Genomic DNA, 115,343 nt, shown 5'->3' with positions numbered 1-115,343 from the left:
TAAACTCCTCATGTAAGGTTGAAGTCGAAAAAATTTTTCTACCAAACAATTTCGAAACAACCATTCCCAACTTGGAATTAATAATTTAGTTTACTCTTCTTTACCCGCAAACTATTTTTGATCTCCCATGCTCGATTTGAGGAAACTCATCTTCAATCCGTTCGATTTTTTTACTGGACATTCTTTTGAAAAAGAGAACCAAAAGAGCAATTATAAGATCACAGTTAAACTTCATTCTCTAAATAAAATTTTGAAGAAAAAAATTTCTGAATCGGACGATCCTCTGGAATCTCTCGAATTTGATTCTGAAAACGGAGTTCTGATTTTAACCGGACATTTTTCGATCCAAGGTTTATTCTGGTCCCGATTTTTAAAAACCGAATTTGTAGATTACAACGTTAGGCTCATTCCAGTTAAAGTGATCCAAAATCAGGTTCGTTTTCAAATTCATTCCTTTCGTTTGTTCAGTCACACTCTTAGAAAGTTGGACCCAATCCGTATTTTTTCTAAAATATTCCAATTTCATAGGAGATTGATTTTAGAAACAATCGTTGAGGAAATTCCAGAAATCCTTCGTCTAACAGGGATTCGAAATGTTATCACTGTAAATATAGATTATTTTCTTTCTGAAATTCCGGATCTCGCCGGTAAAATCACTATTCAAAAAGTAATTCCGGAAAAAGGAAACGTATTCTTATTCGTAAGATCAGGAACCATTTTAAAACCTCTTTTAGATTTTTTTGGTCCAGAATACATCCGAATCGAACCCATTTCAGAAAATCAAGACTCACTTCTACTTCTTTGGAGAGACTAATTTTTAGAAAGGTTGGACATTCCATAACCTATTTCTAAATTGAGTTTATAGCTTTCTTTTTCATTATAAAATTGTAGTATAAAAGAGACGGCGATATTCCGAATCGATTCCAATGAAGATCATCTACTTGACCGATATTCACGACGGCTTAAGAGGCTTAAAGGAAATTCTACAACAAACCACAGCAGACTTATATCTATTCTCCGGAGATATTATTTATAAGGCTTTCTTTAGTACAGATCGTATTATAGAATTCTGTACGATCCAAGAAGAAATGTATCGTATCTCTCAAGATCAAAAAGAAGAGATCAACGCTTATGACTATGCTACAAGAGCTATCCGTTTTCCCGAAAAATACAGTCCTGATATAGTAGAAAAATCTAAAGAATACAGAAGCCTATTTCATCAAGCCGCCAAAACGATGAAGGAAAAATATGAACTCATCGAAATCATTATACAAAAATATTCCAGAGCTCCGGTAAGAGTTCTTCCAGGCAACTATGATATAGATCTTCAATACAGTGCTTTGTATGAAAGGGACATTCATAGAAAAACTTTTGAACAAGACGGTTATAAATTTGCAGGTTATGGTGGCGCTCCGATTCTTACTTCCGGAATTCCGGAAAAATTGGCGGTTAAGTTTCACGAATACAACCGTAATGGTAAAAGTTATAGTGAGCCGGAAGATTTTTTTAAAGAAGAACAACCAGATATAGTAGTCATTCATAATCCTCCTTATGGATTTTTAGATAAGATTCCGAATTATGGAAACGTAGGTTCTCAAGGAATTAGAAGATACTTAGATGAATACAATCCTTCTCTTGTTGTTTCAGGACACGTTCACGAAGACCAAGGTATTATTAAAAAAGGGAAAACCGTTTTTTTAAATCCTTCCAACTTCGGCGCCGTAGATTCCGTTTTTGGTTTTCAACCGGGCGGATTTTTCTCAGAAATATTTTTAGAAAATGGGCTTGTAGAAACCGTAAAATTGAATAGACTGGTGGACCACAAAATTCGCCTCTTAATGGAAGTAGATTGTAAGGGTAACTTCCCTTCGGTTACGTTTGTAAATCAAGATTCGGAGGTGTCCGCGGAAGATTTTGTGAGAGTCTGACATGACGATCTCAGGTTTCAAAAACAATCCCACCATCCAAAAGTTCACAGGATTAAAAAGATATTTCCGATCCCACGAAACGACAATTTCCAGAGAAAGAATCGAAGACTTTAAAAAATTCTCCAAATTAATCAACTTTGGAGGAGACGTGATCGCATTTGACATTTTAGGTTCGCTTAACTTCGGTCAGGCGACTGCGGAATCGGATACGGATATTGTAATGTATACTCAATGTGAAAATTCTAAAATGGGCGAATGTGGCATGGAAGATTGTTATAAGATCTCCTTATTTAAACATTTGTTTATGAATCTTGTGACCTACGAACACAACACCGAAGCGTATAAATTAGAAATTGTAGACTGTATCAATCTAAACCAACTGGAAGAAGATATTTTAAACGGGAATTCCGATTCGGAAATGGTAATTCGATTTTGTTTTTATCGATCGATTTGCAGAGGTGTAAACCGCAAGTTGTTGAGAAAATACGAACAACAGATCGCCTCCAATATTCCTTTAAGTAAATCTTTAGAAGAATCGATCGAACATTGTTTCGATGGAATCGTTCAAACTTCACAACATACGTATTCATTTCATAAATATTCCCACAGATTGCAGGACAAAGGAATCGGACTTCCCTCTACCATGGCCGCAAAAATCAAGGACTACTTAAAACAATGACTGGTTTTTTAACCGTGATGTTATGTTTAGGAGTGGCAGCGATTTTTTTTCATCTTCTTTATTCGGTCGATACCAGAAGAATAGATAAATCCGAAAAAAAAAGAGACTTAGAAAATGGAGTGTCAAAAGATTACGGAGATCCTAAAAAAGTTTATGGTAAAAATTGGGATTCCAATCTTCCCAAACCTAGAATTTGTCCGGTTTGCGGAAAATACTTGCAAAAAACGGAATATTTATACGCCATCATTTCGGAACCTCCTTCTCCCGGTATCAAAAGACACGCTAGAATTTACGGTTGTAGATATTGTTATCTCGGATTAGAAGAAGAGACGGAAAATCGAAATTTTACATCTTCTCAAATTCCCGACCCGGAATGGACTCCAACGCCAATCAACGATGAAGAACTCGGTCTCTAAAACTGAAAATACGACGACCCAAAACAACGGACTTCTTTTGCCTGTGACGGTGATCAAAGGAGTCGGTCGTTCCAAGGCGGCTGCTCTTGCGTCTATAGGAATCGATACCTTACAAGATCTTCTCAACTTTTTTCCGAGAAGATACTTAGATAGAAACCTAACCGACAACGTACTTTTGAAAACCGGTGAAGCCGTAACTTTAATCGTAGAGGTTATAGACGCATACCTTGCACACGGTAAAAAGTCCAGACTCGTAGTTGGTACTAAGACCAGAAACAACGAAAGAATTTCGATCGTGTTTTTTCGCGGTGTTAATTTTTTTCAAAAAATATTTCAACCAGGAACCACGTTAGTTGCCACAGGAAAGCTGGAATACTTTCGAGGTTTTCAACTGATTCATCCGGACTATGAAATTTTAACGAGTGCGATCAAAACTACTTATCCTATAAGTTCGACCGGTTCCAAAAAGAAAAACCAGGAACAAGAACCGGAAGAAGAACTTTCAGAACTTCCTGAAATGATCCACGCAGGTAGAATCATTCCTTTATATCCTTCGAGTGAAGTCCTCAAGTCGGAAGGTTTAGATTCCAGAGGTTTTCGTAAAATTCTTTATTCCGCGTTGGAAAAATTAAAGGGTAAAATTCCGGAAATCCTTCCAAACGAAATTGTGAAACGAAGAGGTTTGATTTTAAGAGAAGATTCATATAGAGAGATACACTTTCCGACAGATGAAACTTCTTTGGACACCGCAAAGTATAGATTGAAATACGAAGAATTATTTTATTTTAATCTTCTAATAGAACATAAAAAGAAAGAGCGCGAAAAAATCAAGCGGGTCCTCTGGCCTTTACCGGAATCAGAAACCGCAAACTTAGTCCGTAAAAACCTTCCGTTTCAACTTACAGAAGATCAAAACTCAGCGCTTCAAAAGATTAAGGAACTTACGAGCAAAGAACAACCGATCGCCGTTCTTTTACAAGGTGACGTAGGTTCCGGAAAAACGTTAGTCGCTCTTTTGACTGCTTTACGTTATATAGACAACCAAATTCAAGTGTGTATGGTTGCTCCGACGGAAATTCTTGCAAGACAACACTACCAGACCATTCTTTCCTTTTTAGGTAACATGCCTTTTTTAGGAATCGAACTTTTAGTTGGCAAAGAACCTAAAAAAAACAGATACGAAAAACTCTATAGAATCAAAAAAGGGGACACATTATTTGTCATTGGAACACACAGTGTTTTTCAAGAAGACGTTCACTTTTCCGAGTTGGGTCTTGTGATCATAGACGAACAACATAAGTTCGGAGTAGATCAAAGAGAAACTCTCCGCTCTAAAGGAAAAAACCCGGACATTCTAGCCATGACGGCGACCCCAATTCCTAGGACTCTTTGTTTAACTCTTTACGGAGACTTGGATCTTTTGACGATCAAATCCAAACCCAAAGGTAGAATGCCAATTCAAACAAAATGGTTTCAGGAAGACCGTAGGGAAGGAATTTATAAATCCATTCGTAAATATGTTTCCTCCGGCAGACAATGTTATATCGTTTATCCATTGGTGGAAGAATCGGAAAAAGTAGATCTTAAGTCTTGCATCGAAGCTTATGAACATTTGAAACACGAAACTTTTCCTGACTTCGAAGTAGGACTCGTTCACGGTAAAATGGAAGTAGAGGAAAAAGATCGTGTTATGCGAGAATTTTCCAAAAATAGAATTCAGATTTTAGTTTCTACGACTGTAATCGAAGTCGGAATTGATGTACCAAACTCGACGGTTATGGTAATTGAACACGCGGATCGTTTTGGTATTTCCCAACTACATCAGTTGAGAGGACGTGTAGGTAGAGGAGATCAAGAAAGTTTTTGTATCTTGATGACAGATTCCAAAGTTACCGAAGACGCCAAGGTCAGACTGGAAGCGATGGTAAATTTTTCCGACGGATTTGCGTTATCCGAAATCGATCTTCAACTTAGAGGTCCGGGTGAGTTGATGGGAGTTCGTCAAAGTGGTCTTCCGGATTTTAAAATTGCGGACTTAAGAAAAGATTCCAATCTGATAGAACTGACTCGAGAAGACGCGACTTTATTTGGAAATCCGGGTGACTTGGAAAAGGAAGAAATTCGAGGTAGATTCAGCGAAGGAAGATTGTTGTTTTCAAATTAGATAAATTGTATATTCTCCGGTTAAGAGAACCTTTATAAAACTCCAAAAAAACAATCTTCTTTCTGCATCAAATCGCCGTTTTGCGACCTCTAATTCAAAATCATTGTCACATTCGATTTTAATACCATTCAGAACTACATAATAAAGCGCCAATCCAATAAGTTTACATTTCAATAACATAAATTCAGCGAAAGAAAACCGGGGCGAATCCGGCGTTACCGGACCGCGCTTTCAGCTTCAGTCAATAAATTGCATGAAAAAAACGTAATACAATATTTTATCTTGAATTACAATTTATTTACTACGCTTCAATCGCTTTCGCATTGGATTCTATCAAACTTACATGAAACGACACTTTGTGATAAACATTTAGGTATTTAATTCCACCTCATCAAGCTATAAGAATCTATCCAGGGTTAGCCGACAGATTCTTATATTGTTTAACCTACAAAATATAACCGTCAATAAAAGTATTTAAAAACGTATTCTCTCGGTTCCAGATTACAGGTAAAACCCCCGATATTGATCGTAACCAAGTTGATAATCATGGCAAAGTTCGCACAATCATCTACGTCGGCTTTGTTATAATAACGATCTTCTTCCACCTTTGCAAGTTCGGGAGCTAACAACGCAAGAATCGCAGTGTCGTCCGGAGATATAGCTGCTCCGATCAGAGCACTTGTAAGAATCTGGTCTTTTGCCTCTTTCCCTGAAACGGCATCTGGAATGGAAAAACCTGCCGTATCAAAAAGAAAACAATTCGTTAATAACAGAAAAAAAATCAGAGAAGCGATAAATGTTTTTTTCATTCGAAAATTCTCCCTTATGTGTTATCAATCCGCATCTAAACTGAAAAGTTATAATCCGAATAACGGAACTTCACCAAACATACCACATTCAGAAATATTTCAACCATTATTACCTAAGCTCTATTCCATTTCTAAACAGATGATCCTAATATTCAAGGATCCATAAAGACCCATTCAATCGGTATCGAATTCCAAAATTTTGCGAATGACTTCCATTAAAAACCCATTGCAAGAGACTTTCAATTTCACATTCTGACGATAGATATGAAAAATTTATTGTATTTAGTTTTAATTTTCTTATTCCAAAACTCGATTTTTTCTCAAACGCCCGAAGCTTATGTGTTAGGTGACTTCAAACAAGAATCAATATTCACTTCCTATTCCAATCCGGGAGAAACTAAAACTCATTATCTTAGAAAAGAAGTTTTGGAAAAACTTTTGGAATTGTTTCAAACCTATCAAAGAGAAAATCCAAACGAAAAACAAAAACCGTTTATCGTATCCGCATTCCGCTCTTTTAAAGATCAAAAGGGAATTTGGGAAGAAAAGTATTCCGGAAAAAGAAAAATGAGAGAATCCGTAAAAGGAAAAACCCCTCAAGAAATCATCTCTTTGATCTTAGAGTTTTCAAGCGCTCCGGGAACCTCAAGACATCACTGGGGAACGGATGTGGATCTAAATGCATTAGAAAATTCTTATTTTGAAAAAGGAGGTAAGGGGGAAAAATTTTACAACTGGATGTCTAAAAATGCAAAACGTTTCGGGTTCTGCCAACCTTATACACCTAAACTTTCAAGAGGAAACAAAGGTTACAAAGAAGAAAAATGGCACTGGTCTTACGCGCCGATTTCAAACAAATTGCAAGAAGACTGGGTCCGGCTGTTTCAAGAAGGAAAAATTCAATTCAAAGGAAAGTTTTCAGGAGGAGAGTTTTTACAAAACCTTCCTTTGGAATACGTGACTTCGATCAATCCGGAATGTAAATCGATTCGCTGATTCAGAAAAGAACTTCATCCAAAGAGAAACATTTTAGACAAAACTCTTAGGACATTAAGCCGGATTTTGATATACGTCCCACATCGTTTTAAGAAGTGTTTTGGCTTCGCTGTATTCTGGAGCCCATTGTAATAGACGTTGAGCCATTGCAGAAGAAGCCAAAAGTTTTGCGGGATCTCCCGCCCTTCTCCCTGAAATTTTATGAGGAATCGATCTTCCGACCACCTCTTCTGCAAGACGAACCACTTCTAAAACAGAATACCCTTTTTCAGAACCTAAATTGACCGTGAGAGATTTTTTTTCGGAATCTAAATATTCCAAACTCAAAACGTGCGCATTTGCCAAGTCGGTTACATGAATATAATCACGTATACAACTTCCGTCCGGAGTTTCATAATCCGTGCCGAATACTTCAAAATCTTTTCTCATTCCTACTGCGGCTTCCATAATAATAGGAAGAAGATTTGCAGGAGTTCTTTCTAATCCTCTAACTCTTCCTTTCGGATCATAACCGGCAGCATTAAAATAACGTAATGCAGCAAATCTAAATCCTTTGAGAGTCTCGTACCATTTTAAGTTTTGTTCGATCGCAAGTTTTGTATAACCGTAATAATTTTCCGGATGAACTGAATGTTTTTCATCGATAGGAAGATATTCCGGAGAACCATAAACCGCCGCAGAAGAGGAAAAGATAAACTTATTCGTTCCGGCTTTTTCCATATAGGCAAGAAGTTTGAGAGTTCCGTTGATATTATTCAAAGCGTATTTAGAAGGATCAGTCATAGATTCGCCTGCGGCCTTCCACGCAGCAAAATGAAAAACCGCGTCGATAGGTTTTGAAAACGCTTGTTCTAACACAAAATCGTCTTGGATATTTCCCTCAATCAATTGTGGTCCAGAAAAAAGATTCGATTTGTTTCCTTTTTCGAGATTATCTACGATTATAAGTTCGTGTTTTTTTTCAAGAAGAAGGGCAACTACATGACTTCCTATATAACCGGCCCCTCCTGTAATCAATAACCTCACCTGTGATTCGTCACTCCCCGATCGCTATCTCTAAAGAATTTTATAATATACTTAACTTGTTCGATCAAGTTTCCAGAAGCTTCCAACTCGTCCAAAGCTTTTCTTGTCGAAATTCCGGAATGATAGATAACTTTATAAGCGTGTTTGATCGCGTTTCTTACATCCGGAGAAAAACCGGCCCGTTTCATTCCTACACTATTTAGTCCGACGACAGTACTTGGATTTCCATCGACGGTGGAATAAGGAGGAACGTCTTGAACGACCTTGGCAAGTCCTGCAACCATCGCATAATCTCCAACAAAACAAAACTGATGTACTGCCACCAAACCGGAAATAAACGAAAAATTACCCAGAGTCACGTGACCGGCCAACACACATCCATGAGTAAGAATATTATTATTTCCAAGAATACAATCGTGGCCTACGTGAGAATTTCCCATGAAGTAGTTTTTATTTCCGATCACAGTTGGAGAATCTTCTTTTGTTCCCTTATGAATGTTAGAATATTCTCGAAAAATGTTATGATCACCGATAACCGTTTTAGTTAAAAGCTGTTGGTTAAATCCCAAATCCTGAGGCATCACTCCGATCACTGCACCTTGGTGAAAACGATTGAATTTTCCAATTTCAGAACCAGCACAAATCTTTACATGACTTTCAATTATAGTACCTTCTTGAATCGAAACATTTCCTTCGATAATGGAATAAGGACCGACCTCTACGGACTCGTGTAATTCCGCCTTTGGATCGATAATAGCAGTCGGATGTATTTTCATTTAAACCTCACAGGCTCTAAAATACAAAAATTGACTCTGCTTTTTTATTCAAGCTTTTAAAGATGTCTTGAATAAGAGTAATATTCACTAGAAAATAGCTTTTTTTAACGCGAAAAAAGGAAAAACTTAGATGAGGTCGCAAAGATGCTCGTGGACTGGAATAGACTAGATTCTTTGAAGCAAGGAGACGATGAAGAAGAAGCCGCTTGGCTCAGGGAAATGGTCGAATCCCTTCTTACGAACATGGAAGTTCGAGTTAATAATATCGTTCATTTTACAAAAGAAAAAAAAGACGCTGAACTTCAAGCAGAACTTCATCAAACCAAAGGTGTTTCGGCTAACTTCGGCTTAGAAGACTTAAGAACTTTAGTCGCAGAAGCGGAACGTTTTCTCAAAGCAGGAGATCAAGATCAGTCTTATAATTTGAGTCTAAAAATGCCGTCGATTTGGCAACAAACTAAAGAAGAACTCAAAAAGAAATTTGGAATCGTATAACTTTGATTTTGCGAATATATAAATCTACTAAATTTGAATCTTCAACTTCGTTTTGAATCAAGGAATTAATCAATACAAGGGTTGGAAAAAAGTAATGAATCTATTTTCGAGGGTCGACTGAAATCGATTCTTTTTAAAAAACTTCATTTACACAGGATTGCTGATACTGTCGTTTTCAAAAATTATATTCTTTATACAAATCAATCTATAAAAATCGTTTCTTCTTTAATAAGCATGGACGGAGCAAACCGATCATATTGAAGATCGTAAATAACATTTATACTTTTTACGTTCGAAGGAAAATCTTCGATCACAAACTTACCATCTTCCTGTGTAATTTTTACGTTTTCATAACCTTTAATGATCGGAACAATTTGTTGTCCTACTTCGTCCTCGTATTCGATTCTAATTTGCGCAAAATGATTTGAAGTATGATCGTGACCATATTCGAAAACGAGCGTATTTCCATGTCGAGAAGCGTGAAAATACGCTTTTGGAGTTTGTAAATTACAAATTACCAAATGATAACTCACTCTACTTACTACGCCCGCCAATAAAATCCAAAGAATCGTACGAATCACCGTTAAAAACATAAATTTTTTCCAACTTTGTAGGAACTCTAACAAAACCTAAATATCATCAAAGCGGACGTAGTTCCGACCGCTGTTTCCCTCGCGCGTGAGTGGGCCGAAAGGCGCGAAGCGTTCTCGAAGAGAACGAGCGGGAATCCGCGAGCCTGAAGGCACGCGACTCGAAGCCCAGTCTAAAAAGAATATTCCAGTTTCTGAATATTCTGGCGAGAGGCACGCCCAAAATAAAAAAGCGATCTCAAACTTTCAAGACCGCTTTTTCAAGTCAAAGTCGACGAAAAATAGAAATCGTTACTCGCGCGAAACTACAGTTTACTTTCCCGACTTCCGCTTCACAAAATAAGAATCTGCCTCATCTGTAATCGGACGAATCGTTTCCTCGTATTTCAAAATCGATTGAACCGCCTTTTCGTAAATACTCATGAGAAGAGCCTGAGCCGCATCACACATCTGTTCTTTTCTGAATTCTTCTACGTGAAGAGTTTCCGTAATGGAACCATCCGGATTAAACGGAAGAGAAGCAAGAAGATTGGAAATCACGATCTTATCATCTCCCGCAACGTGAGAAGGATCATAGATTACAGGCAAAATCGTCTGATTCTTTACGTGAGTGATCACATTCAAATCGGGTGTGTTTCTACAATAACCTTCCTTGATAAAAAGAGTCTTAACTCCCCTTTCACAAAGTATAATATTCAAATTTCCTTGATTAGCAATGTATTCAGCAGCAGAAAACCATTCTACCGCCTCATTTCCAAAACCTCGTTTCAGAATTACAGGTTTTCCGGTTCTTCCCACGGCTTCTAAAAGTTCAAAGTCTTGAGCGTTTCTAGTTCCGATCTGAATCATATCCGCGTGTTTAGCGACTTCTTCCGCCATTGTATGATCCATCACTTCGGTCACATAAGGCAATCCGGTTTCCGCCTTGACCTTATCCATCATCTCGATTCCTTCCCAACCGAGCCCTCTCCAATCGGTCGGACGAGTACGAGGTTTGAAAGCTCCCCCTCGAAAGATGATTCTATCTAAAATGTTGTATTTTTTTCCGAGTTCAACCGCTTGTTTTGCAATTGTTAGAGTTTGTTCATAGGTTTGCGGAGAGTCCGGTCCCACGATAAAGATATGTTTTCCGGTTCCAAATTTACGGACTAATCCGTCTGGGCCTTTGACTTCCACAATTCGAGTGGCTCTATGAACCACTTCTCCATTTTTTCCTGCCGCAGTTTTTGCGATGTTTTTATAAGGAATGGACACGTTCCAGATTTTAATCACTCCGGGAAGTTCTTTGACATAACCTTCTTTTTCGGAAATTTTACGCGTATCTCCTATAAAATGGATCGTGTCAGATACCGCAGCACCACGGATAATCTCAGTTTGATTCCCGCACTCTTTTGCCAAATCTTTAATTTTGTTCTCCGCATCCGGATGACCCTTTTCCAACTCAACTATGTCCACACTTCACTCCAACGGGATCATCTCCCTTAAGTTTACAACCTTTTATGATTTCGATTATCGTCAAGAATTCGTCAGAAACTATGATCTTTCCCTGGAAACTCTCCAGATTTTACTTCTTTATCATAATCTGCGATCGCTTCCTTTACGATAGAATGCAGATTGGAAAATTTCTTTAAAAACTTAGGTTGAAAGTTTATATCCAATCCAAGTAAATCGTTTAAAACCAAAACCTGTCCGTCACAATCCGAACCGGCTCCGATCCCGATTGTAGGAACACCTACTTCTTGACTTACTTTTTTTCCTAGTTCGGCGGGAATCATTTCCAGAACCATCGAGAAAACACCAGACTCAAAAAGAGAAATCGATTCTCTGAGTAGTTTAGAACTCGATTCTTCTCCTTTGCCTTGAACCCGATGACCGCCAAACACATGTACACTCTGAGGAGTCAACCCTACATGCCCCATCACAGGAACTCCAATTTGTTTGAGAATAGAAACCAACTCGCAGATAAATTCGGAACCACCTTCTATTTTAACTGCGTCACAATCCGTTTCCTTCATCATCTTTCCGGCAGAACAAATCCCTTCTTCGATAGAAGTCTGATAACTTAAAAAAGGTAAATCGGCGATCAGAAACTTGTCGGGCGCGCCTCGACGGACGGCTTTCGTATGATAAATCATTTCTTCTAAAGTGACCGGGAGAGTACTCGTATTTCCTTGAAAAACCATTCCCAGCGAATCTCCAACAAGGATAGAATCGATTTCAGTTTCGTTTAAAATTCTAGCAAAGCTGAAATCATAACATGTCACTACGGAAATTTTTTCTTTTCCTTTCTTTTCGGGAGAAAAAATCTTATGTATGTTTTTCATATTTGCCTCTCGCAAAATGTTCATATAATGACTGTTCACCGATCGATTCTAAAATCTCTCTGATAAAAGGACGAGTCAAAAGGGAATGATGAGGAAGAGTTAATGCTTGAGTATTTATCTCAACTCCTTCATAAGAAAGAATATCTATGTCGATTTCCCTTGGTCCTTTGTCTATCTTACGAAGACGACCCATTTCTTTTTCAATTCTAAGAGCCACTTCCAACAGTTCTTCCGGATTCAGACTAGTTTCAATTTTTATAATTTGATTTAGGAATTCAGGTTGATCTGTAACTTCCAAAGGAGCCGTGTTCAACGGTGGTGATTCTTTGAGAATTTCGATACCGATCGTGTTCTTTAATTTACGAACTGCAATTTTTAAAAACTCGGTGCGGTTTCCAAGATTGGATCCTAAGGAAAGGAAGGCTTGTTTCATTTTCTTCCTCCCGATTCGGAAAGTTTCAAACGATAATCGGAGCATTCCAGATGAATTTCCTGCGTCATCTCCTTAAGTCTGGAATAAATCCTTCCTTCCGCTTTGTCTTTCCATTCGGCAGGTGAAGTGTTCGAAGTAAGAATGGTGAGTTTTTCCTGTTCGTATCTTGCGTCGATCAGATCGTACAATTTGGAATTGGACCAATCGGATTCTTTTTGAACCCCAAAATCGTCTAACACCAATACTTCGACTTCCGCAAATAAAGTTTCGATCGTCTTTTCCATTCCGTGAGTTTCGGAATCTTTTTGATAAGTTTCGCGTAAAGTGTTTAGAAAATCCCTGTTGATCTTCGCATACTTGCAATTTGTTTTATACCTAAAAATCAATTCGTTTAATATAATACACGCAAGTAGTGTTTTTCCTGTTCCAGGTCCGCCCCAGAGATACAATCCTTGGGAATGAATATTAGAATCCGACCATCTATGAACCAACTCGTTCGCCCAATCGTGAGCGATCGTAAACGAGATTCCTACATCGGTTCCATGATCCGCTTGATCTAAGGTTCTATATCTATACTTAGGTGGAATTCCAGATTTTCTGAATATACTTTCGAGATGACCAAGCTCCATTCTAGCGTTATGGCAAACACAAGGCACCATCTTACTAAGTGTGTGGTCATAAATTCTCCATGGAGGTTTACCATTACACGGACAATTTTCAGAAATGCAGTGGCAAATGGAAAGTACACCAGAACTAGTTCCGACAACATTCTCCGTTAGGAAAAACCCAACCCCGCCACAGTGTGAACAATCGGGAGAACCTTCTTGAATAGGTGTGTATTTTTTGAGAATCATATCGGTAATTTCAGTTTTTCATCAAGATTTGTCGAGCAACCGCAGAAACGAGACCTTTAGTTTCTCTAACGTTCATAGAAATGAAACATTTTAGTTCTAAAAAAAATGTGGGAACTCATACAATCTTAAATTGAACAACGCAAAGAAACATAATCTCCATACATTTTTGTTAGAACTTTTTTCAATTCTAATCTTAATTTCTTTTTAGATTTTGGGACAAGCTCAAAAAGAAGCTAGGAAAACCTTTTCTGAAAACAGAATCTGCTGGAAAAATCAAAGGAAGGATAGAAAATAGCGAAAGTTTTGAACTTGAAGGAACAAAAGTTCGGATGAATGAATCACTGAATTGAAATTCTATTTTTTTCGTTAAAAAAACAAAATATGTCCCTTGTTTAAAATAAAGTGGAAAAAAAATTTGTTCTTAGTTTATATCCGGGGACTAAAGTCCGATAGATATACAGGAGAGAAGGCACAGGATGTATCTTTTCCCTAATACCATTGAAAGAGAAGTAAAGGTGTGAGCATTATGAAGGTGATGAAAAGCATATTCATTCTTCTGGCCGTGCTGGGACTCAACCTGTCTGTTTTAGCTCAGCAAAACAATCAGGGCGGTAATCAGCAAGCCAACGAATCTGTAGAAAAAATTGATGAGCTGTTAAAAGGCGAGTTGGTTCCCGAAGACGATGACAAAAACCTCACGGAAGAGCAGAAACGTCGTAAAAAAGCAATTCAGGAACAAGAAGCTCTGTGGAAAAACCCTGATTTTAAGGGCTATGATAAAAATTTCCAAGAACTCCACCAACTCTCCAAAGCATTCGCGAACAACAAATTTAGGTTGGCATTATCTAATTACCAATCGGGCGTTAACACGATTCTTAAAATGAGAGAAGCCATAGAACAGTACCGCAAAGAAGAAGCTGAAAAAAAGCGTCTCGATGAGAAGTGGTACTGGCAAAAAGTAGATCGTAAGGCGAGAGAAGACCGTGTCGTTTCTAGAGACAAACTAGTTGCTAAACAACAGGCTTTAAATTATTTCACCAAGGCGATCAATCATTTGGATGAAATCAAAAACCCAGACTTGAGAGAAAGACCGGAGTTCAAAAGACTTCTTTCTGATACTTATAGATCTTGGATCCTTACTGAATATGATTTACAAAATCTTCCTCAGTGTATCCCCATTCTCGAACTCTATATCGAGATCGATGAAAACGAAAAGGAATATCCTGCTCATAAGTATCTAGCAAGTTGTTACGCTTTCGAGGAGAACATGATCAAAAAGAACGGCGGGGCATCCGAAGATCAGATGTTCAAATACCGTTATAAGAAAAACGTTCACCTTTTGAGAGCTACTGAATTGAAGTATGGAAAAGATTCTCCTGAATACAAACACATCGTTAATCTTGTTAACAAGGACGAAGTGATTTCGGTTAGACCTTAATCCTCTCTTTCAAACAAAATGGAAATTGAAAACCCCTCCGGAAAATCGGTGGGGTTTTTTATTTTTACGGATCAAGGACCCTTCTTTGCTCGAAGAATACTTGAGTTTGTAAGTTTTACTGTGAAAGTCCAGATTCGTGGTAGTTCCCACATTTTAAAGTTCTACCGTAAAATCGTGGTTTGCGGTAGTTCCCACAGATTAGGTCACATTAGAAATTTTTAAATAGTTATTTTTCGTGATTGGAACTTGTATGAGTTCCCACATTTTAAAGTTCTACCGTAAAATCGTGGTTTGCGGTAGTTCCCACAGATTAAGTCACATTAGAAATTTTTAAATAGTTATTTTTCGTGATTGGGACTTGTATGAGTTCCCACATTTCAGGAATCGATTGCAAAGATTAGATCCCAAGTTTTTTCAGAAAAATGAATCGCGATCAAATTCACGTTAATATAATAAAAATGGTACCGCAAATTAACGGACAATTTTACCAAAACATAGAAGTTTTCAAAAGATTACACCCAACCCGGAATTGTTGACTTTTTTGTGATATATCCCACATACGATTCTTTTATTTTTGCGGAAAGATTAATTTTTATAAAACACTACTCTCTACGCTGAACTCAAGTCATTTTAAATTTTAATTATAGACGAAAGTTAAGGTATGAATTATTTTTCCTTCTCAAAAGAGGTGTTTTATGCTCCTACCTGAAAAAATTTTAGTTATTGCCGGTGTTTTGAATTTAGCCTACGGAAGTTTTTTAGGGTTTCCTTATGCACTCGCAAGAAAAAAAGCTGAGTTCGCTTCTCGTTATTTGCAAGCCGGACATATAGGATCTCTTATGCAAGGTTCGATGTTACTTGCTCTGGTAATCGCTTTTAGATACGCAAATCTTTCCGAAACTTTGGCTTTAATCGGTGCTTCCCTTTTTGCAACTTCCTCCGTTTTTTTGGCCCTCAAAGATACGATCAATTGGCTCCAAGGTATCAAAGATGAATTCCAGGAAAATCCAATTTTAGGTAAGTTGTTAGGTTCGATCGGAGTAATCACTAATCTAATAGGAATTTCTGTGATCGTCTACGGAATTTTTGTTTAAAAGTAATCAATAATTTTATTATTTATAATTATATAATATAGAAACGAACATCTTTATCACAAAAGCATTCTGGAGCACAAAACATTAGATACTCTTTATATAGCCATCACCAATACCATAAAATTGAGTGTCCATCAACATTTAGACAAAGAATCGACTAACGTTATCTTGTTTAACGTGGGTTCGACCTAACACGAAAACGATTGACTCGTAGGAGAATTCAGCAGAACACTTCCGAATGCCGATCCTTAGAAAGGCATTCGCTGAGTTTTTCGGTTCGCTCTGAAAACTCAATGCATCGCGGGTCGCTCTGCAGGTCGCGTTTGAACTCAGCAAACACTTTCCTCAAACTCAGTGTCTCGCTTCTACCGGCGCTCGATAGATTGTGTGTTCTATAATAAATTGTAATTAAAGACAAAATATAGAATTACATTTCTTTCATGCAATTTATAGTCTTCAGTGTTCTTAAACTTTCGTGGGAGTTCCTAAAATCTGAAGCTTTAGGATAGATTCTTAATAGAGTTGTTGAAAGATTCCATTACTGATAACTATATAATAAAGTACCTAATATTTTACATAGAATCAGCGTTTTATGATAGAATTAACGGTACTCAATTTTATAGAGATCATTAATTGAAAATCGATCCAGAAAAACCCATACACGTATAATTATACATAACATTTTTATATTCTAATATAGAAATGTTTTTTAAATCTTGATTCCAACCGACTCGCAGTCCGCCTTGGTCATAATCTTGACCAGTTCTTCAAATTTTACTTTCGGTTCCCAACCCAATTTCTTTTTTGCTTTTGCGGGATCTCCGATCAAAATATCCACTTCCGTTGGGCGATAAAACTTTGGATTCACTTCTACGAGCAACTGCCCAGATTTTGCATCAAATCCCTTTTCGGAATCTCCTTTTCCTTCCCAGCGCACTTGAATTCCTATAAATCCAAATGACTTTTCCACAAACTCCCTTACCGTATGTGTTTCGTTAGTCGCCACTACATAATCATCCGCTTCCGGTTGTTGTAACATCATCCACATCATTTCTACATAGTCGGGCGCGTATCCCCAGTCTCTTTTTGCGTCCATGTTTCCGAGCTGAATGGGGCCACCTTTTTTAGCGACTAGATTAGCAACTCCAAGAGTAATCTTTCTTGTCACAAACCCTTCTCCACGTCTAGGCGATTCGTGGTTGAAAAGGATTCCATTAGAAGCATGAATCCCAAATGCCTCTCTATAATTTACTACAGCCCAATAAGCATATAACTTTGCCACCGCGTACGGTGATCTAGGATAAAACGGAGTTGTTTCCGTTTGTGGAATTGCTTGCACTTTTCCGTAAAGTTCAGACGTAGAAGCCTGATAAAATCGACTCTTCACTCCGATCTGTTTGATTGCATCTAAAATTCGAAGCGTTCCTACCGCGTCCGCTTCAGCAGTATATTCCGGAACCTCAAAAGAGACTCCTACGTGTGATTGAGCCGCGAGATTGTAAATTTCGTCCGGAGAAACCTTTTCCAAAATTCGGTTTAAATTGCTCGAATCGGTTAAATCTCCATAATGTAGAACAAGATTGGAATTCCCACGTAGATGTTCGATTCTCGCTCGGTTGAACATACTAGATCTTCTAACAATTCCATGAACTTGATAACCTTTCTGAAGTAAAAATTCAGTTAAATAGGATCCGTCTTGTCCTGTAATCCCTGTTATGAGAGCTTTTTTCATCTTCAGACCAGAAAAACCCTAAAACCCGATCTGGCAAGAAAGTTTAAACTGGATTTTGAATCCAATCCCTTCTTCTAAATCGAACTACGAACACACTAGCTAATACTAAAACCCAAGCTACGATTCCGGACCACAATCCAGTCGATCCCATTCCTAAATAAACTCCCATAAAGTAAGCAGAAGGTAAAAACACTAAATAAGACGCGGCCGTATATGCACGAAATACAAAGTCTTGAAGTCCCGCACCACGAAGAGCACAAGCGATCACCATATGATAAGCGTCCACAATTTGAATCATTCCTAATATTAACAAAGGAGAATACGCTTCTTCAATCAGTTCCTGATCCTTCGTATAAAAGGACAACATGTCTTTTCCCCAAAAAATAAAAACAAGTCCCATACTTCCCATAACACAAGCGGCAAAAAAAGCGGATCGAAATGCTCCGTGATAAGCAAGTTTTGGTTTTCCCGCTCCCAAAGCTTGTCCAAGTATAGTCGTCGCAGCAATTCCAAATGCGTATCCGGGTAAAAAGGAAAGACTCAAAGTACTAAAAAGCATATTGGTTACGGCTAACGCGGTTGTTCCCACGATTGTAGCAAACTCCGTAAAGATCATAAAGGAAATGTTATTTAGAAGTTCTGCAAGTGCAGGCGCCGTACTCGCCTTTAAGATTTCCCGAAAATGATTCCAACTAAACGCCCAAGATATATGAGAAAAATACTTTCCTAAACCTTTTAAATAAAAGTAAAAAGGGAACGCAAATAATCCCGCCCCTCCCGCCAAAGAAGAAGCAATAGCTGCTCCTTTAACTCCCATAGGTTCAAAACCTAAGTTCCCGTAGATCAACATCCAATTTAAAAATATATTCGTAAAACATGTTATAATCATGGATGCAAGACCTGCAGTAGTGATCCCCAATCCATCGGTAAAGGCTCTTGTAGTAAATAGTAAAAAGAAAAAAATAGTCCCTAAAAAACGGAAGTATAAATATTCGCTGGAAAGTTTTCTTACGATTTCGTCCTTATTAAGAAGGTTCATCAACCATTCGCTGATCATGGCCCCTCCGATCGATAAAATGCTTCCAAATACGATCACAAGATACAAAGCAGTGATTCCAATCTTTCCGATTTCAGAATCGTTTTTTTCTCCAAATCTCCTGGCTACGATTACTTGTATTCCCATCGAAAATCCCATCAGAAACGCAAGTACAGTAAAATGTGCAATTCCTCCGATTCCAATTGAAGCAATAGAATGTTTCCCAAGTCTTCCTACCATCATTGTATCGGTCACCCAAACCACCGTTTGGCTGAGCATCCCGAACACAACTGGCACCGCGAGTTTTAAGATCATGGAATTTAAAAGACTCGGACGTATGTTTCTATAAAAAGTATGAACTAAATGATGTAAAGTTCTCACGGTTCTTCCAAGATTTTAGTAAGAAGCAGAAAAACTATTCATTTTCAAAAAAACTTTCTTCTTTGTTTGGGATTTTAATTTTTTGCGGGGAATTCTAAATCTTGTTTTAATATTAAAAATGAATTTAAGAATAGAGTTGTTGAAAATTTTATATCTAACATTAGGAAAACGGCATTATCCATTCACTTTTAATGAATATGAAACAATAGAAAGTTTATTTTTCAACGACTTCAATCGAGATAAAAAGAATTCTTTTATAAAATCAAATTCAAAGTGTATCCTGAAGAATCTGCATAAATCAAGTGTTTGGTGATTTAACAGTTTTGCTTAATGTTGATCAACATGGTACACAATTATTCTGTTTAGAACAAACGTAACATTTTCATCTGCGTGATAATGATTACGAAGACGTCTGTAAGTAATAGGGATATTTGTCCGTCATTGGGTTTGGTTCGAACTTTAATTCTCTTGATATGAGATTTTGTCTCCTGTTGATCTTCCAAGTCATTTCGTAAGTCCAGTGAAAGCTAGGAACTCCCCGGTTCAAAGTTTTCACAAAAAAAATCACCTTGCTCCTCCAGCCAGAGCATATAATTAAAAAGATAACACCTAGAAACCCCATGAGCAGCAGCTAACACACCTAAGGTCGCCCAAACACCTGTATGAACCCGAATACTAAATTTTTTCATTTTACCTACACCCAGATTATATTTGATTTTCCCAGCTTTATCATGAAGCCGCGTCATAGACGCAATTTGTTTTGAATATTTTCTCAGTAAAAAGGGAAGCCGATTCCTAAGAACCTTTCTTTCTTGAGGACTCAACCGATTCCAATAAACTTCTGGAACCAAAAGGGAATCCGTTCCAACAACACCTTCTATCAAAGTAGATTCAATTTTTTGACCGTCATCGAATAAAAGTATATCCATACTAGAAAACGGTTCTCTCTACCTATCTAAACGGAGTGGTTTATAAAAAAATTTTAGAAAGAAAACATTATATTTTAACGTGAATTTGGGTCCGGGTCTTGAAAACGGAGGGATTGACCCGGAGAAGGGGTAGCGGAAGCCTATTCGGCTGCAGCGAGGGGAAGGCTTTCCCCCTTCAGAAAACTGAATTGAAAAACAATATTCCCCAGATTCAATAATAAAGTATATCATAATACTCTAAAATATAAATCCCACAACTTCTGCAAGAAACGCAGAGAACGGTCCAGCCGGTTCCCTATTTCAAATCCTCTGAATTCTTATTTAACATGAGTTTTATCAAAAAACCTACATAGTATAGATCCTAACTTTCACAAGTCGTATAAGACACAAATAGAATTCACAAAATTTATAGTGTGTGTATATTCTAAAAATTTCTTTCCTTTGAAATCGAATCCTAATTTATCTTATAAAAATACAAAAATCGGACATTGCAACTTTTATGAAACCATACGCAGATCTTCACAATCATCTTTATGGATCGATTACTTCCGAATTTTTATACGAGTTGGGAAAATCCAACCCTTCCCCTCGTTGGGAAATTTTCACCAATTCGTATTTACAATGTTTTGGTAAAAAAATTTCTACAGAAACTTTTTTCCAAGACTATCAAGATCCGGATTATTTCCGCAAACTCTATCAGTTCAATCACAAAGGTCCATTTACCGAATTTCAGGCAAAGTTTAATCTAATCATCGCTTTGTCCAAGTTCGATCCCGCCGAAATATCGTTAGTCGCCACTCGAATTGTAGAAAATCAATTCCTTCAAGGTGTAACTTACGGAGAATATAGATTGATGTATTCTCCTTTGGAAACAGAACTTGGAATCTATGAAAAAACCTTAGCCGCCTGTGAAGGTCTGGCGCTCGGTGAGGAAAAAACCGGCGGTCTTGCCAAAGGTAAATTGGTAATTTCTTTACACAGAGATGGAGACGTATTCCAAGAATATTCAATTTACAAAAATCTTATGGAAAAAAATTCACTGATTAGAGATTACTTAGTAGGATTAGATTTTTGTTATATAGAAGAAGGTTTTCCTCCCAAGGAGAAAAGAAATTTTTTCCGGGAAGTAAATAAAGACAACCAAGCCGAAAAAGACACGGCACTTGCAATTCTTTATCACGTAGGAGAAAGTTTTCAAGATAAGTCGATTTTATCTGCGTCTAGATGGGTTTTAGAATCTGCAGAATGGGGAGTCCATCGCCTTGGACACGCGATCGCTCTCGGACTTCATCCTTCTGAAAAAATGAAAGATAAAATTACGGAACCCAAATCGGAAAGACTGGACCAACTTCAATTATACTATGATCGAAAAGAGGAATTAGATTTTTATTTTGAAGTTCCTTCGAGAGAAAAAATCGGAAACGAAATCGATTCTCTCAAACATAAGGAAACTGTAAAATTCAATATTAACCCTTCTTTTTTAGAGGAATGTATTGGCTTTCAAAATTACTGCATTTCTAAAATCAAACAGACAAACGCGATTATCGAATCCTGTCCCAGTTCGAACGAATATATAGGAATGGTAGTCAATCCGGAATCTCATCCGATCCTTCGTTTCGCAAAGAATGATATGAAATTTACGATCTCTACGGATGATCCCGGAATTTTCGGAACCTCGATTCAAGAAGAATTTTCTAAGGCGGCAAAAATCGGTCTTAGCACCGAAGTCTTGGAAACGGTCAGACGGAATTCTTTTTTATTTACTTCGGAAATTCTAAGCGGAAAAAAATCGTCTTCTGAATTCGAAGTTTTAGAAAGTTTTTAAAAAATGTGTGAGTTCCCGCAGATTACGTCTCTTTTCGGCGGTTTGCGAGTTTTGAACGGCTTTTTTATTGTAAAGCGTGTGAGTTCCCACACTTTCGGGAGAACCTAAAAATCCTTGCCTCGACCTATGTCTAAAAGATTTTAGAAGAAAGCCATGCTAAACTTACAAGAAATCCGCAAGAATCGACTGAATTTCGTTCGAAACTGCGAAACACTTGTATATAAAAATGGAACAAGTCGTAAAAAAATTCAAAGTTCCTCTGCCAATTTTTTCAACAAAACAATTTGGTTCCGATTTCATAAAATCATCCAACTTACGACCATACTTCTTATTTTTTCTCTTTTAAATCCTAAACCTCTCATCTCTCAAAGCCAAACGGATTTTTCAGATCCTTATGATTTTAATCTAAGAAACTATAAAGATTCTCAGACCCGAGAAGTGTTCCAGGAATATACGGTTCCCCCTACTTTCAAAAAACCCGCCCTGATTTCTCCTAAAAACGTTCAGATCCCTTTTGAAAGCCCCTTTCCCGCAACAGGAGGACTGCGAAGAACCACAACTCCAAATACGGAAAGAAAACAAGACAATCTAATCAATCCTCTTACAGGCAATATTAACGTAGAAACGATCCTTCAAAGACAGGCACAACAACAAGCGGATAAAAAAAGAAAACAGAATCAAGTTTTCGAAGAAGAAAAATATACCGAAACCACGTTTCGTCGTTTTACCATTATCTTTTTTATGACACTTCCGATCACACTAGGAATAGGATATGCGATCGCCGCCAATGCAAGAATTCCAGGTTATCATAAATTTCAAAAAACTTTCGGAGGTTCAATTTTCATTTTTACTTTCGGAACTAGTCTTGCTTTTGCAAACGCCTGGCACGATATGAAAGAGTACGAATCCATGAAAAAGGAGAATCAGCCAGAGTCCCCTCCCGTAGAACCAACATCCGCAGACTCTCTAGGTTTCGGAAATTCTCTTCCTATTTCTGGTTCGGCTTCGGCCTCTCCGGTTCCAGGAAGAGAATATAAACTGGAGATTTCTCTCTTTAACGTCAGTTTCTAATGAATTCCGTTAAGGATATTATATTCAAATTATCGAATATAAGAAGAAGCATAACCATTTTTTATCAAACTAAAATCTATCCTTTTTTAAGAATTTACTATTCTATCTGCGGAACCATTTCTCTTTGTCTTTTGATTTTGATCTATGGATTTTATTATCCGCACGAATGGACCCATTGGATCCGATTACTCGTAAATGTAATTGTAGTTTCTCTTGTGGTTTACGAAGCGCTTTCGTTTATTTTCGTAGAAAACAATTTATTCGATTATTTGAAAACACATAAAACGGAAGCAATTGTCGTTTTTCTAATCGTATTTCAAGAAATCATCAGTCAAGAAATTTATGAAATTCTAACTCTCGATTCTTTAAGTGGAGAAGACGCAAGTTTGGCCTTTTTATCTTTGAGCCAATTATTTCTTTTATTCAGTAACTTTTCTAGACTGATCCGAAAAACCGAACTTCTCAATTACAGACAAATCAGTCCGTCCTTAGTCATAGCGGTAAGTTTTGGAATTTTGATTCTTTTAGGTACACTCGCACTATCTTTGCCAAGAGCCCAAACGATTTCGATTTCTACGATAGACGTTTTTTTTACGGTAGTAAGTGCGGTTTGTGTCACCGGTTTGAGTACGATTTCGGTTTCCACTCAACTGACCGGAACGGGACAAACCATCCTGATGATTTTGATCCAAATCGGCGGACTCGGTTTGATGACCCTTACCGTTTTTTTTGCGATCTTTTTGGCGGGCCAAGTTAGCGTCACAAATAAACTTCTAATTAAAGATCTATTCAGTCAGGAAAGTGTAGGACGAGCTTCCTCCGTTTTAAAACAAGTAGCCGCTCAAACTTTTCTCATAGAAGCGATCGGAGCTCTATTGATCTTTATCTGTTATCCGAATCCAAACGAAATGGATCTTAAAAATAAAATTTTTTATTCCTTGTTTCATTCGGTAAGTTCGTTTTGCAACGCAGGCTTTTCCACCTTTCCCAAAGGATTTGAAACCGATTGGATGTTAAACCAAAAAGAATTTTTATCCGTGGTGATGATTTTAATCGTACTAGGTGGTTTGGGTTTTCCGACGGTAAACCATCTAATTCAATGGGTATTTAAGATAGGAGATCATCCCAAAAGAATGGAACTAGGTGTAAAACTGATTCTGACCGTAACCGTCGGTTTGATTTTATTCGGAATGGTTTCTTACTACGTTTTGGAAAGAAAAGAAACACTTTCTGGATTAGGAGTAATAGACGGAATGTTTCATTCCCTTTTTTATTCCATCAGTTCAAGGACCGCGGGTTTTAATACATTAAGTATTTCTAAAATGGGAACTCCTATGATTTTCGTCAGTCTTTTTTTGATGTGGGTAGGCGCATCACCTAACGGCACAGGAGGTGGGATCAAAACAACAACCCTTGCGATTTCAGTACTACATCTATTCAATCACATTCGAGGAAAGGAAGAATTAGAAGTTTTCGGAAGAAGAATTTCTTCCGGAACCACTTCCAGAGCCTCCGCAGGAATTTTAGTTTCTTTATTTTTAATCTTTTTTGGAATTTTCTTTTTAACCTGTACTGAAAACTCCGCGTTTTTAGATCTTTGTTACGAAGTAGTCTCCGCATTTGGAACCGCGGGACTTTCCAGAGGAATTACCCCTTCTCTCACTTCGGCAGGAAAAGTTTTGATCTGTTTAATAATGTTTTGCGGTCGAGTTGGAATGTTGACCATACTGATTGCATTCGTTCCTAAAGAAAAAAAGTCCGGACTTAAATTTCCGGAAGAATCGATCATAGTAGGATAAAGGAGAAACCTCATGGCGATTAAAAGAAAAAATAAAACTCTCAAAAAGAGAATCGCGGTTATCGGTCTGGGAGAATTCGGCAAGGCCTTAGTCGTCTACTTGAACGAAAACGGACACGAAGTCACTGCGATAGACAAAGACATAAAAATCATAGAGGAAATTAAGGACTTTTGTGCTCTCGCCGTATGTGTAGATACAAATAATCGAACTTCATTAGAAGAATTAGATCTAGAGGACATGGATGAAATTGTAGTCGCGCTCGCTGAAAATTTCGAATCACTGATCACAACCGCATACAATTTAAAAGCGATGAATCTGAAATCATTACACATACGTTATCATTCCGAATTGAATCGTAAAATACTTCAGATGATCGGAATCGAAAACCTTTTCAACCCGGAAGAAAGAGCGGCAGCTTCCATGGCGGAACAACTGAGTTATCAAGGAGTTAAAAAGGCTACTTTGTTAAGCGAAGAATATAGTCTTTTTGAAGTGGAAATTTCACCTCTTCTTTACGGTACGAAACTAAAAGAGCTCAACCTTAGGGAAAATTTTCAGCTCAACTTAGTTGCAATTAGAAAAGCGGAATTAAACGGAAACGAATCGGAAGGGGGAGTATTCCTCCCCGATTCCAAAACAATATTCCAAGAAAAGGAAATACTAATTCTATTCGGTAATTCCGAAAGTATCAAACGGTTTATCAGTGCCTATCCCATCGGATAAGGAATTTCTTTGGAAACCTCATCTATCTTTTTTAAAACATCTTCCGATAGAATCACGTTCTTAGCCTTTAGACTTTCTTCCAATTGTTCCACCGTATTCGCTCCGATAATTGTAGAAGCGACGTAATCGTGTTGTTTAGACCAAGCGACCGCAAGAACCGTAACTGACATTTCAGCTTCTTGCGCGATCTTCATTAATTTTTGGGTAGAAGCCAATGTGCCTTCGTTTAAAAAACGATGAGCCATTTTTTTCTGTCTTTCTCCAGAATTTAGATAACGGCTGAATCTGGCATTCTGAGGAGGATTGGAAGAATTATACTTCCCCGAAAGGACTCCACCCGCAATCGGAGAATAAGGTAAAAGACTCACACCTTCTCTTTTACAAATGTCGGATAACGCGTCTTCAAATCTTCGGTTTAATATGCTAAAATTATTTTGAATGGACTCATAACGTGAAAAACCAAATTCCTCGGCAACGGAAAGACTTTTCATCATTCCCCACGCGGTTTCATTGCTATTACCGATATAACGAACCTTTCCTTCCCGAATTAGTTCCGTCAGAGTTTGAAGAGTCTCTTGATAGCCGAAATCATGATCCGGCCAATGTGTTTGATAAAGATCTACAAAGTCGGTTCCCAAACGTCTGAGACTTCCTTCAATCGCAGCTCGGATGTTTTTCCGATCCAACGCGGTTTTCCCTTCTCGAACTGGAGGAGCAAACCAACCATGTCCAGGACCGCAAACTTTAGTGGCGATTAAAATAGAATCTCTCTTCTTGGTCTTTAACCACTTCCCAAAAATTCTTTCCGTCTCATGCACATAACTAGCGTCAGGTGGAACTGGATAAACTTCAGCCGTATCGTAAAAATCGATTCCCGCGTCGTAAGCCCTATCTAAAATACGGAACGCCTCCGCCTCGTCACAAGTGGATCCAAAGGTCATCGTTCCCATACAGATTTCGGAAACGACCATACCCGATTTTCCCAGTCTTCTTTTTTTCAATTCAATTCCTCCGTTTCAGGTCAAAAATGAGTCTTCAATCGGCAAAGGCAATCCTAAACGTTTTCAAATAAACATTTGAAAAACAAATTGATTGATTATATCTAAAACGAACTAAAAAAATTTATCGTTTCCCGAAGATACGTTCTATTCCAAAAAAGTTTGAATATAAAAAATGTTATGTTATTCTAACCTACATTCCAATTTTCAAACGTTTTAAAATTTTATTTTATAACAAAAAAATGAATCATGGTTTTCGCATATATAAGTTCAGTCTCATCGGCAAACTTCTCGATTAAAAGACAGAGTTATTTTTTGATATAAACTATAAAATGGATTTTTAATTTGTTTAAATTTGCAAAATTTTTATTTCAATCGGACATGCAATTTTAAAGACCGGTATCTTTGGATTTCATAAAGGTTCTCTTTAGTAGAACTTTTGAATATTTTTTGCTATTTTTGATTCTAATATAGTATAAAATCGTAAAACTTCGTCCTAAAATTTATCGCAAGAGGTAAGGAACTTGGATCCAGATTCACTTTACGATCATGAGAAATACGAAAACCTCATGCCCTCGTATTTGTATCTAAAAAACGAGGCAGACGCCACGGACCAAGAGGCAATTTCTTTAAATCCAAAAGAAATAGAAATCCTTTATCAAATTAGAAATCATACGACTCTGGAAGGTTTTTTTTCAGGTAAAATCTTAAAAATATGGAAGGACGAAGGTTCTAAACCTATCTACGTAAATACTTTGAAAAAACTTGTTAACGAGAACTTGATTCTAGTATTTCCGGAGTTTAAATTTTTAAAAGAAACCAATCAACTTGCGGTCTGCCTCTGTCTCATTTCGGAAAAAGAATTTAAAAATTCTAATCGAGAAAAATTAAAAGAGATTTATCTAAATAGCCTAAGCAAATCCGCACTGGCAATTCAAAACTATATTTTGGAAAGTGAACCTTACCAAATCAGCGAATTGATGTCTATATTTGAATATTTAATCGCAGAAAACGCAGAAGGAACCTTTATTAAACAATCTTTCAATATTAAAAACTGGATTCATTCCTTTACGTTCAAAGAACTTTTAAAAGAGGAAGTAATCGAGGATTCGGTCCAATTCATTTTAGAGAATATTCAAGAAAGCGAATATATTGCCGTCACAAAAAGTATAGGGTTATTTCACATAACAGACGAACTTGTCGAAAAAGCGTTTGAAATTTTAAAAGGATACTATCTCAACCAGTTTTCTCGAAAATTGAAAGAAAATTATCAAAATGCCTGGGAACTGATTTCGAAAAATCGAAAGAACATAGTGGTAGACGTCAATTATTCTGGTCCTATCTCAGGTCTCGAAGAAAAATTTGTTTCGGAAGAATTAAAGATCATAGGCGAAAATCTAAACAATTTGATTCCGAAAACGTTTCGAGATTTTTTGATCATAGCAAACTATATTTCACAAAAACACACTCAGGAAAGAAATCACAGCGCTTCCGGCGAAGAACTCAAATCGATCAAGATGTTAAAAACGATGATGACCATGAAAAGCTCCAATTTATCACAGTTTGTCGTTATCAATTCGGACGAGGATCGGGAATTTTCCCATTCCATAGTGGATAATCTCAGAAGAGATCCGGATTGTATTTCCTGCGATTGGTATGAAAAAGGAAAAAAGATGGAATGTTTTTGCAGTAAAAAAGAAGACATCATTATTCCCTTGATGAAACTGATGACCGAAAAATACGCTTTCAAAAAAGATACTATTAGAAATTTCTTATATCTTTTAAAAAAGGAGAAAAATAATCTCGGGAATTTATATCAAAACGCAAATTTTAAACCGACTCTGATACAATTGAAATATTCTTGTTATAAAGAAAACCTCTCTTGGTTTTCCAAAATATTAAATTTTTTAGGAATTTATAAATTGTTAGAAACCTACTTAGAACACGAGGAATCCATCGTTCAATTAGAACAACTTAGCAGAGAAATTGCATATAAGGAAAATCGAAAAAAACAATTGGAAAAAATCAGATCGGAATGGCTCAGAGAAATCGAAGAGGATTCCGACTTAGTCACGGAAGAAAAAGCGGAATCCTAAAAACAGGGCAGACTAATCGGCGTTATACGTAAGTTATTTTTTAATTTCAAAAGTCCTAAAGTTCCCTTTTGGATCTTCCCAAGTAATCAAGGCTTCTTTCACTTCGGATCCTTTAGGACCTCTTTGAATTGCTCTGTAGAGATCTTCTATAAACATCTTATCTCCTTCTACAACAGTTTCCACTTCTCCACCCGGAAGATTTTGAGTATAACCGCTAAGCCTACATTCTTGGGCTCTCTGAAGAATGTAATATCTAAAACCAACTCCTTGAACCTTTCCTCGAACTAAAATTTTCGCTCTCGAATTATTTTTAGATCCCATTAAGATTCCTCCGTCTTACTTTCCAGATTTACCATCCATGCAGAGAAGTCCTTAAAAAAAATCCAAAGAATTTCTTTAACTGAAACTTCCGCATCCCAATCGTCCAAAACCTTACGATAACAAGAAAGCCAAATCCTTCTCGCTTTTTCATCGATCGGAAACGGAAGATGCCTGGCGCGCATTTTAGGAGGTCCGTAGTTTTGAGAATACAAAGGTGGACCACCCGTTACCTGAATTAAAAAATCAGCGGATTTCATTTTACTCTCTTCTAGATTTTTCGGAAACATAAAAGCGATCGAACTAGAAGGAATCTGATCGTAAAAATCGGAAACTAGCTTACGAAGACTATTTTCGCCGACAGAACCGAAAACAGATTGTAAACCGGGAATTGGTCCCGGAGGTCCGCCGGCTGGGATGAAAAAGGACATTACGATCTATTTCCGATATCTTGTAAAAAGTTTTGTATCTTAGGCCCAAAGTAATTTACAATTTTATAATATACGTCTTTTTTAAAAGGAACGACAGTATTCAACGTGTTTTCTATGGGAATAAAACGAACCGTTCCAAATTCTCTTTCGTGAATATCCAAATGACATTGATCCGCTTCTCCGTCCCAATAGATGAGAAACCACTTTTGAAGTTGTCCTCTATATTTTTGAAGATGGCGGTTTAGAGGAAGGTTTTCAGGAAAATCATAGGGAATCCAATCTGGATATTCAGTCACAATTTTTCCGGAATCGATTCCGACTTCTTCATACAATTCTCTCATAGCTGCCTTGATCGGATCTTCATTGTCGTCAATTCCACCTTGTGGAAATTGCCAAGAACCTAAAAAGTTCAACCTTTCTCCAACCAGCACCTCTCCACGAGAGTTAAATACGACCATCCCGACATTTTTTCGGTAGGGTTTTTCCATACGAATAAGCTCCCGTTAACGCAATTCTATGACAAGAAGTTTTAAAGCCGTTGTTTAAATCCTAATACTATGACAAACACAGATAAATAGAATCTATCTTTTTAATCGATGAATTCGATTTTAAAAAATCGTTATACAGAATTAAATCATTTTTGAAATAGATTTTACTGATCCCTATATAACAAAGTATCAAGAGTTTTTAGACAAATCCGCGTTTAGAAGCAAAACTAGAAATTCTATTCTATAGCTCCGAGTAGAAAATAAGTAAAAGCTCATCTCAAAAATCTTCTACTTAGTCGTTAAACGCCGTTTTCAAATATTCGTATCTTTGAAAACTTATCATTTCTTTAATACTTCGGAAGTTATTTTACAATGGAACCGTTCAAAGAACAAACGCTTTCTATAAAATCTCTTTTGATAGTAACGTTAAGAATTCAGTTGCAAATTTTATACTCTTTTGGAAATGATAGCTTGAGAACGATTCCTAAGAAGTATGTTTAGGTAAATTCTCATCGTACTTAGAGCCGGTCTCAAAACTGGTTGTACTTTTGAATCGTAATTATTTACTTGTGAAATGGACAAATATTATTCAGAGATACCGGATGGACTTTGGAAACAAATAGCCCCATTGATCCCGAAAGAAAAGGTAAATCCGAAAGGAGGTCGCAATCGAGTACCAACACGATTAGTAATGGCCGGTATCATCTATCGAATGAAAACAGGCTGTCAGTGGCGTGCCATTCCGAATGAGTTTGGATCTGGCCAAACTTGTCACAGAAGATTTCAAGAATGGGAACGAGCAGGAGTATTCAAAAAGATTTATAAATCTATTTTAAAATATTATGATGTAAAGAATCAGATAGCATGGGACTGGGCTTCGATGGATTCGGCAATGGTTAAAGCTCCCAAAGGGGGAGCTTAACTGGGAAAAACCCTACAGACCGTGCCAAATTGGGGGTTAAACGGCATATTCTTACAGATGGAAATGGAATTCCTTTGGCCATAACATTGAGTGGAGCCAATGTTCATGATAAACACGCTGTAAAAGATACGTTGAATTCAATCCTGATTTTTTCCGGTAGAAGAAAAAAGAAACCAAAACATCTTTGTTTAGATAAAGGATATGATTTCAAAGATATAGAAGTTTTAATCAAAAGAAGAAACATTCAATCTCATATTCGGAAAAAAGGTGAGAAGCCTCTCATTGGTAAATATAAAGGAAAACCTAGACGATGGGTCGTTGAAAGAACTAACAGTTGGCACAATCGATTCAGGGCTATCCTAATTCGTTGGGAAAGAAAATCTGAAAATTATCTTGCATCTCTTTATCTCGCAAGCTCTATCATTGCTTTTAACTTTTTTGATAGGTAGTTTTGAGACCGGCTCTTAGGAGTTTGATTTCACCAATGCAATTACGTAAAAAAACTTCACGATCTAATATCTTCCACGAAAAGGACTTCGAGATCAAACCTTCTTCGATTCCTGGGATTGGAATGGGATTATTCCCAAAAGAAAACGTAAACAAAGGTGATACCATAGGATATTATACTGGAAAAATTCTTACGGATAGAACTGCAAACTCATCTAAATACTGCGAGTCTAAGTATTTGCTTTGGATCTGCAAGGACCATTGGATTTACGGAGAAGGAAAAGAAAGCAACTACACTCGTTTTATGAATCACAGTTCTAAACCGAATGTAAGACTTGTAGTATCCGTCCGTTGGAAAACGGCAAGATTTGAAGCCATTCGAAAAATCAAGTCAGGAGAAGAATTATTCTTCGATTATGGAGACGAATATTGGATCAATACGGACATAGATCCGATCGAAAGGAATTAGAAATCACCTCTTCGAATTGTTGTTCTCTTACTCAATTTTTTATTGAATGAGGATCATATAACGGCATTTCACTGAGAAGTTTAATTTTAAAGGGAATCTTATAAAATGGATTTTTTGATTCTATGAAGGTCGTCAAACAGCGATTTCACTCAGAAATCTGATCGAAGAGTCATTCTTTTGAGATTTTATAGAGGTTTATTAATTTCCAGTTATTTCTACTAATTCTTATAAAACTGAATACCGTAAATTTTAATCTCCAAACCTTGTTTGAATACAAAATTTTGGATACTTATTATATAGACCAAACAATATAATTTCCAAATCTTCAGAATCAATTATTTGTCAATCCCACTATAGAATTTTTAGACCACTCTAGTATATAAAAAATCTATCAAACACAACTAACGTGAATATTGATTTATCAACTTCTTCATAGTTTTTGGGAAATTCGTAAAAAGACCGTCCGCTCCAAAATCTAAAAATCGTTTCATATCTTTTTTTTCGTTCACCGTATAAATTACGCTTAGAAAATTTTTTTCAGATATTGATCTTAAATTTTCTTCCGAAGCGTCTTCCATAGAAGGATGAATACTCCAAGCTTTGATTTTTTCACCAAAAATAACCGCTTCTGAAACGTTTCCACTTCCGTCTCCAACAAGAACACCTAATTTTACTTGTGAATCTATATTTCTAATTCTTTCTAAACATTCCCAAGAAAAAGAGGAAATTACAACTCGATGAGAAATTTGAAATCTACGAATCAAATGTAAGACATTCAACTCGATAGAATTTTCATTTATGTAAGAATCAAGTGCGGTTGATTTGATTTCTATATTTAAATCGGTCTTGGATTTTTGAATTAAACGTAATACGTCTTTTAAGAAGGGGATTTTTTCTTTTTTAAATTTTCGATCAAACCATGAACCAGCGTCGAGTTCGCTTAATATTTCTGATTTAAATTTACGAACATTTCCTACCAACTTTGTAGTTCGATCCAAATCGTCGTCGTGAATGACAACAACTTCTCTATCTTCGGAAAGAGTTACGTCCAATTCGATCAGATCCACTTTCTCGCGAATCGCCTTTTGAAACGCGATCATAGTATTTTCCGGAAATTCTCCGCTAAAACCTCGATGTGCAAAAACGAGGGGACGTTTTAAATCGTTCCGATTTTTAATATTCTCAATCATATTCTATTTTATGAATATATTTATAAAGTCAGAATACAATAAAAAAGTTGAGTTTAAAGCTAATAGTAAGTTTGGAAAGGATTCAGGCGGGTTAAAATCCCGCCCGAGAGAGAAAGTTACGATTCTTATTTAGAAACGGTAGCTTTTCCGGCAGTAGTATTTTTGATCGCCTCTGCCACTTCGTTGATTTTTGCCTTTACGGCTTCGATTTGACCTTCAGGGATTTTGTTTTTGATCTCTTCGGTGATTTTGTTGTAGTTCTCGATGATTTTAGCTCTGGTTTCTTCATAGTTTTTGCCAGCAACGGAAGTCACTTCCTTAATATCGTTGATAACTTTATCAACGGTTTCACGGATTTTTACAGTTGCCTCAGAATTATCAGAAGCTCCTTTTGTGACAAGTTCCAAATAGGTTTTTTCAAGATCAGCTTTCGCTTTACCCAGACCTTCTTGACTAGCTTTGATGAGTCCCAGACCCGCATTTAGAACATCTAGAATTTGCTTTTCCATTCAATTTTTCTCCTTAAGATCGTTACTTTTCTTGTGCGTCGCACAATCCTTTTATATTGCAGCGCACAATTTTAGTCAATTGAAAAAAGAAAAAAATTCCTCAAATTTACAATTTTTTTCAAATTACTGCAAATTTTACTCAATGCTTATGTTTAATTATGATCATAAATTGAACGCAGTTCGTTCTAAAATTCGATTTTTCCGTAAAAAATGTGGGAACTCTTACAAATCCTAAATTACAAAAAATAAATGTTTAAAAATTCGCAATGTGACATTTTTTGTGGGAACTACCACAAATCACGATTTTACGAACCAATTCTAAAATTGTAGGAACTCATACTTTTAAAGAATTCTTTTTTGTTGAGTTTACATTAAAATAACGTGAGCAGGGCGTAACGCGAAAGGGATCGATGAATGAACTAAAGCAAAACGCTCTCCTCAAACTCAGTGTCTCACTCCCCATGGGTCGTTCGACAGGTCGCGTTTGAACTCAGCAAAACGCTTTTTATTAAAGCGTTTTAGGGTCAATAAATTGAATCTAAAGACGATTGTTGTATTATGTTTCCTGTATGCAATTTATTGACCAGAGCTGAGAGGCTGCCTATGGCAGCCGGATTCGCCCCGGTTTTTTTATGTCGAACTCACGTTAAAATAGCTTCTTTCCGCTTATCTTACGTCTAACCCACGTTAATCGATTGAAAAAGTCTTTCGACAATTCTTAACTTAAAAGAGATAAGTCCTTTATTTCTTAGGCAGGATCAAAAAAATTTTTCCTTGAGTGTTGACTCTCCCAGCTTGATATTCAGCCGTTTCACCGGTCCCCAAAAAATAATCCAAACGACCATGTCCCGTAATTTGAGATCCTCGATCATGTACAAATACGATTCTATTTTTTTCAGTTAAAACAGAAGATTCAAAAGAAATCAAAACAGGAATCCCCAAAGGAATCCCAGGATCCATCGCAACGGATCGTTTCGGAATCAATTCAATACCCCCACTTCCTCGAGGCGCAGAAGATTCTCGTTTAAAAAAAATATATCTTGGATTTTTGAGGATCGCCGCTTCGACCTCTTTGGGATATTTAAGAATACAATTTTTTAAATCGGAAGGAATCAAACTACTACAAATTCCCTTTAGAGATTCCGCGGGACTCAGATATTCCTTTCCATTATCCGCCGAATACGTTATGCGAAATGGAGTATGATCTGGAACTTTTACAAGAGCCGAACCTTCCAATTGTGCGAGATGTAAATCCACGATTTTGACGTATACGATCGCTTTTGATCGATTCTTCCAAACCGAAGAATGAGACAATTCCGTTCTAGTTTCATACGGAACAAAAACTTCATTTACAATTTTACCAACCGATTTTTCATTTCCTTCCTTTTTTACGATTAAATCGGAAGGAATTTCCAAAACTGGATAAATAAAATCTCCTTCTGGATAAAACCTTCCCTCTATTATAACTTCATAATATGCAGTAATTCTTCCAAGAGTTTCGTCTTTTGTTTCTAAAAGTAAAAACGAATTTTGAAATTGGATTTTTCTAGACTCTGGGTTTCTTTCTCGAAGAATTTTTTTTAAAACTTTCAAGGATTTTAACATTTGATTTTTATGATACGAAATTTGTCGAACTTGAGTTTTCCAATTGGAAGGAAGTTTTTGGTAATACAATTCCGATTCTTTTAAAGCCCGCTCTAAGGAATCAAAATCTTCCAATTGTAAAATTGAATCGGATTTTTGACTAGAAATAAATCCGGACTTTTCCAACTCTTTTGAGTACAACGAATATACGTTAAGTACAACAAAACAGATAAAAATAAATAACAAACGCATTTTACAGATTACCCGACGTTTAATTTAAAATCTCGCATCGGCAAAACTATCTTTTTAAAACTATAACATTCAATGGGAAAATAAAATTCAGTAGTAATTTTTTTAAATAGAATCCGGAAACAGCATCAATTTGTATTCGGCAGAAGTCATTCCGGTTAAGGTTTTAAAAGATTTTTCCATTTCCCTACCAGAAACAAAACCAGATCTATGTGCGATTTCTGAAGATTTTAGATCCTTTCTAGTCTTCAAAAGATGTTTTGCCTCTTCTACTCTGTATCGATTGACGTAAATTTCAAACGACTGAAGGTTAGAAAATTCCTGGACAAACCGATCTAAATCGTTAGGCGCAATCCTGAGAATTTCCGCAAAATCTTTTTTACTTAATTCCGGATTCTTAAAAATTCGCTCTACTCTTAACAGATAATCTAAACTGAATTGAAGTGAAGGAGTTTTATTTTGACCCTGCACTTGAACCGGAAGATTCAATTTTTCCTGCATCTGACGTATATCGTAAGCACGGCTTAAAAATTTCCTTTTTACGAATTTTTCCCGATCTTTTAGACTTACCGTAATTACTATATAAATCGAAGGAAGAGATAATAAATAAGCGTGCACATAGTACTCATTATATTTTAGTAAATCTAAATAGTATAAAATTGTAATCAATCCGCTTCCGATAATAGGAATCATACATAAAATTATTTTTCTAGCAGGAGAAAAAGACTTTATTACGGAAAAGGTAGAAACTAAAACTAAAACCGAAATACAAACAAATGTCCACGAAAGAATTTTTATCACCAAGGCGCGATCCAAAACAAAAGAGGACAAAATCGCCAAACATACGACTACGATCACAGTTCCGAATAACAGAAAACGAAAAATTTTATGAAGAGGCGAAGGTGAAAGGAATTGAACCATAAAACAAACGGAACAAGCAAGAGCCAAAAAAGCGAATAACGTAGATGTGATATTTTGAAATTCAGGTACGTTAGGCCATAGATACTTATATCCGTTTGCAAAACAAACCCAACCTTCCAGTGTTATAAACACAAGAAATCCCATGATGCTTAAATAGACCGGATCAAGAGTTTGACGATAAATAAAACCAATCAACAATATAATAAATAAACTTAATACGAGCAAAAAAAGAATCAAAAGATTTCTATAATAATTTCCTTTTTGATATTCCAAACCAGATTCTAAAAAAATTGGAAAGTTGATAATAGAAGACGTTTTGATCCAAAGATAATATTGATTCTTTTCTTTTTGTATATCTAAAGGTTCCAAATAAAAAACAGGATAATAATCGTCTACGGATCTTTCCGAATATCTAAAACGATCGCCGGTAATTTGAACGGAAGATTTTGCAAAAAGCGCCGCTCCGTCTAACGTTACTTGTGGAATCCTCAAAAAACATCTGGATCTTGGATACTGTTTAATGTTAAACCGAATCCAGACCGACTCTTTGATAAAACCCAATTTTAAAAACGAACTCTCTTTCGGTAAAAAAACGAGACTCCTTTTGGGTTCTTTAGGTACTTCGTTTGATGGATCAAGATCGAGAGCAAATTCGATTTGATCAAACTCGCAGATTTCGGATTCAGGAGAAGAATGAATTCCTTTCGGTAATATAAAAGATAAGAATAAGACCAAAAATAAAAAACGATTGGTAAAAGTTCGTTGGAATTTTATGAAGAGAAAAAACATCTCAATCCATTTTGTTGGGTTTTATCAGAGAAAGTCTAACGCAATACAAATGATCGTGCCTGCCTTAAAACTTGTTCATTTTACAAAAGTTTTGTTCCGACAAAAATTCTAAGTGAAAATAATATCAAGAGTTATCTTTAGAGTCAAGATCTCAAAACTAATTTGACCAAAATAATTCTAGTTTGATTACTTTATGAATATTTTTTTTGAACGTTAAAATCTATTTTCCGAGTAACTTTTAGGGTTTACGATTAAAATTTTTACTACTATTAATTTCAAAACTTCGTAATAGTCTCAAAATCAATAGTTAAAACTTTATAATATATCTAAGTTAACAATTTTCAAAAAGTTTTTTTATCAGAACTGAAGCGTTTGCATTTTTATAGAAAAAAAATAGAACTTATGTAATAAATTACTTATATCTTTTCACTCAGAACTACATAACAAATACCCCATCCTTTTCACTTCAAACAAGTTCTTGGGATAAAACACATAACACTTAATTTTATAAAGACCAAAAACTCTCACACACATAAATTTCAAATAAACTTATCGGTTCGAAGTAGGTTTTATAAACTCGACCTACACTGCTTAGAATATATATTATATTTCTATTATTTTATAATGTTTTTTTCTTTTTTAATCCTTTCTTTCCTTCTCACATAAACTACTTTATCAAGTTCTGCAACAACCTTTCCGGTTTTAGAATCATAAATTTTAGTCTGAAAAAATACGTCTAATTTTCTTTTTTCATCCGCCTCTTTTCGAATCCTTTCTATCTCCTTTTTAGGAATTTCAAAATCCGCGACTACTTGTCCTAATCCTGGAGCAATAAATCGAATCGTTGCGGCCTTATCCCAAACGATATATCCCTCTCCTAAATTTTCCATAAGGATCAACATGTAAAAAGGATCACACATAGAATAAAGCGAACCTCCAAAATGAGTTCCGACTAGATTTCGATTCCACCAATGAAGTTTCATCGATAATTGAAAGTGTGTAAAATCCTTACCTATTTTTTTATACCGAATTCCCGCCCCAAAGTAAGGAGGATAAAAGTTTAAAAAATAAAATCGAAGTTTCTGCCCTAAGTTCATACAGTTTGATACCAAACATTTTAGTGATTTATCCTTTTGTCATAGATGATTCCAATTTTGAAATCACAAAATAATCCAGAAATTTGTTTTCACTCAGCGCTACAGAATAGAGTATCTAATCCAATAAGTTTACACTTCCATAATATAAATCAGTGAAAGAAAACCGAGCGAAACACTGAATTTGAAAGAGCGTTCTGTTGAGTTCCCCTATACTTCAATCGTTTTCGGATTGAATTTTAAGATAGGTTTGAATCCATTTTAGATAGAATTTCTCGAATTTTATCTTCACTCCCTTTTGGTGTCAGAATCAAAAGAACATCACCTTCTTCTAATTTAGTTTTTCCTGTTGGAACAATATGTTTATCTCCTCGATAAATCAAAGTAATCAACGAATTCTCCGGAAAATTCAAAGAATATACAAACTTTCCGACCGTATCCGATCCGTAAGGTACGATAAACTCGAGCAAGTTGGAATCACTCTGTTCCCTATTTTCAAACTCGAACGGATAAGAAGCTCTTTGTTCTAAAGGCGCGTCCAGTCCGAGCCATCGAACCACTTGAGGCACACTGGTTCCTTGAATCAGTAAAGAAACGAGCACCGTAAAAAATACTAAATGAAAAATTTTATCCGATCCCTCCACCCCTTGAGCAAACGGGAACGTAGCAAGTATAATCGGCGCCGCGCCTCTGAGTCCGATCCAGGACACTAATAATTTTTCTTTGAAATTATACCCGGATCTGATTAAGGAAATAAACACTGCAATCGGCCTTGCGAAGAATACTAAAAAACATGAAAATAAAATTCCAGTTCCGAAAAGTGGGGGAATTCTACTTGGATAAACAAGCAAACCTAACGTTAAGAACATTACGATCTGCATCAACCAAGCGATTCCATCTAAAAATCGTAAATTACTCCGTTTATGAACAAAGGATTGATTTCCTAATACAAGCCCAGCAATATAAACAGCCAAAAACGGATTTCCTCCTATCAACTCCGTGGCAGAATATACAAATAATACGGAAGCGGAAATCAATACTGGATACAATCCTTCGTATTCTAACTTAATTCGATTGAGTCCTTTATAGATTAAATATCCAAACAAGGCTCCCGCCACTGATCCAACTGAAAACTGTACAATAATATGAAATACTAATTCTTCCGCTTTCGGTACCCGGGGGCCTAAAAGACTCAATATGCTTACGGTTAAAAGAACGGCTAACGGATCGTTACTTCCGGACTCTAACTCGAGCAACGAAGTCAGTCCTTTTTTCATTCCCGTATTTCTAGTTCTTAATACATTGAAGACGGCCGCCGCATCCGTAGATGATACTACGGCTCCCAACAAAAATCCTATAACCGGTGAAAATCCTAGAACATAAACAGAGAACAGCCCCATTACGGCCCAAGTAATCAACACTCCTAAGTTGCCTAAAATAATTCCCTTCCAGAGAACCGGTCTGATCTTTTGCCATTCTGTTTCTAATCCTCCTGAAAAGAGGATATACGCCAATGCTATGGAACCTACTTGTCTTGCAAGAATCGGATTATCAAAATCGATTCCTCCCGGACCGTCCGAACCTGCTGCCATTCCCATCATTAAAAACAACAACAGAGAAGGTACTCCAAACTTGGATGAAATTCTTAAAAGTCCGATGCTGAGTATGATTAATACGGATAAGATAAGTGTATTGAATTCAAATTCCATTGAATACCATTATTTAAAATTCCATTTTTAGATCTTACACAAAAAAGATAAGTTGATTCTCATTCCTTTTTTTTAGACCTTTCCAATTCTTTCAAACAAAGAATACAAATACAGTCATCGTAATTTTCTTTGATTTGATTTCGAACCTCAGACGACAAATTTACAGAAAAACATTCACAGGAATAAAAAGCTGCGCCACAGCCGAAGGTCTGTCCACAACGTTGACAGACCTTTAGAGTAGTCCTAGAGTTTAAATATCCTTCCTCAGACATACATTATAAAATTTAAATATACTATACAACCCAAGTATAATAAAGAAATTCTTCGTCTTTTACAAAACCGATCGATTCGTATAATTTTTGGGCGGTATGATTATCAAAAGCTGTCGACAATTGAATATACTTCGCTCCCGTATCTCTCGCAAGTTTAGCCGTTTCCTCAATCAAGGCCCTACCTCCTCCTTTTTTACGATGTTTCGGTCCAACAAAAAGATCATTTAAAATCCAAGCCCGTTTCATAGATAAGGAGGTAAATATCGGATAGAGCTGAGTAAAACCACAACAAGTATTTCCATCCATTAAAAGATAAATTTTAGATTCTTGTTTAAGAATTCTTTCTTCGATAAATTTTTCCGCACCCTTTAAATCCGATTTTTGTTTATAAAATTGACGATACTCGTCAAAGAGTTTGGCAATTTCCGGTAAATCCAGAATAGAAGCTTCTTTAATATTCATTTTAAATTTTTCCAAAGAAAGACGTTTACAGTTTAAATTTAAAAATCGGTTCTGAAACTCAGAAAAATTAGCAGACATCATCGGGCAAGTTTTTAAAAAAACAATTTTAAGAATTTAATGTATTATTATAGTATTCGCCACACTTCGGTTTTCTTACGCCTGAATTTGCATTATTAAAATGTAAACTATTTCGGATTGGGTATTTTATTATGCAGTTCCGAATCATATCGTTTCAGTTCGGCATGAATACAAATAACTTACGAAAAAATCTTTATAGTCATGAATTCATTCGGTCGTTTAATACTTCTCGTAAAATCCTACTAGTCTGCGGATGTGCCATGACCTGATAATGAGAAGTTCCAAACAAACAATGAACCCGCGATTCTGGGTTCGATTTTTTTCGATACACTTTATCGCTTAACAAAGTAAGACTCGGTTTTTCCACGATCCCGTCTCCAATCCAAGAAGACCATTTGGATTCTGTCTCTGTCACCAAACTATAAATTTGAGTCGCGTTTATGTCATCAAGTTCTCCAAAGTACAAATCGTTTAAGTATCTTTTCATCTGATCGTTCTGAATCCAATCCTCTTCTCGTATGATTCCATGAGAAAGATCTTTGATTGCGTCGCTTCTCTGATTTCCGATAAAACCTAAAATATGAACCGGAAGAATCGGCAACGACTCCGCTCCAAGTCCCAACCAAAAACCAATCTTTTCGATATACGATCCTCCATCGGGAGAATTGATCACAAGCGCATGACGAATCCTTTTTGAGAACTGGGAACCATTTCGTTTGGACTGATACAAAGCACTTCTGAAAATCAAACCTCCCTGACTGTAAGATATGACGTCTAACGTTTTATCTTTCAGTTCCGGAGAATTTAGAAGATTTTCTACAAGATCCAACATTTTTTTTGCGTTCGTAGAAAGATGAATTCCGGGATTAAACCGAAGATAAACGGGATAATAACCGCATTCTTTTATCGTTTCCGAAAGTGGAATTTCTCCGTTTGTATTCCAAAGTCCTTCGTCACAAAAAAGACCTGGAATACATAAAATCAGACGAGGTAATTTCGAACTTTTCCAGTCCATTAGAATTTCTTGATATTCTGTATCTTTACCTTCTAGTCTAAAAGAAGCCTGAATCTGGGAAGTAGTCACAATTCCTGCAAAAGATTGACCTACGATACTGGAAACCGGAATATTCTCAAAAAGGGTTCTTTTAACGACTTCATCTGCATTTTCAAGTGCGTCTAACGCTATCTGCATCGCATTTGCAGTGGAAACCAGAGCATCCGTCAATCCCTGTTCCGTTTTTTCACCTGCGTTTTTCAGGACCTCTCCGGATTTGAAAAAAAACTCGGCCAAACTGGTATTCTGAACCAAAGGTGTACCCGAAAGTTCGGATAACCGTTTGGAAGACCAATCCAAGGATTCACTCAAAATGAAGCGGACCGTTTCTAAGGTTCCCACCGAAGTATCTTTTGCAAATCGAACCAACAATTTACTTAGATCCATACTCGGTTGTGTAGGTTTATAAGGTATTCTATCTTTTCTTTCCATCGCGCGCGAAGTATAACTTGAAATTTACTTTAGGTCAAGTCTTAGAATAAAATGAAGTGACTTGATCTTGTAATTCCTTCTGTTCCTATGACGACATGCGGCTACTGCTTATTCAGCCTCCGGTGGAAGATTTTTATGATACCGATATTCGATTACAACCGATCGGGCTTTGTTATCTCAAAGGAGCTATACAAAAATTTTTACCCAACGTAGAAGTTATAATCAGAGATTTTCATAGAGGATTAGGAGACAAACTCGCCGGAAGGAGAACGATTCCTATTCCAAACGAACTCAAATATCTAAAAGAATACTATCCGGTTCCGGATAAAAGTCCGTTCTCAACGTTTTTTGAATATTTCCATTTCGGCGCTTCTTATGAAGATATATCAAAAGAAGTAAAATCCTTGAACCCGGATCTCGTGGGAATTTCCTCTTTGTTTTCTCCTTATTATAGAGAAGCTTTAAAAACTGCGGAAGAGATAAAAAAAGTTTTAAATGTTCCCGTTTTGATGGGAGGTTCCCATGTTTCCGCCTGTCCCGAATTGATGCTTTCAAATCCGAACGTAGATTTCATCATTCGAGGAGAAGGAGAAAGAGCAATCTGCGACTTTTTAAATGAATTTCAAAACGAACAACGTTATGCCCTCGTTAGATCTCTCGGATGGAAAAAGAACGGAAAAATGTATCTAAATCCGATTGGAGATAATTTCGCAATTCAAGATCTACCTCCTCCCGATCTTTCTTCCTTATCGAAAGTGCATTATCTTTTCGAAGGAAAACCGATGCGTTTTATCATTACCTCCAGAAGTTGTCCGCATCGTTGTAGTTTTTGTTCGGTTCACACGACTTTCGGAACCAAATATAGAAGGAACACCATAGAACGTGTGTTAAACGAAATTAAAAAATCCTACGAATCAGGTTACCGAGTATTCGATTTCGAAGATGACAACTTAACTTTCTTTCGTCCGGAAATGAAACAACTCTGTGAAAAATTGATTGATACCTTTCCGAAAAAAGACGTTCGGTTTGTGGCTATGAACGGAATCTCTTATATCAGTTTAGATCCAGAACTTCTCCGTTTAATGAAAGAAGCGGGATTTACAAATTTGAACTTAGCGTTAGTCAGTTCGGATAAGCTCGTTCGAGAAACCACCAAAAGACCTCATACGATTGAAAAATATCTTCAGATCGTTCAAGAAGGATTTGAACTCGGATTTCAAATTACCTCTTATCAAATTCTCGGACTTCCGATGGAAACTTTGGAATCCATGATTCAAACACTTCGGTTTAACGCGGGACAACCAGTTTTAATGGGGGCATCTCTTTTTTACCTGACTCCAAATTCTCCAATTGCATCCAACTTTCCGGAAAGAAACGAATCGGACATTTTTCTTGCAAGACTAACTTCTATGGCAATTTCCTCCGAACATTTTGATAGGGAAGATATTTATTCTCTTTTTATAATTACTAGAATGTTGAATTTTTTAAAAAGCGCCCGAATCCCAAAAGACAATTCGGCTTCTCTAAATGAAACCTTTAGAATATTAGAAAATTATGATCCTAGATCTTCTCTAGGAGTAATACTTTTTGAGAAACTACTGGAAGAGAAAAAACTATATGCTTCTTCGCCTCAAGGTTGGATTTTTTTAGATAAATTCCGATACAACGTTTTTGAAATGGTTTTTTCAGGATTAGATAAGATCACAACTCTTTCCGGCGGAAATATCGATCTGAAAGATCTATATTCTTTTATGTCTTTTAAAGAACCGAATTTAGAATTGAAAGTTTAAAAACTATTTTTGTGTATATAAAAATAAAATGTTCTCAAAAGCAAAACGGTTTTCGAATATACGTTTACAATCTAAAATAGTTTAAAAGAAACTACAAAAATAAGAATTGTTGAAAAATAAATTCTCCATCCTTTGTATAGAAATGTATAATTGAAACAGTTTTCTAGTCTTCACCATGAATTTTTTAACAACTCTTATTTATAATATTTAAATATAACATGAATCTTTTCCAACTGATATAAAATTGAATTCCTAAATATTGCCGTTTAACGTGAGCAGGGCATAACGCGAAAGGGATCGATGAATGAACTAAAGCAAAACGCTCTCCTGAAACTCAATGCATCACTCCCTAAGGGTCGCTCTGCAGGGTCGCGTTTTAGGGGCAATAAATTGAATCTAAATACGATTGTTGTATTATGTTTCCTGTATGCAATTTATTGACCAGAGCTGAGAGCCCGGTCCGGCTGCCTGTGGCAAGCCGGATTCGCCCCAATTTTCTTACGTCGAACTCACGTTAGATAGATAAAATCCGATGCAAAAGCGCTTAAAACATAGAGAAACCAGCAGAACGCTCTCTACGGATCGCGTTCTATATTGTACTTAAGACAAAATATCGTATTACGTTTCTTTCATGCAATTTATTGACTGGAGCTGAAAGTGAGGTCCGAATTCGGCAAACTTTTTTACGCAAAATTCATGCTAAATAAAATTGCTACTTACAATTTCCAATGAGAAACGTCTACTCGATTAGACCATAGGTCAAGAGTACTTTTAAGAATTGGCAAATCCAAAGGTTTAGTTAGACAATCATTCATTCCCTTAGAAATATATTTCTCTCTACTACTTTCGATCGCATCCGCCGTCAAAGCGATGATAATAGGAAATTTCGAATTTTGATTTTTTGAACGAATCCATTTTGTAGCTTCAATCCCATCCACTTCCGGCATATGAATGTCCATAAGTATTATATCAAAAGTTTCCAACTGCATTCTTTCAATCACTTCCCTACCGTTATGCACTACCGTCGGATCATATCCTAATTTTTTAAGAGCCCTTTCGATTAAAAGACAATTCGTTTCATTATCCTCCGCAACTAGAATTCGAGTGCTCTTAGATACAACATCCTGAAAAGATTTTTCCAGATCCTTCGTCTTTTCCGCTTCAAGAATTTTTTCTATTTCCAAAATAGAAGGAATATCATAATCAATCGTAAACGTAAACTTAGAACCCTCACCTTCTTGACTTTCTAATTTTAAAACTCCGCCTTGAAGTTCTATGAGCTGTTTTGTTATGCTAAGTCCCAAGCCAGAACCTCCGAACTTTCTAGCGGTAGATGTATCGTTTTGAGAAAACGCTTCAAAGACCTGTTTTTGTTTTTCCAAAGGAATTCCGATTCCTGAATCCATAACTGTAAACTCTATGGATACGCCATCTTTAGAAATATTTTTTTGAGCCACCTTAAGAACTACTTCTCCACGATTCGTAAATTTAATTCCATTACCCGCAAGGTTCCATAAAATCTGTCGAAGCCTAAGCGGATCCCCGTAAACGTATTCTTGAATTTCTGATTTACCTTCTAAACGAAAGTCGATCTCTTTTTGTTTTGCAAGAGGAAATAAAAGATCGTGAATTTCGTCCAAAACAGAACGAATCGAAAAAACTTCCCTTTCTAAAATAACTTTTCCTGCTTCAATTTTAGAAAAATCTAAAATATCATTGATAATCTGTAACAATGATTTGGCGGAAACAGAAAGAACTTCGACGTATTCTTTTTGTTCGTCGTTGAGTTTAGTTGTCCCCAAAAGCTGAACCATCCCTAAAACGCCGTTCATTGGAGTCCGTATCTCGTGGCTCATGTTTGCAAGAAAACTACTTTTGACCTTAGAAGCCTTTTCGGCGACCTCTTTGGCTTGAATCAATTCCCATTCGGTTTCTCTTCTTTGTTGGATTTCTTTTTTAAGAAGTACGATGTTCTTATGAATCTCAGATTGTAAACCATCCTTAAGTCTAAATTCCAATTCTTTAATTCTCTGCACGAGCATAACCGAAAAAAGAACGGACTGAGAAATAAACGCCAGTTTTAAAAGATGAAGCGAAAGAGAATCGATCGAAATCGCTCCGAACGCGCTTAAATTTGTCAGAACTCCGGCGATAGGAAATACAAGATGAATGATCAGAAAATTTTTTGCAGACTTAAAACCGTCCCTAATTCTAACGATACAAAAATAAACAATGATTAGATTATTGATCAGTCCCAGATAATAAGAAACCCGATTTAATTGAGTAGGATAAAAAACAGAAAAAGGTATTAAAATAAGATTAACGATTACATATAAGAACATTATAATTTTCACATATTTTTCTTTTTTTTCAGGATATAAAAACTCCATGGAAAAAAGAAAAAGAAACAAAGCGGAGGTATAAAAAAGAATCAGTATAAAGGGGAGATAATATCGCCCATAATTCGGTTTAAAAAGAGGAGAAACCAACCCGTCCCAAGAAGTTAAATAAACCGTAGAAAATAAAATCATAATAAAATAATATAAATACGATCTAGTCCTGAAAAACATGTACAACGAAAAATTATACAAACCCATTGCGATCCCAAACCCTAAAGTCAATCCGAATAGAATCGATCTGGATAGTTTCGTAAAATCGAATTTTTCCTCCGATTCCAATACGATAGGTATTCGCATAGGAGTTCCACTTTTGATTTTACAAACGATTTGAATTTCTTCTCCAGGACGAAGATAAAAATCTAGCGCGGGAAAACTTTTTTCGTAAACACGATTTGTTCCCGCAAGAATTTCATCAATCGAATCCTTAGGACCGTATCGATAGAAAATATCTACTTCTTCCAAATAAGGATTAAAAATTTCGAATTTTCCACGGTAATCTTTTTCGGTATCGTTTTTTAAAGGAGTATAAAACCAGACCGTATTATTTGTAAAACCGAGCGAAAACACTTGCGCAGGAATATTTTGAAAAGGAAGAGAAGAATCCCTCGCAAATATTCTTTCTCGAAAATTTTCGTCCGACTTATCGCTAAAGTAATACACAAACAAATTCAAAGAAGAATCTTTCTGCAGCTGTGAAATTTTTCCCGAAACCGGAGATAAAGATTCGGCCATTAGAGAATAATGAAATAGAAATATGATACATAATAATAAAAATCTCATATTCAAAAAAGTAAAAACCGAAAAACTGGGAAAGGCGATTTTGGATCTATTCTACGAAATCTATTTTAGGAGTAAAAATCTTTTTTTTACCCCTATTGATCCTATCATAAATTTTGAAACAAATCTCTTCTTAAACTTACAATTCCAACATTCTATTCTATAAATTTAAACGATAAAAAAATAGATTCTTAAACTTGAACATTAAAATAGAGTCAACTATTTCATGGAAACGGTTGATTGAAGCAGTTTTGTTAATCGGCCACTTTACTACTTTAATAACTTTACTCAGTCTTTTGCGTTGAAATAGTACTTCGCCATAAATTTTTATCACACTCGATTTTATAGGGGTTACTCATAACTATATAATAAAGTACCTAATATTTTACATAGAATCAGCGTTTTATGATAGAATCAACGGTACTCAATTTTATAGAGATCAGTAGTATTAAATTAACGTGAGTTCGGCGTAAGAAAATGAGAAAGAATTTTCTAAAAATAGTAGTTCCCAGGTTTTAGTAGATAGAAATCAGATTTCAGAGGGGAAACTTTCTCTGTGGTAGTTTCCGCAGGTTAAGTCGCATTACAGATCTTTAAACATTCATTTTTTGTGACTCGAGTCGGGGAGTTCCTCACTTATTTTTTATGGAAAAATCAGGTTTTTATAAAACGAATCTTTTTACGTCCTGCTTCACGTTAAATTAACGCGAAAGGGATCGATGAATGAACTAAAGCACAACGCTTTCCTGAATGCCGATCCTTAGAGAGGCATTCGCTGAGTTTCTCGGGGCGCGTTAACTCAGCAAAACGCTTTTTACGAAAGCGTTTTAGGATCAAGTTATTGATATTTTATGAAAATTGAATCTGATTCTATAGTTTCACAATAACTTGACCAGAGCTAAGAGCCCGGTCCGGCTGCCTGTGGCAAGCCGGATTCGCCCCGGTTTTTTTACGTAGAACTACGTTAATATTTAAAAAATTTTTTAAAAACCCTAAGTGACGTAATTTGTAGTAGTTACTACTTTCTACCCTTATCCTTAAGTCTCTTCTGTAAAGCTTTGGACATTTGTTTATCTTTTTGTTTTTTCTTTCTGGCTTCTTCCGGATCGTTCAAGGCTTGGTAAGCCATTAATTCTTTCGAAAGTTTTAAATAAGAAAAGTATCTATCTTCACTGATTCTTCCAGCTTTTACAGCCGCGACAACTCCACAATTGGGTTCTTCGTTGTGAGAACAATCGTTAAAACGACATTCTTCCGCGGCCATTGCAATTTCCGGAAAAATTTCTTCAAGTTCTTCTTCATTTCCTTCCGAAAACAAACCTACTTCTCTGATTCCTGGATTGTCCATAAGAACCCCTCCCGATGGTAAAAGAAACAATTCTCTGCGAGTTGTAGTATGCCTTCCTGTTCCGTCGGAAACTTTTACATCGTTGGTTTTCTGAATATTTTCACCTAACAAAGAGTTAATGATAGTGGACTTTCCCGCACCAGAAGATCCTAAAAACGCGATCGTTTTTCCAGGGCCGGTCCATTGTAAAATTGTTTGAGTCTGTTTCAGATCCAAAGCCGAAATCATTTCGATCGGTGTTTCTCCAGCGATTGTTTTAATTTCCGTAAACTTATTTTCAGGATCCGTACAAAGATCCTTTTTATTTAAAACGATTGTAACTTGTGCTCCGCTAATCTTCGCCAAGAACAAATAACGTTCTATTCTTCTCGGACTATAGTCGTTGTCCAGACCCATAATCACCAGTAAAAGATCTATGTTTGATGCAATCGCCTGGGAACCTTTTCTTTTTCCTGGATTACTTCTTTTTAAAAAAGTTTTTCGGGGAAGAATTTTTTCTACGATACAAAGTTCGTCTCCTTCGATTTCTCTTACGAGTACCCAATCTCCAGTTACAACCGATTCTCCGGAAGCCGCCAAAACTCCTGAAAAAATACCTTTCCGTTCACCTTGCTCTATTATAATTTTTGAATATTCTCCATAAACAGAAAGTACACGGCCCGGTTTCAAACCTTCGGCAAGTTTCGGTTCTTCTAAATATGTGTTCGGATCCCAACCATAAGAAATTAGGTTTGAAATTGGTTGTGACATATACTTTTCCTTTTTTTAGATTCTGAAAATTTAGATTTTTTAAATAAAATCAAACGAACATATAGATTAGAGTTGTTGAAAAATTAATTCTTGATCTGTTTGTATTGGATTGAAATGGACAATTGAAGCAATTTTACGAATCTTCACTATGGAATTTTTCAATAACTCTATTTTATTCATCAACCTTTCGAACTTAAAATCCTAAGTCAATTCCAAGTACAATATTCAGAAATCTAACCGGGTCATAACTCGGGTCAGTAAATTAAAAAGCCAACTTCAAAACCGTTTAAGGTGGGAACTATTACAAAATTTTTTCACTCGATTCTTCATTTGCAAACCGTATGAGACAAAATTTGTGGGAACTCGCACGTTTTTACAAACAACTACGAGTGATTTTTTAAATGAGGTAGTTCCCACAAATTAAGTCTACTTAGCAGTTATAAGCTTTTATAGCGGCTTTTATCGTCCTTTAAAATTGTATGAGTTCCTACATTTTAAAATTTTACAGTAGATCTTTAGATTGTACGAGTTCCCACATTTTCAAATTCTACGATAGATTTTGATCTTAGAATACACAGAACAATCCTTCACCAAACAAGACAATCTCATCGACCATTTATTTTCAGCTTATCAGTTAGTTTCAAAATAAAAATTCTACATAACCTTTCGGAGGAATTTTAAATAAAGTGTTTCGTAGTGACAAAAAATAATTCAAGTCGTCATTTACAATGAAAGTAGTTGAAAAATCGGCTAACATAACTTATCCGAATGTTTGAAACCACTTATAGAAAATTAAAATATTCAAAGTTACATATCGCTATTTTTCTTGCAATATTTCTCTTTTTTGAAAATGTTCTGCCAATTTAATCCAGGCAAAAACATTGATTCAGAAAATATCCCAACCCATCGAAAAAATTAAAAATCAATACGAAGCGGTAGTCATCGGATCCGGTTATGGCGGTGCAATCGCAGCATCCAGGCTTTCCAGAGCCGGAATTGAGGTCTGTCTTTTAGAAAGAGGCAAAGAAATCAGACCGGGAGAATTTCCAAATAAAGAAATCTCTGCTTTAGAAGAAGTACAAGCAAATTACGAAGACAAACAAATCGGCCCTAAAAATGGTCTGTTTGATTTTCATTTTAACAAGGACATTAACGTTTTAGTAGGTTGTGGTTTGGGAGGCACTTCGCTTATCAACGCTAACGTAAGTCTTAGAGCAGTTCCGGAAGTGTTTCAAGATCCGGCTTGGCCTAAAAACATTCGAGAAGAAGCAAGTAAACACGGATTAGATCCGTATTATTCTCTCGCAGAAGAAATGTTAAGACCAAACCCAATCCCGAATCAATATCGAAATCTCGCCAAACACCAAGCACTGAAAACATCCGCTTCTTTTTTAAAGAAAGAATTTTATCCTACTCCGATTAACGTAACGTTCCAATCCAAAATCAATCACGTTGGAGTTAAACAAGAAGCTTGTACAAATTGCGGAGATTGTGTAACCGGTTGTAACGTATCTTCTAAAAATACAACTCTGATGAATTACCTCCCAGATGCAGCAAACTTCGGCGCTCAGATTTTTACGGAAGTAAAAGTAAGTTATATCGAAAAACAAGAAGATTCTTGGCTGATTCATTTTGTTCCACTTGGACTTGACCGAGAAAAATTCAGTAAAGACGAATTATTTATCCGAGCTAAAACCGTAATTCTTTCCGCAGGCTCTTTAGGTTCTACCGAAATCCTGCTTCGCTCCAAAGAAAAAGGACTCAACGTCTCCGACTCTGTAGGAGTTCGTTTTAGCGGGAATGGAGATATGTTAGGTTTTTCTTATAATGGAAATACTACGATCAACGGAATCGGTTTCGGTTCTAAAAAAACAAACACAGACGTAGGCCCTTGTATTACAGGAGTCATTGATACACGTGAAGGTGTACCTTTAAACGAAGGAATGATCATAGAGGAAGGTTCTATCCCAGGCGCAATTCGAGGTCAACTGCCAGAAATTTTTGCGATTGCGTCTAAACTCACAGGAGTGAAAACCAAAAAAGGTTTTTTTCAATGGATAATTGAGAAAATTAGAATATTCTTAAGTTTTATTCTAGGTTCCTATAAAGGTGCGGTAAAAAACACTCAGACTTATTTAGTAATGGCACACGATGGGAACGACGGAAAGATGTTTCTTCAAAACGATCGTTTGAGAATTTCCTGGCCGAACGTTGGTAAAAAGCCGATCTTTGAAAAAATCAGCACCATACTAAAAGAAGCGACGGTTCCACTCCAAGGAACCTATATTAAAAATCCCGTATGGAATCGTCTAACGGACCAAGATTTAATTTCTGTACATCCTCTCGGTGGTTGTCCAATGGGAGACGACGCTTCCACTTCTGCAGTCAACGAAAATTGCCAGGTTTATTCCGGCAAAAGCGGAAAAGAAACGTATAACGGACTATACATCATGGACGGTTCTGTAATTCCTAGATCTTTAGGTGTTAATCCACTACTTACAATCTGCGCGATCTCGGAAAGAGCCTGCGAAAAACTAATCGTTCAAAAAGGTCTTACAATCAATTACAATCTTCCTTCGTATCCCAAACATACAAACGTTCCGGATGAAAAAACATTAGGCATCGAATTCACGGAATGTATGAAAGGATTTTTTTCCACCCAATCCAAAGAAGACACAGAAAGAGGTTATCAAATCGGTAAGGACGAAGGTTCTTCCATAGAATTTCTACTAACAATCCGAAGCGAAAACTTAAATGATATGATCGGTAACCCGGATCATAAGGCAACGTTATTCGGTACCGTAAAAGCTCCCGTTCTTTCCAAAGACGTAATCACTGTAACGAACGGAGAATTTTTACTTTTTATTTCCAGAGAAGACAAAGTAGAAACGAGAAACATGGTCTATCGTATGATTCTCAACACGGAAGAAGGTAAAAAATATTTTTTTGTAGGAGCTAAATGGATCCAAAACGACGGACTTACAAACGTCTGGAGAGACACAAGCACGCTCTTCACTACGATTTACGAAGGTGAAACCGAAAATTCTCCCGTTTTAGGAAAAGGGATTTTACATATCCTTCCAGAAGACTTTGCAAAACAAATGACTACGATGAAAGTCATTCATGCAAAATCTCTAATAGATACAATCCAAGGATTGGCAAAGTTCGGTTCTTTTTTTGCGGGTGTGTTATATGACGTTTATGGTGGAGTAGCAAGTTCCATCGTTCCTTGGGATAAGGACGCAAGACCTAGAACCAAAAGACCTCTCAGGGTTTCTTCTCCCGAGGTTCATTTTTTCAAAGCAGAAGACGGAGCCGACTTAAGACTTTTAAGATATAAGGGTGGCAACAAAGGACCAGTTCTGTTATCTCCCGGTTTAGGTGTTTCTAGTTTGATTTTTAGCATCGATACGATCGATACAAATCTTTTAGAATATCTGTTTGAAAATGGATACGACGTTTGGCTCTTCGACTATAGAACTTCGATCGCTCTTCCTTCGGCTCCTCTTCCAAACACTGGAGACGCAATCGCTACTAAAGATTATCCGGCAGCCGTCAACAAAGTAAGAGAACTCACCAAAGTAGATAAGATTCAAGTAGTAGCTCATTGTTTTGGCGCAACTACGTTTACGATGGCGTTACTCGCCGGTTTAGAAGGAGTTCGTTCCGTAGTACTTTCTCAAATTTCTGCGGATGTAGAAGTTCCCACCTCGATGGATATTAAAGTAGGATTTCATACCGCGGAGATTTTAGACGCGATTGGAGTTAAGGATATGACCGCGTATACGAGCGATCACGACGATTGGTTAGATCGATTCTTTAACAGCGTCTTAGCATTACAACCTCAATCTCTTTTTTCTCACGACGTAAACCCAGTCAGCAGAAGGATCTCCTTTCTTTACGGTAGTCTCTATAAATTAGAAAATTTGAATGAAGAAACCTATCGTTACGGTTTGGGAGAAATGTTCGGAGTTTCCAACATTAAAGCGTTTGAACATTTATCCAAGATGATCCGCGCTCACAAGGTGGTAAATTCAGAAGGACAAGACGTTTACGTTCCCCATTTGGATCGGCTCAATCTACCGATCACGTTCATTCATGGAGCGCAAAATCGTTGTTATCTTCCGGAAAGTACAGAAACGACCTACAAAAAACTAATCGATCGATTTAACCCGAATCAGTATAGACGTCACGTGATACCTGACTACGGGCACATAGATTGTATATTCGGAAAAGACGCCTACAAAGACGTATATCCGTTTATACTACAGTCTTTAAATCGTTATTAAAGAATTTTGAATTTTATAAATTTATAATCTATTTTACAGGAAAATATGTCAAAAGATAATACTCGTTACGATGCAATTGTAATTGGCTCCGGATTTGGTGGCTCCATCAGCGCCTTAAGACTTTCTGAAAAAGGTCAAAAGGTTTTAGTATTAGAAAGAGGAAAAAAATATTCTCCCGGAGATTTTCCAAGGGATGTGCGTAAAGTAGACAATCTTCTTTGGCGTTATCCTAAAAAGAAAAAGTCTTTAGGTTTATACGAACTTAACTTTTTTAGCGGACTCGGAACCGTGACCGCTTCCGGTTTAGGCGGAGGCTCTTTGATCTATGCGAATATTCATATCCGTCCCGATCATAAAGTTTTTGAAGATCCTCTTTGGCCAGCTCCATTTAACAGAAGTTATTTGGACCCTTATTTTGATAAGGTGGCCTCTAAATTCGACGTAAAACCGGTTCCACCAGAATGGGACCTTCCCAAACGAAATAGATTTAAAGCCGCCGCGGAATTAAACAGACATACGTATTTTGATCCGGACGCAGCCGCAAGTTGGCTAAAACCTTCCAGACCGGGACAATCTACTTGTATACGTTGTGCGGAATGTGAATTCGGATGTAATCACGGAGCAAAAAACACATTAGATTTCAATTATATTGCAGACGCTGAAAAAAACGGTACCGTGTTTCAGACAGATTCCCTAGTATCTCATATCTCTCCAGATGGTCAAAACGGTTACGTGGTTTACTATGAAAATACGGAAACAGGAGAAAAAAAATCGGCATATGCAAAAAGAGTTATACTTTCCGCAGGAACGTTAGGTACAAATCGAATTCTTTTTAACAGTAGAGACAGATACAAAACCCTACCAAATCTAAGCCAACAACTTGGAAAAGGATATTCTGGAAATGGGGACTTTTTAGGCGGAATCGAATCGAGTAAAAGTGAACTCATACCCTGGGACGGACCGGACGTAACTACTGTAATCAATTATTTTCCACAAGGATTTCAATTTACAATGGCAGCTCCAACATTCAGCCAACCTGTAATGGCAGTACTTGCTTCATTAGGAATTGCTAAACCGAATTGGTTTTTAAAACTGATTGGTCCTATCTTTTGGAAAAGTTTGAAATGGATTCTTCCTTTTGTATTTAAAAAAGGATTACTTTCCAAACCTTTACCACCTGGTCTTCCAGGAGCGGGTAACCCAAATTATATGACAAATCTATTTGCTATAGGAAGGGATAACGCAAACGGAAGAATCGTACGTCGCGGTAAAAACATAGACGTGAAATGGAAGTATTCTAAAGAAAACCAAACCCTCATTCAAAACATGACTGCTTCTATGCAGCAGATAGGGGACGCCTACGGCGGACAGTTCGGTCCATTAGCAACCTTTTTGTTATTCAATCGGATTATCTCAGTCCATTCTCTAGGGGGTTGTATTCTTGCCGCTAATCCGGACAAAGGAGTTGTATCCGAAACAGGGGAAGTATTCGGTTATAAAAATTTATTTATCGCCGATGGATCTGTAATTCCTTCTTCGATCGGATTTCATCCCGTAATGACAATTTCCGCCGTGGCCGAACATATTGCGGCTTCCATCTGTGCCGGATTATAATCCGGCATAAAAAATAGCATTTTAATGATCTCTATAAAATGAATACCATAAGTTTATCACAAATCCTGTTTGAATGAAAAATATTAGATACTGTATTATATAATTCTAGGCAAGAATTATCTTACATATTTTTTGAATACAAGAACACTCTAATATATTTTTTCAGAATCTACTTGAAGAATTCTGACGGAAAATAAATTGTTCCTTTATCGTTAAATTCTAAACATAAAAAAGGATGAAACATGCGACAAGATAAACTATATATCGATCTTGGTATGTCCGAAAATCAGTACAGCAAAGAAATTATTGAAGGACAACAAGTTTATACCCCTAGTTTTTTGAGATTTTACGATCTAATCGTTTTGCACATTATCAGTAAATGGTTCTGGCGTTGTTCTCCTCAGAACATGATCGATTTATACAGCAAAAACGTAAGTGGCAATCATTTAGACATAGGAGTAGGAACTGGTTATCTTTTACAAAAAGCAAAATTTCCAGTAGAAAAACCAACCATCTCAGTGATGGATTTAAATCCGAACACTCTAATCAAATCTAGAAAAAGACTTTCCAACATCGCGGGACAATTCAAGGCTTACAGAGCAAATATACTAGAACCCATTCACCTAACAGAAAAATTCGATTCAATCGGATTGAGTTTTTTATTCCATTGTGTTCCTGGGTCGATTCGCAAAAAGGCTTCCACCGCATTTAAAAATCTTTTAGAAATCCGCAAACCGGACGGTGTAATTTTTGGATCCACTGGTTTATACGATTTAGGGCAAACTCATTTTTTATCAAGAATAGGAATGAAACGATTAAACCGCAATGGGGTATTTCATAACACGGAAGACACTCTTCCAGATTTAGAAGCGGCGCTTAAAGAAAACTTTAAAGAATATGAATTGTATGTAATTGGTGCAATTGCATTCTTTGTAGGAAAAAAAGCGAAATAAAAATATTCGTAAAAAGTAAATTATTAAAATAAAATATATAAAGAAACATAAAATATTTCGCCCCAAAAAATCTTTTTTATAGAGCCAAATACGAGAAACTACACGACCTATGAGTTTTTGACTAAAATGAGACGTAGAACTTCTCCGAAAACTCAAAAAGCATAAATGATAATACTTTAGAAGTTTCTAATAAATCTTTAGAGTTCCTACAAAAACCGTCGTATCTGGAATTTGCGAACTTTTTCAATAGTTCTCTACCAGAAATCTTTAAGTTTTGCAATAAGCCGTAAGTTAATTTTGATATATTTTCTAAAACTTCTAAAATTCATATTCAATTTTTTTGATTTTCGAAATTAGATTTATTCAGTTTTTATAATTCCTTAAGAAATAGGAACTTCTTCAGATCCATCACTAAAGCAACTTTGTAATTTATATTTTTTGAAATATTTTTCATAAACCTCTATCTTATTTCAACTCTATGATTTACTATAAATAGCTAAATTAAGAATGGAGATATGTATGAAAACAATGCGAAATGCACTACGAAAAAAAGAAGAGAAAAAATTTAAAAACTGGAGATTTATTACCTTCTTTTTTATATTTTTGTTTAATTGTTTGCCTGATAAAGAATCAGAGTATAATAATTTATTAATGTATAATTTTTTAACTCCAAAAAGTCAAAATATAGAATCCCCAAACCATAGTTCCAAAAGAATCATAGAAGAAGTTGACAATGAAGAAATCAATGTACTCACCTACAACCTTTTCTTATATACGGAAGAACATTATGATTGGGGGGATTGGGAACAAGAAAAAAGGGCAGAATTACTTGCAAATTCAAAATTTGTAAACAATCAAGACATAGTCGTGTTTGAGGGAATCTTCCATGACAATGCAAGAAAAATTCTATTAGACAAACTTCAATCGCAGTATCCAGATCAAACAGACGTAATCGGAAGAACCAAAGACGGTTGGAACGATACTCAAGGTTCTTTCAGACAACATTCATCCTTTAACAACGGGGGTGTTGTAATTTTAAGTAAATGGCCTATCTTAGAAAAGATACAGTATATTTTTAACAATCATGGTTGCGGCAGCGATACACAATACAACAAAGGATTTGCTTACGTGAAAATTAAAAAAAAAGATCGGATCATACACATCCTGGGAACTGATACTCAATCCCACAACGATGAATGTATTGATAAAGGAGAAAATGCAAGAGCTGACCAATTTACTGAAATGAGAAAGTTCATCAATTTAAAACGGATACCACAAAATGAAACCGTAATGATCGTTGGAAGCTTAAATGTAAACAAGGAGGATAAAGTATATTATAATAGTATGCTTTATACATTAGAAGCAGATAACCCCCATTATGCGGGAATTCCTTTTACATGGGATCCAAAAAAAAATGCCCTTACGGCCTTTATTAACTCTAATAAAAAATCACAACAATATACAGAGTATATTCTACTTTCAAAAAATCATTCTCAACCTCCTGTTTGGCAAAACTTAGCTTATGATCCCATTTCTCCAACTACATGGAAAAGAAAATCAGATGGATACACAAATTACGAATTTTCTGATCACTATCCTGTATATGGTTTTGATTATGCAGATCCTTCCACACCTACTCAGTCCGGACATAGAAGAAAATACGATAACGTTATGATCTTAGATTCTGCATATCATAGAATTCAAGCGAGTCCTACAAGACCGGACGGTTGGTTAATAGCTGAGGAAAATTCTAATTACTACCAAGGTCAACCAACAAGGTCCGAATTTGCAAGATTCAATTTATTGCAAGAAGATGATCCAGACTCAAATCCGGATTGTATCAGTGGCAGAGGAAAAATTCGAATCGAATCTTCTGAATATCGAAATTATTTTTGGACGTATTGGCTGAGAGGTGGCGGCGGTAATTATGCCTATTATCCAAAGTTCAATGACGGTTCTAAAAAATTTGAAATTGAAGTCCCTCTTGATAGATGTATAGAATCCGGAATTTTTTGGTTACGTGATTACGACATTCTTACAAATGATTATTACTATCTTGAATCGTGGAGAATGGGACACTGGATGCATTACATCTATCTTTGGGATAAGATTGCACATAACGCTTCTAAATTTCGTGTTCTCTTAGACCAAACACCTGAAAGAAATTGGGGCGAAGATTTAATCTATCGTTAAACTTTTGTTAAGAAGCGAGATCATTTCTCGCTTCTTCTTTAATTCTCGATTTCAATATAAATACATACAAATAATTAATTTCTATAATATTTACTTTCTTAATATATTTAAAACTCATTCGAAAATCAATCCGCAACTGATAAAAAAAATACGAAAATAGACCGTAAAGAAGCGTATTTTACCAAGTCAGACTTTAATTTAAGACTCAGTGTTAAATTAAAAAATCGAAACCAAAGACTTACCTTTTCTTATTCAAGCTTAGAAACTCATTCTTCGGTTTGTTTTAAAAAGTTATCTCATTCTCACAAGGCATAAACAACAATATTTTAGAATTTTATAATAATCTATCAAACTTCATGTAGGTTATATCCGCTCACTCGTAAACCTTTCAATAATTCTTATCATTAAATCTTAGTAATGTTTAAGTTTTAGAACAAACTCTCAGTAATTTTTTATTCGAATACGATCAAATCAAACCAATCGGGACCGCCCATCTTTCGTGTCGAGACATAGTAATCCAAAATGGTTTTCTTTTTTTCAAAACATCTTGGAATTCTGTTGAGATATTTTTGCAAGCTTCTAAACCGATTCGATAATTCCATATTTGAAAAAGATCAACTAAAATATCATCTGCATCAAACGGAAGTTCTTTTTTATCTTTTGCTTTTTGAACGTGTGGATCTAAATTTTCCACCCAAAGATTGATCGCTCGATCGACGGGTAGTTCTGAAAAGTCTTCTTCCAATAAATTTCCATGTTCCAGATCAGATTCAACTCCAGGAATCTCGTTCGGACCGAGATCGGTCTTGCTCAATTTCCCTTGACCCTTGCAAGAGGCGAGTCCATAAGCATACGCAACATCGATAGGATCCCCACCATAATACCAAGAAAAATCCAAAGCAGCGATCTTGTTTTGCTCGACACAAAATTGAATAGCAGTGTTAATTCCGGAAATAAATTCCTGGAGTATTTCCTCTTTAGGAAGTGAAGCAAGTAATTCTTCTGCACGGGTCAAAAATTGTTTTGCGCTGTTTTGAACGAGCCATTCTTTGATTCCATTTTCCCGATTCGTAAAGCGGATCGGATCCAGATTCACACTCCATTCTTGGATAATTTGCTCTCTTTGATCGCTCATAAATTCGTTTTTCTCTTTCGCGTATAAAGTATTTTAAAAAATTCTAATAAACCAAACTCAAATTTTCAAAATGTTCTTAAGGTTTTTTGATCCAAGCATATAAATTTTTATAAACACTTTTAATCAACTTTATTTTAACAAAGAAATTTATTTTATAAAGATGAGCTATAAGTAAAATATTTTAAATAATACATATTTTTATATCAAACAAACTCTTTTTGAATCAATTATCCAACAAGAAATCAATTCGTTTTATATTTAGTTACAGAAATAGTATATAAAAATCCATCTCTATAAAATTGAGTATCTAAATGTCTATCATAAAGCGCGGTTCCACATAAGTTCGGTAGAATTCAATGCAAAAGCGATTATTATGCTGCGATCCATAGAGAGTAGTACCTAAGTTTTTTATTCACCCAAATTTTCTTTCTCTGGATTTATATGATTAAAGTGTTAACCATTAAATAAATACTTTATTCTCTAGTCACAATTAAGACACCATAAATTTCGAACTAAATTCCAGATCAAAGACGGAATTTAGACATTCTATTATATAACTCTGAGGAATATTAAAAATAATAAAATTAAATATGGAGAATATTATATGAAAATAAAACAATGCTTCCTTCTAAACAAATACAAAAAACCAGACAAATTTAAATATAGAAACTTTTTAATTAGTCTTTTGCTATGTTTATTTCCTCTAAACTGCACATTTAATAATACATTAGTATATAAAAATTTATTTATGTATTTTCCATTTTCAAGTAAAAATCTAATTTTCGAATTGGAGGAAATCAATTCGACCAGAAGGATCGTTTTACCAAAGTTAGAAACAGATTTAAATGTTCTCAGTTATAATCTTTTTTTATATTCGAGAGAAGACATATATTTTGGATTTTGGAAAGAAAAAGAAAGAGCGGAGTTTCTTGGAAAATCAAAATTTATAAAAAATCAGGATATAATCGTACTCGGCAGAGCATTTGATACAAACGCACGAAACACACTTCTAAACAATCTTAATTTAGAATATCCTGACCAAACTGAAGTAATCGGAAAAACTAAGTACGGTTGGGATCAAACCCTTGGAGATTTTAGACAACAGATCAACAACGGAGGAATTGTCATTTTAAGTAAATGGCCTATTCAAGAAAAGATACAGTATATCTTCAAAAATCATGGATGTGGTAATGACACACTCTACAATAAAGGTTTTGCTTACGTAAAAATTAAAAAAGAAAATCAGATAATTCATATTATAGGAACCGATACTCAATCAGAAGATTCAGCATGTTCTGATTTAGGAGTAAACGCAAGGACAGATCAGCTTATTGAAATTAAAAAATTTATCGATTCGAAACGCATATCCAATAAAGAAATTGTATTGATAGCAGGAAGTTTAAACGTAAACAAAAGTAATCAATTTGAATATAAGAATATGCTTAAGATACTAGAAGTAAACGAACCAAATTATGCGGGAATTCATTTCACATGGGACACTCAAAAAAACAAGATCGCCGCTTACAATAACGTCTACTATTCCTGGAATCGAACATCAAATTACGGGGAATATATATTTGTTTCCAAAAATCATTTTCAACTTCCGGTTTGGCAGAATTTAGCGTATGATCCGATTTCACCGACTACTTGGAAAAGAGAAAATGGATATACAAGTTATGAGTTTTCGGATCATTTCCCAGTTTATGGTTTTATTTATGCCGACTCTTCCACTCCTACAAAGTCTGGACATAGAAGAAAATACGACCAAGTTTCCTTAATAGCTAAATATACCGGAAAAGCCGTAGAAGTGGATCATAATAGACCAGACGGATGGTTAAAAGCAGATGGTACTGCAGAAGAAAAAGGAACAGAATTTACGAAATTTAACTTATTGCAAGAATACGATCCTGATTCGGACACCTTCTGCATGTTAGGTGGACGCGTAAGAGTTGAATCTTCTCAATATTTAAATTATTTTTGGACTTGGTGGCTTCGAGGAGGAGCCGGTAACTATGCCTATTACCCTAAGTTCGACGACGGCTCCAAACTACTCGAAATGATAATAATACGTCAAGGATGTTTAGAAGATGAAAGTCTGGTCGTATTCAAAGACTTCGATACATTCTGGAAATACTATTATTTTCTTGCGGTTTGGGAAACTGGAAGTTGGAAAGATTATATCTATCTTTGGTACACAAATGCCCAACCAAATTCATACTTTATCGTTAAATTAAATACCTTGCCTGAAAGAGATTGGAGCAAGGATCTAATTTATCGTTAGATTTTACGAAAAGGAAGTAGAATATTTTTACTTCCTTTTTCTAACGTTTATAAAAAGGAATTGATTTTTTTATTACCTTCCTTGATCCTACGGTTTCGAATTTATAAACGAAGTCTCCTATAATTGTTTTAAATAAGAACTGACTATAAGAAAGAAACGATTAATTTGATCTCGTTTTAAATAGAACACGCAAATTTAATATTATTTTTTTAATCTCTAAACTAAAAGGTACATTCAAATGAAAAAACAAACGTTTTGGACAGGTATTCTACTCATCTTCGCGGCAATTACTTTTTGGATCAGTTGGTTTTTGATGCCTGATCCAGGCACAACGGACACGCGTCATATTCTCGAAATTGTAAAAGTATCTAGAAATTTCGTTTGGTATTCTGCAATCACACAGATTGTATCTTCCGTTTCTTATATGATCGTATTATTCTCATTAGCTGATCTTATTACTCCGCAGAAAAAAACGACGTTATCTGGATTCGTTTTATTTGGAATCGGAGTGTTAGGAATGTGTTCTGACGCTTTCTTTCATTTACTGGCCTATTACATGACAGACGATTCAGTACTCATCCAAGAAAACGTAATTATCATAATGAATTTTATGCAGACAAAAGGAGTAATCATACTCATTCCTCTTCTATTACCTTTTTTTATTGGAAGTCTAATTTTAAGTATAGGTTTGAAATTGCAGAATGTAATTTCTAAAATTCCAGTGGCCATTTTCCTAATTGCAATTTTTGTCGGGATTCCGAGCGCCATAATTACGAATAAGATTTTTCTCTATAAAGGGCCAATTATTTCTCTGATAATTTTAGGTTTATTTGCAATAGGACAAGCATGGATAGGTTCCGAATTGATTCTACAAAAAAAGAATAAATAGAAGTAGAATATTATAAAATTCTAAATTTTATTTACTCTCAAAATAGGCTTTTTATTTCTATGAATCATTATCCTAGTTACGATATTTAAGGAGGAAACATGAATATTTTCTTATGGGTTCTTCAAATCCTTTTGGCACTGCATACCGTAATAGGTGCGGTGTGGAAATTTTCCAATTCCGAACAAACTGTATCCTCCTTAAAGGCAATTCCACATTCAATTTGGTTAATAATGAGCATCATTGAAATTTTTTGTAGCCTGAGCCTAATCCTCCCGGCATTTAAAAAATCTCTGGCCATTCTTGCTCCTGTTGCGGCAATTTTTATAACCATAGAAATGTTATTCTTTTCTGTCTTACACATTAATTCCGGTGACACGAATTACGGTCCTATGATTTATTGGCTTGTCGTGGCCGCAATATGTGCATTTATTGCATACTGTAGATTTGTACTAAAACCTATTCACCTAACATAAGTTTGGCGTAAGAGACACTTTTACAAGGAACTTCCAGGGAAGATTATCACACATTAGAGTTGTTGAAAAATTCCATAATGAAGATTCGTAAAATTGCTTCAATTGTCCATTTTAATCCAATACAAACAGATCAAGAATTAATTTTTCAAAAACTCTATTATAAATAAATCCTAAATTGAATTACTTTTGCAATTTTGAAGAACATTTTGTAAATTGAAGAACTCAAAAATGCTCGGATTCATCTTCAATAAATTTCTAAACGCCAACGATTTGACCGTCATCTTAATACGAGAACAATATTACTCATAACTATATAATAAAGTACCTAATATTTTACATAGAATCAGCGTTTTATGATAGAATTAACGGTACTCAATTTTATAGAGATCAGTAAGGCTAGGAACAAAACTGTTTTTTTAATATTATAATTTTAAATTTTACTAAATAAACAGAAAACATAATTCTAAGATACCCGTGCCGCTTTTTTTACAACTGAAATCTCATCCAATCGCTTCAGATCCGCTTTCGCCCCTAATTCGTGTAGAATTTTTTTAGATGTAGAAATACGTTCCGTGTCGCCTAAAAGTTCACCAATTTCATACAACGCAGTAGCGTATTCCCAACGATTTTGGGTGTTGGAAAGAAAAGATTCCGCCTCTTCAAAAATAGCTTCTGCTTTTTTATGCTTTCCTGAATAAAACAATAACTTACCCTTCAAAACCAAAGAAGGGCCATATAAATACGGAAGCGATTTTCCAAGTTTTAACCCGTTCTTAAGTCCATAATTGATAATCTTAGTAAGGCTTTTATTTCCGTTTTCCCTTTGTGCGTACAACGCGGCTTCCGCAAGATATACGTTTCCGATTTGAAGTTGAGGAAATTTCACTTCACATTTTAGAAATCCTGCATAACTTCTTCTAGCCCATAACTCCGCCTTTTCTGGCCAACCTTCCAAAATAGAAAGCTTCAACAATTTATTGATCGTAGAAAGTTCGTTCATGACGTCGTTTTCCGAAGCCGCCCTTTCCACTTCTACGATTAATTTTTTTTCAAGTTCGAGAGGCTCCACTTCTCCTAAAAGATAACCGAAATACGGAGACCAAATTCGAGTCCATCTAAGTTGTAACTGAGCGCCTAAATCGCTAGCGATTTCTCCAATATCGTCAAAGTATTGTTTTGCGGTTCTAAAATCAGATTGAAAATAGTAAAGAAATCCGCTCGAAGAAAGCGCAGACAAAAGATCCCACTTCTCTCCAACTTGACGATAAATAGAAATCGAATCTTGAAGAAACGGAAGCCCTAATTCAGGACGGTTGAGCATCATATAATAACCACCTTGCACCAAAAGACTGATCGCTTTCGCATAAGGATCTCCAGTTTTTTCGGCGAGTTCTCTTCCCTTAAGTAAAAAATGTTTCGAAGGACCGAACAAATTCATTCCCACAAAAACTTGACCTAGGGCGCATTCCGCAAGAGAAGAACGAACCGGATCTTCAAATCTTTGAGTCGCGTTATATTGAGTGAACACGGACCAACCAAACTTTTTTACGTCTTTCATAATATACATTTTTGCTAATGTAGCTAAAATGATACATCTGAGTCTCAAACGTTCCGCTTTGTTAGAGGAAGTATAAGAAGGACCGAAGAGAGAAAATCTAAGAACTAAAGTAAGTTGTAATACAATTTTAAGAATCGTATCAGGTCTACTTCCAGGCGGACGAATTCCGGTAATTCTTAACGCGTTTTCCAAAGTTTCCATTGCGCGAGAAATATCGTCTTGTTCCTGATAAACCTGACCTAAGCCGGTATAAGAACGAATCAAATTGAGAGTAGACTTATTTTCCAAACATTCTTTAAAAAGAACTTCAGCGATAGAATATTCACCGAACTGACGGTGAACGTGAGCAAGTTCCAATTTGATCTCGTAATAGGTTTCGCTTTTCGTTTTTTCGAACTGAGCAAGTGTCTCCAAAGTTTTACCGTAATGATAAATCGCATCCCTGTTTGCGTATTTACTTCTAGCCTTACGAGCTGCCATCAGAGAATATTTAGAAGCCTTTTCAAAATCAGAACACTGCTGATAGTGAAACGCAAGAATGTCCGCCATCTCCGTTAAATTGTTTTCGTTTTCTTTTTCGATAAACGAAGCAATTTTCTTGTGCAGGTCTTCTCTCGTAGAATGTAAAAGTGTATTATAAACAATATCTCGAATTACGATATGTTTGAATATATACGTAAGAGGTTCTGTAACTTCAAGAGGAGTCAGATCCAGACCTTCTAAACTCTGTAGAATGTTATCAATCTGCGAACGAAATTCAACGGGTAATAAGTGATTGAGAGTGTCGACGTTAATCAAACGACCGATTACGGAAGCGGTTTTCAAAACGATTTTCTCTCTTTCTTGAAGACGATCCACACGAGCGAGTAAAACGTCGTTTAACGTATTCGGAATTTGAATATCTCTGGTTTTATCGGAAGGCGATAATGTTCCATCTTCTAATTTTATAAGAGTTCCTTCTTCAATTAAATTGTGTACGATGGACTCAAGAAAGAACGGATTTCCGCTGGATCGATTGAGAATCTGATCCAAAAATTCTTCCTGGCTTGTATCCAGTTTAAATTTATGAATGAGAAAATCTTTCGCCTCTTCCGGTTTGAATTCTTTCAAACGAATCAATTCTTCGTTAGGAGAAACCGAGTCTTCTGCAAATTGTCCCTCGGGTCTAGACACAAGAAGGAGCATCACCTTCATCTCAGACAACCGGAATGCTAGTTTTTCCAAAAGACGACTAGACAATTCATCGATCCAATGAACGTCTTCAAATACAAGCATCAAAGGTTTTTTGTTTGCACGTTCTTGTAATAAGGAAATGATAATTTCAAAAAGTCTTTCATTCTTTTGTTTTCGATCGATTTCCCGAGTCAGAGGGTCTTCTTCTACGGAAACCCCCATCAAGGCGACTAACGCTTTTGCCCAAGCGATGTCAAAAGAATTCAAATTTACTAATGCTTTTTCCGCCTTAGCCACCCTTGTTTCATTAGAATCATCTTCAAAAATTCCCAAAAATAAACTTAATAATTCTTTCCAAGGGTAAAACGGAGTGAATTTTTCGTAAGGATAACAATAACCGATTAATATCTCCACGTTACGATCGTATGCTTGATCAATAAATGTATTGGTTAGTCTGGATTTACCAAGACCCGCATCCGCTATGATTCTACAAACCACTCCTCCTTTTTCTATGGAAGAATCCAACATCTTATGCAGACGATCGATCTCTTCTTTTCTTCCGATCATTTTATCCTTATACTGGATCAAAAGTCCCGGAATATTTTTTTGCTCAGACGTTAGTTGAAATACCTTCTTGGCACCGGTTACACCTTTGAGTTCTACGTCACCCACTTCGTGAAAGGAGAAATTTTTCCCTAATTTACTTTTCGTTTGAAAATCGATTAGGATTCCGCTATAACCGGATAAAGTCGCCAGTCTCGCGGCGATATTCATCATTTCACCAATGGCAGTAAAATCCTTTCTAAAAGGTGCACCTAAATCTCCACAATAAGCCATTCCGGTCGAAATACCGATTTGTAAACTTTTGGCCGCGGGATAATTAGAAGCCCCTTCCATCAGTCGAACCGCAAACCGAGCGGCAAGCGCTTCCTTATTTTCCAACGCTGCGGGCGCTCCAAATAAAACACTAAACACGCCTCCTTTGTCGGAAAGATCCGTAAGCACAAAAGTTCCCGAACAGGAAGCGGCAATACTTTGAACATAAATAAAGAAATCATTGAAGTTTTTGGAATCAGAATTCGACTCCAAAGGTGCATCGATTCGTACAAACACAGAAGCTACTTCTCGATAATCTCCAGAGAAAGCCTTGTGAACACTTGTCACTCTTTGATACAATTCCGGAACGATAAAACGTCTACAACGTTTAAAGAAACGTTCGTCGGAAAACCTTTCTTCCGTAGTAGAACGCGAAGGAGGTGGAACCGGGTTCTCGCATTTTTCGCAATCGATTAAACGAAAAAAGTCCGAATTAACGTTCTCACCTACTTTAGAAGAAGGAAGAAGATTCCAGAGACTCGAACTTAGAATGATGTCTCCACCTAACGCTTGTTTTTCGGCCGCAATGGATTGATCCACTGGGGCTCCCGCAATCACGGCTCTTAAAAATCGATCTTGTTCTCCCAATATAAATTCTTGATATACTCCGTAGGCTAAACCAACTCGGGCCGGAAGGTTTACGGTTTCTCCTAAAAGTTCGTTGGAACTGTATTCAGCAATTGAATTAAAAACTCCTAATGCACAATTTGCGACACGAAGCGCAGCCTCTGCGGCGGCTTCTTCTTCTCTTTTTTCAAAACTGACTAAAACAGAATCTCCAGCAAACTGATAAACGGCGCCTCCCCATTCGCTGAGATGTTTTAACAATCCTGTATAATAATTGGAAAGAACAGTTTGTAAAGCGTCGATCCCTCTTGTACCTTTAGCAGCCAGAGCAAGAGTCGTCGGGGTAAAACCTACAACGTCGAAAAACAAAATAGCCCCTTCAAAAGACTGAGACCTCTGTAGTTTCGGTTCGCCAAAATCCGCCAGCCTTCGTACAATTCCGGAAGGTAAATAAGGTCTGATCAATTCCAGTGTGTCTTTAAAAGATTCCATTGTGTTATTCATAATAATCCTAAAAACGAATATTATTTTCGTGTCTTCAATTTTGCAAGTCTGATAGATAAATCGCTATGACTTAAAAGCCCATAACAAAATCTCAAGTGAAATCCGCCTAAAATCATTTGATAAATTTTTAACAAAACGCAGTAGTTCCCACAGATTACGTCTCTTAACATAGTTTGAGAACGTTATTTTTTCGTTATTAAACTTCGTAGTAGTTCCCACAAATTACGTTTCCTCATCTTGGTTTATCAGTACATTTAAAAAGTATGAGTTCCCACATTCAATTCACCATATATTATGAAGTTATATACATCCTAACTAAAGATTGGCAGTCGGTTTGATTCCTGTAATTCCCTCAGCAACTTTTTCAGAAAGAGCGGCGATAGTCATAGAAGGATTTGCTCCGATCGCAGTAGGGGAAAGACTTCCATCCGCAACGTAAAGCCCTTGATACGAAAAAACCTGTCCAAAAGTTTTAGAATCCGCAGACGTTACCGAATCGGTTTTAGAATTTCCAAGAATACAACCTCCAAGTGGATGAACGGAAACGTTATTTCGAATCGGCCAAGACCAAGTAGGAAGTGGAAAATAAAAATCAGTTTTGATAAACGAAGCGAAATCTTTCATCACACCTAAAATGGCTTCATAAAGAGACATGTTATTCTTTTGAGGCCACTGAACTTGAAAGTTTTTTTTACGATCTAAAACCATCGAACCGTCCGCTCGATCCATTCCCATACACAACAACACCGCAGACGTATAAGAAAGATCTCCTTTCAACAATTCACTTATCAGATAACCTACCTTTCCAAAAATTTTTCCATTTAGAAATCTTTTGAAAAGTTCCACGAACATATGAAAGAAAAATCCAATTCTTAAAAACCATGGGACAGATGCTGCAGCAAAATAAGAAGCAAAGACCGGATAGCTAGCATCTTGAAGTATAAAAGCCCTTTTAGGATTATAACTCTTGAATAAATTATAATCGGTATATTGAGTGATGACCGGACCATAATTCGGATTAGCAGGTTCTTTTCCTTTGATCGCAAACGATAAAAAATCTCCGTTGCCTGAAAATTGTTTTCCTATATGATCCGAAATGTCCGGAAGTGTTTTAAATTCTTCCTTACACTTTAAAAGAAGCTCGGTACTTCCTAACGTTCCTGCAGAAACAATCACTCGTTTTGTAACGACGGAAACTAGTTCCCTTTTTTGATGGGAAAGATCTCTAAAATAAACACGATAACCGTTTTCGCCGTGATAAGAAGAATTATCATTTCCATCCGGCCCAAGAGGAACAATTTTTTGAACCAGATGTTCCGTCCTGACCTCCGCCTTGTACTTATACTCCGCAACAAAAAGATAATTTAGATCTAAAGTATTTTTAGAATGAGTATTACACCCTATATCACATTCCGCACAATACGTACAAGAAATCTGAACGGCTCCGTATCTATTTTTTTCCTGAAGCCCTATTAGAGTCGGTTTTTTAAAATCGTTTCCAAAAAATACATTGATGTCCGCCAGTTTAGATTCTCTACCAGCGTGTTTTGCAAACTTTTGGTAAAGAGTTGTCCGAACGATTTTTCTACGAGGATCATCGTTTAAAGGGATCGGCCTAGAACCTAAAACCTCTTTTACAATTTTATAATATGGTGTTAAACTTTTCTTTTTTACGTTTGCAGGCCAACGTTCGTCAAAGATATGATCCGGGGGTTCTAAAAATACGTTCGCGTAAATCAAGGACCCACCACCAAGCCCAGCAGAAATGACCACGTCCATATTTTTATAATTTCGAATGTCAAACAGACCCGTTTGATTTAATTTGGAAAGTTTTTTAGGGCGAACTTTGGAACTGTTCTCCTCCGGAACATTCCAAAAATTCTTAGACATGTCATGAGGAGAACGAGGAAAAGAACCTTTAGGATAACGTTTTCCACGTTCCAGAATCAAAACCTTACCTGGCCATTTTTTACTCAACCTACAACCGTTCACGGCTCCACCAAATCCAGTACCAATCACGACCGCTTCGTACTTTTTCATGACAACCCCGAATAATAATATTTATATATTAAAATAAACTAAATTCAAAATAATTCAGAAGGTACAGGCCAATGACCAAAGCTCCTAAAAAAGAGACAAATGAAAATAGAAAATGAATTTTATCCATTTTTTCCAGAGATCGAAATCCTTTATAAATCCGTTTCGAAGACCATTTAGGTAGCTCTTCTAGTTCGTCTCCCAGTTTATGAAGATCCACAAACGTCAAAAAAATTAGAACCGAAGTTAAGATCAAAAGGAGTGGATTGATAGCACCGGAAACGGTACAAAAAACTTCTCCCGAATAACTCAAATTACCCCAACAAAAAAAAGTACGAAGTGAAATCCAAGCGATCAAAATAGGAAGCCCTGCGAATACGATGAATATTCCCCCCAAAATAGATTTCTTTTTTACTTTTCTTTTTCTTTTTTTACGAGGGTGTTCTTCTTCGCCTACTTTACTTAAAGATTTTGCCATAAATCATCTCCGTCGTAGAGTTGGATTTGTTTACGAGAGTTTTCGTCTTGAAAGTAACCTAAACGTTTCCAAACGTCCAAAGAAACTTGTTTATAAATTTTCCAAGACTTACCACAATCGGGAGTAAAAGGAATATCTTTTTGTTCCACCACTCTTTGAACGTATTCTTGACAGTTGACGGCAGGATAACGGTCTTTCTGTATCGGATTGTATTTTGGAAAAGAATCGGACTCCCTCAATCGATGCAAAAGAATTCTTCGCAACCTGTCTTCGCATTTCTTTCCGAAAATACAATGCCAAGGATAATCGTTTCCGGTAAGTTTTCTGGCTTTTTGAAAGTCGTCTTTAATTACAACTTCCTTTAAATCGGAACGAAACAAACTAGGAATCCCTTTTGCATACTTTTCCCATTCTGAAACTCTGTCATCGCTGTAAACCGGATAATCCGGCAAGGTCATATCCGAAGCATGTCCCCTACCCGTAGGATACATCTTTTTAGAATTCAGTAATTTACGATGTGCGAATGAATCTCCCAAAAGATGAAAAGCAAAACCTAACGCGCATAATTTTTCGGGAGACTTTTCATTTTTAGAAGTAAGTTCAATGCGAAGTCGATCCAACGTTACAATGGCGACATTTCGTAAATGTTCGCTATTTCCTCCGGTCAGACCGTGTAACAACTGTTGCACTTCGGCCATTCTACCTAAAATTTCAGGAGAACCCTGATCCGTAAAAACCCAACGAGTATAATCCAAAGGATATTTGAGAGCAAACTTTTGATACACTGAAATCGCATCCAACTCAGGAACTTCATCCGGAAGTTGAGTACAAAAAGCGACGATTGCAGTTTCGTCTTTAGTCAAAGGAGAAGAAGTCTGAAAATTATTTAAAACGGTTTGAACCGTATAAAAATGTCCGTCCTCTTGATACGCACTTAAACCTTGACATAGTGGAATTGAGAAAATTGAAACGTATAAAACCAACTTCTTCCAAGACATAGATCGACAATGAATGCTTTTTTTAAAAACAATTGCAACAATTGTTTCGGTTTCAGATGACTTTCTAGATATTTTTTAAAAGAAGTTTTGAAATCAAAAGTTCGGACTTCAAAATATCGATATTTTAAGAACGTGAACCGAATGGTTCAAAACGATAGAATCAATCGTCCAGAATGCTTCTGAACAGAGATTAATCTTAAAATTCACACTTATAAACCATCTCAAAAATATCTTAGAATTGGCATTTTAAGCAAATATAAAGTATTTTTGAGATAGATAGATTTATTTACTCTACAGAGATCCATTTATAACCAAAATAAATGAACGATGGATTTTCAAAAAACGTATCCCTTATACTCTTCTAAATTGATTTCTTTTTTAAAAGAGATTCTACATTAAAGTGAGTTCAACTTAATAAAATCGGGGCGAATCCAGCTTGTCACAGGCAGCCGAACCGGGCTCTTTAGTTCCGGTCAAGTTATTGTGAAACTATAGAATCAGATTCAATTTTCATAAAATACCAATAACTTGATCCTACAACGCTTTCGTAAAAAGCGTTGTGCTGAGTTTCCAACGCGACCCTGCAGAGCGCCCCTTAAGAAGCGATGCATTGAGTTTGAGGAAAGAGTTGTGCTTTAGTTCATTCATCGATCCCTTTCGCGATCATTCACGTTAACTTAGAGTCGTTGAAAAATAAATTCTCCATTTGTTTCTGTTTCATAAAAACGGTAAATTGAAGTAGTTTTGTTAACCGCTTTTTCAACAACTCTATTCGAATAAAAAAGAATAGAAATGTGAATTCAAATAAGATCTTAAATTTTTAAGTTTGAATTCTCAACAAATCTTTAGAATCTATAAACGATTCCCATAGAAATGAAATGTTTTAGAGCAAACCTTGGAATTGATCCTTTACTCATAACTAAATAATAAAGTACCTAATATTTTACATAGAATCAGCGTTTTGTGATAGAATTACTACTCGACGTATGAAGATAGTACCAAGTTATAACGACCGAATTTGGAAAAAAATAGCAGTACTTAAAAAAACCGCAAATTCGGGATTTACGGCATTTTAGAGCAAGACCAAAACATTCAAGTTTTTGAAACAATCAACCCAAGTATTCTATTTATGTGCCCGAGTAGTAACGGTACTTATTTTCATAGGGATCAGTAATAAAAAACCAAATCATCAGTCAGTTTCTAAAAATTTTTTAACAAAGCGAAAGTTTACATAATAAGGGAAAACTATTTCATAAAAGTCTAATAGAATAGAGCGAAACTTCCATTCAGATGATGAAAAAATTCTCCTTCCAGAGAATCGATTCTCAACAAAGAGCCTATTTTTCAGTTTACAAACTCGTAGCTTCTCTAATCTGAGAATGGTATCGTTTTCAACAACTCATGGGACATCATCATTCGCATAACCATTCTCACGACCACCATTCCGAAAACGCAGGTAAAAGCCTTGTGATCGCAATGATCTTTAACCTAATTTACGCCGGAATCGAAGCTGGAATCGGCCTAACGTCAGGATCTCTCGCCTTACTTTCAGACGCGGGCCATAACTTAATGGACGTAAGTTCCTTATTACTGGCTTGGATCGCAATTAAATTGCAGGAAAAAAAACCCTTTCCCGGATTCACTTATGGTTGGAAAAAATCTACAATTTTAGTAAGTTTATTCAATTCCATTCTCATTTTCGGAACCGTCGGTTTAATTGTATACGAATCGATCGAAAAGTTATCTAAACCCAGTCCCGTTCCAGGTGGCATGATCGCCGCAGTGGCATTTGTAGGTGTTTTGGTAAATTTTTCCTCTTCTTTTTTATTTCATAAAAGTAAAGACAAAGACATCAACATGAAAGGCGCTTATTTGCACCTTCTCGCAGACGGATTAGTATCCTTGGGTGTAATCATTTCCGGTTTGTTGATCCAGTGGCTCGGATTTTTTTGGATCGATCCGGTGGTTGGTCTTTTAGTGGGATCAGTGATTCTTTACGGTAATATCCCTCTATTTAAACAAAGTCTCAGATTGAGTTTGGATTCCACACCAGAAACGATACAATCTGGAATTGTAGAAAAGGAACTCAAATCCATAGAAGGTGTATTAAATATTCATCATATTCATATCTGGTCCTTAAGTACGACCGAAAATGCGCTGACCGCACACCTCGTTTTAAAAAACGACCTTACTTTCGAACATCAGAGAATTATAAAGTCCAAGGCAAGAGAAATTCTGAAAGGTTTAAAAATTGAACACGTCACATTAGAAACAGAAGAAGAAAGAGAAAATTGCGAACAAATCGATTGTAGTTGACCTTTCTCACAGGACCAAATCCTTCATTTTAGTATATTCAATTATTATAATATATAAAGAATTCGACGTAAGCAACCCATGATTCTGAAAAAAGTTAGAATCTAAACTTTACAGATCAATTCTTTAAATGTGGGAACTACTACAATTAAAAAGATAGAAGTTTATAATAATTGAATCTATAGTATCCAAGTGTGGGAACTATTACAAAACTTAGGTTTGTCAGTAAAAATGATGTGGGAACTACTGCAAATCTAGATTTTACGAACAAATCCTAAAATTGTAAGAACTCATACTTTTAGAAAATTCTTTCCCGTTTTCTTACGTCGAGTTCACATTCATATAATAAGAACTGAGAGTAAAAAAATTCAGACCAATCCGCCGACAAATTTCATAACTAAAATGGACTGCAAAATCAGTTAACGCAAAATTTAAACTCAAAAATTTTAATCCTCTTGCTCTTGTTTACTCGTCATTCTTTTTAACATCGATTCCTGTAAAATCAAAACGCTTGTAGTAGAAATCGCAACAAGTTTATTTTTAGGATTTCTAACTTCTGCTTGCATGGTCATCATAGCCGGAGATTTAGAAACAACCTTTGCTTCAATCAAAACATACTCGTCTTTTAAAGAGAAGGTTCTAAAAAATTGAGTGGATAAATCGGTTGTAACACAGGGTCTTTTGGCCGCAAGATAAGAAAGAGGACCAAAGGTATTATCCAAAGCGGTACAAAGCATTCCACCTTGAAAAATCCCGACCGGATTTGTAAAACGAGCGTCATAAGGAATCCGAACCACAAGTCTTTTTGGAGGTTCAAATTCAACGAACTCAGCTTTCATTTCCTGAAATGATTTAGGTGGAAGTTCAAGACTAAGACCGTATTCTTTGAACATTTTATCCGCCATCTTGTTCATATCACTCCAAGCTTGAGTTACAGATTCAGAAACCGACATGTTGATACTTCCATTCTTTCATAAATTTAAGACTTTGGATGTTTTCAAAAAAAATCCTCATCTTTACGAATTCTTGAAATCACCATGGCTCCTACAAACATCTTTTTCAGAGTTTATAGTCTTTTTCAAAATCTTTAAAAAAGTTGGAGTTTAAGACTTTCCAGGAAATTCGAAAAACTTTAGAATAAGTTCTAACTAATTTAAAGTAAGTTCAACTTAATAAAATCGGGGCGAATCCGGCTTGCCACAGGCAACCGGACCGGGCTCTTTAGCTCCGCTCACGTTATTATGAAACTTTAGAATCAGATTCAATTTTTATAAAATACCAATAACTTGAGTTTCCAACGCGACCTGTCGAACGACCTAAAACGCGATCCGTAGAGAGCCATAACCAACCCCACAAATATTTGGATCTTAATATTAAATCTGTGGGAATTACGACAAATCCTCTGTAAAACTGAGTTCCCACCCTTATTTTTGGGTGGGGCAACTCAATGAATTGCTTCCCATGGGTCGCAATTCAGGTGGAGAAATTCGGAAGACTTTTCTCTATCAGAAAAACATACTTTTTGCAAGTAAAAAGACTCATTCTTGTCGGAACACTTGAAAAATGTGCGTTTTTGATCCTAAAACGCTTTCGTAAAAAGCGTTTTGCTGAGTTTCCAGAGCGACCGTAGAAGCGAGACGCTGAGTTTACGGAAAGCGTTGTACTTTAGTTCATTCATCGATCCCTTTCGCGTTCAATTATATCATACGACTTTCTAAAAATTTGTTCACAAAATTTTTTTTCGATTTTTTCTTTAACCAAGTTAGTTATAAAATTTTGAATATTCGGATTTTCTTTCTCTAAATTCACATGATTAAAGCATAAACTATTAAATAGGTATTTTATTATGTAAATCTGAATAATCTTTACAGGCTCTTTGAAAGCAAAACAACTTCTTCTCGAGTATAAGCATCTGGTTTTTTTAAGATCTGAATCAACGCCTTAAATTGATTGGTTTTCAGATCAGTCGGCTTCTTTTTAAAATAATATCTAGAAGCCTGATTCAATCCGTTCATTCCTCTGCCCCAGTAAACGCTATTGATATAGTATTCTAAAACTGCATTCTTACCGAGCTCATCTTCTAATGCAGAAGCAATTTGAATTTCTTTCCATTTTCTAGAGAATGATTTTTCCCGAGATAAAAAAAGGGTTCGGGCCAACTGTTGTGTGATTGTACTTGCGCCTCTCATTTTCCTAAAAAACAAAACGGAGAAAATTAGACTAGAGTGAATATCAGCAATAGAATAACCTTTATGAGAATAAAATCTTTTGTCTTCCACCTGAACGGTATAAAAAACCCATTCTTCAGGAATCTCAGAAAGTAACACCCATTCCAATTCTAAGGGAACCGATTTCTTTTGATCGGGCAAATAAACCAGTTGATCTTGTTGTATTAAAATTTTTTTTTGCGGAAAGAATTGCTCGTAAATCAAAACCGCTACAAAAAAAATCAGAAGAAACCTTAAACAAAAAGTATAAAACAATTCTTTTTGTTTCATAAAAACTCACACCGAATTTGTTTCACTATACTTATTTTCATTTTGTATTATTCATAACTATATAATAAAGTACCTAATATTTTACATAGAATCAGCGTTTTGTGATAAAATTAACGGTGCTCAATTTTATAGAGATTAGTAGATTGTTGAAAAATGAATTCTCCATCTGTTTCTATTTCATGGAAGCAGTTTTGTTAATTGAGCTATGGAATTTTTCAATCTTATTTATTCTATCCTTAAAAAATATTTAGCCCAAAAGACAAAACTTGAAATGTTGTAGGATTTAAAAAATTTCAAGACCGAATCAAATTTAATTTTCGTATATTAGAAAAATTTCATTTTCTAATGTCTTTGAAGAAATCAAATTCCATTTTTTTAGATCAAAACCCAAATATTCATCCCGTCCGCCCGTAATGGAAGGAAGATCCTTTTTTCCGATTATAAAAGGGACGATCGTAAGATAAATTCTAGAAACTAAATTCAACCGAAAAAAAGAATCGTTCAAAGAAGGACCACCCTCTAAAAGAATTTCCTTATAACCCATTTCGGAAAGAACTTTAAGAACTTCTAATGGACTCAAATCATTTCCGGAAATGGGAACGATCTGCGCACAAGAAGAAAGATTTTCTTGGATTAAATGATAGTTTTCGTTTAAACAAAAAATCAAAGGTGGTTCTTTAGAAAAACGGAATACTTTTTTGTCTTTCGGAATCGTTCCGGATCGAACCAAAATCACCGGACGAGGATCTTGAACGTCATCTACATAACGAAGATGAACGATAGGATCGTCATTTAAAATTGAATTTTTTCCTAAAATTAAAACTTCCGCCTTGGAACGAATTTCATCCATTTTTTTCTTATCATTTTTGGAAGAAAGTCCATACCATTTTCCATCTGGGCGAGAAACCTTCCCGTCCAAAGTCATAGCCATATTGATGGATACGTTTGGCAAAGAATTCATTCTTTCGAAACTTTAAGTTCTTTGGCTAAAATTTTAAGAATCGTATTAGAGCAGGTTCCACAACCGGTTGAGGCTCCGGTATCGTCCATGAGTTTTTGAAGTGCATCATTTCCGTTTCGGATAGAAGTCAAAATTTCTTCTTCGGAAATTTGATTGCATACACAAACCTTTCGAGGGCGCATGAGTTGGTAGAGATCAACTTGATTGAAAAAGGAAGAATCCATATTCTTTTATTTTATTGGACGAGGTCTTTCATTCAGATTAAAGACTTCGAAAATCCTATGCAAGAGAAATTTTTTACGGTTTTCATTTGACACCCTGTTTTCAAAAAAATAGCCTTCGAAATTTCTGATCAAAAACAGAAAGGCAAACCATGCAAGATATTAAAAGAGCCCCATTTCGAGAAATCCTCGGCTGGTGCATGTTCGATTTCGCGAACTCATCCTATACGACAGTCATCATTAGTGTAACTTACGGAATCATTTTCAGCCAATTGGTAGTTCCGGCGTCTTCCGATCAAGAAAATCCGTTCGAATACGGAAATCTACTTTGGTCAATCGCCCTTGCAATTTCCTATCTTTTAGTAGTTGTAACAGGTCCGATATTCGGAGCGATCACAGATTATTCCGCGCGGAAAAAACAGTTTCTATTTTATAGTTACATTTTTTGTATCATTTCAACAAGCGCACTCTGGTTCGTAATCGCTCCTGGACAATATCTCTTAGCGTTTATTCTAATCATCTTTTCTAATTTCTTTTTTGCATCCGGCGAAAACTTCGCTTCCAGTTTTCTTCCTTATCTAGGACCAAGAGAAGATCTAGGTAAAATTTCCGGTTATGCTTGGGGAATTGGATATTTCGGAGGAATCGCGGCGGTTGCGTTAGTCAACACCCTAGGTCCGAAAACGATGGAGAATTTTAATAGTCTCCGTTTGGTCGGTCCTTATACCGCATTCTTCTTTTTATTTTCCGGAATTCCAACCTTTCTTCTTTTGAGAGAATATACCGCCGGAAAAGAAAAACCAGCAGGACTTTCCTATCTTAAAATCGGAGTGGAAAGAGTTACCTCCACTCTGAAAGAAATCCATAAATTTCGAGACATGGCTTTGTATCTTGTGTCTTTGTTTTTCGCAATGGCTGCACTCGGAATCGTGATCAGTTTCGCTTTTATTTACGGAGCTCAGGAAATTAAAACTCAAAAAGAACACGAGATTGCTATGTTCTTATTGATCCAACTTTTTGCGGCGATTGGGGCGATCATATTCGGTTTTATTCAAGATAGAATAGGCGCAAAAAAAACTTTCAATATTACGCTTTTATTATGGATTGCTTGCCTTCTATTGATCTATTGGGTAGAAGATCTAACAAAATTTTTAACCGGTATCGGAATTCCTACTACAAAACAATGGGTATTTGTAGGAACTACTGTATTTGCAGGAGCAGGTCTTGGAGCCACACAATCCGCAAGCCGAGCAATTGTAGGTCTTTTCGCTCCGGAATCTAAATCAGGAGAATTTTTCGGTCTTTGGGGTTTATCCGGAAAAATAGCCGCCGCATTTGGTCTAGTCGCCGTAGGTGGATTACAGGTTCTTTTTGATTTAAGAAATTCCTTTTTAGTAGTCTCTATTTTCTTTATCGTTTCTCTTTTAATCAACTTTCTTGTAGATGAAAAAAGAGGAATTCAAACGGCTATAGAATATAAGGAAATTTAATAAGAATGACTTGCATTTTTTAAAAATGGATCTATTCTCAATCGTATATGATTCTTTTTGAATATTTTAAGCTGATTTCTTTAAAAGTAATCTCCATAAAGGGAAAAAGAAAAAATGGCTTTTGAAATCGAAGACGAATTCGAATCTCATCAAAGCCAAAGAAAATTGGCTTTATCTACAATTGACGAATTGACTCAGACAAAATTGGATTTGTTAGAGGCAGGTAAAGAAGTTCCAAGATTTATCAATTTAGCAATCTCTTATCTCAATAAAAAATACCTAACTCAAGAAAAGGTCATCAGCGATTTTTTAATCAAAAAATAAAATGAGGAACTCCCCGACTCGAGTCACAAAAAATGAATGTTTAAAAATCTGTAATGCGATTTAATCTGCGGGAACTCACACAAATTTATATTTTAACGTGAGTTCGTGAAGAAATCCATGATTCATTTTTCTGAAAAAAAAATTAGAATCTGAGCCTGCAGATTTTTTTCTAAAATGTGGGAACTACCACAAATCAAGACTTTATAAATAAATTCTTCAATTGTAGGAACTCATACTTTTAGAAAATTCTTTCTGCCAAACTCACGTTAAATAACGCGAAAGGGATCGATGCGAGGTAAATAAATTGAAACTAAAGATGAATGCCGTATAACGTTTCCTATATACAATTTATTTACCAGAGCTAAGAGCCCGGTCCGGCTGCCTGTGGCAAGCCGGATTCGCTCTAATTTTATTACGTCGAACTCACGTTAATAATCGCTTTCGCATTTATTAAAATTTAGCCATGATCGCCAAACATCGATTTTATGTAAAAATTGATTAGGCGATCCTTCTTTTTATAGAGACCTTTTTTAAATCACTGAAATTCCAACATTTTAGAAATCATCATTTTTTGATCCAATTCCATAGTGTGGAGTTTAAGACTTACCATCTTATCTACTTTTCTCAAATATCTTTTGTATTGGAGAATGATCTGTTTTTGTTTGTTATAAGGCAGAGGGTTTGCAGCATCATTTAACTTTGTGGTCACACTGGCAGGAACAGGCTGAATCGGATCATCGGGCCAAAGAAAATCGGTATCGTGACTCGAAAAGAATTCTAAAAGAATTTCGCTGTTGTTGTTCGGAGTTCTTTTTCCATCTCCTAAAAAAGTAGGTCCTTTGGGAGAATGATTAATAAGTCTCCTCATCTCTCGAATAAAAACCTCTCCTTTTGCGTTCGTTCTTTTAAATTGAAGAATGATTTTTTCCAAAGATTTGCCGTCGGTTCCAGGATAAATGTAAATCTTAGATTGATATAGATACGTTTTCGGATAATCAGCAAAAGATTGACCAATACCTAAATCCAATTGAAGATATTGTTTATTTTCTTTATCTTGAAACAAAAACTTAGCGGCTTCACGTGGTTCGTCTTCAATGTATCGAAGCGCTTTTTTATACGTTTCATTTCCAAGTAGATTATTGATTTTAAGAATATTTCCGGCAATCGAAGCGTGTAAATTATCTACTTCTATATCCGTAAAACCACCCTTGCGTACCGTTTCGATCTGTCTTAATTCTTCTTTCTCTTCCAGCGTTAAAATCTTGTTAGGTGCCGCTTCTAAACCAAAAATGGTAAGAATGATCAGAAATGAAAAAATACGGATGTTCATAGATTTGCCCTTATTCAGATTATCGAAATTCTGATCCCTCATTCTTGATTTTACAAACTAAAAAATTTCAACGGATTATGACTCGTTATTGCAGATTCAACGGATTTTTTGAAGAAGAATTAAAGTCCTCCCATATAGCACCTGAAAGATTGGATTTAAAAAATCGGTCTTTAGAGACTTTATTTTTTCTTTTTCAATCGATTTGTAATCCTTCTACGATTCTGTTTTTACGCGAACTTCCAGATCCGAGTTGGATTCAGTTTTGGAAAGACAGAGGAATTCAATTTTGTGATTTCCAACTTCTCAAAAGAAATTCAAAGAAAATTCTTCAATCTTCTTCTACCATCAATCCGATTCGAACCTGGGAAGAATGGGGTTCTGTTTCTGATCTAAACGACTCAGGTGAAATTCTTTTTTCCTCGGAAAAAGCAAGTCTTTCCAAAAGATTAAACTCTAAGATCCTTTTGACCCGTTGGAAATCGGAACAAGGTTTTCAAGATATTCCCTCAAAAATTTTAGAAAAACCTTATGATCTTTCCGATTTGATTTCCGAATGGTCGGAACTACAGACAGATAAGATCGTTCTCAAACCGGAATTTAGTTTTTCGGGAAGACATAAAATTCTTAAATTCATTTCTATCGTCTCAGAACAATGGGAAAATTCCGAATTTCAAAAAGAACCTTCTTGGTTTCCCTGTGTCGCACAACCTTGGGTTCAGAGAACTTATGATTTTTCGTGCCTCTATGATTTTAATGCAGTAGTTCCCACATTTTTAGGAAGTACAATCCAAATCTGCGACCCAAAAGGAACGTATAACGGCGCTTATACTACTTCCAAAAAAGAATCTGAATTTTTCTTTTTTCTATTAGAACCGATCGTAAAAAAATTATCCGAAAGTTTTTCTACAGAATATCAAGGTCCAGTTTCAATCGACGGCTTCGAATTCTATTCTCAAAACATAAAAAAAATACAAAGAATCAGCGAAACCAATTACAGATGGTCTATGGGAAGAATCCTGTTCGAACTTTCTAAATCAGTATTCTTCCAACAAAAAAGAAACACGTCGGGAGAAAATCTTTCCATTCTCACTTTGCCTTTGAAACAAACGATTCCGAATTATTCGGAATGGATTTACGATTGGGGTCAATCTCAAGAAATCGAAATTTTTCCTTTAACCCCGGACCGTTTTGCGTCCGGAAAGCCGTATGGGACTTCTTGGGTTCTTTTGAGATTTTTAAAAAATTCCGAGGAAAGAATACAAGACAGAATCCAAAAGTTTTATTCCGAATGGAGGAAGCGAATTCTTCATTGAAATGTACTTGAGGCTTTTTCAGACCCTGGCAGTATGTCCTATAAACCATCCGCAACCAACTTTAGGATAAAAAATGGAACTGTTTTTAAACTACGCACTTTACGTAATCGTCAGCATTGGATTTTTGATTCCCTTCACCGGATTTGTAATCGGAGCCGGAGCGATTATCAAAGCGACTCTCGTGGGGTTTGCCGTTAACTTTTCTTCCCAAGTTTTAGAAGAAAATAAACTCCAAGATTTTATCGAAAGAAACAAAGACAACAAATTAGGAAAGTTTCTTCAAGAGGTAGTTTTAAAAGGCCAAGAAAAATTAAAAGGTAGCCCCGCAGAAAAGGCCCACGAAGAAGAAAGCCACGGTTCCCACCATATCATTTCTGTTAAAACTTATTCTCTGATTTTCGCTACTTTGATTTTCTTTACGTTTGTCACCGTTTGGGTTGCCGGTATCGACTTCGGTGCGATGAACGTAATCATAGCAATGGCGGTAGCAACTGCAAAGGCTTCCTTAGTTCTCGGATACTTTATGCATCTTAAATATGATACTTTGATGAACAGAGTCATATTCGGATCCGGATTTTTCTTTCTTCTTTTACTGTTCGGGTTTTCTGCAGCGGATATTTTTACAAGATTTAAGGTTTTACTTTCTTTTGCATTTTGATCGATAAAATTGATCTTTTAAAAAATAAAAAAGCCGATCTTTCATGGTCGGATTTTTTATTTCCAGAAATCATTTCGAAATTGAATTCCTAGAACAACTCGATTTAAATTTAGGTAAAAACTCGGAAATTTTTTAGAAAAAAAATTGAACGTACTTCTATAATAAAATAAATTCTTAATTTAGTAATGCTTTCAAAACAAATCCAATTATTCTTATGGATATTATTTTTTCTTTCGACCCATAAAATATGGAGTCATGATATTAAACTTCCTGATTATTTCAGAGAAGAAGAAATTTCTAGTTATCCATTTTATTTAAACTTCAAATTGAACCAAAATCTTTCTGCATTGGTTCGATTCCCTACGAAGATACCTGGTAAATACCAGATCGTACTGGGTGCAAACACAGAGTTTCCTTCCGATTTTATATCCTTATTTAAAATTTCGTTGAACGGAGAAGGTCATAAAGAACTTCCATTTCAAATCAACAAACCGACCAAACGAGGTAGAATCTTTTCGATCATTGATTTTTCAATACAAGAAGGAGACGCTTATCGAAACGATTACGTCGATTTTAATATTAGGGTTATAGAGAAAAAGGTGAACGTCCTCAATTCAAAAAATAAAACCCTATTTAACCAAAACATTTTAGAATTAGGTTTTAGGAAAAAAGACTGATTCAAATTTTAGAAGTAATTTCAAAAAGCGGAATATAAAGTAATTTTGAAATTAAAACATAAGATCGATTACTTTCATTTTTTATTAAGCGTTTATCAAATCACTGTAATTAGTTTGGTGTCAGCTTCAAACAACTTATTTATTCTTTGAAAGGAATTCCCATTTCTTTTAAGATCGTTTTTGCTTGATTTTGAAATTCAATTTCTTCTTCCTGAGTAAACGGTTCAAAAATTCCTTTTTGAAATCGATCGGAAAGAGCAATATATTCCAAACAACCCGCCACACTTAAAATAGGTTTTGATTTTCCTTCTAAAATTTTCAATTCTCCGTTTTTTTGTATAACCATCGCTCCAGGAGGAATTTTTTTCCACCTCGAATCATACAACCTGCGATCACCATAGCACCATCTCCAATTTCAGCCTCGTCTAAAACGATACTTCCGATTCCGATTAGACAACCCCTTCCAATTTTACATCCGTGCAACATAGTATTATGACCTACTAATGTATAATCTCCTATCATAATTCCACGACTGGAATCTGTATGAAGAGTAGAATTGTCTTGAATGTTTACTCCTTTACCTAAAACGATTCGATTCATATCGGCACGAACCACCGTTCCCGGCCAAAGAGAAGAATAGGGACCCATTTCCACAAGACCGATTGCAGTCGCTCCAGGATGAATAAATGCAGTTTGATGAATATTCATTTGAATTTTTCCCCAAACGACTCTATCAAAGGGTTCTACCAAGTCTACAAAAAATGATGTGGCTTTGATTAGCCTGTCTCAAAATCCGACGTAAGCTTTTAAAAAATGAAATTTTATAGAGTAAATTCAATTTTTATAAATTATATATTTAGAATGAATTTTGGATTTATCCAAAATCTAAATTTTAATATCCCAGATTAACAAAAGTTTTCAATTGACCGTTTTCATAAAAAAGAAATATATGGAGAATTCATTTTTCAATAACTCTAATGCTAAAAAAGCTACTAGAAAGTTTATAAACGTAAAAATGTGACGATTCCTGTAAAAACTTACAGTAGTTTATTAGAAATTTCTAAAGAATTACCTTTTATCTCTTTCGACGTTTTGAAACCAGATTCCCTATCTCAAAACGAATCCGTTTTTTCCCGCAAGAGAGACTAACTGATCAGAGATTTCCTTGATTCTTTCCTGGGTAAAAGTTCTTTCGTAGTTCACCAATCGGAAACGATAACTCACTGACTTTTTTCCTTCGGGAACGTTTCCACCCATAAATTGAGAGTATACCCAACCCTCTTGTAATTCGGGAATTTTTTCCAATCTTACAAGATCCGTAAATACGTTTGTGTTTTCTTTTTCTCCAATCAAAATCGAAAGATCGATTTCTGCCTCCGGAAATTGGGAAGGCGTCACAAAACGAGAAACCTTCCGATTTTGATTCCAAAGCTCCACAATCCGTTCAAATTCAAAAGAACCGTAAATTACCCTTTTTTTAAGTTCGAAAGAATCTAAAACCGCAGGGTGAACGTATCCTAAATTACCTACAACGATCTCGGAATCATCTTTTCCGGATCTCGTCACCAAACACAAATTTGCACCCGGATGAAAGATGTTTTCTTGTTGTACTTTCCAAGTATATTCAAAAATCTGAATGAATTCTAAAAAAGACTCTATTTCCTTTTTTACTTTCAAAAAATCTTCTTCTAAAAGTTTCAAATCAGGCTCAGAACTTTTTCTATCCAAAGAAACTGCAAAAGCAAAAATTTTCTTTTCGTTTTCCGGTTCTGGAAGATTAAAATATACGCGACCAAATTCAAAAATTTTAATTTCCGGAAATCGATCCTGATTGGTACGGACATTTTTCAACAAAGAAGGTAAAAGCGAATTTCTCAAAACGGATTGTTCTTCCGGCATTTCGTTTTTAATTTTTACCGAAAGTTTAGGATCTCCGGAAAATTCGTTTTCTTTATAAGATTGGAAAGAATAATTAAAAACTTCATGATATTTTAAAGCTATGGCGAAAAAAGTTTTACACTTTCTTTCCAACTCTCTACTTAAATTTCGAATCGGAGTTTTGACTTCTGCCAATAAAGGAACCACTTGAATCGTATCGTAACCTTTAGTTCTTCCGATTTCCTCTACAAGATCCTCCGGAGTAGTCACGTCGTAATTATGACGAAACTTAGGAACCAAAACCTCCAGATGTTCCCCTTTCCAAGAAACTATAAAATGCAATCTTTCTAATATATCCGTAATATCTCCTTGAGACAGAGTGACGCCTAACTTTGCATTAATGAAATGAATGTCCGTATGAATACGAACTTCCTTGTGAGGAATATGTAAAAATCCTACCGGCTCGCCCGCTTTCAATTCGGAACAACCGTTTTCTTTCAAAAGATTGAGCGCACGACGAATTACAGGAAGAGTTGTAGTTGCCTCCAGTCCTTTTTCGTAACGAACAGAAGAATCGGATCGGATACCTGTGGAACGTATAGACTTACGAATCCTTTCTCTCGTAAAAACTGCGGATTCCATCACGATTTCCGTCGTAGTATTTTGTACAGCAGATTCTTTACCGCCCATCACACCTGCAATTGCCACAGGCTTCCCTTGATTACGAATCAATAAAACTTCCTTTTCTAAAGCTGGAGAGGTTTCGTCTAAAAGCACAAAACTTTCTCCTTTTTTTGCAAAGGAAACTTCGAGAGAAATTCCACCTTGGTTTTCTAAAAACTTCTTATCAAAAAAATGAGTAGGTTGGCCCATTTCCAACATCACATAATTGGAAACGTCCACTACATTGTTAATCACCCTAACTCCGCATTTTTGCAATCTGGATTGAAATTTTCTTTTCGAAGGAAAAACGGAAACCCCAGAAATAGAAGACACATAGTAAGAATGTGCATTCTGATTTTCTAATACTTTGGGAAGTTTGACTGATAAATCGAAATTCCAAAGAGATTCAAAAGGATTAAAAACAATCGGTAAACGAAGTTGAGAAGCGAGCTCTCTTGCAAAGCCGAAGTGGCTCCAAAGATCTGGCCTATGTGTGATAGATTTATTATCAACTTCGAATATAATATCGTCATAATATAAAAATGAACGGATTGTTTCACCGACTTTAGCTCCGTCGAGTCCATTTAAAATCCAAACACCATTACTTTCTTCCGACAAAAAAAGTTCTTTTTCGGAACACAACATCCCTGAACTTTTGATTCCCCTAAGTTCAGATTCTAAAATTTCTTTGTCCCCTAGTTTTACTCCCGGAATCGCAAGAGGAACCAGATCGCCTACTTTTACGTTAGTCGCTCCGGTCACAATTTGAGATTTAGAACCTCCGTCAAAAACCTGAGCAATTTGGAGTTTATCCGCGGAAGGATGTTTTTCTAGAGATTCAATTTGAACAATTTTTACAAAATCCAATTCGGGACGAAACTGCGCCGCGTCGTCTATCTCACAAACAGAAATCGCAATCTTCTTTAAGATCGCATCGAGTCCAACCTCCTTCAAAGGTGTAAAATCGTTCATCCAATCTAAAGAAAGTTTCACGTATAAAACTCCAATCCAATGATTAAGGTCCAGAAACCTCAATCAAAATCGGATGTCGAGCAGGAAAACTTTTCCGGTTCAGGAAGGAAGATATACTTGAAAAAGTTGAAATCGATGTTGAATCGTTTTGCCGTTTCTTACCTTACGAAGTTCTCGATCAAAATCTTCTTTCACTTTTTGGATTTCATTTCGGGTTCGATTCATCGCCGATTTTTTTTCCGGCTTCCCTTCCCATTTAAACGCGGCTTCTTGACGCATCAATTTTTCTTCGAGTTGTCTTAGAGTGTTTTGATTGCTAGTTCTAATTTTAAATTCTTCTTTTTGAAAAAGATCCAAGGTCTGATCTCCAAGTTCTTTTTTTCTAGATTCCACGATTTCATCCAAAGAAATAAAAGTTCGAATTAAATTTTCTTCCAATCGAGAAGGAAACTCGGGATACGAAGAAATCTCCAAAGGTTTTGCCGAAGAATTATATTCCCTAAGTTCTTCCGGAAGTGTTTCAATCTGTTTTACGGAGCCGGTATTAGGATTTGTTTCAAAGTAGAACAACTCGGTTCGATTGAGTGTAAATTGAAATTCTACTAGAAAAACATAATATTCTTTATTAGAAATAGAATGAAAAGAAGTGCCCCATCCTTTTTGATTTTGAATCAGATAAGAAACCGTTTTATCTATAAGAGGATGACCGAAAGCCAAAAATTCCAAACTATCGTTTTGAAGCGCCAGTTCGGAATCGAACGTTCCGTATTTTCCTTTATATTGTGGAGAATCAATCTCGTAAATTTGCGGTTTTTTCCGAATCAATTGAAAACCCGCTTCATTTGGAAAAATTTTTGTAAAACGAGAAACAAATTCTTCCAAATGAGTATTGTTAAACGAACGCTCTTCGAGTGTATGGCTATAATAATCTTGAAGATTAAAATCGATCAACTTAGGAGTTACAAGAGCGCCTAACTTTTCAAAACCTTTTTTGGCGATTTTGATCCTGTTATCGACCTCCTCTTCCATTTCCGTTTTGGACTTATTACCGGTAACAAATTTCATAAAGGAAGAATTAAAATCCAACTCGTCTTCGATCGCACCTAGAAGTTCGTCAGAAGATCCGATCGATTCTTCGAACAAACGAATTTTGTTTGTAAGTACTTCTAAAATTCTTTCTGCTACCGTGTCTTTACTCGCAAAGTTAAATATAAATACGTTGTCTTTCTGACCGAATCGATGAATTCTTCCTATTCTTTGTTCTATCTTGAGAGGACTCCAAGGAAGATCGTAATTAAAAAGAACGTTTGCAAATTGAAGATTTCTTCCTTCTCCTCCGGCTTCAGTACAAATTAGAATTTCCGTTTTTGTTTTAAATTCTACGATCGCTTTTTCCTTTGCGTCTGCGCTCAAAGAGCCATGAAACAAAGTGACTTGAAAATCGGAAAGAACCGAAGCTAAAAAATCCTGGGTGGTTCTAAACTGAGTAAATATGATAAATTTTGAATGTCCTTCTTTTTGAAGTTTGAGAATCGTTTCTTTCAATTTAATGGATTTTTTATCTTCTTTGATTTTTTTCCCTAAAAGTATCAACCGATTGAGGGAAAGAAGTTCTCTTTTTAAACTTTGAAGATCTAACTGAACCGATTCATCCAAACCGGAAACAAATTCTTCTACGTCTTCGGTCTCATCTAAATCCCATTCCTCTAAACTAGATTCCGTTTTTTGAATATGATGAAATCTATTTTCCAAAAGAAATTTTCTTTTTGTAAGCGCGGACAACAGCGCAAACACAGAAGAATCCAAAAGTTTTTGGAATACGATCATCACAAACCCGATCGCACGGTTTTGAGTTCTCATCGCCAGATTGTATTCTCTTCTGACGTAATTGGTAGTTTCTTCGTAGAATTCTCTTTCTACAGGCGACAATTCTATCCGGACCGTTTTGGCAAATCGTTTAGTAAATCCACCTACTTCGACTTTTCTTCTCCGTAACAAAACCCTGGAAATTTTATCCTTGAGATCTGCTTTGTTTCCTAGAATATAATCATTTACGAATGTATGATAAGGACCCAAAATATTCGGATCAATGAGATGCATTAGATAATAAAGTTCTTCTAATTTTCCACGAAACGGCGTCGCAGTTAAAAGCAAGAGACATTCGCATTTTTTAGAAATTTTTTCAGCAAACAGATAAGCGCGAGTGATTTTATGATAATCTCTTCTCAATCTATGGGCTTCGTCGAAAATTACGATGTCCCATTTTGTTTTTAGAATTTCTTCGGCATATTTTGGATTTTTAATAAAGTCGATGGAAGTGATTACGTGTTGAAAATTTCTCCAGTTTTTTTCTCCGTCTGTATGAAAATTTCTTCGTTTAACAATTTTAAAATCTTCGTTAAATTTATTTTTCAACTCCTGTTGCCACTGAACCAACAAAGGAGAAGGGGCAACAATTAGAACTCTTTTATATCCCCTTCGAAAGATAAGTTCCTTCATAACCAGAGCGGCTTCGATCGTCTTTCCCAAACCAACCTCGTCCGCGAGAATAAAACGAGGACGCAAACTATTAACTACGATATACGTGGATTCAATTTGATGTGGAAGAAGTCTCGTCCTCGAATTTGAAAGAGCCGAAAGTTTATCAAATGCGTGTGTGAGTTTTAATTCGTAGGCGGTAAGCGCCAAACTCATCAAACGAGAATGTTCCTCCACCTTTTGAAGCGAAGACGGATAACCGGGAAGAATTCTCAGATAAGTAGAATTTTCGGAAACAGTCTTTTTTGTTTGAGAAACGGAGAATTCGATCGTAAATTTACCTTCAACAGAAGAGACAATCTTTCCAATTCCGGATTCGGGAGAATTCGTTAGGTAACAAAAATCTCCTCGATAACCCGAATTTGATTTGGATTCAAAGTCTAGGCTGAGTTGTAAAACGTCTTCCAACTAAACTCCCCTTTGATCGCCCCAAATATATTTATGAGTTTGTAATGAAAGTCTAAGCCCCGAACCAAGAGATGATTTTATCCATTCGGAGAGAATTTCGGGAGATAATTCTCCTTGAACTGGAGACGCTAAAAGATTTCCGTCTAACGCGTGTTTTTCGATTATTTCCAAACATCTTTCGAAATCTTTTCTATCTCGGATCACAAATTTAATTTCGTCTAAAGGATTTTTTCTTTCTTTATAAATTTCTAAGTTTTTCAAACACATTCGATTTTCCATTCCGGAACCGGGAAGTTTATAATCCATCGTAAAAACGAATTGATTCATTCCTTCGATCGACTCGGCTCCGTTAGTTTCCACTCTGGGCCTTGGATAAAAACCGGATGAATTTCTAGTTCTAAAAATTTCGTTTCCTAAAGTGATACTAAATTCTCGATTTCTTCCTTCAAGAGGTTCTCCTCCTGTCAATAGAATCTGAATATTTACAGCACTTAACTCTTGGATTTTTTCCAAAACTTGATTTACGCTCATCTCTTCTCCAGCGTTTGAAGACAACGCGTATGGAGTATCACACCATAACTTTCTTCCGACAACCATTCCACAACGGAGGGAACATCCCGCCATTCGAACGAATATAGTTGGAACGCCGGTTGAAATTCCTTCTCCCGAAAGAGAAAGATAGATTTCATGTACAGAAGTTTTCAGATTGTCCATGGGTTCTTTCGAGTACAAGATTTTTCTTTAGACCAAAGATAAGTTTGTAAAAAAATAAAAATTCAAATTCCAGAATTTAGAAACTACCTTTTGCGGTCAACCCTCGGAGTTACATTTTTAAAAGGCAGATTTTTTTCCTTTGTAAAACTTCGTGTAGACAAAGAGTTTTTTGAGAATGTAAGAGTTCTCACAATTTGACAGATTAGACAGTAAACTCAAAAATAATGCAGTAGTTCCCACATTTCAAAGAATCTATTACTCAGAACTATATAACAGAATCCTCAACATTCCGTATTGAAACAGTGTTTTATGATTAAAATTTGCGGTATTTAATTTAATAGTAAGTTTGATTTTACAAAAGAAATGTAGAGTTCCTACTATTTGGTTTGTAATTCAAATTTTAATTTCTTTGAAAAACTATAGTAGTTCCCACATTCAAAAATTCTATCTTACTCGGAACTATAAAATTCAATACCATGGATTTTATTGCAAAGCACTGTTTGAATGCAAAATATTGGGAATTCTTTCATATAACTCTTAGCAATAAACTTGCAAAGTTAGTTACATGTATTCTGATTCGCTAAAAGTGTAGGAACTCACACAATGAGTTCAAAAAAATTTGCTTGTTCTTTTGCTTGTCAATCCGGATAGAACCCAATCCATTTGTAAGAAAAGAAAATTTCGGGGTCCTCTTGATTCGTTATATACCTGCTTTTATCTTTGTTTATTTATTTTATCTTCCGTTTCGAATTTTACCGTACCGTTTGTGTCTTTTATACGGAAGATTTCTTGTCATTCTTCTTTATCCGTTTGCAAGAAAACACAGAAGGATTGCATACGAAAACATTTCCTATGCTTTTCCGGAATATACAGAATCTCAAAAGAAAGAACTCGTTTGGAAAAGTGTTCTTCATATCGGGAATTTAGTCGCAGGCACTTTATTCGCTCCTCGTTTGAATCAAAAATGGATGGATCGTTATTTAGTTTACGATCCGAAATCTTTGGAGATCGAAAAGAAAACAAACAAAGAAGGTGTAGGAGTCGTTTTGATTTCCGGTCATTTTGGAACTTGGGAAATTTTAGTTCAGTTTATGGGAGTCCGTATGAAAGGCGGAGGAATTTATAAAAAAGTTAGAAATCCTCTCGTGGATAAACTGATTTATAAACTTAGAACAAAAAACGGAATCAAACTCGTTTCCACAGAAGAATCGAGCCAAGTGACCAAAATGTTAAAACAAGGTTATTGGATTGGTTTTGGTTCGGATCAAAATGCGGGCAAAGTCGGAATCTTTGTAAATTTTTTCAATCGCCCCGCATCCACCTATCAGGGTCCTGCCTTGATGGCTTATCTTACAGGGGCCAAGATGCTTTTGTATTCGGTTCTTTGCGGAGAAAATGGAAAGGTGATCGTTCGAGTCAAAGACTTAGGTTTTGTGGATAAGAAAGCGTTTCTTGATAGAGAAACCGCAATTCGTCACTACACCGAAGTTTGGACAAAAGCCTTAGAAGAAGAAGTAAAACTTTTTCCAGAACAATACTTTTGGGTTCATAGACGCTGGAGAACAAAACCGGGAGATTTTTCGGGTCAAATTTAATTTTTTATAATATTCTAAAATTATTTCAAATTGATTACTTAGATGGACTTTTTTATATAGAACCATCTCAAAAATATATTAGAATTGTTGAAAAATGAATTCTTCATCTGTTTTTGTTGTATTGAAATGGATAATTGAAGCAGTTTGTGAATCTCTACTATGGAATTTTTCAACAACTCTATTAGAATAATTGGCATTTAAGCAAAAATAAAGTATTTTTGAGATGATTCTAATCTTATAGCTGTTGAAAAAATCCATGTCTAAAAACGATTTTTTATCCATTCGTTTTACTCAGAACTACGTAATAAAATACCTATTTAATAGTTTACGCTTTAATCATGTTAAATATATTTTAGTAAATTAAAATATATTTAATTTCTTAAAAAATCTACTTAGTGATTTTATTTAAAGCTCTACAGGTTGCACCGAGATACTTTTATTTTTTAGAAAACGTTTTTTTATATAATTCTAAAGAATCTAAAACTATTTTTCGCGCTAAAATTGCATTTTGAAATTCTTCGATAACCACCGTTTTGTTTTCTAATTTTTTATAATCTTCAAAAAAGTGCTTCAGTTCCAAAGTAAAATGTGGGGGAAGTTCCGAAATATCATTGATATGATTGACTGACATATCGTTAGCCGCAACCGCGATGATCTTATCATCTTCTTCTCCGGAATCCAACATCCTCATCACACCTATAACCTTTGCTTTTACCAAACAAAGAGGTTCCAATTCTACCTGAGAAAGAACTAAAATATCAAGAGGATCTTGATCTCCGCAATAAGATTGAGGAATAAATCCATAGTTTGCAGGATAATAAAAGGAAGAATATAAAACCCTGTCGAGTTTTAGAATTCCGTATTCTTTATCCACTTCATATTTTGCGCGACTGCCGCGTTTGATTTCTATAACGCCATTTACAATTTCAGGACTCTGATCGCCGGGAGAAATATCATGCCAAGGATGTACCATAACAGAAAACTTTTTTAACCTTCAGAGGAAAAGCAAGTGTAAAATAAAAACTTCAGTTTATGTCTTAGGTTTCCAATTCCAGGTAATGACGAGTAACGCAATCGCAATCAAAGTCGCACCGATCATTAAATACATGGGTTGTTCCCAATGAAATCCAGTTTGTTTACTCAACCATCCTACCGATTTTGAAAGAATCGTCCTTCCCAAATAACCGAATAAACCTATAAAACCGGCTGCAGCTCCAACCGCCTTTTTAGAAGTAAAATCAAGCCCGGCAACACCTAACAACATAACAGGCGGATAAATAAAAAAACCGATGATTCCGAATAAAACAAGATCCAACCATAAAAATCCCAGGGGAGTAAACAATAATGAGATTAAAGCAAACAAAATAGGAAGCATACATAAAAGGCTCACCATTCCTCTTTTACCTCCCAGTTTATCGGAGCCCCATCCGACAAGAAGAGTGGAGGCAATTCCAGCAAATTCGTAGATAAACGTGCTGACACCTCCTTTTTCTATAGAAGCTCCTTTAGAAAGTTTTAAATAAGTAGGACCTATATCCGTCAAACCGTATCGAACCACATAAACGAAAAAATTAGCAAAAGCAAAAGTCCAAACATAATGATTTTTTAATACAGATCCTAAAATGATTTCCCGAAAAGTAAGTTCCTTTTCTTGTTCTTGGATAGAAAGTCTTAGTTCCTTTTCCGGATCTTTTTGGTATTCTTCGATCGGAGGAAGACCAACCGACTGAGGAGTGTCTACCAATCGAAATAAAAGATAAATCGCAGTCACGATCGCAATCGAAGCGGGTATATAAAACGCATTTCTCCAACCCCACCAAGAAGCGCTATAGGCTGCGACAATTCCCACCAAACCTCCTCCCACGTTATGCGCTATATTCCAAATTGCGAATTTAGATCCTCTTTCGGAAACTCCGAACCAATGACCAAGAGAACGTCCACAAGGAGGCCATCCCATTCCTTGCATCAATCCGTTTAATGCCCAGAGATAAAAATGAACTTCGTATTGATTTGATGCTCCGAAAAACAAATTACAAATCGCAGTTAAAATCAAACCCAATGGCATGAAGTATTTTGGATTACTACGATCAGATAAGATTCCCATTAAAAATTTTCCGATCCCGTATGTGATCGCAGTCACCGCTAAAATGTTTGTGATTTGTTCCTGGTTATAATGAAGCGCCTCTCCCATTTCTTTGGAAATAACTGGGAAATTATTCCTTACGAGATAAAATGTAGCATAACCGATAAAGGTTGCTTCTAAAATTCTCCATCTAAAACGAGGATAAGATCGATCTATTAATTCTTTTGATAATAACGGTTTTGCTTTTGCAGGGAGTAACAGTGAAATCATTAGGTCAGTTTCAAAGATATTGTATCTCTTACAAGGTGATTTTCATGAATCAATGATCATTTAGCTATTTGTGTGGAAGTTAGTTCTGAAATTTTATAGTAAATTTTTAATGAAATGCAGTTTTAAAATTCCAATCTGCAAGTGGTATAAATCGAACTCCTGATGGTGATGGATTTAATAATTGAATTGCAGAAGCGATTTGTTCTTCGATCAAGTAATATGTTATACCAGCAGTAAACCGAAAAATCCCACGATCTTCATAGGAATACGTTTTTAACTTTTCTGGATCCAATACCATTTCTTGTACTTCAAAAATTTGCCCGTCCGATTGTAAATGTAGTTTGGATTTTTTATAATCTAAACAATTGATTTCCGGAGGGATCATAATAAAATAATGATATACTTCTTTATCCGTATCAATTTCCGCAGGAACCCAATGTATTCTATTTGGTAAAAGTAACTCTACCAAATCCTTTATTCTCTTTGATACTACCGGCTGAGGTAGCGAATGATGATCAACCATTAAATACTTTTTTGGCTTTGGCTTTCCGATCCGAAGTTTTAAAGATAAATTTGCAGAGAAAGCTTTCTCTCTACGTTCGTGATTATCGGAGTATAAATATGCAAACAATCGGGCTTTTTCAAATGTATCATTCTTATCAAACAATGGATGACGATCATTATTTTCTCGTTCCCACATTAAATAATTGAGACTCAATTGATTTTGAATATAGTTTTCCACAAAAACATCTTAAAAGCTAAAAAAGTGAAGTCAAATTAATTTTTCAAAAACTCTATTATCCAAGAATTAGAAATAACAAATTTTTTGAATGTTCTGGTTGAGATTTTATTTATAAAATTTTTTCTTTTTTCATTTGCATTTTTTAAAAACCCACTTTTCTTACGCCTTATGATAGATTGGAATCCAAACTTAATTAAAAAGATGAGACTTAAAGAAGGAGATAAGCTAATAGTATTCGATCGAAGAAATATATATACCTCTTCTTCCATCGGAGGAGTCATTTTTACGGATAAAATTTCAGAAGCGGAAGGAATCCTTTTTTTTGCGGATTCAGCCTCCTCTCTCCAGTCTTATCTTTCAAAAATACTTAAATCAATTCGTGAAGAAAGTATTTTATGGATTGCATATCCCAAAAAATCTTCAGGAACAAAAACAGACTTAGATAGAGACCACGGCTGGGAATCGCTTTCGAAAAACGGATACGAAGGAGTCGCCTTGATTTCGTTAGACGAGACCTGGTCTGCACTTCGTTTTAAAAAAACCGATGCCATCACAAAAGGAAGTTCTAAGGCGGAAAAACAAAAACGTCCTGAACTTTCTAAATATATTAATTACGAAACAAAAATCGTAAAACTTCCCGAAGACGTAAAAAAATCTCTTTCCAAAGACAAAAATGCGATAAAGTCTTTTGAATCCTTATCTTGGTCTCATAAAAGAGAACACATCGAAGCAATTTTAGACGCAAAGTTACCCGAAACTAGATTAAAACGAATTCAAAAATTAGTTCAGGCGATGAGTTCCATAAAAGCCCAAAAGAAAAAATAAAAACAATTTAAACTTAAATGTAAGGGAATTTTTGTACAGTGTTAGCGTTCAACTGATAGTTCCTTCTGAAAAAAATGAACTAATCTTCCGAACTTGTTCTTTTAAATTTCGATTTCTTCAACGAAAATTTGAAAAAGGTCTTTTCTTTATATTTCTGCAAAAAATAAATCTGAATTTAAAAACTTTTAGGAATTTTCTAGAAAATCAATTCTTGAAACTTCAAACTGCGATTTTATAAAAACATTTAATCTTTAGATTAATTTTCTTTTATTTTTTCATTAAAGTGAAAAGATAATTCTGCTTTTCTAATATTCAGTTCTAATTTTAAAATTCAATTGATACGACATAATGAATACCAGAGTCTATTTCAAAACTTCGAAATGTGGGAACTCCTTCAGAAAAACCAACAATTCCGGGTTAAACGCAATTTTTGAGAATTCCTACATTTTTGGTAAAATCGACCTTTAATTTTTGGTGCTATTTTCGTACATCCGAGTAGCGCTAAAATTTTCCTAATTTTGTAATCGTCCTTTAGAAAAAATTTATTCCTAAAGTAATTCATTTTGCTAATAATTTTCTAAAATAGGTTTATTTTTTATAATATATTATCTTCTAATTATAGATGCTAACAACTTCGAAATCGTAAACTAACATGAGTTCAGTATAAGAAAATTAGAAAAACAGAAATTATAATGAAGTGTTAAAAACTATAATTTCAAAGTTTTGTGGGAACTCTCACATCATTTTACTTAGAACTGAATAATAGAGTAATTAAAATTCTAAACCGAAACCAGAATTCGTCTTAAAATTTATGTTATCTATTATTTAGAAATTAGTAATAGAAGAATAGTGTTCCACAGTTTTTCCGCACTGAATCCGTTAATTTAGAAACGTTTTTGTTCAGAACCATATAAAATAGCACCTAATCCTTTACACTAAAATAGGACTTTGTGATAAAAATTCATGGTACTCAATCTTATAGAAATCAGTAAAAAATAAATCTCTTGTGAATTTTGAAAAAATAAAATCGAAAGAGGATTAAATTGAAAATTTGGCAACTGGGAATCATTAAACTCTTACTTATTTTAGTGATTTTTTCTTTTACCGAAATCAACGCTAAAAAAACGAAACGATTCAAACCTCATAAAATTCGCCGCCATAACACAGTTCAAAATCGATCGACCAAAGTTAAAACTCAAGAAGTGATACCACAAAAAATTTCAGTTCCGACCGAAATTCAAGAAACTAAAAAAGAAATTCCCTGGTACGAATCCGTTAAATTAGGTGCTATGATTCGAATTCGTCCCGAAGCAAAATATAATTACGATTTTGATAAATTCAAAAATGATAATATCTCTTTCGTAGGCACCAAAGCTCAAGTCTGGATCGAAAAAGAATTTACCGAAAACACAAAAGTAAAAATCAACTTACAAGATTCCAGCATTTGGGGAGGGGAAAAAGGTTCGCCTAACGGACTCGATACGGCAAACGACAATACGAGACAATTTGTAGGAATTCGAGAAGCCTGGATTGAATCCAAAGAATTAGTCGGGCCAATTACCTTACAAGCCGGTAGACAAATCCTAAAATATGGAGACGAAAGACTCGTCGGCGCTTTGGAATGGAACAACGTCGGAAGAAGTTTTAATGGACTTAGATTTAAGATTGATAAAGAAATATTTTCCTCTCACGCGTGGGTAATGATCGTAGGAGAACAAGATTCGGACGTCGCAGGAAATTCCACGAACTTAGGAAAAAGAAATTCTTTTCCGATTCAATATAATTGTCCTCCCAATTCCACTTCGTTTTCTACGTGTACTTTTTCCGCAGAACTTTCCAAACAACAACAAGGAGATTCTACCTTTACAGGTTTTTATAATACGTTAAAACCTTCCGACTTACTTCATATAGACGCCTATTATATAGGATTGTATAAAAAATGGTTTCCTCAAAATAACTCTACGATCTTGCTCCTTCCCAATCCTGAAACAATTCCTAGAGATTCCAGATACGATCAACTACATACTTTCGGTATCAGAATTTCCAATCGAACCACTCAGGATAAAAAAGCGAAAATCCCTTTCGACTTTTCAATTGAATATGCAAGACAAACCGGAAGAAATGGAATCAACATTACACCTAGTTGGGATATTTTTAACACAAACATTTATACGTTAGACCCTCTTACCGGCAAAACAATAACCAATAACGTTTATAAGGAAAAACAAGCTTACGACGCTTATGCGTTTGCACTCGACATAGGTTATACAATTGGTTCTTTTCGATTGGGCGGCGAGTATGATCTTGGCAGCGGAGATCCAAATCGAAAAGACGGAAAAGTAGCGACCTTCTCAAATTTATTCCATTCCAATCACGGATTTTTTGGAGAAGCGGATCAAGTAAGTTGGGTGAATATGGTCGGTAAATCCGTCAATCTTACTTGGGACGGAAAAGAATTCGGTAAATTGAGAATCGCCTATTGGATCGTTGACAAACACAAAAGACAAGACGGTTGGTACGACGTTACGGGAACACTTAAAGAAGGAGCCAGCACAGAATCCATTACAAACGAACGTTTTAAAGACCCCTACGTTCAAACGGAAAAAGGAGTTTTGGATCAAAGATCGGTTGTAACTCTCGGAAAAAACTTATTTAGAGAAATCGATTTAATATATTCTTTTAAATATAAGGGCGTACTTTGGGCGTTAGGTGGAAGTTGGATTTTTGCCGGCGATGCAGTTCGACGTAAACTCAATGACGATTCTGTTTCTCCAGAATTTAGAAAAACACAATTTCTTCCTCAAGCACAGTTTGGTTATCTGATGATGACCGCCCAATTTTAAACCGAAATATAAATAACTTTAAGTGTTTCGAATATATACATAGAAGTATTTTTTGAGAGTATAAATTCCGTTTTGACTGATAATATTAGTTTTTAAAAAAGAAACTTTCATAAAATAAATTCCTATCGAATGATAGTCGCCAAACAACGATTTTGTGTAAAACCTAAATCCTAAAATTGTTATCCTTGATTTTACAGAGATTACTTCTTATATTTATAAATCAAATTCGTTTTAATATAGACGAACTGAAGTTTAGATCTCTCCGAACTAGTTCTTAAATTGAAACATTCAAACGTTTCCAAAAATTTTACATGAAAGTCGTTTTATTCTTTTATCCTTGTATAAATAACCGACCCTTAAATCGTTGTAAAAATAAACGTCTCATTCATAAAGACGCAAAATTTCTCCTGGTTCCAATCTTCCTCTCTTCGATCCACTTTTTGATCTTCCGGATAAGTTATCTTGAAAATTCAAAACACTAGAGGTTCCCGGAAGCGGGCGATTTATTGTTTTGAAAGGAACATCTATGAAAAAACTCAAGTTTAGCGAACTAAACTTATCCGCCGAAATCCAAAACGCAATTTTAGAAATGGGTTTTGAAGAAGCTTCACCAATCCAGTCAGAAGCGATTCCGGTTATATTAAAAGGAAAAGACATTATCGGACACGCTCAAACCGGCACTGGCAAAACCGCAGCCTTCGCGATTCCTACAATCGAACTACTCGAATTAGAAAGTAAACATTTACAAGCATTGATTCTTTGTCCGACTCGAGAATTGGTGATTCAAGTCAGCGAACAATTTCGAAAGCTGATCAAATACAAAGGCAACTTCGAAGTCGTTCCAATTTACGGCGGTCAAGAGATTGAAAGACAACTTAGAGCACTTCGCAAAAATCCTCAGATCGTAATTGCAACTCCGGGCAGAATGATGGACCACATGAGAAGAGGTTCTATCCATCTCGACGAAATTAAAATCGTAGTTTTAGATGAAGCTGACGAAATGTTAGACATGGGTTTTCGGGAGGATATGGAATACATCCTAAAAGATACTCCTTCAGATCGTCAAACGATCATGTTCTCCGCTACGATGACGGACGACATACTTACTTTGATGAAAAAATTTCAAAATCATCCTCAAATTATAGATGTTACTCATCAGAAATTGAGTGCTCCTAAAATCGAACAGATCTACTACGAAATTCAGGAAAACGCAAAAGGGGAAGCGCTTACGAGATTAATCGAATATAGAAACGTAAAACTAGCATTAGTATTTTGTAATACAAAAGTGCAAGTGGATACGGTTGTAGAACTTTTGAAATCGAGAGGTTACTTTGCGGAAGCGCTCCACGGAGATCTGAACCAAAAACAAAGAGACAAAGTGATGAACGGTTTTAGAAAAGGAAGTATCGAAATTTTAGTCGCAACCGACGTGGCTGGAAGAGGAATCGATGTCAATAACATCGAAGCAGTTTTTAACTACGACCTTCCAAGAGACGGAGAAGACTACGTTCATAGAATCGGTAGAACCGGAAGAGCCGGTAAAAAAGGAATCGCGTTTTCTTTTATCGTAGGAAAACAAATCTACAACTTGAAAAAAATAGAACGTATCAACGGAATTAAAATCGAAGCCGGTAAAATTCCAACGTTAGACGATCTAGAAGAAACAAAAATTCATTCTTACACTTCTAAAGTAAGATCCATTGTAGACGCCGGTCATATCGGCAAATACGTAAACCAAGTAGAAAAACTGATGGGAGACGACTACACGGCTCTCGACATCGCTGCTGCCTTGTTTAAAATGACAATCTTAAAAGACAGCGTCACCTTTGACGATTCCGTTCAATTTGAATCTGATTTTAAATACGAAGAAAAAAATTCCTCTAAAAAGAAATCCGGAGGTGGTAGATACAGAGATAGGAATTTTGGTAGATCTGGGTCTAGATCCAAATCAAATCCAAATTCTCATTTCGGCAATCACCCTAAAGACGGCTCTCGTCCTAAATTCTCCAAAGGAGATAAAAATCAAAAGCAGGGTACAGCTACTTCTTTCAAAAAAAAGAAAAAATAAAGCAACACTCAGGCTACTTTAAGAATCTAGTTTGAAATCTTCGGGAAATTTATTTTCTAATCCTGAAATTTATGCCGAAATGAATAATAGAAAAGCCGTTCTTTACAAAACGGATTATTTAACGTTATGATTTTCGATTTTACCCTCAAACTCTATTTTCTTCTTTTATTTGGATCGATCACTTTTCTGTTCGCACAAACACAAGATTCCTCTCTTAATACAAGAATGATTCCACTTTGGAAGGGAGAAGTGGAAGCGGTTTATAGCGGTAAAGGTAAGGTAAAAATTCGAATCCGAAGAGGTTCTATATTTTACGGTAAGGAAGAAGAGGAAATCAAAGCCATACTGGAAAAAAAATCTCAGTATTCGGTCTTACAAAAAAGTCCCGAAAAAGAAATCGGCTATTTTTCGATCCGTCAGATCTCAGTGGTTTATCAAAACTATTCAGGCGGAAAGAAGGCTTCCGAAATTGAACTTTACGGTTCATTTTCTGCGATTCCAGGTATTCCTGAAAGTTTACTCACAGCCGGAACTTTTATCCAAGATTATAAACAAGAAATCGCTTATATTGAACCGGGCGCTTTTTTCACCGAAGATAGAAGAAGAACCAGACCCTCAAAACAACTTAGGCATCCCAAAGACGGTAAGGAAATGGTACTTGTCTCAGGAGGTTACGAACAAAACGGAGAACCGTTTTACGAATCAATGGGATTTTTTATCCACGGACAAGGAAACGATCCTTCCGAAGATAGCTATAATCCGTTTTATTTCAAACCGGAACGTGGCAATCTTCAAGACGTCTCTTCTTTTTACATAGACAAGTACGAAGTTACAAATCAAGAATATTCAAAATTCTTAAAGGAAACAAACACTCCTCCTCCGCCTCATTGGAAAGGTGGAAATTTTCCTGCAGGAAAAGAACATCATCCGGTCAGCGGAATCACTTACAGAGAAGCGGAAACTTACGCGCGTTGGTCAGGTAAAAGACTTCCTACAGAAATGGAATGGGAAAAAGCGGCTCGCGGAACTGGAATGACTTGGAAAATCAATCGAGACGAATCCTATTCTTTTTTTCCGAATCCTTTGGAATATCCATTCGGAAACGATTTCGATTCTACGTTATGCAACACTCTGGAAAGCAAACAAACCGACACTATCTCAGTTTACGAACTTGCAAAAAAATCTGCGAGTCCCTATGGAGCCATCGGAATGTGCGGAAACGTAGCAGAATGGACAAGTTCGGATTATCTTCCCTATCCGGGACATTCTCTCAAAAGAAACACATTCGGAAAAATGCATAAAGTAATTAGAGGTGGTTCGTTTTCTTCTACAAAGGAAGAATCGACTACTTACTTTAGATCCTTCGGTGGAATTCCAAATTTAAAAACAGATCGCAGAGCAGGCTTCAGACTTGTCTGGGATCTTCCTGGAAAATAAAAAACATTTCGCGTTATTTAAGTATAAATTACTGGATTGAATACTTTTTTATATAACTCTAAGTAACTCTTGCATTTCTCAAAAGTCGATCCAATAAAGAAGGAGAAAATCGACTGATCCAATAAGCCAACATCTCTCTGAACTGAGACGGATATACGTCTCTTTTTTTGGATTCAATCGCTTTCAAAATGATGGTTGCCACTTTTTCAGCTGCAAGTCCGTTCTTAATTCCTTCATCCATTATTCCGTAAGCGGAACCGTCTCCAGATAAAGCTTTCAAAGAAATATCCGTTTTTACATACCCCGGAGAAACTGTCATAACGTGCATCCCGCTCTCGCAGGTTTCCAGTCGGATACTATCCATAAACGCCTGAACCGCGTGTTTGCTCGCCGCATAACCAGAACGATATTGAGTTGCAAACCTTCCTTGTAAAGAAGACACAGCAATAAAATGACCCTGATTCTGTCTCAGTTCCGATTCTAAAAGTTTGAATAAGTGAACCAAAGGATAGAAATTTACGTTCATTAGATTTTCATAAACTTTAATATCCGTTTCTTTCGCAAGACCGCGCATGCTAATTCCAGCGCTATGGATCATTCCGTCGATACGTCTGACTTTTTTTCTGAATTCCTCCGTAATCTTTTTGAGTTGAGAAAAATCGGAAACGTCTCCGGGAAAAGAAATGATTTTATCCGGAAACTTGGCTTCGTTTTTTAATTCTTTCAACAATTCCTTTCTTCGAGCAATTGCTCCTACTACGGTTCCATTTCGATTGAGTTCTAAAACGAGAGCCCTGCCAATACCGGAGCTAGCTCCCGTAACCAAAAAAGATTTTTCTAAAAAGAAAGAATGAATCATAAGACCGGACCGAAGATATTTGAAAGTCTCAAAAAAGCAAATGAAAATAAACGGAAAAATCCTTTAGAGAATTGAGTCTAGTGAAAAAATGATCCTGGAAGAAACGTAAAATGTTTTGTTGAAAATCGTTTCTTTAAAATAAGAGGTTTGAATGAGCAAGTTGCAGGAACTTAAAGAAAGGATTCGTTTTCGAAACACAGATTTTCAAAGAAACTATGAAAGTAGATATTATTGGTTTCCGGAAGAATCCCCGCCGTTTTGTATCATAGAAGTAAATCAATATGATCCTTATCATGATATGACTTTATATTTGGAAGTAGACCTCACCACATTGAAAATCGTAAAGTCCGGGGTAGAAGAAAAAAGGGTTCCTTATGAAACTTGTCCGACCGCAATCAAAACATACGATTATTTAGTGGGAGAAGAAATGTCCTACGTAAAATTGATGAATCGTTTTCCAGCGGACAAAACGTTAGGCTGTCTTCACATCAACGAACTGATTCAAAATGCAGCTATGAATTTTCATTCCGCATACGCATTTTATCTTAAAGAGAGAAATTTCCCAGCTCAACTAGACGAGTACAAAATGTACGAAGGAAATCTTCCCGCTCGAGAAAGAAGAGAAATCGGAAGACATTGGTGGATGAAAGATAGAGGGGTCAAAAATTCCTGTTATTCGTTTTCTACACGTCACGAAAAACCAGAACTCAAAGATCAAGTGAAACATCTTGACAGCATTACTGCAATGATGGTAAAAGAATTTAAGAAATCGAAGAAAGAAGAAACTTGAATTCACAACACGCACTTAGGTAACGTATTAAAAACGCGCCTAACGTGTTATCTTCGTAAAACGGACATAAAGTTCCGTTTTTTTGAAAGTCAAAATTTCTTATTTCGATGGATTCCAACGCCCGCTTAGCTCAGGGGTAGAGCATTTCCCTCGTAATGAAAAGGTCGCCGGTTCAATTCCGGCAGCGGGCTAATCTTAAATCTCTTGCCCTATCTCAAACAATATGAATTCTGTACTGAGTGTCTCATCTAATGCTCATCCCGATTTGTCTTGCAGGTGGTTGGATGCTCAAACGAGTAAAAATTTTTCCTGAAAATTCAGGAATTGTACTCGGAAACTTCGTAGTTTATGTTTCTCTACCATCTCTGATTTTAAGCAGTAAAATAGAACTGGAAAACTCTCTGGTTTTTTTGGCATTTATACCTTGGTTGATCTTCGGAGTTTCAGTCGTATTCTTTTATGTCATCGGAAAATTCTTTCATTGGGATTCGGAAACAAAAATCGCAACTATACTTTGTTGCGGTTTGGGAAATACTTCTTTTTTAGGATTGCCCATTTTAAGAATGTTATACGGAGAAGAAGTCACCAACTCGGTGTTAATCGTAGATCAATTGGGAACCTTTCTCTGCCTTGCCATTCCAGGCTTTATTTTTGCGTTACGTTTTCAAAAAGATTCAAAGACAAACAGAAATCCGATCACTTCCGTTTTAAAAAAGCTCTTTACTTTTCCTCCTTTTCTTGCTTTACTTTTTTCGTTTTTTCTCAGATTTTTCACCGTTTCAGAATCGATTCATTTTGTACTTAAAATTTTGGGGGAAACCTTAGTGCCGATCGCATTATTTACAGTAGGATTTCAAATGGAACTAGGATCTAAACTCAAAAAATCGGAGAATTTTATAGAACCTTTATCTATCGGACTTATTTATAAATTGCTAATTTCCCCTATTATGATATTTTTAATTTATATTTTTCTAAACATAAACCCAAAGTATCTAAAAATAGCGGTTTTAGAAGCAGGAATGGCTCCGATGATCACCGCCTCTATCGTTTCCATTCAAATGGGTTTTAAGCCCAGTCTTTCCGCGACTTTTCCAGGGATAGGAATCTTATGCTCGGTTCCAACCTTGTTTTTGTTTTATTTTATTCTGGAGAATTTTTTCTGACTGATTTTTCTGAATTACTAATCGATCTATTTTCCGCAGTCAAAACCGGAAAAACGAACGAAATTCAAAAACTTCTTAACACCTTAAAAGGGGAAGCGACTCTTATCGATTGGTTGAAAGATTATAGAGACAGTTACGGCTCTGGAGTTTTATCTTGGGCCGTAAAAAATTCGGATCAAGAAGCCATTCGACTTTTACTCGAAGCCGGAGCCGAACCCGATGAAACCAATGCAAGAGGAGAAACCCCGCTTTTAAGCGCTTTGGATCAAGGTAACGAAGATTTGATTCAAATTTTTTTAGAAGCAGGCGCAGATACGGAAAAAAAGGATTTTGCCGGAAACACTCCTCTTACAAAAGCTGTGAGCACCGGAAACGTTTCGATCGTAGAAATGGTATTGGAAAACGAATATTCAACTCCGGATTTAGAAGAAAGAAACGGAGAAGGATATACTCCGATCCTTTTAGCAGTAGATCTAGGACATCTGGAAATTGTAGAATATCTTTTAGACCAAGGCGCGGATTTTTTAAAGAAAAACTCAGAAGGAAGAACCATTCTTCATCTAACGGCACTACATAATGATTTTGAAATATTAGATTTATTTTTAGAAAAAGAAGAAACAAAAACTATATTAGAAGATAAGGATGCGGATGGAAATACAGCCTTACTTCTTGCATCCTCTCATGATAGCGTAGAATGTTTAGAAAAACTGATTCAAGTTGGAGCAGATATTTTACAGCTAAACGCATCGGGAAAAACCGGATTAGAAGAAGCGGAAAGACAAAAATATCATCACGTTACAAAAATCCTTAAAAAAGTTCTTACTGAAAAATTATTTTTTGCCGCCAAACACGGAGAAGACGAACTTTGCAGAAACATTCTTCAAATTGGAATTTCACCAAACCCGATCGACCAGGAAGGGAATACACCGCTTCACGTCGCAGTCATTCATGATCGGATTTCTACGACTGAGTTATTGTTCCAATGGAATGCCTCTCCATTCTTAAAAAATCTAAATGGAAAATCACCTTTAGACATTGCAAAAGAAGAAAAGAAAATAGAATTTGTTCGGATATTAGAACCGGAAAAAGATTAAAAAATCTTTATATAAAGCAAGTTCGGCGTAAGAAAATAAAAAAGGATTTTCTAAAAGTATAAACTTCTACAATTTTAGAATTTGTTTGTAAAATCGTGATTTGTGGTAGTTCCTACAAATTAAGTTATATTATAAATTTTTAAACATTTATTTTTGTATGAGTCCCCACATTTTAGAAATCGATCAGTAAAGTTCAGATTCCAACTTTTTTCAGAAAAATGATTCCAATTTGTCGATCACTTTCATATTGGATTGTGCGAGATTCACATTAACCGACACTTTGTCACTACTTTACAGTACTCTATTTTATAGAGATCCGCAAACAACCCCTATAAAATCCCAAAAGAAAACTCGTCCAATCAAATCTCTGTTTAGTGATTTTCATTAAATTAAAAATATTTTATAGAGACTGTCTTTTAATGTTCAAATTCTATGTAAAGAGATAAAATCTGTAGGAACTACTACTTTTTGTTTAAAATACAGCAACTTAACCTAAATTCGGTATAACGCGAAAGGGATCGATGAATGAACTAAAGCACAACGCTCTCTATGAATCGCGTTGGAAACTCAACACAACGCTTTCCTAAGGGTCGCGTTGTGGAGTCAAGTTATTGATATTAAAAAAATTGAATGTATGGCTATAGTACACAATAACTTGACTGAAGCTGAAAACCCGGCCCCGTCGTTCCATTTAATCTTTCTTTTATAGACTATTGGCGGGATTCGCTCAAATTTTCTTACTTCGAACCCACGTTAGACTTAACTTTTTTGAGATTTTAGGTGAATTGAAAATTTATAACATAAAATTTGAATATTAGAAATAAACTCTAAACAAAACGTCTACTCAATAAATCGAGTAATTCTTCCGGATCTTCCGAAACGATCAGGCTTTCTTTAGTTTCCGAATCTAAAAAACCATCGTCCACCATTCTACCTAATTGTTTGAGTAAATATTCGAAATAACCATTTACATTAAGTAAACCTAAAGGTTTTGAAATGAGTTTGAGTTGATTCCAAGTGGTAATTTCCACGAGCTCGTCCAAAGTCCCAATTCCACCCGGCAACGCGATAAAACCAGAAGACCTTTCATACATCCTAAATTTTCTTTCGTGCATGGAAGAAACGATCATCAAATCCTTAACACGATCGTGTTTAACTTCTTTGATAGAAAGAAAATCCGGAATGATTCCAGACACACCTCCTCCCTTGTCCATTACAGCATCTGCAATCGTTCCCATGATACCGCACGAAGCTCCTCCAAAAACCAAATCTAAATTTTTTTCAACGAGCAATCGACCCAAGTTCCGAGCCGCTTCCGTATAAACCGGATTGTTTCCGGAACGTGAACCACAAAAAACACAAACCGCCAATTTGGTTAAATCCATAATCTCTCTTTTTATTGATTTCTATTTAATAGAATCGGAATAAAATCGTTCTATCGTTATTTATAGTAAATAGAATTTTGTAACGTTTTTCTTGTTTGGAACTTCGGAAAAAAAACCAGAATTCTTTCGTCTTATATCTATCTCATTATTCCTTAAAGCCTATGAAAAAAAGAATTCAAAGTTCAATCCTATTCCTTTTTGTTATTTTTTTAGTTTTGTTCCAAACGAACTTAATCGGACAAAAAAACTTACCCGAGTCGAATCCGGACGTTTTGGAAAAAGAAGCCGACGAACTTGAGATCAAAGCCGGCAAGGCACAAGATCCGGTTACAAGAAAAAGAATGATTTTAGAAATTCAGAAAAAACGAAAAGAGGCTTCCGAACTTAGAAACAAACTTCACGAACAAGAACTTTCTAAAACACCCAAAGGAGCCGTTTTTGAAATCACGTTTTTATTCAATCAAACGAGTTGGATTCCAGAATCCTTAGCAAGAAAACAAAACGTTTCCGTTAACGAGACAAATACGTTCTTTTATACAAACGGAATTTATCAAAATATAGATACGATCGCAAGAAACGGAAATTTAGACGCACATATCATCAATAACACCGGAAGTTTTTATTCTAATCCACAAGGAAATACAAAAACGGCGTATCCAATTCGATTTTTATTCTTAACCGAATCCAAAAAATTCGGCGTAGAAACGACATTTTTAGATTTAAGAATTTACCCTTCTTATTCTTCCATCAATACCAATCCTACTTCAAATAATTTAAACCAAACTTATAGTTTATACGGTCCCGAACTTAGAAGAACGGATATTCAATTGAATCTCCTTTATTTTTTTGAAACTGGGTCCGGAACTAAAATCGGACCTTCATTAGGAATTCGTAATTTAGATATTTATTCCAAAGAATACGGTAACTTACCCGGAGGACTCGGTTTTGGAACCATGGAAGAAAAGGCGGGAGGTATAGGTCCTCAAATCGGATTTAGAATCGTCAAAAAATTGAATCACTACTTTCAATTTCATGCAAACGCAGATTATTTTAGAACATTAGGGAAATATCATCTAAAAACGAATGGGGCCACGATTTACAACGGAGCCCAAAATTTTTTAATTACAGAAACTTCCGGTTCAGCAGGTGAAAATTTAGTCAAAAGAGGAGGTTATCAAATCGACACCGGACTTTCCTTTTTAAGAACGAGCTGGCTCAAATTTACGTTCGGTTTCCAATATACCGAAATGAGGTCTTCCGTGACGGGATACAACTATAACATAAGTCTATTATTTCCAGATTTGGTTGGTTCCACCGCATTGAATACGGTTACCAAAACGGTGGACTTGATCACCACAAGACCCGCCTTACAAAAAGAAGTGATCGATACTTACTACGGATTTTATTTTGGGGTCACTTTTACCCTTTAAGTGAAATTTTTCGGATTTACCAATCAATGAATTTTTAAGTTTGATAGGATTCATTTTTTCATAAAAAATCAAACTTAAACACTTTCAAAAATAATAATATTCAAAGAATCGCAACATATAACTTTAAAAAAGTAAAAAATTCGAATCTAGTTAAAACCAAATACTTTACGCTGGCAAATTTCGAATGTTAAAAGTTTCTTTAGGAAATAAGAATCGTATAAGGTTTCCCACACAACAAAGTCAAACCCTTAAAAACGAATCTAGAAAATAACAATTAGATTTTATAAAAAACGAGATTGAATCAATCACCTTCGACTCACTATCTTAAGTCGAAGGTGATTTCGTTTTAAAAAAGATTATTGAATAGGAACTTTTGAAAGTTTCATCCAACCGGTTTTTTCGATCAAAGCAAAACCACCAAAAAGAACGGTCGTATAAAACAAATCTCCCAAAAGAGAATTCTGAAAAAACGGAATAGCCATAATAAAACACTGAACGAGCCCGTTTAAATCGTAAGAATAATACCCCGCAAGCCACACATAAAAGTTAGTGACTAAAAAGAAAAAAACAGATCCACTCAAAGACCAAAATGCAATTTTAGAAACGGAAGAAGAAATTCTCAACTGCCATCCAGCTACAACCAAAAGCAGAGAGATTCCATAAACAGGAATCATTTGATCGTGAAACCCAATCAATAAATCACTGATCAAAAGAGCACAAACCGGAAGAAACAAAGACAACTTTTTAGAAGCAAAGTGAGCTCCGGCAAAAAGAGAAATCGCAAGAATCGGCGTAAAATTAGCCGGATGGGGAAGATAACGACTTGCGACCGCGATCAAAACGAGTGAAAAAACGATAAGACTTTTGGAACGTATCATAAAGTGCCTGGAATGTATTATTTTTTTGAACTATACTTCAATTTTACGGCTCCCGTCAATCCAATCCTGATGTGTAACTGACCGAAAAAGAGTGCGTACCCGTTCCAGAGATAAAAAATGGAACAAAATTTCGACTATTTCGTTGTTCTTGAAAGAGGATGTATGCAAACAAATTCAATTGTAGAAGAAATCACTAAACTCCAAGAAATAACCTCTATTCTACGAGGAGAAAACGGATGTCCTTGGGATAAAGAACAGGATCATCAAACTATGGTCCCTTACTTGATCGAAGAATCCCAAGAAGTGATCGAAGCAATTCTAAAAAAGGACGATGACCTTCTTAAAGAAGAATTAGGAGATCTACTATTTCAAGTAGTGTTCCACGCAAGACTTGCAGAAGAAAGGCACTCATTCAATTTAGGAGACATAGCAAAAGGAATTTCCGATAAACTCATTTTCAGACATCCTCACGTTTTCAAACCGGAAGAATTTACTCTTTCTACTTCTCAAGAAGTTTTAGAGAACTGGGAAAAAATCAAAGATAAAGAAAAAAAGAATTCATCTATCTTCTCGAACGTTCCCGAAAATTTCTCTTCCCTTTTAAAAGCGGAAAAATATCAAAAGAAAGCGGCCAAGGTAGGATTTGATTGGAACGATATTTCGGATGTACAAAAAAAAGTTAAGGAAGAAATGGAAGAATTCCTTACGGAATTGAACCGTTCCAAAGACAATCAAATTCGTATCGAAGAAGAATTCGGAGATTTGTTATTCAGTTTAGTAAACTTCGGAAGACATCTTGGAATTTCTTCCGAGTCCGCGCTTACAAAAGCGAATGTAAAATTTAAGAAAAGATTTCAATATATAGAAAAAGTCCTCCAAGAACTCGGTAAAAGTCCGAGCACGTCCAACTTAAAAGAAATGGATCGTCTTTGGAACGAGACAAAAGAGTTGGAAAAATGAATGGGTCCGATTCCTTCAAAAATAGAATCGAACAAACGGAAACTTTGATTTCTTTTCTTTCCAAAGATTTTCTTTTGAAGTTAGAATCTAATTTAGAAGAATGGCCTCGAATGTATCAGTTGACGTATCTTGAAAAAAATTACAAAGCGATGTTTTCCATTTTTGGTTCTTTTACCTTAATTCCGAACGATCCTAGACTAACCTCTCCTATTTATTATTTGAGTTTAGATATGGATTCCAATCAACAACTCGTTTGGACAAAACCGGACGGAGAAATGATACAAGATTTGAAACAAATTTTCGAAGAATTAAAAAAATATATTCAAATTTTTGAAACTTCGATTTCAAACATCAACTTGAGAGAAAAACGAACTTGAAAGTACTCGTTTTAGATTCCGGTACAACGGTTAGAAGAATTATATCCTCTTTTTTTCCTATGGAAGATTTTCAAATTTTCGAAGCCAGTACGGCAAAAGAAGGATTAGACCTTACCTTTCGGGAAAATTTTGATCTAATCACGATCGGAATGGTACTTCCAGACTCGGATGGATTTACGGTTTGTAAAACCATTCGAAATGGCCTAATTGACAATAAACAAAGTATATGCAAAAATTCTAAAATATTTCTCATAACATCCGGAGATATAGAAACAAACCGAACAAAATCGGTAGAATCCGGCTTTGACGGAATTTTTCCAAAACCTACCGGAATTGAAGAATTTAAAACAGTAATTGAAGAAATTATAAAACTAGCTTATAAACCTAGTTCGATAGAATCTAAAAAGGCAGGAAAAATTCTGATCATAGACGATTCGGAATTAAACTTACTTCTTTTGGGAAAAATTCTAGAAAAAAACGGCTATTCTTTTCAAGCATTTACGGAAGGAAAAAAAGCCTACGAATATCTTCAATCTTCGAACGAAGTCTCTTATATTTTAACAGACTGGATCATGCCGGATTTTTCGGGAGAAGAACTTGTAGAAGCGATACGTAAACAGGAAAAATTTAATGACATTCCGATCGCGGTCATCACTGGAATTGAAGAAAAGGAAGATTTTAAAATCTCCATTCCTCAAAAAAACATTTACTTACTTCAAAAGCCGTATTTTGAAAGAAAAATTTTGGAATATATTCGAAAAGTTTAATTTATCGTAAAAAATTGAATTTCCCGAATTACATCGGGATGACAATCCGTTCTAAATTCTCCCGCAAAAGGTTTTAAACCCGAAAACCATTGTCCGTTTTCATACTGTAAATCGTTCCAAAATAGAAACAACGTAGTATCTCCAAATCGATTGTTCAATTGAATCTGCTGAATTTCTCCGGTCGGCGAAGGTTCTTTAAGAAAAGTTTCCCCCGAAAAGGAAATCATTTGGATTTGATAAGGTTCGGCTCGATATGGAATTCCTTCCTTTCGTTTATTAGAAGATTTTAATTTCCAACCTGTGATTTTAATTTTGGCAATTTCTTCAAGCTTTAAAGATTTTGAATATGTAATATTACTTTTTTTATGTCGAAACTTAAATTCAAGGGGAGGATTTTTCCAAAAACCTTCCACCTCGCGCCCATCGCAAAAAACGGCTTTGATTTTTTTTTCTCCTTTTTCATCTACTCCAGTTCCGGCTTGTTTTTCTTCTCCTCTTGAATTGCGGGAATCTCCGATCGTAGGTTCTACGGGTGGTGTAGGTTCTTTAGGAGCTTTTTGTGAATGAACGGAGAAATTTAAAAACAGGAACGTAAAAAAAAATTCCAAACTTAGAAATAGAATTCGATTGGAAATTGAAGTTTTGTGTTTCAAGGTTTTCATCGTTACGGTTAAAATTCCGAATTACACGAGTTATACGAATTGATCTTAAATTCCCGACAGTCGCCTGCCGGGAATTTTTATTTCAAAATGATTAAAGTCTTTTTTGAATCGCTTCCATAAATTGAAAAGTGTCTAAAGCTTTTGCGTTTGAATCGGTACAAAGAAGAGTTAGATCTTTTGTCATTTCTCCGCTTTCAATCGTATCAATCACGGCTTTTTCTAACTTATGACCAAATGCGACCACATCGGGAGTTCCGTCCAATTCCCCCCTTTTGATCAAAGCACCCGTCCAAGCAAAAATAGAAGCGACCGAGTTTGTAGAAGTGGTTTCACCCTGTTGGTATTTACGATAATGTCTGGTCACAGTTCCGTGCGCCGCTTCGTATTCAAATTTTCCGTCGGGAGAAACGAGCACGGAAGTCATCAGTCCTAAAGATCCAAATCCGGAGGCGACCATGTCGCTCATCACGTCCCCGTCGTAGTTCATCAAGGCCCAGAGCATTCCACCTTCGTTTTTCATCAACTGAGCGACCGCGTCGTCTATTAGATAATACGAATATTCAATTCCCGCTTTTTTGAGATCCGCAGCTTTAGCCTTTGCAAGTTCGTCAAAGATAGAGCGGAATCTAGCGTGATATTTTTTGGAGATCGTGTCCTTTGTAGCAAACCAAAGATCAATTTTTTCGGAAATAGCGTAGTTAAAACATGCTTGGGCAAAACTTAAGATCGACTTATCCAAGTTATGTTGTCCCATGATCACACCAGCTCCTTCAAAGTCATGAATCAAGGCCCTTTGTTTTTCTTTTCCGTCCTTGCCGGTATAAACGAGTTCCACTTTTCCGGCTTCGGGAATATAAAGTTCTGTGTCCTTATAAAGATCTCCGTAGGCGTGACGTCCTACCGTAATCGGTTTTTTCCAAGAACGAACCGCAGGAGGAATGTTTTTTACGATGATCGGTTTACGAAAAACGGTTCCGTCTAAAATAGAACGAATGGTTCCGTTCGGAGATTTCCATTCTTGTTTGAGATTGTATTCTTTAACTCTATCTTGGTTAGGAGTAATCGTCGCACATTTTACGCCTACTCCGTATTTTTGAATCGCGTGAGCAGAATCCACAGTAACTTTATCATCCGTTTTATCTCTGTATTCCACACCTAAATCATAATAGTCCAGTTCTATATCGAGATATGGATGAATGAATCTATCCTTAATCTCCTTCCAGATGATCCTGGTCATCTCGTCCCCGTCAAGTTCCACGAGCGGGGTTTTTACCTTGATCTTTGCCATTGAATTCTCCTTTAATATTTTACAATGATATAATAATAGAATATAATTCTGTTCTAAAGTCCTGGTAGTTATTGGGAAGGAAAATTCGGATTCTCCGTGATTTTCATAATTCCGTTTCTGAGCCAAGTTAGATTTTGCATTTCAAAATAATTAATCGCGACTGGAAGTGAAACAATCCCCATCACCGAGAAATAACGATATTTTAAAGAATCTTTTGTACGAAGTCCTTGAATCGTTTTTTCAAGCCGAATAAGAATTTTTTTCCAACGAATAAAAAGCGGTTTTAATTCCGGACTACAATCTTCGAAAAAAAGTTCGTCCGCACTTTGAGTAATAATTTCTTTGATACCAATCGGTAACGCAGGAGAACCAAGCTGATCCCGAAAACGAACGAGATCTTTTTCAATTTCCTCTTCGGATTGTCTTGCAATCGGAAGAATGGAACTGATTCCGACTGAAATCGGAAGAGAAACACGAAGAAAAAAATCCCCCGCAACCATACCTTGCAAAAAGGAACGGACCGATTCACGAGGCGCGACCGAAAAATCGAGTTGTTCAGAACTAAAATTTTTGGTGGTTTGAATGATATATTGGGTGAGTTTGATTTTCTCCGTCCAAAATATTGCCAATAAATCGGATTTCATAGTTCTGAATGATACTATTTTGATTTTCGCTTTTTTAGCAAGATTTATTAAAAGGAAGTCTTTAAAGCCTATAACCAAAATTCCTTAAAGAATATCCAATCAGCCAACCGAATCTACAGTTTCCTTTTTTAAAAATCCAAAACCTTTTGAAAAAAGGGTATTTTTAAAACACGATCTTATTCTGAACTTCAAAATTCAAACCTAGACTTTTTCTTTTTTCATTTCGAAAAAAATCAGATTTATTCCTCCTTTCTTCTCCTTTTCGGAACTGCTTTCAAAGAGGAAAAAATGAAAAACACAATCGATCCAAACCGGGGAATATGGATGAAACTCATTTCAAAAAAAGACGACTTTGTAAAGATCGTATCGACGTTAAACGAATTCTATATTCCAAAAGTTCATTTTTCAAAACTGGATGAAGGCCAGAAAATAAGAGTTCAGTTGGTTCAAAAGAAGGTGAAAAATTTCGAAGTATTTCTCAAAAAGAGAAACGACCACGAGTTTGTAATTTTTCTTAAAGTCGAAGACCAATTTGAATCTTGGATTCATCAAGACGGAATCGGAGAAGCCAAAGAACGTTTTTTGATGGAAGGAAAAACCGATCACCTTGTTTTTAAATTTCCCTGTATCGGAGATCTTTATGAAAAACATTGTTCTATTGCCCAAGAAAACGAAATGAAAACTTTAAACGCTAAAGATTCTGCTTGATCATTTTTTTCTGAAGCAAAAGGATCTTCGGAATGTTCAATCAAGCCGACTCGAAAAAAAATTCGATCTTGATCCTTCTTAGATTTCTAACCCTATTTCTGTTTTTTTTCGTATCGTATTCAACTCTCAAAGCAGACGATTCCACATCTCTGAAAAGGGCTACTCTTAAAGATTATACTTTTCAACCTTATACACAAGAAGGTTATTTTCAAGCTTGGAACTATTCTTATCGAGACGATAAAATTTTTATCTATGCAACTTTTCTAATAAGCAATTTAGGACCCGGAACTAAAAACTGCGGAATCAGTTTAGTGATACATACTTTAGGAGAAGGCACTAAATTTGTTACGAAAGAATTTTCCGTTAAAGAATTATCCGCAGAAAAAGGTAAATTCGATCTCAAAA

General features: G+C 35.9%; 92 protein-coding genes, 1 tRNA gene and 2 pseudogenes (1 of these 95 cut by a window edge). 45 read left to right on the top strand and 50 right to left on the bottom strand.

The annotated features are described in order from the left end of the window. The first annotated feature begins 127 nt into the window (after positions 1-127). The 5 genes from LEP1GSC049_RS210260 (at position 128) to recG (ending at position 5,187) form a co-directional block, all read left to right on the top strand. Positions 128-814 carry a hypothetical protein gene (locus LEP1GSC049_RS210260; protein ID WP_004751439.1) on the top strand — a complete coding sequence of 229 codons (687 nt, stop codon included), beginning with the start codon at positions 128-130 and terminating at the stop codon, positions 812-814. A 112-nt stretch (positions 815-926) separates the two neighbouring features. Next, a complete protein-coding gene (locus tag LEP1GSC049_RS210265) occupies positions 927-1,928 on the top strand; it encodes a metallophosphoesterase family protein (protein ID WP_004751418.1) in 1,002 nt (333 codons plus the stop codon). A 1-nt stretch (position 1,929) separates the two neighbouring features. Beyond that, the gene (locus LEP1GSC049_RS210270) at positions 1,930-2,607 is read left to right on the top strand and encodes a hypothetical protein (RefSeq protein WP_004751549.1); all 678 of its coding nucleotides are present in this window, start codon (positions 1,930-1,932) and stop codon (positions 2,605-2,607) included. Further along, on the top strand, positions 2,604-3,023 hold the full coding sequence (locus tag LEP1GSC049_RS210275; protein WP_004751465.1) for a hypothetical protein: 420 nt from the start codon (positions 2,604-2,606) through the stop codon (positions 3,021-3,023). The genes LEP1GSC049_RS210270 and LEP1GSC049_RS210275 overlap by 4 nt, the downstream gene beginning before the upstream one ends. Further along, positions 3,004-5,187, top strand: coding sequence for an ATP-dependent DNA helicase RecG (recG, locus tag LEP1GSC049_RS210280; RefSeq protein ID WP_004762837.1), 2,184 nt, complete (start codon positions 3,004-3,006; stop codon positions 5,185-5,187). The genes LEP1GSC049_RS210275 and recG overlap by 20 nt, the downstream gene beginning before the upstream one ends. On the opposite strand, the gene LEP1GSC049_RS2000000228870 is transcribed toward recG, so the two are convergent. Both LEP1GSC049_RS2000000228870 and LEP1GSC049_RS210290 read right to left on the bottom strand, forming a co-directional pair. Beyond that, positions 5,179-5,361 (bottom strand): hypothetical protein, encoded by a 183-nt coding sequence (locus LEP1GSC049_RS2000000228870; RefSeq protein WP_016561024.1) that lies wholly within the window; start codon positions 5,359-5,361, stop codon positions 5,179-5,181. The two genes, recG and LEP1GSC049_RS2000000228870, sit on opposite strands and share 9 nt — an antisense overlap. 287 nt (positions 5,362-5,648) lie before the next feature. Continuing rightward, positions 5,649-5,996: a TIGR04452 family lipoprotein gene (locus tag LEP1GSC049_RS210290; RefSeq protein WP_004751395.1), complete on the bottom strand. Its 348-nt coding sequence runs from the start codon at positions 5,994-5,996 to the stop codon at positions 5,649-5,651. 264 nt (positions 5,997-6,260) lie between these two features. Between LEP1GSC049_RS210290 and LEP1GSC049_RS210295 the strand changes: the two genes are divergently transcribed. After that, entirely contained in the window at positions 6,261-6,992 is a 732-nt protein-coding gene (locus LEP1GSC049_RS210295) for a M15 family metallopeptidase (protein WP_004751405.1), read from the top strand. A gap of 54 nt (positions 6,993-7,046) precedes the next feature. On the opposite strand, the gene galE is transcribed toward LEP1GSC049_RS210295, so the two are convergent. Together galE and lpxA are read right to left on the bottom strand one after the other, a co-directional pair. Next, positions 7,047-8,009 (bottom strand): UDP-glucose 4-epimerase GalE, encoded by a 963-nt coding sequence (gene galE, locus LEP1GSC049_RS210300; RefSeq protein WP_016561072.1) that lies wholly within the window; start codon positions 8,007-8,009, stop codon positions 7,047-7,049. 5 nt (positions 8,010-8,014) lie between these two features. Beyond that, positions 8,015-8,794, bottom strand: coding sequence for an acyl-ACP--UDP-N-acetylglucosamine O-acyltransferase (gene lpxA, locus LEP1GSC049_RS210305; RefSeq protein WP_004751623.1), 780 nt, complete (start codon positions 8,792-8,794; stop codon positions 8,015-8,017). A gap of 144 nt (positions 8,795-8,938) precedes the next feature. Here lpxA and LEP1GSC049_RS210310 point away from each other — a divergent pair, with 144 nt between their 5' ends. After that, positions 8,939-9,289 (top strand): Hpt domain-containing protein, encoded by a 351-nt coding sequence (locus tag LEP1GSC049_RS210310; protein WP_004751522.1) that lies wholly within the window; start codon positions 8,939-8,941, stop codon positions 9,287-9,289. Between the two features lie 200 nt (positions 9,290-9,489). Here the strand turns inward: LEP1GSC049_RS210310 and LEP1GSC049_RS2000000228550 are convergent, their stop codons facing one another. From LEP1GSC049_RS2000000228550 to zapE, 5 genes are all read right to left on the bottom strand, one after another. Continuing rightward, on the bottom strand, positions 9,490-9,882 hold the full coding sequence (locus LEP1GSC049_RS2000000228550; protein ID WP_004768749.1) for a hypothetical protein: 393 nt from the start codon (positions 9,880-9,882) through the stop codon (positions 9,490-9,492). A gap of 309 nt (positions 9,883-10,191) precedes the next feature. Then, a complete protein-coding gene (locus LEP1GSC049_RS210315) occupies positions 10,192-11,334 on the bottom strand; it encodes an N-acetylneuraminate synthase family protein (RefSeq protein WP_004751480.1) in 1,143 nt (380 codons plus the stop codon). Positions 11,335-11,405: 71 nt separating this feature from the next. Then, the gene (gene panB / locus LEP1GSC049_RS210320; protein WP_004751529.1) at positions 11,406-12,203 is read right to left on the bottom strand and encodes a 3-methyl-2-oxobutanoate hydroxymethyltransferase; all 798 of its coding nucleotides are present in this window, start codon (positions 12,201-12,203) and stop codon (positions 11,406-11,408) included. After that, positions 12,187-12,636: a 2-amino-4-hydroxy-6-hydroxymethyldihydropteridine diphosphokinase gene (gene folK / locus LEP1GSC049_RS210325; RefSeq protein WP_004751449.1), complete on the bottom strand. Its 450-nt coding sequence runs from the start codon at positions 12,634-12,636 to the stop codon at positions 12,187-12,189. The genes panB and folK overlap by 17 nt, the downstream gene beginning before the upstream one ends. Beyond that, positions 12,633-13,490: an AFG1/ZapE family ATPase gene (gene zapE / locus LEP1GSC049_RS0207045; protein ID WP_016748377.1), complete on the bottom strand. Its 858-nt coding sequence runs from the start codon at positions 13,488-13,490 to the stop codon at positions 12,633-12,635. The genes folK and zapE overlap by 4 nt, the downstream gene beginning before the upstream one ends. Positions 13,491-14,016: 526 nt before the next feature. Here zapE and fcpA point away from each other — a divergent pair. Together fcpA and LEP1GSC049_RS210335 are read left to right on the top strand one after the other, a co-directional pair. Continuing rightward, positions 14,017-14,928, top strand: coding sequence for a flagellar coiling protein FcpA (gene fcpA, locus LEP1GSC049_RS210330; RefSeq protein ID WP_000867010.1), 912 nt, complete (start codon positions 14,017-14,019; stop codon positions 14,926-14,928). A gap of 695 nt (positions 14,929-15,623) precedes the next feature. Then, complete coding sequence (locus tag LEP1GSC049_RS210335; protein WP_016561061.1) at positions 15,624-16,022, top strand: hypothetical protein; 399 nt, start codon at positions 15,624-15,626, stop codon at positions 16,020-16,022. Between the two features lie 709 nt (positions 16,023-16,731). Here the strand turns inward: LEP1GSC049_RS210335 and gmd are convergent. From gmd to LEP1GSC049_RS02000000224825, 3 genes and pseudogenes are all read right to left on the bottom strand, one after another. After that, a complete protein-coding gene (gmd, locus tag LEP1GSC049_RS210340) occupies positions 16,732-17,754 on the bottom strand; it encodes a GDP-mannose 4,6-dehydratase (protein WP_004762820.1) in 1,023 nt (340 codons plus the stop codon). A 43-nt stretch (positions 17,755-17,797) separates the two neighbouring features. Beyond that, positions 17,798-19,171 (bottom strand): MATE family efflux transporter, encoded by a 1,374-nt coding sequence (locus tag LEP1GSC049_RS210345; RefSeq protein WP_016561074.1) that lies wholly within the window; start codon positions 19,169-19,171, stop codon positions 17,798-17,800. Positions 19,172-19,571: 400 nt separating this feature from the next. Continuing rightward, positions 19,572-20,100, bottom strand: a pseudogene (locus LEP1GSC049_RS02000000224825) (DUF1564 domain-containing protein). A 499-nt stretch (positions 20,101-20,599) separates the two neighbouring features. On the opposite strand from LEP1GSC049_RS02000000224825, the gene LEP1GSC049_RS210350 reads away from it, so the two are divergent. The 4 genes from LEP1GSC049_RS210350 (at position 20,600) to LEP1GSC049_RS210365 (ending at position 25,518) form a co-directional block, all read left to right on the top strand. After that, on the top strand, positions 20,600-21,925 hold the full coding sequence (locus LEP1GSC049_RS210350; protein WP_004755684.1) for an adenosine deaminase: 1,326 nt from the start codon (positions 20,600-20,602) through the stop codon (positions 21,923-21,925). A gap of 153 nt (positions 21,926-22,078) precedes the next feature. After that, complete coding sequence (locus LEP1GSC049_RS210355; protein ID WP_004755620.1) at positions 22,079-22,996, top strand: hypothetical protein; 918 nt, start codon at positions 22,079-22,081, stop codon at positions 22,994-22,996. Further along, entirely contained in the window at positions 22,996-24,795 is a 1,800-nt protein-coding gene (locus tag LEP1GSC049_RS210360) for a TrkH family potassium uptake protein (RefSeq protein ID WP_004757286.1), read from the top strand. The genes LEP1GSC049_RS210355 and LEP1GSC049_RS210360 overlap by 1 nt, the downstream gene beginning before the upstream one ends. Positions 24,796-24,807: 12 nt before the next feature. Further along, the gene (locus tag LEP1GSC049_RS210365; protein WP_004755673.1) at positions 24,808-25,518 is read left to right on the top strand and encodes a potassium channel family protein; all 711 of its coding nucleotides are present in this window, start codon (positions 24,808-24,810) and stop codon (positions 25,516-25,518) included. Here LEP1GSC049_RS210365 and LEP1GSC049_RS210370 read toward each other — a convergent pair. After that, the gene (locus tag LEP1GSC049_RS210370) at positions 25,503-26,519 is read right to left on the bottom strand and encodes an aldo/keto reductase (protein WP_004755626.1); all 1,017 of its coding nucleotides are present in this window, start codon (positions 26,517-26,519) and stop codon (positions 25,503-25,505) included. The two genes, LEP1GSC049_RS210365 and LEP1GSC049_RS210370, sit on opposite strands and share 16 nt — an antisense overlap. 521 nt (positions 26,520-27,040) lie before the next feature. On the opposite strand from LEP1GSC049_RS210370, the gene LEP1GSC049_RS210375 reads away from it, so the two are divergent. Continuing rightward, the gene (locus tag LEP1GSC049_RS210375) at positions 27,041-28,612 is read left to right on the top strand and encodes a hypothetical protein (protein WP_016561039.1); all 1,572 of its coding nucleotides are present in this window, start codon (positions 27,041-27,043) and stop codon (positions 28,610-28,612) included. Between the two features lie 33 nt (positions 28,613-28,645). Here the strand turns inward: LEP1GSC049_RS210375 and LEP1GSC049_RS210380 are convergent, their stop codons facing one another. The 3 genes from LEP1GSC049_RS210380 to LEP1GSC049_RS210390 are packed head-to-tail and all read right to left on the bottom strand — an operon-like array spanning position 28,646 to position 29,849. After that, a complete protein-coding gene (locus LEP1GSC049_RS210380; protein WP_000534971.1) occupies positions 28,646-28,933 on the bottom strand; it encodes an acylphosphatase in 288 nt (95 codons plus the stop codon). After that, entirely contained in the window at positions 28,933-29,361 is a 429-nt protein-coding gene (locus tag LEP1GSC049_RS210385) for a globin domain-containing protein (protein WP_004757252.1), read from the bottom strand. Before LEP1GSC049_RS210385 ends, LEP1GSC049_RS210380 begins: the two co-directional genes overlap by 1 nt. Continuing rightward, complete coding sequence (locus LEP1GSC049_RS210390) at positions 29,361-29,849, bottom strand: RNA pyrophosphohydrolase (protein ID WP_004757231.1); 489 nt, start codon at positions 29,847-29,849, stop codon at positions 29,361-29,363. Before LEP1GSC049_RS210390 ends, LEP1GSC049_RS210385 begins: the two co-directional genes overlap by 1 nt. A gap of 574 nt (positions 29,850-30,423) precedes the next feature. Here LEP1GSC049_RS210390 and LEP1GSC049_RS2000000227605 point away from each other — a divergent pair. Both LEP1GSC049_RS2000000227605 and LEP1GSC049_RS210400 read left to right on the top strand, forming a co-directional pair. Continuing rightward, positions 30,424-31,220, top strand: a protein-coding gene (locus LEP1GSC049_RS2000000227605) for an IS5 family transposase (protein ID WP_162833666.1) whose coding sequence is annotated in 2 segments (ribosomal slippage) — positions 30,424-30,769 and positions 30,769-31,220 — 798 coding nt in all. Because the reading frame shifts where the segments join, the coding sequence is not laid out codon by codon here. 35 nt (positions 31,221-31,255) lie between these two features. Then, positions 31,256-31,687, top strand: a complete 432-nt coding sequence (locus tag LEP1GSC049_RS210400; protein ID WP_004755625.1) for an SET domain-containing protein — start codon at positions 31,256-31,258, stop codon at positions 31,685-31,687. A 401-nt stretch (positions 31,688-32,088) separates the two neighbouring features. Here the strand turns inward: LEP1GSC049_RS210400 and LEP1GSC049_RS210405 are convergent, their stop codons facing one another. The 9 genes from LEP1GSC049_RS210405 to LEP1GSC049_RS210445 form a co-directional block, all read right to left on the bottom strand. Then, on the bottom strand, positions 32,089-32,877 hold the full coding sequence (locus LEP1GSC049_RS210405) for a glycerophosphodiester phosphodiesterase (protein ID WP_004768230.1): 789 nt from the start codon (positions 32,875-32,877) through the stop codon (positions 32,089-32,091). Between the two features lie 125 nt (positions 32,878-33,002). Next, positions 33,003-33,386: a phasin-related domain-containing protein gene (locus LEP1GSC049_RS210410; RefSeq protein ID WP_004757209.1), complete on the bottom strand. Its 384-nt coding sequence runs from the start codon at positions 33,384-33,386 to the stop codon at positions 33,003-33,005. A gap of 741 nt (positions 33,387-34,127) precedes the next feature. After that, positions 34,128-35,222 carry an MltA domain-containing protein gene (locus LEP1GSC049_RS210415; protein WP_016561089.1) on the bottom strand — a complete coding sequence of 365 codons (1,095 nt, stop codon included), beginning with the start codon at positions 35,220-35,222 and terminating at the stop codon, positions 34,128-34,130. 102 nt (positions 35,223-35,324) lie between these two features. Beyond that, complete coding sequence (locus LEP1GSC049_RS210420; RefSeq protein ID WP_016561014.1) at positions 35,325-36,929, bottom strand: 7TM diverse intracellular signaling domain-containing protein; 1,605 nt, start codon at positions 36,927-36,929, stop codon at positions 35,325-35,327. Positions 36,930-37,543: 614 nt separating this feature from the next. After that, positions 37,544-38,026 carry a DUF4442 domain-containing protein gene (locus tag LEP1GSC049_RS210425; protein ID WP_004757154.1) on the bottom strand — a complete coding sequence of 161 codons (483 nt, stop codon included), beginning with the start codon at positions 38,024-38,026 and terminating at the stop codon, positions 37,544-37,546. A 236-nt stretch (positions 38,027-38,262) separates the two neighbouring features. Further along, positions 38,263-39,732, bottom strand: coding sequence for a potassium/proton antiporter (locus LEP1GSC049_RS210430; protein WP_004755669.1), 1,470 nt, complete (start codon positions 39,730-39,732; stop codon positions 38,263-38,265). A gap of 59 nt (positions 39,733-39,791) precedes the next feature. Further along, the gene (locus LEP1GSC049_RS210435) at positions 39,792-40,004 is read right to left on the bottom strand and encodes a cysteine-rich CWC family protein (protein ID WP_004755552.1); all 213 of its coding nucleotides are present in this window, start codon (positions 40,002-40,004) and stop codon (positions 39,792-39,794) included. A 21-nt stretch (positions 40,005-40,025) separates the two neighbouring features. Beyond that, complete coding sequence (locus tag LEP1GSC049_RS210440) at positions 40,026-40,466, bottom strand: GNAT family N-acetyltransferase (RefSeq protein WP_004764403.1); 441 nt, start codon at positions 40,464-40,466, stop codon at positions 40,026-40,028. Positions 40,467-40,743: 277 nt separating this feature from the next. Then, complete coding sequence (locus tag LEP1GSC049_RS210445; RefSeq protein WP_004757270.1) at positions 40,744-42,030, bottom strand: esterase/lipase family protein; 1,287 nt, start codon at positions 42,028-42,030, stop codon at positions 40,744-40,746. A gap of 95 nt (positions 42,031-42,125) precedes the next feature. Here LEP1GSC049_RS210445 and LEP1GSC049_RS210450 point away from each other — a divergent pair, with 95 nt between their 5' ends. Then, the gene (locus LEP1GSC049_RS210450; RefSeq protein WP_016748374.1) at positions 42,126-43,820 is read left to right on the top strand and encodes a B12-binding domain-containing radical SAM protein; all 1,695 of its coding nucleotides are present in this window, start codon (positions 42,126-42,128) and stop codon (positions 43,818-43,820) included. Between the two features lie 716 nt (positions 43,821-44,536). Here the strand turns inward: LEP1GSC049_RS210450 and LEP1GSC049_RS210455 are convergent. Both LEP1GSC049_RS210455 and rsgA read right to left on the bottom strand, forming a co-directional pair. After that, a complete protein-coding gene (locus tag LEP1GSC049_RS210455) occupies positions 44,537-46,999 on the bottom strand; it encodes a hybrid sensor histidine kinase/response regulator (protein WP_004755688.1) in 2,463 nt (820 codons plus the stop codon). A gap of 1,015 nt (positions 47,000-48,014) precedes the next feature. Next, complete coding sequence (rsgA, locus tag LEP1GSC049_RS210465) at positions 48,015-49,094, bottom strand: ribosome small subunit-dependent GTPase A (protein WP_016561058.1); 1,080 nt, start codon at positions 49,092-49,094, stop codon at positions 48,015-48,017. 881 nt (positions 49,095-49,975) lie between these two features. Between rsgA and LEP1GSC049_RS210470 the strand changes: the two genes are divergently transcribed. The 4 genes from LEP1GSC049_RS210470 to sph (LEP1GSC049_RS210485) all read left to right on the top strand — a co-directional run bounded on the left by LEP1GSC049_RS210470 (position 49,976) and on the right by sph (LEP1GSC049_RS210485) (position 58,143). Further along, complete coding sequence (locus LEP1GSC049_RS210470; protein ID WP_004762852.1) at positions 49,976-53,383, top strand: alpha/beta fold hydrolase; 3,408 nt, start codon at positions 49,976-49,978, stop codon at positions 53,381-53,383. A gap of 45 nt (positions 53,384-53,428) precedes the next feature. Then, complete coding sequence (locus LEP1GSC049_RS210475) at positions 53,429-54,997, top strand: GMC oxidoreductase (protein ID WP_016561076.1); 1,569 nt, start codon at positions 53,429-53,431, stop codon at positions 54,995-54,997. Positions 54,998-55,239: 242 nt separating this feature from the next. Then, positions 55,240-55,950, top strand: coding sequence for a class I SAM-dependent methyltransferase (locus LEP1GSC049_RS210480; protein WP_004782597.1), 711 nt, complete (start codon positions 55,240-55,242; stop codon positions 55,948-55,950). A 519-nt stretch (positions 55,951-56,469) separates the two neighbouring features. Beyond that, positions 56,470-58,143, top strand: a complete 1,674-nt coding sequence (gene sph / locus LEP1GSC049_RS210485) for a sphingomyelin phosphodiesterase (protein ID WP_025186083.1) — start codon at positions 56,470-56,472, stop codon at positions 58,141-58,143. 466 nt (positions 58,144-58,609) lie between these two features. On the opposite strand, the gene LEP1GSC049_RS210490 is transcribed toward sph (LEP1GSC049_RS210485), so the two are convergent. Then, on the bottom strand, positions 58,610-59,278 hold the full coding sequence (locus LEP1GSC049_RS210490; protein ID WP_004757298.1) for an LIC13197/LIC10919/LIC10469 family protein: 669 nt from the start codon (positions 59,276-59,278) through the stop codon (positions 58,610-58,612). Positions 59,279-59,882: 604 nt separating this feature from the next. Between LEP1GSC049_RS210490 and sph (LEP1GSC049_RS210495) the strand changes: the two genes are divergently transcribed. The 3 genes from sph (LEP1GSC049_RS210495) (at position 59,883) to LEP1GSC049_RS2000000226805 (ending at position 62,921) form a co-directional block, all read left to right on the top strand. Next, the gene (gene sph, locus LEP1GSC049_RS210495; protein WP_032828489.1) at positions 59,883-61,559 is read left to right on the top strand and encodes a sphingomyelin phosphodiesterase; all 1,677 of its coding nucleotides are present in this window, start codon (positions 59,883-59,885) and stop codon (positions 61,557-61,559) included. Positions 61,560-61,797: 238 nt separating this feature from the next. Continuing rightward, the gene (locus tag LEP1GSC049_RS210500; protein WP_004757303.1) at positions 61,798-62,448 is read left to right on the top strand and encodes a hypothetical protein; all 651 of its coding nucleotides are present in this window, start codon (positions 61,798-61,800) and stop codon (positions 62,446-62,448) included. Between the two features lie 98 nt (positions 62,449-62,546). After that, positions 62,547-62,921 carry a DoxX family protein gene (locus LEP1GSC049_RS2000000226805; RefSeq protein ID WP_016750521.1) on the top strand — a complete coding sequence of 125 codons (375 nt, stop codon included), beginning with the start codon at positions 62,547-62,549 and terminating at the stop codon, positions 62,919-62,921. Between the two features lie 463 nt (positions 62,922-63,384). Here the strand turns inward: LEP1GSC049_RS2000000226805 and LEP1GSC049_RS210505 are convergent, their stop codons facing one another. The 4 genes from LEP1GSC049_RS210505 to LEP1GSC049_RS210520 all read right to left on the bottom strand — a co-directional run bounded on the left by LEP1GSC049_RS210505 (position 63,385) and on the right by LEP1GSC049_RS210520 (position 71,112). After that, positions 63,385-67,599: an adenylate/guanylate cyclase domain-containing protein gene (locus LEP1GSC049_RS210505; RefSeq protein WP_004778177.1), complete on the bottom strand. Its 4,215-nt coding sequence runs from the start codon at positions 67,597-67,599 to the stop codon at positions 63,385-63,387. Between the two features lie 315 nt (positions 67,600-67,914). After that, on the bottom strand, positions 67,915-69,639 hold the full coding sequence (locus LEP1GSC049_RS210510) for a GMC oxidoreductase (protein WP_016561027.1): 1,725 nt from the start codon (positions 69,637-69,639) through the stop codon (positions 67,915-67,917). Positions 69,640-69,667: 28 nt separating this feature from the next. Then, positions 69,668-70,114 (bottom strand): hypothetical protein, encoded by a 447-nt coding sequence (locus LEP1GSC049_RS210515; RefSeq protein WP_004755659.1) that lies wholly within the window; start codon positions 70,112-70,114, stop codon positions 69,668-69,670. Next, the gene (locus tag LEP1GSC049_RS210520) at positions 70,099-71,112 is read right to left on the bottom strand and encodes a hypothetical protein (RefSeq protein ID WP_016561071.1); all 1,014 of its coding nucleotides are present in this window, start codon (positions 71,110-71,112) and stop codon (positions 70,099-70,101) included. Before LEP1GSC049_RS210520 ends, LEP1GSC049_RS210515 begins: the two co-directional genes overlap by 16 nt. A 1,401-nt stretch (positions 71,113-72,513) precedes the next feature. Here LEP1GSC049_RS210520 and LEP1GSC049_RS210525 point away from each other — a divergent pair. After that, on the top strand, positions 72,514-73,428 hold the full coding sequence (locus LEP1GSC049_RS210525; protein WP_004755573.1) for a cation diffusion facilitator family transporter: 915 nt from the start codon (positions 72,514-72,516) through the stop codon (positions 73,426-73,428). Between the two features lie 443 nt (positions 73,429-73,871). Here LEP1GSC049_RS210525 and LEP1GSC049_RS210530 read toward each other — a convergent pair whose 3' ends face one another. The 4 genes from LEP1GSC049_RS210530 to LEP1GSC049_RS210545 form a co-directional block, all read right to left on the bottom strand. Further along, complete coding sequence (locus LEP1GSC049_RS210530; RefSeq protein WP_004755666.1) at positions 73,872-74,378, bottom strand: PaaI family thioesterase; 507 nt, start codon at positions 74,376-74,378, stop codon at positions 73,872-73,874. A 912-nt stretch (positions 74,379-75,290) separates the two neighbouring features. Next, positions 75,291-75,923 (bottom strand): biosynthetic peptidoglycan transglycosylase, encoded by a 633-nt coding sequence (locus LEP1GSC049_RS210535; RefSeq protein ID WP_004755633.1) that lies wholly within the window; start codon positions 75,921-75,923, stop codon positions 75,291-75,293. 310 nt (positions 75,924-76,233) lie between these two features. Then, on the bottom strand, positions 76,234-76,884 hold the full coding sequence (locus LEP1GSC049_RS210540; RefSeq protein ID WP_004770158.1) for a RibD family protein: 651 nt from the start codon (positions 76,882-76,884) through the stop codon (positions 76,234-76,236). Then, entirely contained in the window at positions 76,881-77,108 is a 228-nt protein-coding gene (locus LEP1GSC049_RS210545) for a (2Fe-2S)-binding protein (RefSeq protein WP_016748366.1), read from the bottom strand. The genes LEP1GSC049_RS210540 and LEP1GSC049_RS210545 overlap by 4 nt, the downstream gene beginning before the upstream one ends. A gap of 149 nt (positions 77,109-77,257) precedes the next feature. Between LEP1GSC049_RS210545 and LEP1GSC049_RS210550 the strand changes: the two genes are divergently transcribed. Beyond that, on the top strand, positions 77,258-78,595 hold the full coding sequence (locus tag LEP1GSC049_RS210550) for an MFS transporter (protein ID WP_025186082.1): 1,338 nt from the start codon (positions 77,258-77,260) through the stop codon (positions 78,593-78,595). A 114-nt stretch (positions 78,596-78,709) separates the two neighbouring features. Further along, complete coding sequence (locus LEP1GSC049_RS210555) at positions 78,710-78,919, top strand: hypothetical protein (protein WP_004755607.1); 210 nt, start codon at positions 78,710-78,712, stop codon at positions 78,917-78,919. 535 nt (positions 78,920-79,454) lie between these two features. Here the strand turns inward: LEP1GSC049_RS210555 and LEP1GSC049_RS210560 are convergent. Further along, entirely contained in the window at positions 79,455-80,249 is a 795-nt protein-coding gene (locus LEP1GSC049_RS210560) for an LIC13212 family protein (protein ID WP_004755563.1), read from the bottom strand. A 44-nt stretch (positions 80,250-80,293) separates the two neighbouring features. Between LEP1GSC049_RS210560 and LEP1GSC049_RS210565 the strand changes: the two genes are divergently transcribed. The 3 genes from LEP1GSC049_RS210565 to LEP1GSC049_RS210575 all read left to right on the top strand — a co-directional run bounded on the left by LEP1GSC049_RS210565 (position 80,294) and on the right by LEP1GSC049_RS210575 (position 82,897). Further along, positions 80,294-81,562 carry a hypothetical protein gene (locus LEP1GSC049_RS210565; protein WP_004755604.1) on the top strand — a complete coding sequence of 423 codons (1,269 nt, stop codon included), beginning with the start codon at positions 80,294-80,296 and terminating at the stop codon, positions 81,560-81,562. Positions 81,563-81,635: 73 nt separating this feature from the next. Further along, on the top strand, positions 81,636-82,220 hold the full coding sequence (locus tag LEP1GSC049_RS210570) for a cytochrome C oxidase subunit IV family protein (RefSeq protein ID WP_004755544.1): 585 nt from the start codon (positions 81,636-81,638) through the stop codon (positions 82,218-82,220). A gap of 185 nt (positions 82,221-82,405) precedes the next feature. Further along, entirely contained in the window at positions 82,406-82,897 is a 492-nt protein-coding gene (locus tag LEP1GSC049_RS210575; protein ID WP_004755594.1) for a hypothetical protein, read from the top strand. A gap of 139 nt (positions 82,898-83,036) precedes the next feature. Here the strand turns inward: LEP1GSC049_RS210575 and LEP1GSC049_RS03010 are convergent. From LEP1GSC049_RS03010 to LEP1GSC049_RS210590, 4 genes and pseudogenes are all read right to left on the bottom strand, one after another. Then, positions 83,037-83,605: pseudogene (locus LEP1GSC049_RS03010) on the bottom strand (gamma carbonic anhydrase family protein). 399 nt (positions 83,606-84,004) lie between these two features. After that, the gene (pheT, locus tag LEP1GSC049_RS210580; protein WP_016561049.1) at positions 84,005-86,431 is read right to left on the bottom strand and encodes a phenylalanine--tRNA ligase subunit beta; all 2,427 of its coding nucleotides are present in this window, start codon (positions 86,429-86,431) and stop codon (positions 84,005-84,007) included. Positions 86,432-86,509: 78 nt separating this feature from the next. Beyond that, positions 86,510-89,356, bottom strand: a complete 2,847-nt coding sequence (locus LEP1GSC049_RS210585) for a DEAD/DEAH box helicase (protein WP_016561015.1) — start codon at positions 89,354-89,356, stop codon at positions 86,510-86,512. Beyond that, positions 89,357-90,070: a 7-carboxy-7-deazaguanine synthase QueE gene (locus LEP1GSC049_RS210590; protein WP_004757211.1), complete on the bottom strand. Its 714-nt coding sequence runs from the start codon at positions 90,068-90,070 to the stop codon at positions 89,357-89,359. A gap of 635 nt (positions 90,071-90,705) precedes the next feature. Between LEP1GSC049_RS210590 and LEP1GSC049_RS210595 the strand changes: the two genes are divergently transcribed. Then, on the top strand, positions 90,706-91,665 hold the full coding sequence (locus LEP1GSC049_RS210595; protein ID WP_016748360.1) for a lysophospholipid acyltransferase family protein: 960 nt from the start codon (positions 90,706-90,708) through the stop codon (positions 91,663-91,665). 436 nt (positions 91,666-92,101) lie between these two features. On the opposite strand, the gene LEP1GSC049_RS210600 is transcribed toward LEP1GSC049_RS210595, so the two are convergent. The 3 genes from LEP1GSC049_RS210600 to LEP1GSC049_RS2000000229300 all read right to left on the bottom strand — a co-directional run bounded on the left by LEP1GSC049_RS210600 (position 92,102) and on the right by LEP1GSC049_RS2000000229300 (position 94,760). Next, positions 92,102-92,638 carry an inorganic diphosphatase gene (locus LEP1GSC049_RS210600; RefSeq protein ID WP_004755609.1) on the bottom strand — a complete coding sequence of 179 codons (537 nt, stop codon included), beginning with the start codon at positions 92,636-92,638 and terminating at the stop codon, positions 92,102-92,104. Between the two features lie 57 nt (positions 92,639-92,695). Continuing rightward, positions 92,696-94,018 carry an MFS transporter gene (locus LEP1GSC049_RS210605; protein WP_004755672.1) on the bottom strand — a complete coding sequence of 441 codons (1,323 nt, stop codon included), beginning with the start codon at positions 94,016-94,018 and terminating at the stop codon, positions 92,696-92,698. Between the two features lie 106 nt (positions 94,019-94,124). Continuing rightward, a complete protein-coding gene (locus LEP1GSC049_RS2000000229300; RefSeq protein ID WP_004755567.1) occupies positions 94,125-94,760 on the bottom strand; it encodes an imm11 family protein in 636 nt (211 codons plus the stop codon). A gap of 168 nt (positions 94,761-94,928) precedes the next feature. Between LEP1GSC049_RS2000000229300 and LEP1GSC049_RS210610 the strand changes: the two genes are divergently transcribed. The 4 genes from LEP1GSC049_RS210610 to LEP1GSC049_RS210625 all read left to right on the top strand — a co-directional run bounded on the left by LEP1GSC049_RS210610 (position 94,929) and on the right by LEP1GSC049_RS210625 (position 101,933). After that, a complete protein-coding gene (locus LEP1GSC049_RS210610; RefSeq protein WP_016748358.1) occupies positions 94,929-95,585 on the top strand; it encodes a YdeI/OmpD-associated family protein in 657 nt (218 codons plus the stop codon). Between the two features lie 1,043 nt (positions 95,586-96,628). Continuing rightward, positions 96,629-98,428: an alginate export family protein gene (locus tag LEP1GSC049_RS210615; protein ID WP_004770137.1), complete on the top strand. Its 1,800-nt coding sequence runs from the start codon at positions 96,629-96,631 to the stop codon at positions 98,426-98,428. 526 nt (positions 98,429-98,954) lie between these two features. Continuing rightward, positions 98,955-100,496: a DEAD/DEAH box helicase gene (locus tag LEP1GSC049_RS210620; RefSeq protein ID WP_004755580.1), complete on the top strand. Its 1,542-nt coding sequence runs from the start codon at positions 98,955-98,957 to the stop codon at positions 100,494-100,496. Between the two features lie 126 nt (positions 100,497-100,622). Beyond that, on the top strand, positions 100,623-101,933 hold the full coding sequence (locus tag LEP1GSC049_RS210625; RefSeq protein WP_004760381.1) for a formylglycine-generating enzyme family protein: 1,311 nt from the start codon (positions 100,623-100,625) through the stop codon (positions 101,931-101,933). Between the two features lie 58 nt (positions 101,934-101,991). Here the strand turns inward: LEP1GSC049_RS210625 and LEP1GSC049_RS210630 are convergent, their stop codons facing one another. Further along, positions 101,992-102,792: an SDR family oxidoreductase gene (locus LEP1GSC049_RS210630; protein WP_004755612.1), complete on the bottom strand. Its 801-nt coding sequence runs from the start codon at positions 102,790-102,792 to the stop codon at positions 101,992-101,994. A gap of 151 nt (positions 102,793-102,943) precedes the next feature. Here LEP1GSC049_RS210630 and LEP1GSC049_RS210635 point away from each other — a divergent pair, with 151 nt between their 5' ends. The 4 genes from LEP1GSC049_RS210635 (at position 102,944) to LEP1GSC049_RS210650 (ending at position 105,839) form a co-directional block, all read left to right on the top strand. Beyond that, positions 102,944-103,582, top strand: a complete 639-nt coding sequence (locus LEP1GSC049_RS210635) for a DUF2889 domain-containing protein (protein ID WP_004755623.1) — start codon at positions 102,944-102,946, stop codon at positions 103,580-103,582. A 119-nt stretch (positions 103,583-103,701) separates the two neighbouring features. Further along, positions 103,702-103,773: transfer RNA gene (locus LEP1GSC049_RS210640), tRNA-Thr, on the top strand. Positions 103,774-103,821: 48 nt separating this feature from the next. Beyond that, the gene (locus LEP1GSC049_RS210645) at positions 103,822-104,745 is read left to right on the top strand and encodes an AEC family transporter (RefSeq protein ID WP_304362452.1); all 924 of its coding nucleotides are present in this window, start codon (positions 103,822-103,824) and stop codon (positions 104,743-104,745) included. Next, the gene (locus LEP1GSC049_RS210650; protein WP_016748356.1) at positions 104,691-105,839 is read left to right on the top strand and encodes an ankyrin repeat domain-containing protein; all 1,149 of its coding nucleotides are present in this window, start codon (positions 104,691-104,693) and stop codon (positions 105,837-105,839) included. The genes LEP1GSC049_RS210645 and LEP1GSC049_RS210650 overlap by 55 nt, the downstream gene beginning before the upstream one ends. A gap of 827 nt (positions 105,840-106,666) precedes the next feature. On the opposite strand, the gene LEP1GSC049_RS210655 is transcribed toward LEP1GSC049_RS210650, so the two are convergent. Continuing rightward, positions 106,667-107,224, bottom strand: coding sequence for an LOG family protein (locus LEP1GSC049_RS210655; protein WP_004755643.1), 558 nt, complete (start codon positions 107,222-107,224; stop codon positions 106,667-106,669). A gap of 161 nt (positions 107,225-107,385) precedes the next feature. Between LEP1GSC049_RS210655 and LEP1GSC049_RS210660 the strand changes: the two genes are divergently transcribed. Next, positions 107,386-108,654, top strand: coding sequence for an LA_2444/LA_4059 family outer membrane protein (locus LEP1GSC049_RS210660; RefSeq protein ID WP_004757294.1), 1,269 nt, complete (start codon positions 107,386-107,388; stop codon positions 108,652-108,654). A 356-nt stretch (positions 108,655-109,010) separates the two neighbouring features. On the opposite strand, the gene LEP1GSC049_RS210665 is transcribed toward LEP1GSC049_RS210660, so the two are convergent. Further along, entirely contained in the window at positions 109,011-109,532 is a 522-nt protein-coding gene (locus LEP1GSC049_RS210665; RefSeq protein WP_004755628.1) for a DUF6580 family putative transport protein, read from the bottom strand. Between the two features lie 162 nt (positions 109,533-109,694). Between LEP1GSC049_RS210665 and mazG the strand changes: the two genes are divergently transcribed. The 3 genes from mazG to LEP1GSC049_RS210680 are packed head-to-tail and all read left to right on the top strand — an operon-like array spanning position 109,695 to position 111,636. After that, positions 109,695-110,492: a nucleoside triphosphate pyrophosphohydrolase gene (mazG, locus tag LEP1GSC049_RS210670; RefSeq protein ID WP_025186081.1), complete on the top strand. Its 798-nt coding sequence runs from the start codon at positions 109,695-109,697 to the stop codon at positions 110,490-110,492. Continuing rightward, positions 110,489-110,869, top strand: coding sequence for an LIC_13241 domain-containing protein (locus LEP1GSC049_RS210675; RefSeq protein ID WP_016561009.1), 381 nt, complete (start codon positions 110,489-110,491; stop codon positions 110,867-110,869). The genes mazG and LEP1GSC049_RS210675 overlap by 4 nt, the downstream gene beginning before the upstream one ends. After that, a complete protein-coding gene (locus LEP1GSC049_RS210680; RefSeq protein WP_004757204.1) occupies positions 110,866-111,636 on the top strand; it encodes a response regulator in 771 nt (256 codons plus the stop codon). Before LEP1GSC049_RS210675 ends, LEP1GSC049_RS210680 begins: the two co-directional genes overlap by 4 nt. Here the strand turns inward: LEP1GSC049_RS210680 and LEP1GSC049_RS210685 are convergent. The 3 genes from LEP1GSC049_RS210685 to LEP1GSC049_RS210695 form a co-directional block, all read right to left on the bottom strand. Further along, positions 111,633-112,298: a hypothetical protein gene (locus LEP1GSC049_RS210685; RefSeq protein WP_004755615.1), complete on the bottom strand. Its 666-nt coding sequence runs from the start codon at positions 112,296-112,298 to the stop codon at positions 111,633-111,635. The genes LEP1GSC049_RS210680 and LEP1GSC049_RS210685 overlap by 4 nt on opposite strands. 91 nt (positions 112,299-112,389) lie before the next feature. Next, positions 112,390-113,586 (bottom strand): NADP-dependent isocitrate dehydrogenase, encoded by a 1,197-nt coding sequence (locus tag LEP1GSC049_RS210690; RefSeq protein WP_004755696.1) that lies wholly within the window; start codon positions 113,584-113,586, stop codon positions 112,390-112,392. 68 nt (positions 113,587-113,654) lie between these two features. Further along, a complete protein-coding gene (locus tag LEP1GSC049_RS210695) occupies positions 113,655-114,230 on the bottom strand; it encodes a hypothetical protein (protein WP_004757305.1) in 576 nt (191 codons plus the stop codon). 288 nt (positions 114,231-114,518) lie between these two features. Here LEP1GSC049_RS210695 and LEP1GSC049_RS210700 point away from each other — a divergent pair, with 288 nt between their 5' ends. Continuing rightward, positions 114,519-114,938, top strand: a complete 420-nt coding sequence (locus tag LEP1GSC049_RS210700; RefSeq protein ID WP_004755637.1) for an LIC_13246 family protein — start codon at positions 114,519-114,521, stop codon at positions 114,936-114,938. Between the two features lie 32 nt (positions 114,939-114,970). Next, on the top strand, positions 114,971-115,343 hold the 5' portion of the coding sequence (locus LEP1GSC049_RS210705) for a hypothetical protein (protein ID WP_004757167.1). The gene runs 740 nt beyond the window's last position; only the first 373 of its 1,113 coding nucleotides appear in the window; it begins with the start codon at positions 114,971-114,973; the stop codon falls past the right edge of the window.

It is taken from the genome of Leptospira kirschneri serovar Cynopteri str. 3522 CT, assembly GCF_000243695.2.
GTDB classification, from domain to species: Bacteria; Spirochaetota; Leptospiria; order Leptospirales; family Leptospiraceae; genus Leptospira; species Leptospira kirschneri.
This window is presented reverse-complemented; position numbering and strand designations above follow the sequence as displayed.

What these genes read in the sequence shown, in the direction of transcription:
- LEP1GSC049_RS210655 (WP_004755643.1), bottom strand. Translation starts at nt 107,224, where the DNA reads ATGGATTTAACCAAATTGGCGGTTTGTGTTTTTTGTGGTTCACGTTCC.
- panB (WP_004751529.1), bottom strand. Translation starts at nt 12,203, where the DNA reads ATGAAAAACATACATAAGATTTTTTCTCCCGAAAAGAAAGGAAAAGAA.
- LEP1GSC049_RS210445 (WP_004757270.1), bottom strand. Translation starts at nt 42,030, where the DNA reads ATGGAAAGAAAAGATAGAATACCTTATAAACCTACACAACCGAGTATG.
- LEP1GSC049_RS210675 (WP_016561009.1), top strand. Translation starts at nt 110,489, where the DNA reads ATGAATGGGTCCGATTCCTTCAAAAATAGAATCGAACAAACGGAAACT.
- LEP1GSC049_RS210650 (WP_016748356.1), top strand. Translation starts at nt 104,691, where the DNA reads ATGCTCGGTTCCAACCTTGTTTTTGTTTTATTTTATTCTGGAGAATTT.
- LEP1GSC049_RS210425 (WP_004757154.1), bottom strand. Translation starts at nt 38,026, where the DNA reads ATGAACTTAGGGCAGAAACTTCGATTTTATTTTTTAAACTTTTATCCT.
- LEP1GSC049_RS210540 (WP_004770158.1), bottom strand. Translation starts at nt 76,884, where the DNA reads ATGAATTCTTTGCCAAACGTATCCATCAATATGGCTATGACTTTGGAC.
- LEP1GSC049_RS210295 (WP_004751405.1), top strand. Translation starts at nt 6,261, where the DNA reads ATGAAAAATTTATTGTATTTAGTTTTAATTTTCTTATTCCAAAACTCG.
- LEP1GSC049_RS210270 (WP_004751549.1), top strand. Translation starts at nt 1,930, where the DNA reads ATGACGATCTCAGGTTTCAAAAACAATCCCACCATCCAAAAGTTCACA.
- LEP1GSC049_RS210435 (WP_004755552.1), bottom strand. Translation starts at nt 40,004, where the DNA reads ATGTCTGAGGAAGGATATTTAAACTCTAGGACTACTCTAAAGGTCTGT.
- LEP1GSC049_RS210535 (WP_004755633.1), bottom strand. Translation starts at nt 75,923, where the DNA reads ATGAAACAAAAAGAATTGTTTTATACTTTTTGTTTAAGGTTTCTTCTG.
- LEP1GSC049_RS210625 (WP_004760381.1), top strand. Translation starts at nt 100,623, where the DNA reads ATGATTTTCGATTTTACCCTCAAACTCTATTTTCTTCTTTTATTTGGA.
- LEP1GSC049_RS210700 (WP_004755637.1), top strand. Translation starts at nt 114,519, where the DNA reads ATGAAAAACACAATCGATCCAAACCGGGGAATATGGATGAAACTCATT.
- LEP1GSC049_RS210380 (WP_000534971.1), bottom strand. Translation starts at nt 28,933, where the DNA reads ATGGGATCTAAAAATAATTCGAGAGCGAAAATTTTAGTTCGAGGAAAG.
- zapE (WP_016748377.1), bottom strand. Translation starts at nt 13,490, where the DNA reads ATGATTCTCAAAAAATACACACCTATTCAAGAAGGTTCTCCCGATTGT.
- LEP1GSC049_RS210405 (WP_004768230.1), bottom strand. Translation starts at nt 32,877, where the DNA reads ATGATTGAGAATATTAAAAATCGGAACGATTTAAAACGTCCCCTCGTT.
- LEP1GSC049_RS210690 (WP_004755696.1), bottom strand. Translation starts at nt 113,586, where the DNA reads ATGGCAAAGATCAAGGTAAAAACCCCGCTCGTGGAACTTGACGGGGAC.
- LEP1GSC049_RS210385 (WP_004757252.1), bottom strand. Translation starts at nt 29,361, where the DNA reads ATGTCCTTTTTCATCCCAGCCGGCGGACCTCCGGGACCAATTCCCGGT.
- LEP1GSC049_RS210360 (WP_004757286.1), top strand. Translation starts at nt 22,996, where the DNA reads ATGAATTCCGTTAAGGATATTATATTCAAATTATCGAATATAAGAAGA.
- LEP1GSC049_RS210635 (WP_004755623.1), top strand. Translation starts at nt 102,944, where the DNA reads ATGAGCAAGTTGCAGGAACTTAAAGAAAGGATTCGTTTTCGAAACACA.
- LEP1GSC049_RS210475 (WP_016561076.1), top strand. Translation starts at nt 53,429, where the DNA reads ATGTCAAAAGATAATACTCGTTACGATGCAATTGTAATTGGCTCCGGA.
- LEP1GSC049_RS210660 (WP_004757294.1), top strand. Translation starts at nt 107,386, where the DNA reads ATGAAAAAAAGAATTCAAAGTTCAATCCTATTCCTTTTTGTTATTTTT.
- LEP1GSC049_RS210550 (WP_025186082.1), top strand. Translation starts at nt 77,258, where the DNA reads ATGCAAGATATTAAAAGAGCCCCATTTCGAGAAATCCTCGGCTGGTGC.
- LEP1GSC049_RS210590 (WP_004757211.1), bottom strand. Translation starts at nt 90,070, where the DNA reads ATGGACAATCTGAAAACTTCTGTACATGAAATCTATCTTTCTCTTTCG.
- LEP1GSC049_RS210515 (WP_004755659.1), bottom strand. Translation starts at nt 70,114, where the DNA reads ATGGCAAAATCTTTAAGTAAAGTAGGCGAAGAAGAACACCCTCGTAAA.
- LEP1GSC049_RS210410 (WP_004757209.1), bottom strand. Translation starts at nt 33,386, where the DNA reads ATGGAAAAGCAAATTCTAGATGTTCTAAATGCGGGTCTGGGACTCATC.
- LEP1GSC049_RS210570 (WP_004755544.1), top strand. Translation starts at nt 81,636, where the DNA reads ATGGAACTGTTTTTAAACTACGCACTTTACGTAATCGTCAGCATTGGA.
- LEP1GSC049_RS210610 (WP_016748358.1), top strand. Translation starts at nt 94,929, where the DNA reads ATGATAGATTGGAATCCAAACTTAATTAAAAAGATGAGACTTAAAGAA.
- LEP1GSC049_RS210420 (WP_016561014.1), bottom strand. Translation starts at nt 36,929, where the DNA reads ATGTTTTTTCTCTTCATAAAATTCCAACGAACTTTTACCAATCGTTTT.
- LEP1GSC049_RS210490 (WP_004757298.1), bottom strand. Translation starts at nt 59,278, where the DNA reads ATGAGCGATCAAAGAGAGCAAATTATCCAAGAATGGAGTGTGAATCTG.
- recG (WP_004762837.1), top strand. Translation starts at nt 3,004, where the DNA reads ATGAAGAACTCGGTCTCTAAAACTGAAAATACGACGACCCAAAACAAC.
- LEP1GSC049_RS2000000226805 (WP_016750521.1), top strand. Translation starts at nt 62,547, where the DNA reads ATGAATATTTTCTTATGGGTTCTTCAAATCCTTTTGGCACTGCATACC.
- sph (WP_025186083.1), top strand. Translation starts at nt 56,470, where the DNA reads ATGAAAACAATGCGAAATGCACTACGAAAAAAAGAAGAGAAAAAATTT.
- LEP1GSC049_RS210620 (WP_004755580.1), top strand. Translation starts at nt 98,955, where the DNA reads ATGAAAAAACTCAAGTTTAGCGAACTAAACTTATCCGCCGAAATCCAA.
- LEP1GSC049_RS210695 (WP_004757305.1), bottom strand. Translation starts at nt 114,230, where the DNA reads ATGAAATCCGATTTATTGGCAATATTTTGGACGGAGAAAATCAAACTC.
- gmd (WP_004762820.1), bottom strand. Translation starts at nt 17,754, where the DNA reads ATGAAAAAAGCTCTCATAACAGGGATTACAGGACAAGACGGATCCTAT.
- LEP1GSC049_RS210685 (WP_004755615.1), bottom strand. Translation starts at nt 112,298, where the DNA reads ATGAAAACCTTGAAACACAAAACTTCAATTTCCAATCGAATTCTATTT.
- LEP1GSC049_RS210265 (WP_004751418.1), top strand. Translation starts at nt 927, where the DNA reads ATGAAGATCATCTACTTGACCGATATTCACGACGGCTTAAGAGGCTTA.
- LEP1GSC049_RS210355 (WP_004755620.1), top strand. Translation starts at nt 22,079, where the DNA reads ATGCTAAACTTACAAGAAATCCGCAAGAATCGACTGAATTTCGTTCGA.
- LEP1GSC049_RS210520 (WP_016561071.1), bottom strand. Translation starts at nt 71,112, where the DNA reads ATGTCTTGGAAGAAGTTGGTTTTATACGTTTCAATTTTCTCAATTCCA.
- LEP1GSC049_RS210440 (WP_004764403.1), bottom strand. Translation starts at nt 40,466, where the DNA reads ATGAATATTAAAGAAGCTTCTATTCTGGATTTACCGGAAATTGCCAAA.
- LEP1GSC049_RS210480 (WP_004782597.1), top strand. Translation starts at nt 55,240, where the DNA reads ATGCGACAAGATAAACTATATATCGATCTTGGTATGTCCGAAAATCAG.
- LEP1GSC049_RS2000000228550 (WP_004768749.1), bottom strand. Translation starts at nt 9,882, where the DNA reads ATGTTTTTAACGGTGATTCGTACGATTCTTTGGATTTTATTGGCGGGC.
- LEP1GSC049_RS210500 (WP_004757303.1), top strand. Translation starts at nt 61,798, where the DNA reads ATGAAAAAACAAACGTTTTGGACAGGTATTCTACTCATCTTCGCGGCA.
- LEP1GSC049_RS210505 (WP_004778177.1), bottom strand. Translation starts at nt 67,599, where the DNA reads ATGAATAACACAATGGAATCTTTTAAAGACACACTGGAATTGATCAGA.
- folK (WP_004751449.1), bottom strand. Translation starts at nt 12,636, where the DNA reads ATGAAACAAGCCTTCCTTTCCTTAGGATCCAATCTTGGAAACCGCACC.
- sph (WP_032828489.1), top strand. Translation starts at nt 59,883, where the DNA reads ATGAAAATAAAACAATGCTTCCTTCTAAACAAATACAAAAAACCAGAC.
- fcpA (WP_000867010.1), top strand. Translation starts at nt 14,017, where the DNA reads ATGAAGGTGATGAAAAGCATATTCATTCTTCTGGCCGTGCTGGGACTC.
- lpxA (WP_004751623.1), bottom strand. Translation starts at nt 8,794, where the DNA reads ATGAAAATACATCCGACTGCTATTATCGATCCAAAGGCGGAATTACAC.
- LEP1GSC049_RS210290 (WP_004751395.1), bottom strand. Translation starts at nt 5,996, where the DNA reads ATGAAAAAAACATTTATCGCTTCTCTGATTTTTTTTCTGTTATTAACG.
- LEP1GSC049_RS210350 (WP_004755684.1), top strand. Translation starts at nt 20,600, where the DNA reads ATGAAACCATACGCAGATCTTCACAATCATCTTTATGGATCGATTACT.
- LEP1GSC049_RS210600 (WP_004755609.1), bottom strand. Translation starts at nt 92,638, where the DNA reads ATGGTACATCCTTGGCATGATATTTCTCCCGGCGATCAGAGTCCTGAA.
- LEP1GSC049_RS210415 (WP_016561089.1), bottom strand. Translation starts at nt 35,222, where the DNA reads ATGCGTTTGTTATTTATTTTTATCTGTTTTGTTGTACTTAACGTATAT.
- LEP1GSC049_RS210525 (WP_004755573.1), top strand. Translation starts at nt 72,514, where the DNA reads ATGGGACATCATCATTCGCATAACCATTCTCACGACCACCATTCCGAA.
- LEP1GSC049_RS210365 (WP_004755673.1), top strand. Translation starts at nt 24,808, where the DNA reads ATGGCGATTAAAAGAAAAAATAAAACTCTCAAAAAGAGAATCGCGGTT.
- LEP1GSC049_RS210530 (WP_004755666.1), bottom strand. Translation starts at nt 74,378, where the DNA reads ATGTCGGTTTCTGAATCTGTAACTCAAGCTTGGAGTGATATGAACAAG.
- LEP1GSC049_RS210665 (WP_004755628.1), bottom strand. Translation starts at nt 109,532, where the DNA reads ATGATACGTTCCAAAAGTCTTATCGTTTTTTCACTCGTTTTGATCGCG.
- LEP1GSC049_RS210630 (WP_004755612.1), bottom strand. Translation starts at nt 102,792, where the DNA reads ATGATTCATTCTTTCTTTTTAGAAAAATCTTTTTTGGTTACGGGAGCT.
- LEP1GSC049_RS210390 (WP_004757231.1), bottom strand. Translation starts at nt 29,849, where the DNA reads ATGGAAAAACCCTACCGAAAAAATGTCGGGATGGTCGTATTTAACTCT.
- LEP1GSC049_RS210455 (WP_004755688.1), bottom strand. Translation starts at nt 46,999, where the DNA reads ATGAGATTTTTATTATTATGTATCATATTTCTATTTCATTATTCTCTA.
- LEP1GSC049_RS210260 (WP_004751439.1), top strand. Translation starts at nt 128, where the DNA reads ATGCTCGATTTGAGGAAACTCATCTTCAATCCGTTCGATTTTTTTACT.
- LEP1GSC049_RS210400 (WP_004755625.1), top strand. Translation starts at nt 31,256, where the DNA reads ATGCAATTACGTAAAAAAACTTCACGATCTAATATCTTCCACGAAAAG.
- LEP1GSC049_RS210275 (WP_004751465.1), top strand. Translation starts at nt 2,604, where the DNA reads ATGACTGGTTTTTTAACCGTGATGTTATGTTTAGGAGTGGCAGCGATT.
- LEP1GSC049_RS210555 (WP_004755607.1), top strand. Translation starts at nt 78,710, where the DNA reads ATGGCTTTTGAAATCGAAGACGAATTCGAATCTCATCAAAGCCAAAGA.
- LEP1GSC049_RS210510 (WP_016561027.1), bottom strand. Translation starts at nt 69,639, where the DNA reads ATGAAAAAGTACGAAGCGGTCGTGATTGGTACTGGATTTGGTGGAGCC.
- rsgA (WP_016561058.1), bottom strand. Translation starts at nt 49,094, where the DNA reads ATGTCACAACCAATTTCAAACCTAATTTCTTATGGTTGGGATCCGAAC.
- LEP1GSC049_RS210545 (WP_016748366.1), bottom strand. Translation starts at nt 77,108, where the DNA reads ATGGATTCTTCCTTTTTCAATCAAGTTGATCTCTACCAACTCATGCGC.
- LEP1GSC049_RS210605 (WP_004755672.1), bottom strand. Translation starts at nt 94,018, where the DNA reads ATGATTTCACTGTTACTCCCTGCAAAAGCAAAACCGTTATTATCAAAA.
- LEP1GSC049_RS210310 (WP_004751522.1), top strand. Translation starts at nt 8,939, where the DNA reads ATGCTCGTGGACTGGAATAGACTAGATTCTTTGAAGCAAGGAGACGAT.
- LEP1GSC049_RS210575 (WP_004755594.1), top strand. Translation starts at nt 82,406, where the DNA reads ATGCTTTCAAAACAAATCCAATTATTCTTATGGATATTATTTTTTCTT.
- mazG (WP_025186081.1), top strand. Translation starts at nt 109,695, where the DNA reads ATGCAAACAAATTCAATTGTAGAAGAAATCACTAAACTCCAAGAAATA.
- LEP1GSC049_RS210335 (WP_016561061.1), top strand. Translation starts at nt 15,624, where the DNA reads ATGCTCCTACCTGAAAAAATTTTAGTTATTGCCGGTGTTTTGAATTTA.
- LEP1GSC049_RS210560 (WP_004755563.1), bottom strand. Translation starts at nt 80,249, where the DNA reads ATGAACATCCGTATTTTTTCATTTCTGATCATTCTTACCATTTTTGGT.
- LEP1GSC049_RS210450 (WP_016748374.1), top strand. Translation starts at nt 42,126, where the DNA reads ATGCGGCTACTGCTTATTCAGCCTCCGGTGGAAGATTTTTATGATACC.
- LEP1GSC049_RS210430 (WP_004755669.1), bottom strand. Translation starts at nt 39,732, where the DNA reads ATGGAATTTGAATTCAATACACTTATCTTATCCGTATTAATCATACTC.